Below are 115,343 nucleotides of genomic sequence, written 5' to 3'. Positions count from 1 at the left end.
CTCTTATATATGCTGTAATCCAATCGCCTCTATAAAGATTGAGAACGACCAGGTCACAGAAACCTTTCCCGATGGGAAAAAGTATACAGAGAAGCTTAATCCTGAAGTAAATGTTCCCGGTAAAATAGAGCAATTCTCAAAAAAATTCCAGGCAGAGAATTCCAAATTTAAATTTATCAACAACGGCCTTTTTGGATATATAGCCTATGATGGTGTACGTTATTTTGAAAATGTGGAAATAAAGAGGAAAGAAGGCGATCTAAAAATTCCCGATATTTATTACGCTGTATACCAAAATATTATTGCTATAAATCATTTCAAAAATGAAGCATACATTTTTGATCACAATTATAATTCAGAGAATAAGCTTGAAGAAATTGAGCAGCTGCTGAAGGTGAAAAACTTTGCCAGCTACAGCTTTTCAAGACAACAAGAACCAAAGTCCAATCTTACCGATGAGGAGTTCAAACAGAATGTCAAGCTTGGAAAACAGCACTGCCAGCGGGGAGATGTTTTCCAGCTGGTACTTTCCAGACGTTTTTCCCAGGCTTTTAAGGGTGATGAATTCAATGTATACCGCGCTCTACGAAATGTCAACCCCTCCCCGTACCTCTTTTATTTTGACTATGGCAACTTCAAGATCTTCGGGAGTTCACCTGAAGCGCAACTGGTTGTTAAGGACGGGCAGGCAGAAATACATCCAATTGCGGGAACTTTTAAGCGAACGGGCAATGACGAGCAGGATGCCGACCTGGCCAGGAAACTCGCTAAAGATGAAAAAGAGAATTCTGAACATGTCATGTTGGTTGATCTCGCCAGAAACGACTTAAGCAGGCACAGCAGTAATGTAAAAGTAGAAAAATACAGAGAGGTACAATTCTTTTCACACGTGATCCACCTGGTAAGTAAGGTGACAGGTGACATAAAGGATAAGGTTGAAACTATGGAGGTAGTGGCGGGAACTTTCCCTGCAGGAACACTAAGTGGAGCCCCTAAACATAGTGCAATGACCCTCATAGAAAAATATGAAAATGTGAATAGAAGTGCCTATGGAGGGGCTATTGGATTTATGGATTTCGAGGGAAATTTTAACCACGCCATTATAATTAGGTCTTTTGTAAGCAAGAACCACCATTTACATTACCAGGCAGGAGCTGGTATTGTATCGGGCTCCCGTGAAGAGGATGAATTACAGGAAGTCTATAATAAACTTGGAGCCCTGGCAAAGGCGCTGGAAATTGCAGAAGAGATATAAACCACCCGTTAGAAAGAATTTGAAAAAATGGAAAATACTTCAGAATTAAATTTACATACAGAAAAGCCAGCAAAGCCTATTTCTGTACTGGTCATCGATAATTACGATTCGTTTGTATACAATCTTGTGCATTATCTTGAAGAATTAGATTGCCTGGTGACTGTAAGACGCAACAATGAAATAAGCCTGGAGGAGGTTGGCAAATTTGATAAGATCCTGCTATCCCCAGGGCCTGGTATTCCTGCAGAAGCAGGTCTATTAAATGAAATTGTAAAAGAATACGCCCCTACTAAAAGCATCCTTGGGGTATGCCTTGGACAGCAGGCAATAGGAGAAGTTTTTGGTGGAAAGCTGCTGAACCTGGATTCTGTATTCCACGGTGTTGCTCATAAAATAAAACTTTGCGTGGAAGATGAAGGTCTTTATAATGGCCTTGAGAAGGAATTTGAAGTGGGAAGATATCATTCCTGGGTTGTTGAAAGGAATTTGCCTTCCTGTCTTGAGGCCACCTCCTATGACGAACAAGGCCAGGTAATGTCGCTTAGACACAGGGAATTTGATGTAAGAGGGGTGCAGTTTCATCCTGAATCTGTACTAACACCCGATGGGAAGAAGATGATCAAAAACTGGGTAAATGGTACTCCCCCGGTACCTTCCAAACCTTCAGAAGAAAAAGAAAAGATAGAAAACCTTCTTAAATAATATCAAAATCTCCTGTAAAGGACATCCAATGAAACACTTATTAAACAGACTCATAAATCACGAAACTATCTCCCGGGAGGAAGCCAGGGAGGCACTCGTCCAAATTGCCGGGGGTGAATATAACCAAAGCCAGATAGCCGCGTTCTTAACGGTCTATATGATGCGAAGCATTACTATAGAAGAATTGGAAGGCTTTCGTGATGGCCTGCTGGACCTGTGTATTTCCATTGACCTGGAGGCCTATGACCCAATTGACCTTTGTGGCACAGGAGGAGATGGTAAAGACACTTTTAACATATCAACACTGGCTTCCTTCATAACTGCAGGTGCCGGCATCAAAGTCGCGAAACATGGGAATTATGGTGTTTCTTCAGTGAGCGGAAGTTCCAATGTAATGGAGCACCTGGGAATAAAATTTAGTGCAGATCCTTCACACCTTGAAAGATGTATAGAAAAAGCTGGAATATGTATTTTACACGCACCGCTCTTTAATCCTGCTATGAAAAACGTTGCTCCCATAAGAAAATCGCTGGCTGTAAAGACCTTTTTTAATATGCTGGGCCCTATGGTCAACCCTGCATCTCCCAAAAAACAACTGGTGGGCGTATTTAGCCTGGAACTTGCCAGGATGTATGGCTATCTTTATCAAAACACGAACAAAAAATTCACCATTTTACATGGGTTGGATGGATATGATGAGATCTCCCTTACCGGTCCTACCAAAACTATTTCTAATAATGCTGAAGGAATTTTGGAAGCGGCCGATTTTGGAGTAGAAGAATTGAATGCCTCTGAAATTAGCGGTGGAAATTCAGTTGAGAACTCAGCTGAAATTTTTCTAAATATTTTGAATGGCAAGGGAACCAGGGCACAAAATAATGTGGTTTGCGCCAATGCAGGAATGGCAATTGCCACCGCCACGTCCTGCTCTCCCAGGGAAGGCTTTGAGACAGCCCAGGAAGTGCTGCGATCTGGCAAAGCGCTTCAAAGCTTAAGAATATTGCAAGGGTTGAGTAAAAAATGAACTCCTCATAATTAAGATTTAATGTATGAACATTTTAGATAAAATAGTAGCCGATAAGCTTAAGGAAGTACAGCTTAAACAGCAACTTATGCCTGTAACCAGCCTGGAGAAATATCCCTTATTTGAAAGGAAGACGGCATCTTTGGCCTCTGCACTTAAAGCCAGTACATCCGGGATCATTGCAGAGCATAAAAGACGGTCTCCTTCAAAAGAGGTTATTAACCAGTCTCTCAATGTGCAGGATGTGGCTTCAGGTTACGAGCAGGCCGGCGCTTGTGGTATGTCGGTATTAACCGATGCCAAATATTTTGGAGGCTCACTGGATGATCTACTTCTCGCAAGGGCAGCCACTTCTATGCCATTGCTGCGGAAAGAATTCATTATCGACCCATACCAGATCGTGGAGGCCAAAGCCTATGGAGCCGATGTGATTTTGCTCATCGCGGCCATACTCACCGGGAAAGAATTAAAGGAGTATGCCGGACTGGCTAAAAGCCTTGGCCTGGAGGTTCTCCTCGAAGTGCACGATAGGGAAGAGCTCGAATGCTCCCTGGTACCCAATGTAGATATGTTGGGTGTAAATAACAGGAATCTAAAAACATTTGAAGTAAGCACAGATATAAGCAAGGAACTCTCCCAACACATCCCGGGTGAATTTGTGAAAGTATCTGAAAGTGGGATAGGTGGTGTAGAGGTCATAAAAGATCTAAAGCAATATGGTTACCGCGGATTTCTAATTGGAGAGAATTTTATGAGGACCAATGATCCCGGCTTTTATGCTAAAGAATTCATTAACGATCTAAATCAAGTCTAATGAAGATCAAGGTATGTGGGATGAAGTATGCTGAAAATATTCGGGAGGTTGCAAAGCTGAAACCGGATTATATGGGGTTTATCTTCTATGAAAAATCGACGCGTAATTTCACCGGAGAAATTCCTGAAATTTCCTCTGAAATAAAAAAAACAGGGGTTTTTGTAAATGCCACAACAGAATTTATTGTCGAAAAAGTAAAGCAGTATCATTTAGATGCTTTACAATTACACGGTGAGGAATCTGGAAGTTTCTGTAATCAATTAAAATCAAAATTACCAAGCGGGGTAGAAGTAATAAAAGTGTTTTCTGTAAAGGAAGATATAGATTTTCAACTCCTTAATGATTATGAGGGAATTGTGGATTACTTTCTATTTGACACAAAAGGAAAGAATAAAGGTGGGAATGGTATAACATTTAACTGGGAAAATTTGAGAAACTACCCCTCTACCACTCCCTTCATTCTAAGTGGTGGTATTGGAATTGAGGAAATTTCAAGAATTAAGGAATTTAAGAAGCATTTGGAAGAAAATAGCCTGGGCCATCTTTTATATGCTGTAGACCTCAACAGCCGTTTTGAAACTGAGCCGGGAAGAAAAAACAGTGCAACTTTAAAAATTTTTATGAATCAAATCTCCTCCCCTGCAACGTAAAAAATAAAAAAATGAAATCGAATACTAGTGAAACAATTACCTATCAGGTAAACGAAAAAGGATATTATGGTGATTTTGGTGGTGCTTATATCCCTGAGATGTTATACCCCAATGTTGAAGAATTGAGGTCAAAATACCTTGAGGTGATGCGGGAAGAATCTTTTCAAAGGGAATTCAATGATCTTTTAAAAGAATATGTAGGCAGGCCCACCCCGTTATATTTTGCTGAAAGATTCAGCAAAAAATACAACACCAAAGTTTATTTAAAGCGGGAGGACCTTTGTCATACAGGGGCTCACAAGGTGAATAATACCATTGGCCAGATCCTCATGGCCAAACGGCTTGGAAAGAACAGGATCATTGCTGAAACCGGTGCGGGACAGCATGGTGTAGCTACAGCAACAGTATGTGCACTTATGGGGCTGGAATGTATCGTATACATGGGAGAGGTAGATATTAAGAGGCAGGCTCCCAATGTTGCCAGGATGAAAATGCTTGGAGCAAAAGTGGTACCGGCACTTTCCGGAAGTCGTACTTTAAAAGATGCTACCAATGAAGCCATTAGGGACTGGATCAATAATCCCGTCAATACCCATTACATCATAGGATCTGTCGTAGGACCTCATCCCTATCCAGATATGGTAGCAAGATTTCAAAGTGTGATCTCTGAAGAGGTAAGGAAACAATTGATGGAGAAGGAGCACAGGGAGGATCCGGACTATGTTGTTGCCTGTGTGGGTGGCGGCAGTAATGCGGCCGGAATCTACTATCACTATCTCGATAATCCCAAGGTGGGCATCATTGCCGTGGAAGCAGCCGGAAAAGGCATTCTTACCGGGGAGAGCGCTGCAACATCTGCCCTGGGTAAAGAAGGAATAATACACGGTAGTAAAACTCTTTTAATGCAAACAGAGGACGGGCAGATCACTGAGCCTTATTCCATTTCTGCAGGGCTGGATTATCCCGGGATCGGGCCTATGCACGCCAATCTATTTAAAAGCGGCCGTGCAGAATTCATTTCGGTAACAGATGATGATGCTATGAAAGCCGGGCTTGCACTGGCAAAACTGGAAGGGATCATCCCTGCAATTGAAACCTCCCACGCCCTGGCTATTTTCGAGGACAGAAAATTCAGGGAACAGGATGTGGTGGTGGTCAACCTCTCGGGAAGGGGAGACAAAGACCTTAGCTCATATATAGAGTATTTTGGTCTTTAAAAGCAGCGGCAATAATAAAAAATTAAGGCTCTTCAACTGATATTACAAGGGAAGCCAGAAAAGACAAATCAAATGAACCGAATAAATAAAAAATTAAAAGAAGATAAAAAGCTGCTGTCCATCTATTTTACTGCCGGGTATCCGGAGCCTGAAGATACCGTTCCAATTATTCAGGAACTGGAGAAAAGCGGGGTAGATATGATAGAGATAGGCCTGCCTTTTAGCGACCCCCTGGCAGATGGCCCTACTATACAGGAAAGCTCCACAGCTGCCCTAAGAGCCGGAATGACCACTAAAAAACTTTTTGAGCAGCTAAAAGGAATAAGAGAAACTGTTTCAATTCCATTGTTGATCATGGGTTATTTTAACCCTATTCTTCAGTATGGTGTGGAAAGGTTTTGCAAACAATGCAATGAAGCAGGAATAGATGGATTGATCATTCCCGACCTTCCGGTAGATGTATTTTCAGAAAATTACAGGGAGATTTTCGAAAAATACGGACTTGTGAATGTATTTCTTATCACTCCCCAAACTTCAGCAGAAAGGGTACGGTATATAGATTCTGTTTCCAATGGCTTTATCTATATGGTGAGCAGTGCCAGTGTGACCGGTGGAACAACTGGTTTTGGAGAGGAAACCAAAGATTATTTTGAGCGGATTGCGGGGATGAACCTGAAAAACTCACAAGTAGTTGGTTTTGGAATAAGTGACAATGAGACTTTTCTACAGGCAACTCAATTTGCAAAAGGAGCCATTATTGGAAGTGCTTTTATCAAACATCTTACAAAGGAAGGTACCCATAAAATTTCCCAATTTGTTAAGAGTATACGCTAAGCTTTAACCAAATTGTAACAGGTTGTTAGTACGTTTTCCTATTATGAAATTGTAAATTAGAGTTCATTCTAAAAATTTTGAATTATGGGACGTATAGAAGATAATAAAAAGAAGAGAAAAGATACAGATAGTAATCCTTTAAATAAAATTGGAAATCGGGACAGGCCAAGTACTGTAGATACCGATAAGAAAACAATTAAGGATAAACAGGATAAAAAATAAAAAATGGGCAGAGGCGATAAAAAGACCAAACGTGGTAAAATAGCAATTGGAACACACGGCAGGCTGCGGCCAAAACGTAAAAAATTCAAGATCAAGCCTACCACGGTTGCAGACCAGGAAAAAAAGGAATTGGAATAGCCTGTCCCTATTTTTAAAAATAACCTTTATACTGCAAGACCCTGAAATCAATAGTATTGAATTCAGGGTCTTTTAGTTTCATATTTTTATAGTGCTGCATGCTTCCCACTGCCCGGTTTGCAGTTCCAGATGGAGCCGTCAAAGAAACGGTTTTGATGAGCCTTCCATCCAGCACGAATTGGTGTACCCGGGGCACTTCATTAGATATCACCTTTAAGTTTATATCTTCCTCACTTTCCCTTATATGCCTTCTAAAGAAATATTCAGGACCATTTTTGCTGTTGCCCCCGGTGAACAACAAGGTATCGATTTTTGGATGAGCTTTTAAGATCTGCACCATATTACGCATTTCCACCTGTTTCATTCCAAGATCGGAGGCATCGATCTTTTCCCTGCGACTGCTCTCTACCATATCGCAAATCCCAATCCCTCTTTTTCGAAGGAAATTTTCTCTTTGTTCAATAGCCTCTGTAGTGTTCTCAAACTTTAAATTGAGGTCAAACATTTTATCGAGGATTATCCAAAGGAGTCCGTCCCTGCTGCCATAACAAAAATCCACATCTCCTTCTCTTAGCTCCCCCGTGGTGAACCTTGGAGGAGGAAGTGTGCCCACGATCAATTTGGTGGCATTTTCAGGAATAAAAGGCCTGTAGGGATGTTGATGATGAAATATCTCTTGCTCCTTTTTATTATCCATATGGTATCTTATTTCATTACAACCACAAGATCATCGGCAAAGACCATTTCTCCTGCCGGTAAAACCACTTTCTCAATCTCCCCGGCCGTATTGGAAGTAATGGTCGTTTCCATTTTCATAGCTTCAATTATGAAAAGCGGTTCATTCTTTTTGACCTCCTGCCCGGCCTTCACAAGAACAGAAGCCAGAGATCCCTGTAAAGGCGCTCCAACTTCTTTTGGATTACTCTTATCAGCTTTTACGTGGCTTACTTTCTCAACTTTTACCGACCTATCCTTAATCTTTACAGCCCGCGTTTGCCCATTTACTTTAAAAAACACATCTACAAGTCCATCTTCATTGGCTTCCCCAATGGACATAAGTTCAATGAGCAGGGTCTTCCCCTTATCCATTTCCACAATGATCTCCTCACCGGGTTTCATACCGTAAAAGAAGTTCTTCGTGGGAATCGTGATAATGTTTCCAAATTCCTTGTGATGGTTATAGGCATCTGTAAAGACTTTTGGATATAATTTATAAGAGAGAAAATCTGTTATATCAAGGCTTCTTCCCATTCCCTCCTTAAAATTTTGCCGGAACTCTTCAAATTCGGTTTCAAAATCAATTGGTTCAAGGTGTGCATTTGGCCTTTCGGTATAAGGTTCTTCATCTTTCAGGATGATCTTCTGGATCTTCTCAGGAAATCCTCCTACCGGTTGGCCAAGATCTCCCTTAAAGAAACTTTTTACCGACTGAGGAAAGGAGAGGCTTTCTCCTTTTTCCAGGACATCCTCGATACTAAGATTGTTACTTACCAGGTACTGCGCCATATCTCCAACCACTTTGGAGCTGGGGGTAACTTTTATAATATCACCAAAGAGGTCATTCACCTTCTCATACATTTGGGTAATCTCATAGAACCTGTCTGCCAGACCAAGCGATTCCGCCTGCGGCTTGAGGTTGGAATATTGCCCGCCCGGGATCTCATTCTTATAAACATCAGCAGATCCCGCTTTGAGTCCGCTTTCGAAGGGATAATAATAACTTCTTACAGCTTCCCAGTAATGAGAATATTCATTGAGCTTTTCAATATCAATATCGGGGGTGCGATCTTCGGTTCCCAGCATTTCCACGATCGAATTGAAATTAGGCTGGGAGGTAAGACCGGAAAGGCCTCCCAGGGCAACATCCACAACATCCACACCGGCTTCAATAGCTTTTAAATAAGTAGCAGCCTGTATGGAAGAAGTATCGTGAGTATGTAAATGTATAGGAATACTTATTCTGGATTTAAGGGTTCCAATAAGTTCCTCTGCTGCATAAGGCTTCAATATTCCAGCCATATCCTTTATCCCAAGTATATGGGCTCCTGCGTCTTCCATTTGTTTTCCAAGCTCTACATAATATTCGAGGGTATATTTGGAACTTTTGGGTTTTAGGATATCCCCGGTATAACACATTGCTGCCTCGGCCAGGCCATTGGTATTATTTCTCACATATTTTATGCAGGGTTCTATAGACTGCATCCAGTTGAGCGAATCAAAGATCCTAAAGACATCCACACCATTCTCCCAGGCCTCATTCACAAATCTTTCAATTAAATTATCTGGATAAGCAGTATACCCTACTCCATTTGAGCCTCTTAGCAACATTTGAAGCAATACATTTGGCATTGCTTTACGAAGCAATTGCAGGCGTTCCCAGGGATTCTCCTTTAGGAATCTAAGCGCGACATCAAAAGTAGCTCCTCCCCATACTTCCATGCTGAAAATCTGCGGATGGTTTTTGGCAAATCCCTCGGCCACCTTCATCATATCATAGGTTCGCATTCTTGTGGCCAGCAAGCTCTGGTGGGCATCGCGAAATGTTGTATCTGTGAATTGGACCTTCCCCTGGTGGCGCAGCCATCTGGAAAATTTTTCAGGCCCCTGCTCTGTAAGTAAATCTTTGGTTCCCTTTGGATACCCTGCATATTCATCAAATTTGGGCACTTTTGGCGTGAGGAATTTCTTATGTGGGTCTATTTCACGTACATCTGGATTGCCATTTACGGTGATATCACCAAGGAATTTTACCATTTTTGTCGCCCTGTTCCTGGTTTCCCTTATTTTAAAGAGTTCCGGATTATCTTTAATAAAATTCACTGTAACCTTTCCTTCCCGAAATGTGGGATGCTGCAGGATATTATCAAGGAATGCCATATTGGTCATCACCCCTCTCACCCTGAATTCTGCCAGGGCCCTTCTCATTTTCCTACAAGCCCCGTCCAGTGTCCTGCTGCTGGCTGATACCTTCACAAGCATGGAATCAAAGAAAGGAGAGATCTTTACCCCCTGGTAAACACTTCCCCCATCCAAACGTATCCCAAAACCTGAAGCACTCCTGTACGTAGTGATAGTACCATAATCTGGTTTAAAATCGTTGGTTGGATCCTCTGTAGTGATCCTGCATTGCAATGCATAGCCATTGGTTTCAAGCGAATCCTGGTCTTCTATCTTTATTTGCTTATCACTTAGTTTATATCCTCCTGCAATGAACAACTGGGTTTTCACCAGGTCTATATTGGTAATTATCTCTGTTACTGTATGTTCAACCTGAATCCTTGGATTTACCTCTATGAAATAGATCTCCCCATTTTCAACAAGGAATTCTACTGTACCTATATTATTATAATTTACTGCCTTACAAATACGCAATGCATAATCATAGAGCTTTTCCTTGGTGTTTTGATCCAGGCCCAGGGATGGGGCAAATTCAATTACCTTTTGATAACGCCGCTGGACCGAACAATCCCTTTCGAAAAGGTGCACCATGTTGCCATGATTATCTGCAACGATCTGGATCTCAATGTGCTTTGGATTCTCTACAAATTTCTCGATGAAAACAGTGTCATCCCCAAAGGCATTTCCGGCTTCCCGTTTTGATTCAGGAAAGGCAGATCTTAATTGATCCTCATCACGTATCACCCTCATTCCACGGCCCCCGCCACCACTGGCGGCTTTAAGCATAACAGGATACCCAATTTTTTGAGCTTCTTCCAGGGCAATGTCCAGGGAATCGAGTTCGCGGTCATTACTCTGAATAATAGGGACCTCATTTTGTACGGCCACCTCTTTAGCCCTCACCTTATCCCCAAGGGATTTTAATACTTCAACCTTGGGACCAATAAAAATAATTCCATTCTCTTCACATTGTTTTGCAAACTCAGCATTTTCAGATAAAAATCCGTAACCGGGATGGATGGCATCCACCTCATTCTTAAGAGCTACCTGTATGATTGCATTTATATTAAGGTATGGTTTAAGGGGGTCTTTATCCTCCCCTACCTGGTAAGACTCATCGGCCTTATAGCGGTGTAAGGAATACCGGTCTTCAAAGGTATAGATACCCACTGTTTTAATTCCAATCTCTGTGCAGGCCCTGAATATTCTTATTGCTATCTCTCCCCTGTTTGCAACTAAAACTTTCTTTATTTTCATTACCGGAATGTATTTTAATTAGATATCATTTTTTGAAAGTTATTAAATATATCCCTCATACCCGAAGCAACTACAGGAGGATGGGGTTAATAAAAAGTTAAAAATAAAATAGCCACCCGTAGGTGGCAATTAATATCTAATTATTATTCAGGAGTTTACCTGGTAAATACCAGTTCATTCTTCTTTTTTGATTCTTCTGCGCTAAAACGGTAATCCATATAATCGAAACCCTTAAGTCCTTCTATAGTTTTAATGTCTTTATCCATAACATATCTTACCATTGCTCCTCTCGCCTTTTTTGCAAAAAAGCTAATGATCTTTAATTTGCCATTCTTATAATCCTTAAAAACAGGAGTTACTACCGGCACCTTTAATTTTTTAGGATCCACAGCTTTAAAATATTCATTACTGGCCAGATTAATAAATAATTCATCCTCCTCAAGTTCTTTATTGAGATAAGCGGTTATCTTTTCTTTCCAAACAGCGTACAGATCATCTTTCCTTTCAATACCTATTGAAGTCCCCATCTCCAGCCGGTAAGGCTGCATAAGGTCCAAAGGGCGCAGGATACCGTACATTCCTGAAAGTATCCTCAGGCTGTCCTGCAGGCGGTCCAGTTTTTCCACGGGAAGGGTATAGGCGTCAATACCACTATACACATCACCGTCAAAAGCATATATGGCAGGACGGGAATTTTCTTTGTTGTGATCTTCTTCAAACTCCTTGTAGCGTTGAGAGTTAAGATCTGCCAACTTGGAACTTATGTCCATAAGCTCTGCAATCTCAGTTTTTGTTAGCCTGGACAACTTTCGGTTGATCTTTGCTGTAGTTTCAGGGAAGGCTGGTTGGGTTCCCCGCGTCGTGGGAAGTTTGCTCTCGTAATTTAAACTTTTGGCGGGGGAAATAACGATCTTCATATGTGATTTGGTTTACTGTCACCCACAAAAATACACTACAACAATGAAGATCCCACAGGATTTCATTATTTGTTACCAATAGACTTATTGATAGCTTCTATAGACGCGTGAGGGATAGAGGCATTGTTGGAGCTCTCCCTTCTTTTTCGAAGGGAAGCGACTGCCGAAAGCCCGACCCCAATTTTTCATTGGGGAAACGCCCTAATCATCACCAAAATCCTTTTGATTTTTAGAGTAATTACGCCATTTTTCAACACAGTCTACCATGTCCTGGGGCAGCGGGGTTTCAAAGCTTAACCATTCCTTGGTGACAGGATGAGTAAACCCAAGTGTCTTTGCATGCAACGCCTGCCGGGGAAGGATCTTAAAACAATTCTCAACAAATTGCCTGTACTTCGTGAAGGTAGTTCCTTTAAGGATCTTATCACCCCCATATCGCTCATCATTAAAAAGGGTATGCCCTATGTGTTTCATATGCACCCTAATTTGATGGGTTCTTCCGGTTTCCAGTTTACAGGAGACGAGGGTTACATATCCAAGACGTTCCAAAACTTTATAATGGGTAACTGCAGGTTTTCCCATATCTTCCTGCTCTCCTGTATAAACTGTATTTTGGAGGCGGTTTTTGGGATGGCGGCCTATATTTCCTTCGATAATCCCCTCATCCTCTGTGACATTGCCCCAAACCAGAGCTACGTATTCCCGGGAACTGGTCTTCTTAAAAAATTGCTTTGAAAGATGCGTCATGGCAGCCTCTGTCTTGGCAATTACAAGCAGTCCACTGGTATCTTTATCTATTCTGTGTACCAGGCCTGGACGTTCACTGCTGTTATTTGGTAAATTATCAATGTGGTAGACAAGTGCATTAATAAGGGTGCCGCTATAATTTCCATGGCCGGGGTGTACTACCATTCCCGCTGGTTTATTCACCACCATAAGGGATTCATCTTCAAAGATGATATCCAGGGGAATATCCTCTGGGGTAAGAAGGAATTCATAGGGAGGGTGTTCAAACATCACCTGCACCACATCTCCCGGTTTAACCTTATAATTGGACTTTACCGGTGTATTATTTACGAAAATGTTACCATCCTTTGCCGCTTTCTGGATCTTATTCCTGGTAGCATTCTCTATGTAGTTCATTAAATATTTATCCACGCGTAACGGCTGCTGGCCTTTATCTGCAGTGAATTTATGATGCTCGTAAAGATCATCATCCTGGGATTCCAGTTCCGGGTCTATATTATTAGAATTCGTCATTTATATCACTCTCAAATTCATCATTCTCAATAAAAGTATCTTCCTCCTCTTCATCCTCTCCCCGGTACCTGCCCGAGCCATCACCTACCACCAGGTCAATGACAGATGTTTTCATCAACTCATCACCCGGCTCAATAAGCCTGCCCTTATGCCTTAACTCCAACACATCTGTACCTATATCTGGCTTTTCTGTAATATCGCCTATTTCAAATCCAAGGGAGCGAAGGGTTGGCTCCACCTGCCTGCGGGTTCTTCGCACCAGGTCCGGCACTGCAACTTTTCGGTATCCCGAAGGGTTAAGCGTAAGATATATCTTCCTGTTTTCCTTTACATGTTTTCCCGGTTGGGGCACCTGCTCAATTACGGCATACCTTGGATAATCGGGATTAAAATTGGCTGAATCCAGGATCTCATACCTTAGATCAAGTTCAGCCAGGCGATCTTCTACCACATCTAAGGATAACCTTGACAGGTCTGGCACTTCGATACGTTGATCTTGATTTGTGCTGTACTCCAACCACTGGAGAGCAAGAAACGCCACTATTACCAGCGCCAAAATTGCCAGGCCCAGTTGAATTAAAAAGGCCTTGCTGAAAAGAAATTTAAAAAAGCTCATAGATTTTTAATAATAGGCAAAGATATAAAAACGGCTGACTTTTGGTGGCACCCGTGAATAGTCATATTTTTGTTAACGAAAATCAAGCCAATTTATTAGGTATGAAGAAAAATATTGCCATTGCAATGGGCGGCTACTCCAGTGAATACCGCATTTCCATCAATAGCGGAAACGTGGTTTATAAAAACCTGGACCGCGACCTGTACCAGCCTTACCGGGTACATATTATGCAGAAAGAATGGTTTGTGGTGGCAGATGATGATACTCCTTACCCTATAAATAAAAGTAACTTCACGGTTAAGATTAAGGACAAGACGATAGTTTTTGATTGTGTTTTCAACACAATACATGGCACGCCCGGGGAAAATGGACTTTTACAAGCCTATCTCGACCTTGTTGGAATCCCGCAGACTTCCTGCGGATTTTATCAGGCGGCACTTACTTTTAATAAGAGAGACCTTATAAGTGTACTGCGACCTTATGGAATTAAAACCGCTGCAAATTACTTCCTTAACAAAGGTGAGGAGATCAATGCAGAAGAGATCGTAGAGAAAGTTGGGTTGCCCTGTTTTGTAAAGGCTAATAAAGCAGGTAGTAGCTTTGGAATTACAAAAGTTAAAAAAGCTGAAGACCTGGAACAGGCTGCCAAAGTTGCTTTTAAAGAAGATGATGAGATCATCATAGAATCCTTTCTGGATGGTACCGAAGTTTCTGTTGGAGTGATCACCTATAAAGGAAAAGTAAAGGCTTTACCGGTTACAGAGATAGTTTCTGAAAATGAATTCTTCGATTATGAAGCCAAATACCTTGGAAAATCCCAGGAGATCACCCCTGCAAGGATCACCGATGAGCAAACCAGGGAAGTACAGGAAATAGCCAAACTTATTTACGCAAAACTTAAAATGAAAGGGCTTACAAGATCTGAATTCATTTTTCATAACGGCGAAGCCCATTTTATAGAAATGAATACAACCCCCGGCTTGAGTGAAGCGAGTATTTTACCCCAACAAGCTGAAAAAGCGGGCATAAGCCTCACGAAGCTTTTTGGGAGCACCATAGAAGCTGCACTCAAATAATCAGCTTAATTTAAATTATATTTACCAAGAGAATTTTATAAAAAAACACCAATCAGGCAATGAAAAAAGCAGTCTTTCCAGGTTCCTTTGACCCAGTCACGCTTGGGCATGTAGATATAATAGAAAGAGCTTTGCCTTTATTTGATGAGATCATCCTTGGAATAGGTGTCAATTCAGATAAAAAATATATGTTCAGCCTGGAGGAGCGGGTAAATTTTTTGAACGAAACCTTTAAGCAAGAGAAGAAAATAAGGGTGGAAACCTATACAGGTCTCACTGTTGATTTTTGTAAAAAAGAAAATGCCGGTTTTATTTTACGTGGGTTACGAAATGCGCTGGATTTGGAATTCGAGAAGACCATAGGCCAGGCAAATTTTGAAATGGCAGGGATCGAAACCGTATTCTTAATTGCCTCCCCGGGAAAAGGACATATTTCCTCGACAGTGGTTCGCGACATTAAAAAGCATGGTGGGGATTATGGGTTTATGGTACCGGCTATTGTAAAACCATAATTGGATTAAAAGATATAATTCAACCCCACCCCTGCAAAATAGTTCCTGTCATTGCCGGGATAATAATATCTTGGAGCTGCCCCTCCAAATCCCACCGCGTTGGGCAATACACTTGCCGCATAGTTCTCATCAAATACATTGTTAACCCCTGCGCTTAAGTTAAGACGGAGGTCTTGAATTATTGCCAGGTCATAAACTGCTTTTACATTTAGGACACTGTAAGGATTGGTAAAAGCATTGTTATCATCATTTAGCGGAATTTCTCCAACCGCGAGGAGGTTATTGAACAGCCTAAAATTGCCATACCCCGCATCCAGTCCAATGTTAACTGTATATTCCGGCACGCCGGGTAGCTTGTTACCGCTAAAATCATTCTCCCTGTCCAGGTATTCGTCGAATTCGAAGAAGTTAAGAGCTCCATTCACGTATGGCCTAAGGCGCAATTTGTTGCCGGTGGAAATATTATAACTCACAAGGAACTCTGCACCATTATGATGAGTGCGCCCGGCATTGATCCCTACATAGCGATCCTCAGCCACTCTTTGTGCTACCAGCAAGTCCCTTACGCGTATGGAGTATAAAGCAACCTCTGTATATAAAGCATTATTAAGCCAGTTGCCTTTAAAACCAATTTCATAATTAAAGCCTTTTTCGGTTTCAAGGCTTGTGTTGATCTGTCCCTCTGGCGTAAGGGTTTCAGCTACCGTGGGAGTTGAGAATCCATGACTAAGAGAGGCATAAAGGTTTTTTGCATTCCCTATTTCATATGATGCCCCAAGTCTTGGGGAGAAGATGGCATTGAACCTGTAATCTCCGGTTTGGTCTACCTCGTCCTGTACAAAAAGGTCGGTTAGGCTGTATTGGGTAGAGTTTAAATTAAAACCGGCCTCGAGATTAAGGCGGTTCGTGACCTCCAGTCGCACCTGGCTAAAGAAATTAATATAATTACGATCCTGCTCATTGTTACTCAGCCTTTCTCCTAACACACTTCCCTGCCCCTCGAATTCGCGGTATAAATTCTCAAAGGTTCCGGTCTCATACCATTCCTTGTAATATTCTGCTCCAAAACTCAATTGCGAAGGGATTCCCAACATGGAAGTTCCCCAGTTAAAACGTGTCCTTGCACCGGTGGAGACCTGCTCTTCCTTAAGTATATCAAAAGGCCTGGGTTCATAGGCATCCCTAAAATTCAGGAATACGCTGGTGAGGTTTGTAAAACTGCCTGAAAAATTATGCTCATAAGAAGCGCCAAGCATTCCGCGGTCATAGGATTCAAAACCTCTTGAAGCACCCCAGGTAAATGCCGCTGTTGTGGGTTCATTTAAAAAATCATCTTCATTAATCGAACTGGGAATATAGGCTTTAAGCCTGGTAAAGTTTGCCAGGATACTAAGTGTATTGCCGGCAGTAGTTTTAAGTCGGGCGCTGGCAAGCGCCGACTGCCTGCTGTATTCCCCGTTATCCCGGTACCCATCTGTCCTTAAGTCATTATAATTAACAAAAATGGAGGAGTTGGAAGAACCATGGGATGCAGTAAGGGTTTGCTTTCTCATATTATAACTTCCAAAAAGGGACCTTACCTCTGCCCGGGTTTCATTTATAGCGGGTTCCCTGGAATAGAGATTTATAACACCTCCCAGCCCTGCTCCATAAATACTGGAATTTGGGCCTTTGATGATCTCCACTCCCCCTAAAGCTTCGGGATCAATATCATCCAGGGTAAGCTCCCCTTCAGCACTGGTCAGGGGTATTCCGTCAAAATAAGCCTGTATCCTGTTGGTGCTATACTGGGACCTGGCGCCAATCCCGCGTATATTAAGTTTAGTGGTATTGAGAGCCCCCTGGTTCACATAGATCCCGGGAACATTATTAAAAGCCTGCGCGAAATTGGTTTGGTCTATACGGGTAAGGTCTTCTGCAGAGATCACTCCTACCGCAGCGGGAATCTTTCTAAGTTCAGCCGGCAAAAGGGTACTTCTTATAATTACTTCTGAAAGACCTTCAGCAACAGGATCAATAGTAATATTCAGGAACTGCTCTCCGGTTTCAACAGGTAGCGTCCTGTTTGCATATCCTACTGCTGAAATTTTCAGTGTAATGGGAAAACTATCTACAGCCAGCTGAAATTCTCCTGCTGCATTGGTTGTGGTGGCAGCACCTGTTTCAGAAATAAGAATATATACATTCTCTAAAGGTTCTGCGCTGGAACCGTCTATAACAACTCCCCTCACTTCCTGGGAGAATACATGGGTTACTGAAAAAGTGAAAAGCAGTAGGAGGATTATAAATAATTTCAATAGATATATTATTAGGCCAACGGCCAATTAAAAAATAAACAGCAATTTATCCCCTCTTGCATCACAAAAAGGCCGCATAAAATTAATTTTTTAATTTGGGGAGACGAAAATTTCGGCCAAGGATTAGTGAATCTTTAACAGGAAAAGGTTTTCTTTAGCCCGAAATAATAAGTTTTGGCTGCTTTAAGAGATTTAAGTAGTTTTATAGCATTAACCCGGAAGGCTCCTATGAAAAAAATCTATGCAATTTTCCTTGCAGCTATCTGTCTCTCTTCCTGTGATCTATCTAAATATAAGCTGGTAAAGGAATATGATTTTACTACTGTTTTTGAAAGCTCAGAGGGTAAGGAAACGGCCACCTACAGCGAAGTTATAGATTATTACCGGCAGCTCCAGGAGGCCTATCCTTCTATAAGCCTTGAGGAATTTGGAACTACAGATAGTGGCGAGCCTTTACATGTGGCTGTTTATAGCCCCAAAGAAGAATTTGATCTCGATAAAATAAGGGAGGAAAATAGCATAATCTTTATCAACAATGGAATTCACCCAGGGGAAAGTGATGGGATAGATGCTACCATGATGTTATTCAGGGACCTGGCAGAAAAGAAGATCACCACTCCCAAGAACACAATCCTGGTTACAATTCCCATATATAATATAGGAGGAGCACTTAACCGAAATTCGACCTCCCGTGCCAATCAAAATGGCCCTGCAGAATATGGATTTAGAGGAAATGCCCGCAATTTTGACCTTAACAGGGATTTCATTAAAGCCGACACTAAAAACACCCGTAGTTTCGCAGAGATATTCCACCGGGTAAAACCTGATATTTTTGTAGATACTCACGTAAGCAACGGTGCAGATTATCAATATACCCTTACCCATCTTTTCACCCAAAAGGATAAGCTAGGCGGGGAGCTGGGAGAGTATTTGCATAACAGGATGATGCCCGCATTTGAAGAATCCTTATGGCAGCACGACTGGGATATAACCCCGTATGTAAACGTCTTCAATACTGTTCCAGATGATGGTTTCGTACAATTTCTTGATAATCCAAGGTATTCCACTGGATATGCCGCTTTGTTCAACACCCTTGGTGTCATGTTGGAAACCCATATGCTTAAACCTTATAAAGACAGGGTAAATGGAACTTACAGATCTCTTATCTCACTTATAGATGTTTCTGAAAGGGATTGGGCAACAATAAAGGACTTGAGGGCAAGAGCACAGCGTAAATATCTTACCGAGCGTTATTACCCTGTAAATTTCAAGGTTGACAGCAGCAACGTGAGTAAACTTCAGTTTAAGGGATATGAAGGTGAAATTTTGGAAAGTGAACTTACCGGGGGGCAGCAACTGCAGTATAACAGGGAAAAGCCTTTTGAAAAAGAAATAGATTATTATAACAATTTCCTCCCGGCTGAGAGGATTGAGATCCCCAGGGCATATGTGATCCCGAAAGGCTGGTGGAATGTAATAAACATCCTGAAAGCCAATAAAGTAGAAATGAGCAGCTTTCCCCGCGATACTGTTTTACAGGTAGAAACATATAGAATTGAAGATTACAAGACCAGGACCAGCCCCTTTGAAGGCCACTACCCTCATTATAATACCAAAGTAAGCAAAAGTGTTGAGAGAGTCACTTTTAGGAAAGGAGATGTTTATATAAAGACCTTCCAGCCTGGGGTGAGATACCTCATTGAAACCCTGGAGCCAATCACTCCCGATTCGTTTTTTAACTGGAACTTTTTTGATAGCATCCTGCAGCAAAAAGAAGGCTTTTCACCCTATGTCTTTGAAGATGTAGCTGTAAATTTCCTTGCTGAAAACCCAGAAATCCAGGAGGAATTCAACGATCTAAAAAGGAAAGACAGTGAATTTGCCGGCAACTCCTACGCCCAGCTTAAATGGATATATGAAAGATCGGGCCACTATGAAAACACCCATTTACGCTACCCGGTTTTTAGAGTTAGCCGCTAGATATTCCTTAGGAAATAAAAGCTTAATATTGGAATAGGACTTGGTAAGCGCCTTCTGGCTTTTTTCCAGATCCTTCCATTTCGCCTTTTTTATGCCTTCTTTAGTCTCTGGCACAAGCTCGCCTTTAAAATCGCTGTACATCTGATACCAGTGGGTAACCTTGATCTTGAGTTTATCTTTACGTTTGAAGATGTGATAGGTTTCCTTAAGAAAAGAGGTGATCTTTAGATCCCTTATGCCGGTTTCTTCCATGACTTCCCGTATGGCACTATCCTCAAGGGTTTCCCCCTTTTCAACTTTTCCTTTTGGAAGGTCCCAGCGTTTATTACGGTAAATAAAAAGGATCTCCCTTTTATCATTATAAACCAGTCCCCCTGCTGCAGTAACTACAGGGAGCTTTTTAAATAAATGCTTTAAGAGTTTTTGCTCATCCTTATGGTAAAGATTCACAAACATTAACTCGCCCTTATTAATTTTCTTTATTATTCTTTTTAATTTCACTGTTTTTATAGGAAATGAAGAATATTTTTCCCCAAAATCTTTTTTTGTTGACAGGATTATAGGAATGTCATTTACAAAAACTTTATACATTTGCAGTATGATTTTAAATAAAGAAACAGCTATTAAAACGGCTGAGTTATTATTGCAAATTAAAGCAATAAAATTAGAACCACAACAGCCCTTCACATGGGCCAGTGGATGGAAGTCCCCTATATATTGTGACAACAGGATCATCCTTTCTTATCCCCCTATTAGAAACTTTGTGCGAGAGCATTTCGCGCGGCAAATCGAGGAATTATATGGAAAGCCTGATGTTATTGCCGGAGTGGCTACAGGCGCTATAGGAATTGGGATGCTGGTTGCAGAGTATATGAACCTTCCATTTATCTATGTACGGCCGGAAGCCAAAGGCCACGGCCGTAAAAATCAAATAGAGGGGATCCTGGAAAATGGACAGTCTGTGGTTGTAATTGAGGACTTAATAAGCACGGGGAATAGCAGCCTTAATGCAGTAAAAGCCCTGAAGGAGGCCAATGCTAATATTAAAGGCATGCTTGCCATATTTTCCTACGGCTTCCAGGTTGCTGAAGACAATTTTACCGAATCCGGTATCGAACTTCACACCCTGAGCAATTATGAACACTTAATAGATACCGCCTTAAAAACAAATTATATTAATGCATCTGAAGCCGGGACTTTAAAATCCTGGCGGCAAGATCCAAGTAACTGGAAACCATAATATGAATTTAGAAAGCCAAAAAGTAACTACGCAAAAGAGTCAGCAGGAAATGTATAATTTCCTAACGAGTGTTGAGAATTATGAACAGGTAATGCCTGAGAGTCTTGAGAAGTTTGAAGTTACAGCAGAGGATACTTTTTTATTCTCTTTAAAAGGAATGCCTCAAATAGAACTGCAAATAAAAGAAACAAGGGAGCCCGAGCTGGTAGTTCTGGGTTCGACATCAAGTAAATTTGACTTCACCATAGACCTTGTCATTGAACCTGCAGGAGAAGATCAAAGCGAGGTGCAGCTGTTTTTTAACGGTAATTTCAATGCCATGACAGCTATGATGGTGAAAGGACCTCTTAAGAAGTTCATCAACACCTTAAGTGAGAATATCCAGAATGTTTAAAACAGGAGTTTTAATTCTTTAAGATCGAATTTTTTAATAATATTATCCTCCACCTGGACCGTTAAGAGCCCTGTGGGGGATATTCCTTTTATGATCCCTGTCAGGAGATCCCCGGAAGGCAATTCAAAGGTTGAAATTTTATCTTTCCGGAACAATACCTGCTCATATTGTCGCAGGATCACCTCTGCCGGTAGTTCACCAATATTTTTCATCGTCTTTTCAACTTCACTTATTATTAAAGAAAGTACCCGGTCCAGGTTAAAATCAATTCCCGTGGTGTTCCTCAATGAGGATGCTTTTGGTAGGCCGGGGAAGTGTTGTTGATTCACATTTAAACCAACACCAATAATACAAGCCGCGATCCTGCCACCAGAAAGTATATTTTCAATAAGGATCCCTCCAATTTTAAAATTTGCTGCCATTATGTCGTTAGGCCACTTCAGGCTTAATTTATTAATATTGAAGGAATTCAACACATTTATGATCGCCAGGCCTACGCCGACACTAATGAGAAATTGGCCCGGAACCTCCACCCCTGGAGAAGGATAAATAATGCTGAAGGTAAGGTTTTCCCCCGCATTTGAATCCCATCCAGCACCCCTTTGCCCCCGGCCCCTGGTTTGTTCTACTGCCGTGATCACAACAGGGGAGGTTTCTTTGTTGGCCGCAAACCACTCCCTGGCAAAATTATTTGTAGATTCAGTGGCACTAACTTTGATAATACGCATATATAATATGGACCGGTTTATGCAGTTAAATGTTCTGTTAACAGACCGTGAAAAAGACTAAAAAGTAATAACTTTGCGTAAAGAAATAAATTTAATGGCAAAAAAAGAAACGAACAACGATCAACTTGTAGCTCATATCATAAAAGGAATAGAAGAAGTTAAAGGAAATAACATAGAAATTCTTGACCTAAGGGAAATTGATAATACCGTTTGTGATTATTTTGTTATCTGCAGTGGAACTTCAAATACGCAGGTAAACGCCATAGTAAACTCCGTACAAAAAATAGTTAGCAAATCTCTTAAAGATAAACCCTGGCACATTGAAGGTAGTGAAAATGCTGAATGGGTATTGATGGATTATGTAACAGTCGTAGTACATGTTTTCCAGAAGCATATTAGAGAATACTACGACATTGAAAGTTTGTGGGGTGATGCCAAAACCACTTCAATACAAACAAATTATTAAAAGTTAACAAAGCAAGAATGGCTAAAAAGCAATCAAATAAAAAGTTAGAACCCAAAAAGCCTAAATTTAGCGCTTATTGGATTTACGCTGCTATTATCATCATTTTCCTGGGGATTAATTTCCTTGGGGGCGGGGGATTTAATGAACCTGCAAAAACAAATCCGGCTGAATTTGAATCTTTTCTAAAAGCCGGGGATGTTAAGAAAGTTGAGATAGTAAATAAGACTCACGCTAAGGTATTTTTAACTGAAGAAGCCAAGGCAAAGGATATTCACAAGAAAGCGGGGGAACCAGAGCTTTTTGCTGCCGGAGATGCTCCTGCTTATACTTTTGAGTTTGGTGACCTTCAAAATTTTGAGAATTCCATTGAAAGTATAAAGGAAAACTACAATGTAGACACCGTTGTTACCTACAATACACAGTCGAATGTATGGGGAGACATTTTCCTCACTCTGCTTCCCTTTATCCTTATTATTGGAATATGGATCTTTATAATGCGTAAAATGAGCTCTGGTGCCGGTGGTGGTGCAGGAGGGCAAATTTTCAATATTGGAAAATCCAAGGCAAAACTCTTTGACCAGAATACAGATGTAAAAACATCTTTTAAAGATGTTGCGGGTCTGGAAGGCGCAAAGGAGGAAGTACAGGAGATAGTTGATTTCCTTAAACAACCTGAAAAATACACTTCTCTTGGAGGGAAGATTCCTAAAGGGGCACTCCTGGTAGGACCTCCCGGAACAGGAAAAACCTTATTGGCCAAAGCCGTTGCAGGGGAAGCAAAGGTTCCTTTTTTCTCCCTGTCAGGATCAGACTTCGTTGAAATGTTCGTGGGAGTTGGTGCCTCAAGAGTACGAGATCTTTTCAAGCAAGCCAAGGAAAAATCACCTTCTATTATCTTTATTGATGAGATAGATGCCATTGGACGGGCAAGAGGAAAAAGCAACTTCTCCGGTTCTAATGATGAACGGGAAAACACCCTCAACCAGCTGCTTACTGAAATGGATGGTTTTGGCACAAACACGAATGTAATTGTTGTTGCTGCAACCAACCGGGCAGATGTACTTGATAAGGCATTAATGAGAGCAGGTCGTTTTGACAGGCAAATTTATGTGGACCTGCCTGATGTAAGAGAGAGAAAAGAAATTTTTGAAGTACACCTTCGCCCAATCAAAAAAGTTGCAGAGGAACTGGATATAGACTTCCTTGCCAAACAAACCCCAGGATTCTCCGGGGCAGATATTGCAAATGTTTGTAATGAGGCAGCACTTATCGCGGCCCGTAAAGGGAATAAAGCGGTAGGAAAACAGGATTTTCTTGATGCTGTGGACAGGATAGTAGGGGGACTTGAGAAAAAGAACAAGATCATTACTCCCGAGGAGAAGAGAGCAATTGCCTTCCACGAGGCGGGACATGCAACGGCCAGCTGGATGCTGGAACATGCTGCTCCCCTGGTAAAGGTAACCATCGTGCCAAGGGGACAATCCCTGGGAGCTGCGTGGTACCTGCCGGAAGAACGACTCATTGTAAGACCGGAGCAAATGCTTGACGAGATGTGTGCCGCATTGGGTGGCCGGGCTGCAGAGAAGGTTATCTTTAATAAGATTTCCACAGGTGCTCTAAGTGACCTTGAAAAGGTCACAAAACAAGCCAGGGCAATGGTAACCATTTATGGCCTTAACGAGACTTTAGGAAACCTTACCTTCTATGATTCCAGCGGGCAAAGCGAATATAACTTTACCAAGCCCTATAGTGAAAAGACATCTGAACTTATAGATAAAGAAATTTCTAACTTAATTGAATCTCAATATCAACGGGCTATTGACCTGTTGCAGGCTAATAAGGATAAACTTACCCAACTTGCAGAGATACTTCTGGACAAGGAGGTGATCTTCAAAGACGATTTACAAAAGATCTTCGGAGACCGTCCCTTCGACAAAAAAGAGGAAGTGCCGCTGGTGACTAAGAAAGGGGTAAATAGTCCAAATTCTTCAGAAGACCAGGAGGTTGACTCACCTTCTTCTACAGACGGGGATGCCGCTGAGGATACAGAGATCACACAGGATTCTTCGGTTAATAAATAATTTAATAATCTATTGGAAAAAATCTTAATTTGACCTAGTGTTAGATTAAGATTTTTTACCTTTGGTATAAAGGCGCTATTAACCCCAATCTCAATATGAGTCTATTTAGAAAATTTTTAAACCCTAAATCTAAATCAGACAAAGGTCCGGACACCTCTGAAAAAGCTGACAGGGGTAAATATATGCCTGATGTCAAGTTACCTACTGATGAGCGATTTATGCTCAACTTCAAAAACAACGGCGGTAAATTCCTGTATTGTGAAAATGATAAAGAAGTACAGGAGGCTTTTGACAATATACTTCTTGAAAATGATTGGTATGAAAGCACCAGCTGCTGCTTTGACGAAAATTTGAAAAGTAAATTCAATAATTTTAACCTGGAATACACAAAATCTGGGAATTCTTCCTTTTTTCTTTCTACCTGCGAATATTTAATCGCCAACGATGGATCAATACTTATATCATCGAACCAGATCAAAGAAAAGAAACTGAATGAACTACCTGCAAATTTTGTGATCATCGCCTCAACCAGCCAGTTGGTAGATACCATTGGCGAAGGCCTTAGAGGCATTAAGTTCAATAACAAAGAACGCATTCCCTCAAACATAACTACCATAAAAAGTTTTGAGACCCAGAAAGAAGGCGATTTTATGAGTTATGGAAGTAGCACAAAAAACCTATATTTGCTGCTTCGGGAAGATCTATAACAAATGAGGGAATCTATTATTAGAACTATATCAGGACTGCTGTATATAGCCATATTGGTTGTCTCAATCCTGTCTTCAGAACTTATTTTTATCTCCCTTTTCTTCCTTCTTGGCTTTGTTTGCCTGCTGGAGCTTGAGAAATTACTAAGATTGAAGAGTTATGCACTCTATGGAGTACACGCAATTTTCTTTATACTTTTTAGCTACCTTAAGTTTGATGCAACCGCAACCGTTTTACTTTTATGTATTACTATTTTCGTAAATCTTTTCCTGGTAAAGGACCTGCTGTTTATACGAAAGATCCCGGTTTTTGAGAAAAAGAAATATATCATTCTCATATTTTACCTTATTTCATCTATTGTCTTCCTTACTCTTATTCCCACATACAATGGTGTCTTCAATCCTGTGTTGATCGTTGGAGTATTTATTCTAATCTGGACAAATGATACTTTTGCCTTTATTGTAGGTAAGAATTTTGGAAAGAATAAGCTATATGAAAAGATCTCACCCAACAAAACCATTGAAGGATTTGCCGGGGGATTACTCTTTAGCTGCCTGGGAGGATATTTTATATTTGAGTTTACCCATTACCGTAATTTCCAGTTCTGGTTGGGAATGGCAATTATATTAAGTATTTTTGGTACACTGGGTGATTTGATACAATCCAAATTCAAGCGACAGGCGGGAGTTAAGGATAGTGGAAAGTTAATGCCTGGTCACGGAGGTTTGTACGACAGGCTGGATAGTATTATTTTTTCAAGCCCTTTTATTTACGCCTATTTATTAATTGTAGAATATGTTTCATAAAGAAGGACATAGAATTATTTTGATCACGGCGATCTTATTGATCGCGGTGAATGTTATATCCTACTTATCCATTAATACATACTGGATCAAGTTTGCTATACTTGTTATAAGTGTTATTATCTTTTTATTGATCATCCAGTTCTTTAGAAACCCAAAGCGCTCCACGCAACATAATGATTCACACATAATGGCCCCGGTAGACGGGAAAGTTGTAGTGATTGAAGAAGTTTTTGAGAAAGAATTTTTCAATGAAAAACGTTTACAGGTTTCTATTTTCATGTCTCCTATTAATGTTCACGTTACCCGCCATCCGGTTGGAGGAATTGTGAGATATAGCAAGTATCACCCCGGGAAGTTTCTTGTGGCCTGGCATCCAAAATCCAGTGAAGAGAATGAACGCACAACAGTTGTGGTGGAGAATCCTGTGGCCGGTAAGATACTTTACAGGCAAATTGCAGGCGCTTTAGCCAAAAGAATAGTCAATTACGCCCAGGAAGGCCAGGAAGTCACACAGGGCAGCGACAGCGGATTTATAAAATTTGGTTCCAGGGTAGATGTATTATTACCTTTGGGCACTAAATTGAATGTGAAACTCCAGGACAAGGTCAAAGGAGGAATGAGCATTATTGCTAACATTGAATAAAATAAAATGACTGAGATTACAGATCATAAGTTTCTAAAAGCTTATGAAATGGCAAGTAATACGCACCTAAGGTTTCCGCCAGATATCATGCTGCACTTTTATGCCTATTATAAACGTGCTACTCAACTCAATGGATTTTACGCTCCAGGGAATGATGAAGATATCAGGCAGGGGTTTAAGGCAAATGCCCTACTACAGGTTAAGGATCTTTCCAGGGAAGAGGCCAAGAAAAAATATATCCAGATGGTAGAAAAATATATAGGGGAAGTGTAACACCTCCCCTACTAAGCTATTTAATTTAACTTCAAGTTATTTTAAAGACGCAAGGCTAGTTTTAAGGACCTCGATCTTAGACTGTGCATCTGCCTGTTTTGCCCTCTCAATTGCAATCACTTTTTCTGGCGCATTACTTACAAACCGCTCGTTGCTCAATTTTTTCTCAACAGATTTTAAGAAGCCCTCTGTATAAGCAAGTTCTTCTTGAAGTTTCTTGCGCTCTGCCTCTACATCTACCGCGCCTTCCACAGGGATAAAGTATTCATTGGATTTAACCCGGAAGGAAAAAGCGCCTTCTACCTGCTTTTCTACATATGAAATACCGGAAACATTTCCCAATTTGGAGATAATAGCATTAAAACTTTCTGTCACTCCTTCGGTATTAAGTATTTGAAGGGAAATAGGGTTCCTAAAAGAAATATTCTTGGACTTCCTTATATTTCTTATACCTCCAACCACTTCAGCAGCAAAAGAAAATTCCTCGATTACCGTAGGATCTATTTCTCCCGCCTTAGGCCATTCTGCGATAATTAGAGCCTCCCTGGTAGAACGCTCCTTTAATTGCTGCCATATCTCTTCAGAAATGAACGGAACAAATGGATGCAATATTTTTAGATTGTTTTCCAGGATAGAAATAACCTCATCATAAGTTTTACTGTCTATACCTTCCCCAAAAGGAGGTTTTATCATTTCCAGTAACCACGAACAGTAATCATCCCATACGAGCTTGTAAGTAGCCATTAAAGCATCACTTATCCTGTAGCGGGAATAATGATCTTCAATTTCTTTAAGTGTTTTCTGAAACCTGGATCTATACCATTCTATTGCTTTTGCCGATGATTCCGGTTGCTTTTTGGAGTCATCGATCTCCCAGCTTTTAATGAGCTTAAATGAATTCCATATTTTATTTATAAATCCACTTCCCTGCTTACAAAGGTCCTCATCAAACATGAGATCATTTCCTGCAGGAGAACTTAAGAGCATACCTACCCGTACCCCATCGGCCCCATATTGATTGATCAATCCTAATGGATCTGGTGAATTACCGAGGGACTTGGACATTTTACGCCTTTGTTTATCACGCACGATACCTGTAAGATAAACATTAGTGAATGGCTTCTTTCCTCTAAATTCATAGCCGGCAATGATCATTCTTGCTACCCAGAAGAAAAGGATCTCGGGTGCAGTGACAAGGTCATTTGTAGGATAATAATAGTTAATCTCTTTATTATCTGGCTCCAGAATTCCATTGAATACACTTATTGGCCATAACCAGGAAGAGAACCATGTGTCCAGTGCATCATTATCCTGCCTTAGGTCCCGGGCTGTCAACCCTGGGTTTGAACTTTTTTCCCGTGCCTTTTCCAGCGCGAGTTCTGCAGTTTCAGCAACAACAAAATCTTCTTTTCCAGGCCCGTAATAAAATGCAGGGATCCTGTGGCCCCACCATAGCTGGCGGGATATATTCCAATCCCGTACATTCTCCATCCAGTGCTTATAGGTGTTCAAAAATTTATCTGGCACCAGGTTTACCTCTTTTTCAATCACTGCATCCAGTGCAGGTTTCGCCAGATCTTTCATTTTAAGAAACCACTGGTCACTTAAACGTGGTTCTATTACAGCACCAGTACGTTCACTAGTTCCAATTTTATTTAAGTGTGTTTCAGTCTTAATTAAGATCCCCAGGTCTTCCAACTCCTTGACGATCTCTTTGCGCACTTCGAACCTGTCCTTTCCTTCATAATGCAATCCATAGGAATTCAAAGAAGCATCTTCATTAAAGATATCGATTACCTCCAGATTATGTCTTTCTCCCAGCACCTTATCATTTTCATCATGTGCAGGGGTTACTTTAAGACATCCTGTTCCAAATTCTATATCCACGTAATCATCCTCTATTACAGGTATTTCGCGGTTGGCAAGAGGTACAATAGCTGTTTTTCCCTTTAAATGTGAAAATCGTTCATCATTAGGATTAATACAAATAGCAGTATCTCCCAGGATAGTTTCCGGTCTTGTTGTGGCAATGGTTACTTTTTCCTCACTACCCTTTATTTTATACTCAAGATAATAAAGGCTCCCCTGCTTCTCCTGATAAATAACCTCTTCATCACTAAGGGTCGTTTTTGCCTCGGGATCCCAGTTTACCATTCGGTATCCCCGGTAAACCAGGCCTTTTTCATAAAGATCCACAAATACCTTAATCACTGATGCAGACATGTCCTCATCCATTGTGAATTTGGTGCGTTCCCAGTCACAGGAGGCGCCCAGTTTCTTTAACTGTTCCAGGATGATCCCGCCATGTTTATGGGTCCAGTCCCAGGCGTGTTCAAGAAAATCTTCCCTGCTAAGATCTTCTTTGGATATCCCTTCTGCCTTGAGTTTGGCCACCACCTTTGCCTCGGTAGCAATCGAAGCATGGTCTGTACCAGGCACCCAGCAAGCATTAAAACCTTTTAAACGGGCCCTTCTTATTAGAACGTCCTGTATGGTATTGTTGAGCATGTGCCCCATGTGTAGAACCCCGGTAACATTAGGAGGGGGTATTACGATAGTATACGGTGTTCTTTCATCAACTTCTGAATGAAAATAACCGTTCTCCATCCAGTATTTATACCATTTCTCTTCTACTTTTTGAATTTCATATCGTTGGGACGCCGTCATTTGTGGTCTAATTTTTGAAAATAAAAGCAAAAGTACTTATAAGTTGAGGATTAAAAAAGAAGTTGCTTTCCTTAATCACCATTTTAAAATTGGGTGAAAAATGCTATCTTTATTAATTCGCTCTCAAGTCAAAACCAAGAAAAAAATGAAAACAATTATATCAATATGTATGATTTTTATGGCCGGTTATTCTACAATGACGGCTCAAAACACTGCTAAATTTCAGTTCCAATCTGAGGTTATAGATTACGGGGAAATCAAAAAAGGAAGTGATGGGGTTCGTGTATTTGAATTCACCAATGTAGGTACTGCACCACTTACCATCGACAATGTATTCGCCAGCTGTGGATGCACTGTTCCTTCCTGGACAAAAACACCGGTTGCACCCGGGGAAAAAGGAAAAATTGAAGTTAAATACGATACAAATATAGTAGGCCCTATACGCAGGACAGTGAGTGTTTATTCCAATGCAGATGAACCTACGAAAGCTCTTAAAATAAAAGGAAAGGTAGTCGAGTAATCACCTGGCCTATATTATATGAAGACTCCCGTTATCACGGGAGTTTTTTATGAACTCTATCCCGCTTTGAATACAGCCAAAATAGCTTTGATCCGTCTTCTATTCTAAAATCCGCTTTTTTAGATTATTATGCTGGTATAGACCAATAAATTCTCCATTAAATTTCGCATTTTTGCAGCAGTAAAATTTAAACTTAAGATATGCCCAGTATTTCAAATAAAGGCATTTCCATGCCGGAATCACCAATTAGAAAATTAGTTCCTTTTGCAGAGGAAGCCACCAGGAAAGGACGCACAATATATCAACTTAATATAGGCCAGCCAGATATTAAAACCCCCCAGGCTGCACTGGACGCGGTAAGAAATCATACTATTGAGGTTTTGGCATACAGCCACTCGGCTGGATTTGAAGGGTACCGCAATAAACTTGCTGCTTATTACGAAAAGAATAATATCCCCGTAAAAGGAGATAACATCATTATAACCACCGGCGGCTCTGAGGCCTTATTATTTGCAATGGGAAGTATTGCCGATGCCGGGGACGAGATCATCATCCCGGAGCCTTTTTACGCTAACTACAATGGCTTTGCAACAGCTTCTGGAGTAAAAATAGTGCCGGTAGAATCAAAGATCGAAACCAATTTTGCCTTACCGCCCATCCAGGAGTTTGAAAAACTTATTACCTCGAAAACAAAAGCTATCCTCATATGTAACCCGGGAAATCCTACAGGTTATCTTTATACTGAGGAGGAGATCAAGCAACTTGCCCAAATTGCGCTTAAACACGATATTTATTTGGTATCGGACGAGGTATACCGGGAATTCGCATACGATGGAGTAAAGCATTTTTCCATTATGAGCCTGCCGGAACTTGAGAACCATGCTATCATGATAGATTCGGTTTCTAAAAGATATAGCATGTGCGGGGCAAGAATTGGTTGTCTTGTTTCTAAGAACAGGGAAGTTATCCAAACTGCTATGAAATTTGCCCAGGCAAGACTAAGCCCGCCTACCTTTGAACAAATTGCGAGTGAAGCAGCCCTGGACACCCCTCAAAGTTATTTTGATGAAGTTATAGAGGAGTATACCAGTAGAAGAAACCTATTGGTAGAAGGACTGGAATCCATTGAAGGGGTGAGAGTAGCCAATCCTAAAGGAGCCTTTTATTGTATAGCAGAATTACCGGTTGAGAATGCCGATGACTTTGCCCGCTGGTTATTGGAGACCTTCCATTACAATAACGAAACTGTTATGGTAGCACCGGCTGCAGGTTTCTATTCAACTCCAAATACAGGGTTAAATCAGGTACGTATTGCCTATGTTCTAAAAAAGGAAAATCTTCAAAGAGCAGTTGAAATTTTAAAAGTAGCCCTGGCAGAATACAACAAGAAATAATGAACGTTTCCCTAAATTCTTCTTTAAAGGACTACAATACTTTTGGAATAGATGTTAACGCAAAGCAGTTAATATCTGTCTCCTCTATGAGGGAACTTAAACAGGTCCTGAGGAATAACTACTCGAATGAATTATTTATTTTGGGAGGTGGCAGCAACATGCTGCTCACCAGGGATATCAATGCTACTGTTCTTCACATTAACCTGAAAGGGAAGGAACTTTTAAGCAGCTCCAGCGATAGCGCCCTGGTAAGGATAAATGCCGGGGAAAACTGGCATGAAACTGTTCAATGGACACTTGAGCATAATTTAGGGGGACTTGAAAACCTGTCCTTGATACCGGGGAATACCGGTACGGCTCCTATTCAAAATATTGGGGCATATGGTGTAGAATTAAAGGACACCTTTGTGTCCTGCGATGTTATTGATGTTCAAACTCTGGAAACCCGCAGTTTTTCCAAAGAAGAGTGCGATTTTGGTTACAGGAGCTCTATATTTAAAACCAGCGCAAAGGGAAAATATATAATCACCAGTGTAACCTTTCAATTGACAAGGAAGGATCACAACCTCCATACAGAATATGGTTCCATTAAAGAAGCCCTATTGGAAATGGGAATAAAAGAACCGGGATTAAAGGATGTATCGGCCGCAGTAATAAAAATAAGATCTCAAAAATTACCCGATCCAAAGGTATTGGGCAACAGTGGCAGTTTTTTTAAAAATCCGGTGCTTCCTGTAGGGCAACTAATAAAACTTCAGGACAAATATCCGGATATCCCGTTCTATAGTATATCAAAGGAGGAGGTTAAAGTGCCTGCGGGATGGTTAATAGAGCAGGCAGGTTTCAAAGGGTACCGGGAGGGAGATGCCGGCGTACACAAGAACCAGGCATTGGTTTTGGTTAATTATGGCGAGGCCAGCGGGAATGAAATTCTCCATCTAGCTCATAAAATCCAGGATAAGATACTAAAGGATTACGGTATAGATCTACAGCCTGAAGTAAACATATATTGAGAGATTAATTTCACAATATAAAAAGAGGCTGTTAATCGAATTAACAGCCTCTTTTTATTTAATAAACACTTAAGTTATTTAAATGCTTGCACTGGTTGAATAGTGCTCCCTTACATATCGGTATTGGAATTTCCGGTGTTAGTGTTGTTATTCATTCTACTGGCAGCCTCATTTCTTGTGGGATCCTTAGGCCTTAAAACACCATCTATAACGTGCACTACACCATCTGATGCTTCAGTATCGCTCTCAGTGATTCTCGCCTGGTTACCGGAAGCATCTCGCAGAATGATCTCATCACCTTCCATAGTGGCTGTGATATTTTCACCCTGCATGGTTCTTATTTGATAAGTTCCATTGGAATTCTGGATTTGCTGTCTCAATTGATCTTCAGTCAATCTTTCCTCAACCATAAGATAATTTATTGAAGCAACATTTCTATCCCTGTTTTGGGTATCCATCATCTCCTGTCTTTGAACATCTGTTAGATTCTCATAGGCATCATTGGAAGGAGCGAAAATCGTATAATTGGCTTGCCCCTGCATGCTTTGGGTTTGTCCCGTAGTGCCTGTTGCCCTGTCACCTGTAGTGGTTCCCGTGGTGGTCCTGTCACCTGTAGTTCCGGTTTGGGATTGGGTTTGGGTACCGGTTTGAGATTGCGTGGTCATACCGGTGGCAGCGGTACCTGTGGCTCCGGCCCTCATTGAGGTTGAAACCTGGTTCCTGGTCATGTTCTCAGAAAACGTACTCAAATTCTGGTTCTCGCTAATCCTGGTAGAAACATTATTACGCTCCCTCTCTAAACGGGCTTCATTAGCACGCATTTCAGCATCCCTGTCTGCAGCTCTTCTATCCAACTCTATTTGATCATCATCTACCTCCCGTGCGTTATCCCTACAAGAAGTAAAACTAACTGCTGAAATTACAGCAATTATCATTAAATTTCTCAGTTTCATAATTTGGTTGTTTTTTGTTATTAGCCATGCAATTTAGAGATGAAAACACTAAAAATCAGCGACATACCAACTAAAGTTTAGTTAAATAGTGTAAAGGATATATTAATTGAAATATACATTTTCACCTGGTTAATTTTATTCTTATTTTTGCACTAAGAAAAGATTGCTATGAAATTACTTATTATAACTATTATATTATTAGCCCTTGCATTTGCGGGTATAGCCATAAAGATCTGGGGTAAAAAAGATGGAAAATTTGCAGGAACCTGTGCAAGTCAAAGTCCGTTTTTAAATAAAGAGGGAGAGGCGTGCAGCTTCTGCGGAAAATTACCAGAGGAGATGAAAGATTGTTCTGAACCAAAGAAGATCGATTAACCTCCTTGTATGGCAATAACATTATTTGTTTTATTTTTAATATTCACACTAATCAATATCCTATTTTACATAGGATATTTTAGTTTTGCCCTTGCCCGCCCCAAAGCTGTCTCTACATCTTCACTTCCTGTATCAGTGATTATTTGCGCTAAGAATGAGGCTGAAAATCTAAAAATTTTGGTCCCAAAGGTTCTTAGCCAGGATTATCATAATTTTGAGGTAATCCTTATCAACGATGCATCTACAGATGAAACACTGGAAGTGATGGAGGAGTTTGCTGATGTTGATCCAAGGGTAAAAATCGTGAATGTCCAAAACAATGAAGCTTTCTGGGGAAAAAAGAAATATGCCTTAACACTGGGGATAAAGAAAGCCCGCCACCCTTACCTCCTGTTTACAGATGCCGATTGCCTTCCTGACACAGAATACTGGATAGCCAATATGGCTTCACATTTCAACGATGAAACCTCTATTATACTGGGCTATGGGGCTATCTTAAACATAGGCGTTCCCTTTTGAATAAATTGATAAGATTTGAAACCCTTTTCACCGCGCTGCAATATTTTTCATATGCTCGCTTGGGCTCCCCTTATATGGGTGTAGGCAGAAACCTCGCCTATACATCTACAGAATTTTATAACCAAAATGGTTTTGCATCACATTTGCACGTTAGATCCGGTGATGATGACCTCTTTGTAAATCAGGCGGCCAATAAACAAAACACAGCTTTATGTTTTTCTCCTGCTTCCATAACCCGCAGCGTTCCTGAGGTTAAACTTGGAAAGTGGGTTTCTCAAAAACGAAGACATATTTCTACTTCTACCCTTTACAGGAAAGAACATCAACTCCTGCTGGGGATCTTTTATTTTTCCCAACTGGCATTCTGGTCATTGGCAATAATTCTTTTGGTATTTGGATTCCAATGGGAGATAGTCACGGCCCTTATTATTTTACGTATTGCCCTGCAATATTTTGTTTTCTGGAAAGCAGCCTCAAAATTTGACGAAAAAGATGTTATTTGGCTTACCCCCTTTCTCGATATATTTTTAGTTTATATGCAATTGGGTATCTTTAGTGCCAACCTCATCTCAAAACCTTCTAATTGGAAATAGAAAAAGCCAGGCTTCATAAACAAATAGAACTTGCCATGGCAGGGCAGCAGGCAGCATTTAGATATCTTCTTGACAGCTTCTGGACAGATGTGTATGCTTTTCAATTAAAGCGGACCAAAAATGAATATGATGCGGAGGAGGTAACCATCCAAACATTCTCAAGGGCCTTTGACAAACTTCACACCTACGATCCACAATACGTTTTTAAGACATGGTTAATCACTATCTCCAAAAACATTCATATTGACCTGGTACGAAAAAAAAATGCTTCCATCCAGGGTAATACAACAGATGATTCACACGACAAAGTTTATAAGATTGCCGATGACACCCCCACAATTGAAGACAGTCTTATAAACGAACAACACCTGGCACAACTTTTAAGTGACATTAAACAACTTAAACCGCCATATCAGGAGGTTATAAATTTGCGCTACTTTCAGGAAAAATCTTATAAGGAAATAGCCGCCAGCCTTGATGAACCCCTTAATAATATTAAGGTAAAATTACTGCGGGCAAAGAAATTATTGGCCCAGATCATCCAATCACGGGAAGCCTAGGTGGAGAGCTCAAGAGAGTGTCCTCATATTTAATGTTTTCAGCATAAAATTGTATCTTTGCTGCCTAGATTTTTTTTATGGCTATAGATACTTTACCTACTCAAAAACCGGCTCCCAAACCAAAATGGCTGCGTGTAAAACTTCCTACGGGAAAAAAATACACAGAGTTGCGAAGCCTGGTAGATAAATATGACCTTCACACAATTTGCACCTCGGGAAGCTGTCCAAACATGGGCGAATGCTGGAGCGAAGGGACTGCAACCTTTATGATACTAGGGAATGTTTGCACGAGGTCCTGTGGTTTTTGCGGTGTAAAAACCGGAAGGCCTGAAACTGTGGATTGGGATGAGCCAGAGAAGGTAGCAAGATCTATAAAGCTTATGAAGATCAAGCATGCGGTTATTACGAGTGTTGACCGCGATGACCTTAAGGATATGGGATCAATTATGTGGGCAGAAACCGTGAAGGCCATTCGACGAATGAATCCCGAAACAACGCTTGAAACCCTGATCCCCGATTTCCAGGGAAATGAAAGAAATATCGACCGCATCATCCAGGTAAATCCTGAAGTTGTTTCCCACAATATGGAAACTGTAAAGAGATTAACCAGGGAGGTGCGTATCCAGGCAAAGTATGAAAGAAGCCTTGGCGTACTAAAATACCTTAAGGAACAGGGCATCAAACGCACAAAATCTGGTATAATGCTTGGACTTGGTGAAAAAGAGGATGAGGTCATCCAAACATTAAAGGATCTAAGAAGTGTAGATCTTGACATTGTAACGATTGGGCAATACCTGCAACCAAGCAAGAAACACTTACCGGTAAAACAATTCATCACTCCAGATCAATTCAGGAAATATGAAACAATAGGTCTTGAACTTGGATTTAGGCACGTAGAAAGCAGTGCCCTGGTAAGATCTTCATATAAGGCTCAAAAACATCTAACCTAGGTTTTCCAGAGAGCAACATGTCGAACAAAATAAAAGTAGCCATTAATGGTTTTGGCCGTATAGGACGTAACCTATACAGGCTCCTGCTGGACCACGATCAAATAGAGGTGGTAGCTATTAACGATATAGCCAGTGCACATACCCTGTCCCACCTTCTTAAATATGACAGCATCCACGGGAAGTTAAAAAACCGGGTAAGTTTTGAAGAAGATTTTTTATTTGTTGATGATAAAAAGACTCCTATTCTTTCCTTTTCCCACCCACAGGAAATTAATTGGGATCAATTTGGAGTAGATGTTGTAGTTGAAGCATCGGGTAAATTCAAAAGCTCAAAGGATCTTGAAGGCCACCTTTCCCCCGGGGTTAAAAAGGTAATTCTGGCAGTACCACCAAATGATGATTCTATCAAAATGGTGGTGTTGGGAGTTAATGAGTCCATTCTTGATGGATCTGAAAAAATTATCTCTAATGCCTCCTGCACCACGAATAATGCAGCTCCCATGCTCGAGGTTATACACCGTAATTTTGGGGTCAAACAGGCATATATTACCACTGTTCATTCCTACACCAGCGATCAAAGCCTTCATGATCGTCCCCATAGGGACCTTAGGAGATCACGGGCAGCAGCCCAGTCGATAATCCCTACTACCACCGGGGCCGCAAAAGCCCTTACGAAAATATTCCCGGACCTAAGCGAGGTAATTGGAGGATGTGGCATACGAGTGCCGGTACCTAATGGCTCTCTAACAGATATGACCCTTAATGTGCAGAAACCAACCAGCATCGAAGAGGTAAACAAAGCTTTCAAGACCGCTTCAGAAACCTACCTGAAGGGATTATTAAGCTACACAACAGTACCTTTAGTTTCTATTGACATAAACGGGGAGCCGTTTTCCTGCATATTTGATTCCCAGATGACCTCGGTAATTGGAGGTGATCTCATCAAGCTTATTGGCTGGTATGACAACGAAATAGGGTATTCAAGCCGTCTAATCGATTTAATTTCTTTCATTTCAAAGAATTAACTTATATTTAACCCTGTTACCTACACCAGCCCCCAATGAAAAAGTTGTTTTTTTCGCTAATACTCCTGTTTACCTTTTATATAGGTGCAGCATTTCAGGAGAAAAGCCAGGAAGAAATCGCAGAGATCAACAAAGAAATACAGCAGCTTCTTAATGAGGCAGAGATCTCTGTGAATGTTTTGGAATTTGAGAAAGCACTGGCACAACTCAACCAGTCCCTCGACCTCGCTAAACAGATTAATGATCAAAAGTTTATCGCCTTATCCAGCAGTATCCTGGCGCAGCTTTTTTATATAAGGCACGACCTGGATCGCGCAGCTACAGAGTTACAAAGGGCTATATCAATACAAAGGGAGATCAATGATGACGCCGGGCTGGCTTATAGCTATCTCACCAATGCAAAGATCTTTGATGCACTGGGCGAATTTGACAGGGCCCATAAGTATCTCTCGCTGGCAAGGGATTACTACCTAAAGGAAAATAATACTGAATACCTGGGTATTGTAGACCTCAATAGTGCCATTACTATTCTTCATGCTGGTAACACTCCAAAAGGTAATCAAGAGGCACTTTCCTACATTCACCGGGCTGAAAAAAACCTGCAGGATGCCAATAATGATTATGAGTTGTCCCGCCTTTATTTTTTTAAGGCCAGGGCTCTTATGTGGCAGGGAAACCTGGAACAGGGAAAAGCTGAAGCAGAGAAAGCATTAAAGATTGCTGAAGCCAATAATTTTGGCAGTATGATCATGAGTTCAACGAGGCTGCTAAGCCAGGTTTATGAACTGGCGGGAAATTACCAGGAATCCCTGGAGTACCTGCAATCCAGCAACAGTATAAGAGATTCTATATTTAATATTAATCGTGAAGCACTTGCACTTGATGCCAACACAAGATACGGTGTTGATGCTATGAGGACCAATTTAAGGGAACTCACCAGGCAAAATGCAGAGCAGGAGAAATCCTTAAAAGTCAATAAACTCACCACGATCCTGAGTGTGGCTTTAATAACCATTCTTTCTCTGCTTACCCTCTCTTTATATAAGAACAATAACCTTAGGGCAAGGGCAAATGACCTTCTTCAAAAGAAGAATGATGAGCTTACCATTGCAAAGGAAAATGCTGAAAAAGCATCCCTGGCCAAGGCACAGTTCCTTTCTACAATAACCCATGAGCTTCGTACTCCCCTATATGCTGTGACAGGGCTTACTCACCTTTTACTGGAAGAAAGCCCTACTGAAAATCAAAAGGAACATCTTAATTCCCTTAAATTCTCAGGGGAATATCTATTGTCGCTTATCAACAACATCCTTGACCTTAATAAGCTTGAGGCAAGAAAGGTTGAAATCCTGGAGACATCCTTTAATCTTGAAAAGAGAATTTCAGATGTACTTATAGCGCTTAAAAATTCTGCCGACGATAAGAATACCAAACTCCATTTCAATTTTGACCAGGAGATCCCTAAGAAATTAAAGGGTGACCCACTTAAGATCTCCCAGATCCTTATTAACCTCATAGGGAACTCCATTAAGTTTACTGAAAATGGGGATATCTGGATAAATGTGAGCCAGGTAAACCAGGTTGGGCAGCAGGTATTCCTGCATTTTGAGATCAAGGACAATGGAGAAGGTATAACAAAGGAAAAACAAAGCGCGATCTTTGAGAACTTCACTCAGGGATCCCTTCAAATTAACCGCAAATTTGGTGGAACGGGGTTAGGCCTTTCAATTGTAAAAAACCTGCTTAATTTAATGAATAGCGAAATTCACCTGGACAGTGAATTAGGTAAAGGTTCCACGTTTAGTTTCGACCTAAAATTCGAGGCATTTGAACAACCGGGAGAAAAGACGGCAATTTCCTCTCAAAAAGAAGCAGCTCCAAATAATAATGGCTTACAAGGCAAAAAGATCCTTATAGTAGAGGATAATAAGATCAATCAAATGATCACCCGTAAAATACTTGAAAAGCATAAGGTAATATGTGATGTAGCCGATAATGGTACAATTGCTATAGAAAAGGTGAAAAACAACCCATTTGACCTCATCCTCATGGATATACACATGCCGGGAATAAGCGGAATAGAAGCTACCATCGAAATAAGAAAATTTGACGATCAAATTCCTATTGTAGCTTTAACTGCAGTAACCCTGGATGAGAATTTGGATGAATTTTATTTAAACGGATTCACAGACATTATTCCCAAGCCTTATAAAACGGAAGAATTCTTCCACAAGATCAATAAACATATAGCAGCAACAATTCCTGCTTAATTTTTTGGCATACCATTTGAGAATAATGGAGTAGTAGGATTATATAGATCGAGAAGATATATAGTTTGAATTAGCCGAAAACGAAAAAATGAGGTGCTTGTCACCTCATTTTTCATGTATGAAATTAAGTATTCCTTTATTAAAATCCTCCTTATTCTCTAAAAATTCAGTTTGGATGGGGAGATAATATAATCCAGGGTGAGACATATCCTTAAGCCTCATATAATCCTTCTCTGTAGTCACTACGAGTTCAGCTGCTTTGATCTCCTCCAGCTCTTTAGGAGAAAAATTATGATGGTCTGGGAATTTTAAGTGCTCAAAGCTAAAACCACGGCTGTGTAAAAAATTAACTAACGCCAGTGGGTTGGCAATACCGGTTAACAATGTAAATTTCCTGGTTTTTAAAAATTCCAGAGGAAATGTTTTTTCCCCCTTCATTAACTCTTCACCATATTTGATATATGAGAAAAATAGTCTTTGATCATCCTTTAAATTCAATTTTGCCGCTATATCCTTCCTTTCCTTTATTCCAAGGGTTGCAGGACATTTAGTGACCACCACGACCTGTGCCCTGGAAGCACCTTCTATAGGTTCCCGTAGATTACCGGCAGGAAGAACAAGATCATCTGTATACATATTATTATAGGCCGTTAGTAAAATATTATAACCCGCATTTACCCTACGGTGCTGGAATGCATCATCAAGGAGAATTACCTCCGGCTTAAAGTTATTTATTAACTGACTTATTCCATTGCGCCTGTTCTCGTCTACGGCGACAAAAACCTCCGGGAACTTATTCTTGAACTGCATAGGCTCATCCCCTACTTCCCCGGCATCTTCATTTCCCGTAACCTGAATATAGCCGCTTGTCTTACGGCCATATCCCCTGCTTAGGGTTGCTATACTATAGCGGCTATGTAATAGTCTAATGATATATTCTATCATTGGCGTCTTTCCCGTACCACCCACACTTAAATTCCCAACACAAATAACAGGGGTGGAAAAGGAAGAGGATTCCAGGACCCCCCGGTCATATAAAATATTACGCACTTTCATCACACCTCCATACAAGAGGGAGAATGGCAGTAGGAATTTTCTCGGTTTAACCATCGTAACGAAAGTATAATATTTATATTTGATATAAAATCACATTTCATGTTTATTGCTGATGTTATTAAGGAGCTCGAAAATTTTGCTCCTCCCTCTACTGCTGAAGATTTTGATAATGTAGGCCTTCTTGTTGGAGATCCTTCAGAAAAACTTACCGGGATCCTTATTACCCTCGACACTCTGGAAGGGGTGGTGGAAGAGGCCATAGAAAATAAATGTAATTTTATTGTTAGCTTTCACCCTATCATCTTTTCAGGACTCAAAAAGATTACCGGCAGCAACTATGTAGAAAGAGCGGTTTTAAAGGCAATTAAGAATAATATCGCTATTTACGCCATTCACACCGCATTGGATAATCACAGGCTGGGAGTAAATAAAATGATTTGTGATAAGCTGGGATTACAGAATACCAGCATCCTTATACCGCAGAAGAAAACTATCAAGAAGCTTACCACCTATGTACCTGTAAAGGATGCTGAGGCGGTAAGGACCGCTCTATTTACAGCAGGTGCCGGGGGAATTGGAAATTATGACAACTGCAGTTTTAACCTGCAGGGCCAGGGAAGTTTTAAAGCCAACCAGGATGCCAACCCAAGTATTGGGAAGATAGGAGAAGTCCATTTTGAAGAGGAGATCCAAATTAATGTAGTCTTTCCAGCGTATTTTGAGCATAAGGTCATTAAAGCCCTTTTTTCCTCCCATCCTTATGAAGAAGTAGCTTATGAAGTTATTACCCTGGATAATGAATATCAGGATAAAGGGATGGGAATGCTAGGGGAACTTCCAGAGGAATGCAGTGAAAAGGAATTCCTGTCATTACTGAAGGAAACCTTTCAAACAGGCTGTATAAGACATTCTGAACTTTGCGGTAAAATGGTAAAAAAAGTCGCAGTTTTAGGCGGTAGCGGAAGTTTTGCAATAGAGAATGCAAAGAGAGCAGGGGCAAATTTTTTCGTCACAGCAGATCTTAAGTACCACGACTTTTATAAAGCTGAGCAAAAGCTGGTCCTCGCAGATGTTGGTCATTATGAGAGTGAGCAGTTCACAAAAGAATTAATACATTCGTTTCTTAGTAAAAAAATTAGTAATTTTGCGCTTATTTTAGCGAATACAAAAACCAATCCTATCAAGTATTATTAACTATGGCAAAAAAAACCGATGTTACTGTAGAAGAGAAGTTAAGAGCGTTGTACGATCTTCAACTAATTGATTCCAGGATCGATGAAATTAGAAATGTACGAGGTGAACTTCCGTTGGAGGTGGAAGACTTGGAAGATGAAGTAGCCGGATTAAATACACGAATTCAAAAACTAGAAGCCGACTTAGAAGTCATAGATAACGACATTAAGAGCAAAAAGATCCAGATAGAGGATTCAAAAACGGCCATAAAGAAGTATACAGAGCAGCAAAAAAATGTTCGTAACAACCGTGAATTTAATGCTCTAAGTAAGGAAATAGAATTCCAGGAACTGGAAATCGAACTTGCAGAGAAACACATTAAGGAATATCGTGCTCAAATTGAGCAAAAGAACGAGGTGATAAATCAAACCAAAGAGCGTTTGGAAGATCGGGAAAAACATCTTACTCACAAAAAAGGGGAACTAGATGCGATTCTTGCCGAGACGCAAAAAGAAGAGGAATCTTTGATCCAGAAATCCCAGGAATTTGAAGGTCAAATCGAAGAAAGATTGATCACCGCTTATAAGCGTATTCGCAATAATGTAAAGAATGGTCTTGCCGTGGTTCCGGTTGAGCGAGGAGCCTCTGGTGGTTCTTACTTCACCATCCCACCACAGGTAATCGTGGAAATTGCAGGTCGCAGGAAAATCATTACAGATGAGCACAGTGGAAGAATTCTTGTAGATGAAGATCTGGCAAAGGAAGAGCAGGAAAAAATGTCTGCTTTCTTTTCAAAAATTTAAAGAAGAGTTTTTCTCCAAAATAATTTAAGGGATAATTAAAAGTTCAACTTTTAATTATCCCTTTTTTATTCTCCCAATTTGCCATTAACACAGCTTTCACATTAATAATGATTTTATCTTCTAACTTTAACCATCCCTAAAACAGCAAAAATGAAGCTAAGATCACTATTAACACTACTTGTAAGCTTTTGTATAATAACTTCCTGCAGGAACGGGGAAAATAAAGAGGATGACCTAATTTCGCCAGAGACTGAAAGTTCTTACGAAACGAATACTCCATCTGGAGATAGAAGACAGTCATCCCCTGCTTCCTCCAGTAGCACCATTGAGGATAATTCAAACCCCGGCAGTGGGACTACAGCTATTGATGATAATATTAACGACAGCGAAACCTCGGCATCTGTGATTTCTCAAGGAAAATATATTAAAGAAGGAGCGGCAGATCCATCGTGTGATTGTTTTTGCATTGACATTAATTTTTCTGCAAACACAGAACTTTGTCTTAAAGAAGAAACAATTTTCATTACCGGCAGGATGAGCAAAGGAAGTGATGGAGTTGTAAATATTTATTTTGTAGAACCGGCTTCCGGTAATACAGAGGGTGATGATATACCCTGGAATGATTTTGATAAAAACACTCCCATAGCCAGCATTACTCCCACTTCAAACGGACAAATAGAGCTGGATTGGTTAGGTTTTAGCATTAATGGCGACTTAGCTATGGATTATGCAATCTATGGTAAAAAAACCCTTGAGGGCATTTATAAAAAGAAATAACAATGAAGTCACTTTTCGTTTTAACTTTTAGCTTTTTTTTACTCTCCTGCGGGAATGGCAATACCCAAACTGTAACGCGGGATGAAATTGCCAATGCGCCGCCCGTCGAAGTTCCTCTTGAGAATGGTCTTGCAAAGGCATATTTTGCCAGTGGTTGTTTTTGGTGCGTTGAAGCTGTATATGAAAGTGTGAAAGGTGTAAAGGAATCAATTTCTGGCTATTCCGGTGGACATACAGATAATCCTACCTATGAGTCCAGCAATACAGGTCGAACAGGACACGCAGAGGCTGTAGAGGTAATTTACGATCCAGAAGTAATAAACTTCAGGACCCTGGTAGAAATCTATTTTGGAAGCCAGGATCCAACCCAGGTCAATGGGCAGGGACCAGATATTGGATCGCAATACCGGTCTATTATCTTTTTTCAGAATGAGGAGCAAAAAGAGATTATTGAGCAAGTGAAGGCAGAGGTGGCAAAGGAATACCAAAAACCTATAGCAGCCGAAGTTTTACCTTTCCAAAAATTCTGGGTGGCGGAAGACTACCACCAGGATTATGAAAAACTAAATCCCGGAAATCCTTATATCCAAAATGTATCTATTCCCAGACTCAACCGTTTTAAGAAAAAATTTCCGCATCTTTTAAAAGAGAACGAGAACCATTAGTTTTTCCTGCCCACACTTAAAAATGAAGCTCGCGTAGCTTCATTTTTATTAAATCCCTTTAAAGTGATTTATGGTTTCTTTAATTTTACCTGCAATTAATTACCAATGGAAATAACCACAGAAAATGTCTTACTTATAGGTTCTCTGCTCCTTTTTATAAGCATCATGGCAGGAAAGACCTCCTACCGCTTTGGAGTGCCAACTTTGATCCTATTCCTGCTAGTTGGTATCCTTGCCGGATCTGAAGGCATAGGGAAGATCAATTTTGAAGACCCGCAGCTGGCACAGTTCATTGGTATAGTTGCTCTTAACTTCATATTATTCTCAGGGGGACTCGATACCAGCTGGAAAAGTATAAAGCCGGTAATGTGGCAGGGAATATCCCTTTCGACTCTGGGGGTTTTGGTCACAGCCCTTTCAGTTGGCGCATTCGTGAGTTTTATTACAGATTTTACGATCTACGAGGGCCTTTTGCTGGGTGCAATCGTCTCTTCCACAGATGCTGCTGCGGTATTTTCCATCCTGCGGTCCAAAAATTTGGGACTAAAATCCAATCTTAGGCCTACCCTCGAGTTGGAAAGTGGAAGTAACGATCCTATGGCATATTTTCTCACCATTGCTTTTTTGGGCCTTGTAATAAACCAGGACCAAAGCATTTATAGCATAATTCCAATGTTCCTGCAACAGATCATTGTTGGAGGATTACTGGGATTTGGCTTTGGTAAGCTTAGTAAGGTTATCATTAATCGTATAAAGCTGGATTTTGAAGGACTTTATCCTGTGCTGGTTATTGCGTTAATGTTTATCACCTTCTCGGGAACAGATTTCCTTGGAGGTAATGGTTTCCTGGCCGTGTATTTATGTGCCGTTTACCTGGGTAACCACGACATCATTCATAAGAGGACCATTATGAGGATGTTTGACGGGCTGGCCTGGCTTATGCAAATTGTACTTTTCCTTACCCTCGGGCTACTGGTATTTCCAAGCCATGTACTTCCCGTTGTTGGTATAGGAATTTTTGTATCCGTTTTCATGATCTTTATCGCGAGGCCACTTAGTGTTTTTATAAGTCTTATGTTCTTTAAAATGAAAATGCGACGTAGACTTTACATCTCCTGGGTAGGGTTACGGGGGGCTGTGCCAATTGTATTTGCTACCTATCCCCTGCTCGCCGGTATAGAGAAGGCCAGTATGATCTTTAATATTGTGTTTTTTGTTTCTCTTACTTCGGTAATAGTACAGGGTACTACGTTATCTGTAGTAGCAAAGTGGCTTCATGTAGCCCTGCCGGGCAAAGCCAAGCCCAAATCTCCTGTTGACACCTTCCTTAATGACGGAGTAAAATCCTATATTAGAGAGATCGTTATCCCGGAGCATAATCATTCTATAGGTAAAAGGATCGTAGACCTTCATTTCCCAAGAAAAGCTATAATTGCAATGATCTCAAGGAACGATAAATTTCTTACTCCAAATGGAGCAACAGAAATTTTGCCGAATGATATGCTAATCATACTTACTGAAGATCAAAACACCCTCCAGGGGGTTTATGAAAGCCTGCACCTGGATATGGTAAAGGAGGAAGAAGAGATGGCGTAATTACGCTTTTAATTTCTGAAGGATAAAGTCCTGCACTTCTGGACTATCCCATTTTTCATCAATATTCTCTAAGGCCATTACCTCATCCATTATAGCTCTTTGTTTGTCCCCAATAGCCAGTGCCTCGGCATAAGGTTTATCTGAAAAAGTTACCCTGGAGTAGAGCGGGATCCATTTTTCGGGAAATTTTTCAGAAAATCTGCCTTCAATCTTTTTTCTGAGAAGGAAGTCTGGACTTGCTGTCTTATTGCTCATTTCAATAAAGTTGCGATAGCTAAGCTCTGCTATTGCATCGGCATTAGGCTTTCTTTGCACCTGGTATTCCTCAAAAATTTTACTCCAGTCATCCCCATAATTTTCCATAAGGTCATCCAGCACAGAGATGTCCTCAAAACCTGCATTCATGCCCTGGCCGTAGAATGGCACTATGGCGTGTGCAGAGTCCCCCACCAGAGCTACTTTATCCTCGAATGTCCAGGGATAGCATTTCATTGTAACCATTGCACTGGTTGGATTGCGGAAAAAATCCTTTTTTAAATTAGATATCTCTTCCTTAATATCTGGAAAATATTTTTCAAAAAAAGCATCTGCCTCTTTTTCTGTAGTGAGGGATTCAAAGCTCACGGGGCCTTCAAAAGGCAGAAATAAAGTACATGTAAAACTCCCATCAATGTTTGGCATTGCAATGAGCATAAATTCCCCTCTTGGCCAAATATGAAAGGACGCATTATCCATTTTATGGCTGCCGTCCTCATTGGCAGGTATGGTAAGTTCCTTATATCCCACATCAATAAAATGCTGGGAATAATTAAAACGGCTTTGACGTTGCATTTTATGCCGTACGCGGGAGAAAGCCCCATCGGCCCCAAAAACGTGATCATATTGATATTCCTTCCACGTGCTTTTTTCGTCCTCTCCGGTGTAAATCTTGGCCCCTGGCAAATCAATATCCCACACCTTTTCTTCAAATCTAAAAATTGCACCTGCCTCTTCTGCAAGATCTATCATTCTCCTGTTTAAGACCCCACGGGAAATAGAATATATGGCTTCACCCTCCTTTCCGTATTTTTGGAAATACACTGGCCTGTCATTTACATGCATTGCCCTTTTATCCAGCGGTAAGGCTATTTCCCTTATTCTTTCTTCGATCCCTACCTTCCGCAGGGCTTTCCACCCCCTGTTTGACATTGCAAGGTTAATGGACCTTCCTGAGAATTCTACAGTACGTACATCTGGGCGCCGGTCAAAGATTGTAACCTCATGGCCTCGTTTTCTTAAATATATAGCCAGTAAGGATCCAACCAGGCCAGATCCAATTACAGCTATTTTTCTTGATTCCTGCATTAATTTCTTTTCCGGCGGCATCCACTTTAGTTTGTGGAGTACCACATTTCCCTGTAAAAGTAAATAAATAAAATAATACACTACTCTTTAATAATATACGGCTCCTTCTTAAGGCCTGCGACATTTGTCCTAAAAGTCCTTTTTCCCTTCAAGGAAGGTTAAAATAGACCCTATTTATCAAACCTTTAACAGGGCCGGTTGTTTTCAAGCTTTAACTTTAAAGAATTAACTAACCAAAGAAATGACCACCGCTTTGCCTAACATAGGAAAGAGTTGTGAGTGTACTTCTTTAAAACCAAAAATTATGGATCAGGAAAAACTGGATCAAATGCGGGCGATCCTTAATAAGCTCGAGGACATTAAAAATAGTCAGGAAAGTGTAATTGATAAGATAAATCACGTGATCACAGATCTTTTTCAGCACCCCGATAAGGAGCTGGAGGAAGCAATGGAGAAGGCACATCAAAAATCATCAGACAACGTAGATGCAGTTCGTGAGGTCATAAATGAATATGAGATCAAGATCAATAAAATGGAAAATGAGGGATAAAATTTCTATAAATGAAACATTACAATTCCAATGACCTGAAAGGTCTGGACAAGATCTTTAGATCAAACCTTATTAACAGCTGTACAGGATATAAGTCTGCCAATCTCATTGCCACCTCCTCTGCTTCAGGAGACACTAATGTAGCGGTCTTCAATTCAGTTATTCATATTGGGAGTGACCCGGCAATACTGGGATTTCTTTTACGCCCTGTAACAATTCCCCGAAACACCTTTCAGAATATTAAAGCAACCGGGGTTTTCACCGTAAATCATATACATAATCATATGATAGGTAAAGCCCATCAAACAGCTGCAAAGTATGAGGCAGGAGTGTCCGAGTTCCGGGAAACAGGGCTGGAGGAAGAATATCTTGATGAGTTTGGAGCTCCTTATGTGAAGGAGTCCACCATTAAGATGGGATGCAGATATATAAATGAATATCAAATAAAAGAGAACAATACATTATTAATTCTGGGTGAAATACAAAATCTTTATTTTGAGGAGGGAATACAAATGCCAGATGGATGGCTTCGGCTTGATGATGCAGATACCGTAGCTATAAATGGTCTTGACGGGTATGCATTGCCAACACTCATCGACAGGTTCCATTATGCCAGGCCCGGGAAAGAGATCACATCTTTCTTTAAAAAATGAAAGCAGCCTTTTTTAAAAGAAAGATTATTATTCACTTAATTTTTAGCATTTTACGTTAAACAGGCGTTAAAATGGTTTTCACTGGAGCAGCGATTCCATAAATTCGTAAGAGATTAACTAACCAGGTTTAGAGATTTTTGAAATAAAGGTATGAGTACCTGGTTTTAAGGTGAAACTTTATTTTGAGATCGACAAACTATTAATCGTAACAAGCGTTACACTAAAACAACCAATAATTATGAGAGATTTAATTTGGCTTATCGTAGTATTATTAGTAATCGGGTGGCTTGTAGGATACTTTGCCTTCCCCGACCTAGGAAGCATCATTCACATATTAATTGTGGTGGCCGTAATTTTAGTTTTATACAAATTACTAACCGGTAGGAGATTGTAGTCAATTTTTATAATTTAGAAAGCCCTTTGAAAACCTCAAAGGGCTTTCTATTTTTAGGAACTTAATTAAAATGGGAATTATGTGGAATTTAAAAGGGCAAACAGCGGTGGTAACCGGTGGAAGCAAAGGAATAGGGAGGGCCACGGTAAGAGAATTTCTGGACCTGGGCGCTAAGGTTATCTTCACAGCCCGAGACCCCGAACACATTCAAAAATTTGAAGAGGAACTCAAGGCTGAAGGGTTTGAGGTGACGGGAATTGAGGCAGATGTTTCCACAAAGTCGGGCCGGGATGAGATCGTCAAGATCGTTCAGGAAAAATGGCAGGCGCTGGATATCCTGGTCCATAATGCAGGCATAAACATAAGGAAGAAAGCCAAGGAATATTCTGAAGAGGAATACCGCAAGGTTTTGGAGATAAACCTGGTGGCCCCCTTTGAGTTAAGCAGGATGTTGCACCCATTCCTGAAACAGAGCGAAAGAGGAACAGTAATAAATGTTGCCTCTGCAGCTGCCATGCAGGATGTTGGTACCGGCACCCCATATGCGATGTCTAAAGCAGGGCTTTTGCAACAAACCAGGAGTCTGGCAGTGGAATGGGCCGGTGATGGGATTAGGGTGAATGCAGTCTCCCCCTGGTTTACAGAGACTCCTTTAACTGAAGGTTATCTCTCACAGGAGGAAAAAATGACACCAATCTTAAACCGTACTCCATTGAACAGGGTTGCAAAAGCTGAAGAAATGTCCTCGATCATCGCTTTTCTTGCGATGGAAAAATCTTCATACATCACCGGCCAGAATATAGTGGCAGATGGGGGAATGAGCATAAATGCCATTTAATTTTATTGCGGCCTGCGGGTAAAGGAAATAAAAGCCTACTTTTAAATAAATTTCTCAAGTATGAAAACATTTTTATCACTTTCATTATTTTTCCTTCTACTCACCGGTTGTAGAGAAGAAACCAAAAATCAAAACGTGTTTGCTTCCACCCCTACCAATGATCCTGAAACCACTAAAATTGCCCTGGCCAATGGGTATGACAATTTTGAGAACGTGAGGCAATTGGATTTTACTTTTAATGTTAAGGTTAATGACACCTTAAGAAGCCAACGCGCGTGGAAATGGTTTCCAGGAGAAAACAGGGTTGAACTTACAGAAAATGGACAAACCGGCAGCTATATCAATGATGGAGACCTGGATGAAACTGAAAAAGCAATTGACCAGAAATTTATAAATGACACCTATTGGTTCCTTTTTCCTTACCAGCTGGTTTGGAGTGATTATGATTTTGAACATAATAGAAGCGCAGTAGCACCAATTAGCGGGGAAGAAATGGAAAAGATATCAATAATGTATCCTTCAGCCGGGGATATACTCCCGGAGACACCTATCACCTCTATTTATCACCAGATGATTCTCTAATCAAGGAATGGACCTATGAATCCTCATCTGGCAGAAGCCTTTCTACCACCTGGGAAGACTATGAAACCATCGAGGGAATAACAGTAGCTAAAATGCATAAAAGTGCAGATGAAAGTTTCCAGTTATTCTTTACAGATATTGATGTTATAGTTAAAGAGGATTAATTTTTTTCCTCTTTTCCTTTAATCAATAGATCTGCCCCTTTAGCCGGTTTCCAGCCAGATTCCGGTTCAAAGTAGTTCCATAAGTGGGCAGATATCATGCGTTGTAATTCAAAAGCTTCATTATCATAACCCCAGGACATGTCTTCATTATCCTTTGTAGCAATGTAAAAAACATAATCGCCACCCGGTGCATTGACCATTACCAACTCAGACCGGGACCTGTTCACCATACCTTGTTTAGCTGCCGTCTGCACATATGGTGGTATTTGAGAAAGTGCGTACTCGGTATAGAAAGAATTGGTAAGCATCCTGTACATTTCATCGCTGGCAGCTTCATTTATTAACTCCCGGTTCCTTATTTTCACAAGAATAGAAACCATTTCCCTGGGGGTTGTTTGGCCCCAGCCATATTTTTTCCATATTTCCTCCCTGCCTTTTGTCCTGGAGTTCACCCTGGTATCCTCAAGACCAAGGCTTTCCATAAACCTGTTTATCTCTTCTCCTCCCCCTGCAAGCTCCTGGCTCCACAGGGAAGTCACATTATCACTGTAAGTGATCATTAGTGCCGCCAGGGTCCTAAGGTCAGTACCTGTGCTGTCTTTATAGAATTGCATCAAACCAGACCCGCCGTAGATCCTGTCCTCAGTATATACAAGGCTATCATTTAAATGAAGTTGTCCCTCCTGGATCTTATTAAAAAGGGTCACAAGGATAGGCACTTTAATTACGCTTGCCGTGGGAAAAATAGTATCGGCATTGATGGCAGCCTCCTTCCCCGTGGCTATATTATAAACATAGACCCCGGCGGTACCGTTAAAATTTGAAAGCAATTGCTCCAGCTGTCCTTCCAGATTGATATCCCTCTCTTTTTGCTGGGAAAAGAGAAGGCCTGGAACAAGGAAACATAGTAATAGATGAAGTTTTTTCATGGATAATTATGTTTATAGTATTATCATTATTTAAAGCACATTCAATCTATTTTAAAATTCCCTCTTTAAGGATTTGCCCAAAATTGTACATATCCTCAAATGAACAATAAAATGGCGCAGGCGCGAGCCTTATGACATTAGGCTCCCTCCAGTCGGTAATTACCCCATTTTCCATCAAATAATTAAACAATTGTTTCCCTTCCCCGTGTAAAAAGACGGAGAGTTGAGTTCCTCTCTCTTCCCGGGAAGAGGGGGTGATTATTTCAAAATCTCCCTTAACCTCCCTACCTATTTCCTCCAGGATAAACTCCAGATAAGCTACAATTTTATTGCGTTTTTCAAGAAGTGCAGGCATCCCAACCTCATCAAACATTTCGACAGATGCCAAATAAGGAGCAAGAGCCAGGATTGGTGCATTGCTTATTTGCCAGGCATTAGCATCTGGTTCAGGCTGGAAGGCAGGTTCCATTAAAAATCTTCTTTCCTTGTTATGTCCCCACCACCCTTCAAACCGTGGGATTTCCCTGGAGCCGTGATATTTCTCATTTATAAAACACCCCGAGGCATTTCCGGGGCCGGAGTTCATATACTTATAACTGCACCAGGCGGCAAAATCTACTCCCCACTCGTGCAATTTCAATTCGATATTTCCTGCAGCATGGGCCAGGTCCCAACCAACTTTTGCCCCAATTTTATGGCCTGCATGGGTAATGGTTTCCATATCCAGCACCTGGCCGGAATAGTAATTCACACCTCCCATAAGTATAAGGGCACATTCATCGCCGGTTTCTTCAATTGTTTTTAAAATATCCTCAGTCCTAAAGTGGTGTTCGCCGGGCCTTTTTTTAACCTCCACAACTGCTGTTTCGGGATCAAGGCCGTGATAACGAACCTGCGAAGCTATCATATACTGGTCACTGGGAAAAGCTTTCTCCTCTACTATGATCTTTACCCTTTTCCCTACAGGACGATAAAAAGAGACCATAAGTAAATGCAGGTTTACGGTAAGTGTATTCATAACCGTGACCTCCTGCGGCTTGGCTCCTACAATCTTGCTTAACTTCCCGGGAAACCGTTCATGGTAATCCCACCATGGTTTTGAGGAATGAAAATGCCCCTCGACTGCCAGCTGCGCCCAGTTATGCATGACCTCCTCTACATATTTTGCCGCAGTTTTAGGCTGCAACCCCAGGGAATTTCCGGTAAAATAAATAACCTTCTTGCCCTTGACCTCCGGGAATATAAATTCATCTTTATATTTTGCCAGTAAATCTTCTTTGTCCAGCGATCTTGCAAAATCCCGGGTATTCTTAAATTCCATAGAAAAATGTCTTTGACGTAAAAATAATATTTAATTCCAGCATCAGGAACAACTGGGGATTATTTCAAAAAAAATCTGCTAGCGTGCTTCATTAGTTTTTTAAATTTGAATAAAAATACACAGCCATGCATTTTATTCCTGAAGCACTCGATGAGTATTCCCTAAAGCATACCCAGGCAGAACCTTCACTTTTGGCCAAACTCACCCGGGAAACCTATCAAAAGGTATTGCAACCAAGAATGTTGAGTGGCCATTACCAGGGTAGATTGCTTAGCCTGCTTTCAAAAATCATTAATCCTCAACATATCCTTGAACTGGGCACCTACACAGGGTATTCTGCTCTTTGTCTAGCTGAAGGTTTAAAGGAAGGAGGCGAGCTGCATACTATAGACATCAATGAAGAACTTACCGACATTCAGAAAAAATATTTTGACTTATCTGATTATAAGGATAGGATACACCAGCACCTGGGCCCCGCGCTGGAGATCATCCCTTCCATTAACATTAAATTCGACCTGGTTTTTATGGATGCAGATAAACCTAACTACCCTGCATATCTGGACCTAATAATAGATAAAATTAATCCCGGTGGTGTACTTTTAACAGATAATGTTTTATGGAGTGGTAAAGTGGTAGAAGAGATTAAAGCAGATGATATTTCTACTCTTGCCCTCGTGGAGTATAATAAAAGAATTGCAGAAGACCCCCGGGTGGAAACTATAATGCTTCCCATTAGGGATGGCTTAAGCATTACAAGGGTAAAATAATTTTTTACCGATGAAAGAGTCTAGAACGCTGCGCTGCTGGAATATAGAACCAGGACCAAAATATAAGTTTTAAGAAACAGCGCTTTACCCATTATTAAAAAGCTTGGATTTCACTAAAACATCTTCCATCCACAACCACTCCAATGTTAGGATTGATATTACCTGGAACTATATAGAAAGGCTTAACGTAATTTGTATATTTTAATCGGACACCAATTGAGTAAAATAAAGAAAAGTAACTTTTTGCGAAAAAAGCAATATTAGAACCTGCGTTTTACAGAACCTGTGATCTCCTCGATATCTTCTTTCACCTTGCTTATCTCACTGCGAACATCCTTGGAAATATCTGAATCTATCCCCTGTTTCTCCGCACTTTTGGTGATCTCGTTCTTGATATCATTGGAAGCGTTGCGAAGGGTGCGCATACCTTTGCCCAGACCCCTGGCAATTTCAGGGATCTTATCTGCACCAAAGACCATCACCAGGATGAACATGATGAAGCCAATCTCTGCACCACTAATAAATAAAGGAAGCGTAGTCATAGTCCCGCAAATATAACCACAAATTTATCTAAAAAAGAAGCCGACTCGTTAAAGTCGGCTTAATATTTTTTTGAGCTCAATTAATCACCCGATTGGTTGCGGAACTGCTCAAATTTATCTTCTTTTTCCTCCCGTGGCCAGGAATTATTTTCCAGGTCAACATCGGCAGTTTCCAGGTATGGGTCTACCACTACCTTCACGATCTCCTTATCTGTTGCAACGGCTTTACTTACCTCTGCATCATTCTTTCTCCATACCTGCACTGGATATCTCACCAACTCTGTAGTACCATCAGCAAAAGTATACTCCACTATAAGCGGCATTACCAGTCCTCCCGGCTTTTCAAAGGTGATCTGGTAGAAGAATTTAGGTTCTTTTAGCTTAGCTCTTTCAGCAGGAGTGAAATTATCCATAATATACTCATTTAGCCTTGGTGCATTCTCCAATGGGCTGCGGCCTTTCATCTCTTCCTTATATTCCTCACTACCTTCTTCCACTACAAAAACAGCATCTACACTATTAGGATCTGTAACCCCGTAACGTTCCAGGAAAGCAGCACCTTCTTTGGTTGCTTTATCTGTAACGAAATATTTCTTCACCTCCTTTACACCAATATCAACATTATCTGTGCTGTAGAACCAGCCTCTCCAGAACCAGTCAAGATCTACCGCAGAAGCATCTTCCATCGTTCTAAAGAAATCTTCCGGGGTAGGATGTTTGAACATCCATCTTTGGGAGTATGTCTTAAAGGCGTGGTCAAAAAGTTCATGACCCATCACCGTTTCTCTCAAAATATTTAAAGCCGTAGCGGGTTTTCCATAAGCGTTGTTACCAAGCTGGTAAACGTTTTCCGGATTGCTCATAATTGGAGAAATATATCTTTGATCACCTTTCATATAAGGAACAATATTGGCGGGGATCCCTCTCCTTGAAGGATACACATCATTTGGAGCTATAGCCTGTGGGTACTCCTTACCAAACTGCTGCTCTGCCAGGTATTGCAAAAAGGTGTTTAAACCTTCATCCATCCAGCCCCACTGCCGCTCATCACTATTCACGATCATTGGAAAGAAATTATGTCCTATCTCATGGATTATCACACTTATCATCCCATATTTAACCCTGTCGCTATATGTGCCATCTTTCTCCGGGCGGCCATAATTCCAGCATATCATTGGATATTCCATCCCTTGATTCTTAGCGTGAACAGAGATAGCTTTATGATAAGGATACTGGAAAGTAAGATCTGAATATGATTTCAGGGTACTGGCTACGGCAAGAGTGGAATATTCTTCCCAAAGAGGATTCCCTTCTTTAGGATACATTGAAATGGCCATTACTTCTTTTCCCATTACATCTGTATTCATCATATCCACCACAAACTTTCGGGAAGTTGAGAAAGCAAAATCCCTAACCATTTCGGCCTTTAATTTCCAGGTCTTCTTCTTTTCTGAAAACCCTTTTTCAGCCTCTTCTGCTTCAGCCTGCGAAACTATTATTACCGGTTTATCGAAGGACTTCTTCGCCTGCTCATATCGTCGAATCATCTCCCGGCTGTACACCTCCTTGCGGTTAGTGATCTCTCCGGTACCATCAAGAATATGGTCTGCAGGTACTGTAATATTCACTTCGTAATTTCCAAAAGGAAGAGCGAATTCACCATTCCCCCAGAACTGCATATTCTGCCAGCCTTCCACATCATTATACACTGCCATACGAGGAAAGAACTGCGCGATAACGTATACATTGTTCCCATCTTCTGGAAAATGCTCGTATCCAGACCTTGCCCTATCTGTAACGTGATTATTTACCTGATACCACCACTTGATGTTGAAGGAATAGCTTTGACCAGATTTCAACGGCTGGGGAAGATCTATCCTCATCATAGTAAAATTGATGGTATACGTCAATGGTTTTCCATCTTTAGTAACTTCCTCTATTTTAAAGCCGCCGTCGAAAGGCTCCTCCATAAACTGGTTTACGAATCCGCCTGTTTGTGAAACTGGAGCTATTCCATTCCCATCCTTCTGTAAAGCAGGGGAATCTTTAGTACGAATATTTTGGTCCAGTTGTACCCAAAGGTATTCCAGGTCATCTGGCGAGTTATTATGATAGGTGATAGTCTCGACACCGCTTAAAATCTGGGTTTTGTCATCCAGTTCAATATCCATCTTATAATCGGCGTGATTTTGATAATATGCCACTCCCGGTGCTCCAGATGCGGTACGGTATTGGTTAGGCGTAGAGAACAGGTCATAAAGTTGCCTGAATTTATTCTCATTAAAATGACCTTTTTGTTTTACTTCCTCATTTTCCTGTTCCGTCTCCTGTGCAAAGGTTCCTGCAGAGAAGATAAAAAAACAGGCTAAAATCCCCAGTTGAAATCTTTTCATTTGTGTGATAATTATTATTAAACGTCTAAAATAGCTATTTATAGCCAGTAGTTGCTATTAACCTAAAAATTTAAAGTATTTTCTTCCCTGCCAGTTACAAGCACCATGCTTTTTGTTTTTCCTTTCACTTTCACGTGTACCAGGTTCTTTTGCTCTTCAAACATATCCATAAGAACAGTATTTCTTACAAGGACATTTTTTACATCCTTTATTCCGGGTGCTTCTATATAAAAAACCAGCATATCATTCTCATACTCTTTCCCCAGGTATTCTATATCGACAGTTTTACCATTTACTGTTAACTGAAGCTTTTGATTAAGGTATTTCCTAATATAATCTTCAGCTCCTGGAGATTCGTCCCGGGGGTCCAATGTCAAACCCTGCGAATATCTAAGATTAAGGACATTCTCAAAATCATCGATAAAGACCCGGGAAATTATCTGTAAACTTTCGTTTTTTTGGTTATGCTCAATTTCTGTAACGCTTACATAAAATTTGTGCGCAGCAGTAAAGGCTGAGAAATTGAAAAATGCTATAATAAATATTATCCCTTTCATCATTCTTAATTAGGTAATCTTAAATCTTCATTGCTCATTGAGATATGCTCTATAACGTGGTAACATCGTCGAAAAGTATTCCATAAGAAGAAGTATATTTTCTCCTGCTACTATAGATTTCAGGTCATCTTTCTCTGCACAATAATACAGAAATTCAGATACTTCAAAATCCTTCATCCCCAAATCTTCTAAAAAATACGTTTTTTCAATTAGTTTCTCAATCTTATACACAAGCCTCAGCAGTTCAGAAATTTCCTTTTCTTTTTTCAATTTCTTAATCTCGCCTGTTAGGGTGTTTATCACAAATCCTAGTGCTCCGGCATTTGAAGCTGAATATAATCTTCGTTCCTCAGCGGTGGGAAGAGGCTTTGTTCTCAATGGAACCCCCAGGTTATATTTGTTGAATACAGGTATATTTCCAAGATCTGTCTCAACATTTCCGGTAAGGTTAATATTGCTTATATTAACTTCAGACAATTCATTAATAGCTTCCTTAAGTTTAATCCTGAAAAATTTTTGCTGAAATATTTCTGCTGAAATGATCACTTCCTCCTTTTTATATTGCAAAGAAGTAAACCATAAGGTATCATTTTCCTTTACCCTTAATTCAAAACTCCCTGAAGCTGAATTAACGGTACCTGTTTGCTGTGTTATATTTATAATATGCACAGAAGCTTCCATTAGGGAATCAGCTACGATTGTTCCCCTAAGCAAATCCTGCGCGTTTAGGAAATACGGGCATATTACTAACAGAAATAAATAACATCTTAATTGCAATTTCTTATCCAGGCCAGGTGACAGGATCATATCATTATTCAAAACCACGTAATGCTTTGTACTTTGCACTGTGGTCAAAAAGAAATTCAATTAAAGCAAATTGGTTTTCTTTCTTCAGCATTTCACCGGTGAGGCCAGTGTCATCCAGATAGAATACAAAATCCCCTATATTCTCCTCTTTTATACCTAATGATTTTATAAAGAAAGAGTCTCCCAGCATTTCCCTTATCTGGCGGGATAATGGCAGGTTTATTTTTCCAACCGGCTGCGAATCGTGTTTTTTCTTAATTCCCAAAAGATCACCAATGAGACTGGCTGCAGCAAGCAGGTCAACACTGGTAGCCCCGGCGTGGCTCATTACCTGGTTTTCTTTAAATGCTAAATTATCCGGTGCTGCCTGCGGGTCATTTATATCTGCCTCGAACCTGGTGTGCTTGATATCCCCAAATCTCATATTCACAGGCATGTCCTTCACAATATCCAGGGAAGCAACATCTGTATTAATATTACCTGTGAGGCCAATATTACTTAATTTCACCTCTGGGAGCTCATTTACATCTTCTATAAGCTGTATGCGCAGTTGTCCTGAATTAAAAATATCATGGGAAATAATAATTTCCTCATTGATGAACTGAATGGAAGAAATAAGCAGGGTGTCATTTTCCCTAACTTCGATATTAAACCTACCGGTGGACGAATTTACCGTTCCTGTCCTGGTGGTGGTGTTAATTATATGTACAGAGGAAGCATCAAGGGAATCTGTTACCAGCAAGCCTTTTAATTGAATTTTTTCCTGCGAATAGGTGTTATGGACAAATAATAATGTAAGGGTAATAAAAAATAAGTTGTTTCTCATCACCCAATAAGGTTTTTTGGATTAATTTCTTGCTTGCTGCTTTTTATATTTTTTGCTTTGTTCAATTAAAAACTCAATAAGATCCAGTTCATTTCCTTTCTGCAGCATTTTTTCATCCAAACCATTGGCATCGGCATAAAAAATAAAATCGGGTATATTTTCTTCTTTAATATTAAGATTCTGCTTAAAAAACTCATCACTGTAAAGTTCTCTCACATCCCAGGACTGCCTGGATTCAGGATTCTGGATATGATCTCTCTTACTTACGAGGAGCAGTTCTTTGAACAAGTTTACAAAATTTAATCCATTTACAAGCCGGGTACGGCTCATTTCCATCGCTTCATTACGTCGCGGGGATGTATATCGAGGTTCAGCATCAGATTCAAAATACATGAACTGCGCCTCCCTGGAGGTAAGTGTATCTGGCGTTTGCACTACTCTAATCCTGGCAACATCAACATTCACATTCCCCGTAAGATCAAATGGGCTTACAATCACTTCCGGCAGCTGGTTTACTACCTCTGTAATATTAATATTCAACTGGCCGCTTTCCATTACCCCTTCATTCACTATTACAGTAAATTCCTGGAATTGGATTGCAGATATACGAATACTATCGTTCAACCCCACCTCAATCCTGAATTGCCCATTATCATTGGAAACGGTACCGGCATTGGTATTGAGATTATATATACTCACCCCCTGTACTTCCTCCTCTGCAGGCATTTGTAAGGTGCCCACCACCCGCTTCCTCTCTTTTTCCTGGGCAAGAAGCGAATTGCTAACAAAAAGCAGCAGAACAATAATCAGAACTCTTTTCATAATTAATTTTATTTTTTTAATATAGATAGAAAGCTCAGCATAAGCACTCTCTCTTTAAAAATTCATGTTGCTACTAAAGAAACAATTGAAATTCTTATTAATATTATAAGTAGCGCCTAAACTTTTGTTAAACCGCCACATTCCATAAATTTACGCAAATTCCTGCACCGGTTGATATAAATGACTGGTGGGAAAGAAAATCTATCTATTATGAAAAATGCTATTTTAGCCAGCACCTCCACCCTTCACGGCCAGTCGTACCTTGAATATCTCCTTCCTGAAGTAAAAAAGCATTTTGGAGATGCAGGGGAAGTGATCTTTATACCCTATGCCAGGCCCGGCGGGATATCTCATGATGAATACACCCGGCTTGTAAGAGATACTTTCCAACCAGTAGGAATACAAATAAAAGGCCTACATGAATACAAGGATCCCGTCGAGGCGATTAAGGGTGCCAGCGGGATATTTACGGGAGGCGGCAACACATTCTTACTTGTTGAGAAGCTCTACCGGAATAAGGTAATGAGCGTATTAAAGGAAACCCTGCTGGCAGGCATTCCTTACCTGGGAACCAGTGCGGGAACCAATATAGCCGGGTTAAGCATGCAAACCACCAATGATATGCCAATTATTTACCCTCCAAGCTTCCACACCCTGGGCCTTGTGCCTTTTAATATTAATCCTCATTACCTCGATCCAGATACCAATTCAACCCATAAAGGGGAGACAAGGGAAACCCGTATCAAAGAATTCCATACGCTCAACACACAGCCTGTAGTGGGGCTTAGGGAAGGTAGCTGGCTGGAGGTGAGAGCTGATAAAATTTCGTTAAAAGGCCCTTTGCCCGCCCGCATTTTCAAAGTAGATGAAGTACCTTTCGAACTGGAGCCAAACGGAAGTTTAACTCATTTAAATTAACATGGATTACCAAAAAGTACTGGACACCATTCACGAAGAGCTAAGCCATAGAGACGTCTACGGTAAGGTCGCTTCATATATCCCTGAACTTGCAAAAGTAGACCCCAAAAAATTTGGAATGCATTTGTATAAGGGCAAGGGAGAACATTATTCCTTTGGGGACAGTATCGAGAAATTTTCCATCCAAAGTATTTCAAAAGTTTTTACCCTCTCCATGGCTATGCAGCTTTTAGGAGAGGACCTTTGGGACCGGGTTGATGTAGAACCCTCAGGTGATCCTTTTAATTCCCTTACCCAGCTGGAATATGAGAAAGGGATCCCAAGGAATCCCTTTATTAATGCTGGAGCCCTGGTAATATGCGACATATTGGTGTCAAACCTCGATGATCCCAAGAAGGACCTGTTGGAATTTGTGAGAAAGATATGTGATAATGACAGCATTGAATATGACCATAAAATTGCTGCTTCTGAAAAATCTACCGGTTACAGAAACTATGCTTTGGTAAATTATATGAAGGCATTAGGCAACATCAAAAATGAGGTGGAACCCATTGTAGATTTTTATTTTCATCAATGTTCGCTTGCGATGTCCTGTGAGGAGCTGGCAAAGGCATTTATGATCTTTGCAAATAATGGGAAAATGTTGGAAACAGGTGAAAAGATACTCTCTAAAACCAAGGTAAAACGTATAAACGCTCTCATGCAAACCTGTGGCTTCTACGATGAAGCAGGAGAATTTAGTTTTGAAGTAGGGCTCCCCGGCAAGAGTGGTGTAGGTGGTGGCATTGTTGCCATTCATCCGGCACAATATTCTGTAGCAGTATGGAGTCCCATCCTCAATGAAAAAGGAAATTCTGAACTTGGTATGGCCGCTCTGGAGAAACTTACTACCATGACCGGCTTGTCTATATTTTGATTCTCAGGTTTAGGTTTTCATTACCATCTCATACTGGTCAATAACATTTTCCAATCCAGCATTTGTAAGAGCACTCCTTAAACCTATCCTGGATTCATCAACATTATTCATCTTCACTTCCCCTATAACCTGTCTTATTGCACTAAGGAGGTCATTATAAGTACCAACTTCTGCCCTTTCCAATCTTGCAATATAACCTGTTGATGGGTTTACAGTAAAATATCCCATTTCCTGTTGAAGCTCATTAAACACCAGAAAACTTTCATAATCACCCCTCACTGCCAGCACCGCCTCTTTTGTATGGTCCCAGGAATAAAATATCTCATCAGCATAATTACCTTTAAGGATCGTGCGATGTTCAATTTTTTTAACCAATGGGTTTTTACTACCGGGGACACCAAAACTTCCTTTAAAACAGTGCAGGCGGCGTGTAATTTTAAAGCCAATTCTTTGATACACATTTATCGCCCTTTCATTTTCCACTATAACTTCCAGGCGACAATGGGTTACCCCTTTCTCCTGCAGTCGTGGAATAGCATATTCATAAAGCTTGTCCACAATCCCACAACCTCTGTAGTTAGGTAAAACACCCGTTCCCGTATTAAAGGCAGTAGGCTCTGAGTGGAAATTATCAATTCCATTAATTATAAAACCTACTAATTGGCCATTGTCAAACATGCCATAGGAATATTCCATAATAACCCTGGCAGCAAGAAACCGCTTCTCCCAATATAAAAGATCTGACGGCATGGGTACAAAATACCCCTTAAAGGCTTCAAGAAGACAATTAACAATAAGATATAAGGGAGTGTTTTCGAGGGGTTTTATTTCCATTTGAAAAGCTGTATTATCCAAAACCTTTTAAAACAAAAAAACCTCATTTTTCAATGAGGCTTTTTTTGAGCGGGAGACCGGGTTCGAACCGGCGACATTCAGCTTGGAAGGCTGACGCTCTACCAACTGAGCTACTCCCGCAAGTACACTGCAAATATAAACGTTAAATTTTTCATCTTCCAAAATAATTTATAGCTTTTTTAAAAAATGATATCCCTTGATAACAAAGCCATGATTCATATAGAATTTGTGAGATCTAAAATTGTGCACGTATGAATTTAGTTCAGCTGTCTCACACCCTTTATCTTCAGCATATTGAAAGATAAATTCAAAGATTTGCTTACCCAGGCCTTTATTTTGATATTCTGTTTTAATAAACACATGGTCGGGTTCACAAGATTTTCCCGCGTAGTGCCGGGTCATAAACCAAAGGCCGAAAACACCAATCACCTCCCCGTGCAGATAAACGCCGAAACATTCATAATTTTGATCAAACATTTCTGCCAGTCGTGCTCTTAAAAGCGCCACATCGGTTTTATACTCACCCAATTCCTGGATAAATGGGATCACCAGTTCCAGGTCTTTCTTTAAAATCTTGTTAAATGCCAAATTCATCCTGCACTTTTCTGCGAAAATAGTCATAATTTTAGCTATTAATAATCTTTAGTATTTTCATATACTAATAAAATGAGCATAGCTGGTATATTTTGATATCCCGGAAAGAAAAGAGGGAAATCCAAAATACCATTAAAAAAAAATCTTATGAAAGAAAAAACCGGAAAAGCCCAGGACCTTATAGATGAGCAATTTTTAAAACATCGAAAGGTTTTCCTTTGGGGAGAGGTTAACGATAAGAATGCAAAACACGTAATAGACCGTTTATTATATTTGGATGCCATTGACAATACAGAAATTCAACTATTCATAAACAGCCCAGGCGGTTATGTGACAGATGGATTTGCCATTTATGACACTATGAAAACCCTTCAAAGCCCTGTTTCAACCATTTGTACCGGTTTAGCCGCTTCAATGGGTTCTATCCTGCTCTCAGGAGGAGCTAAGGGACGCAGGTTTATCCAGAAACACGCTAAGGTTATGATCCACCAGCCTAGCGGTGGGACAAGAGGCCAGGCTTCGAATATTGAGATCCAGGCCACCGAGATCCTTAAGATCAAAGAATTGAGCGCAAAAATCCTTGCTGAGAATTGCGATCAAACCCGGGAAAAAATCCTGAAAGATTTTAACAGAGATTACTGGATGGATGCAGAGGAATCTGTAAGCTACGGGATCGTGGATGCCGAATTTAAACCTTAAAGTGATGAGTGAAGAGATAAAACATAAGGAAAGTGACCGCAGAGGCATGTTCTATATGGAAGATGACAAAGGAATAACATCTGAACTTACCTATAGCATACTGGATAATGGGATAATGTTGATCGACCATACTGAAACCCGGCAGGAACTCGAGGGCAAAGGGCTTGCGACGCGCCTGGTAAAAAAAAGTGTTGAATTTGCCCGGGAAAAGAATTTGAAAATAGATCCCCTATGCCCATTTGCTGAAGTCCAGTTCGACCAGAATAAGGACTATGCAGATGTGCGAGCTGATTCATAAAACTAAAATCATAACTACGTTGCTGGTAGGGAATTTTTCTCTGCAGCAACTTAGTTGTCGATTCTTAACCATTCTACAAGCTTTTCCCCTATCCAGGATCCCCTTACAAGGTTTTTTTGCAACCTAAAATTTAATGAAGAAGCAGTTGGTTAAAAAAAGCAAGCTGTATTCAATTTATATTTATTACTAATTCATTGGCTACCGGCCATCAAAATAGATCGAATGAAATATCACCATCCCCATTTTTTGCATACAAGGTATATACTTGTGCTTATTTTAATTATAAGTCTTTCTGCCTGTAAGAATGAATCATCGGGTGGCTTCTTCTCCTTTGGCGGGATAGAGGAATTGGGGAATGCAGAATATATTCACAAGGCAGTAACCAATCCACCGGCAAGTCTGTACATGCAGGATTCTGTTACGGCATTTTACGAAAACAGGTCTTACCTGCCTGCGTGGAGCAGCCCTGGCCTTAGGGATGGCCTCCTGGAAGCCCTGGAAGCTTCAGAAGATGAAGGGTTGATATTCGGGGAGTACCATGGAGAAAAGATAAGGGAAGACCTTTCTAATTTAGAGGATCTTTCAGAAGAAGAACGCAGCAGGCTTGATGTCATAATGACCGATGCGTATTTAAAATATGCCAGTCATCTATATAATGGAAAAACCAATCCCAAGGACCTGCATGAGATATGGGACGTGCCTTCAGTAAAAATTGACCACCTGGCCATATTAGAAGAGGCTGTGGAGGAAAAGGATTTTGCGAAAGCCCTGGATCAAATAAGATCTAATCATCAAATCTATAACGAATTAAAAAAGTCCCTGAAGGAGTATCGGGATTTAAGCGCCAATTTTCAAGGTTTTGAGGCTATCCCCGAAGGAGAAACTGTGGAGCCAGGCGAAGAAGATTCCCGCATATCACAAATCCAGGAGCGCTTAGAATTCTTTGGCTATCTTAAAAATACCGATTCCACAGGAAATAAATATACCGAAGAACTTGCAGAAGCCCTAAAGAGTTTCCAGGAGGAAAACGGTATTGAAAATGACGGGATCATTGGAAATAATACAATTAGGTTCCTTAACAAAGGTTATGACCAGCGAAGGGATCAAATCCTGGTAAATCTTGAAAGGTGGAGATGGTATCCCCGTGACCTTGGCGATCATTTTATCCTTGTTAATATTGCAAATTACAGGTTACAGGTGGTAAAAAACGGCGATACAGTGCGCACCCATAAAACAATGGTGGGAACTGAAGCCCGTAAGACCCCGGTTTTTTCCCGGGAAGTTAAACACCTGGTCTTTAATCCAGACTGGACCATACCTCCAACTATTCAGAATAAGGATGTAATTCCAGGGATGCAGAGGAACAGCAATTACCTGGCAAACAGGAATATTAAAGTGTACGATCAAAGCGGGAACGAAGTTAACCCATCAAGGATCAACTGGAACGGCGACCAGGCCAAAGGCCTTACCTACCGGCAGGATCCCGGGGCCTCCAACCCCTTAGGCAGGGTAAAGATCATGTACCCCAATGAGTATCTTATTTACCTACACGATACCCCATCACAAGCCTTGTTTGAAAGAAATTCAAGGGCAGAGAGTTCGGGGTGTGTAAGAGTGGAAGATGCTATTGACCTGGCAAAGTATTTATTAGAGGACCAGGATGAATATACTTCAGATAAGGTAGATGAGATAATTGCGGGGGGCGAAAAAACTCATGTAGATATGAAGCAAGAGGTTCAGGTTCACCATTTCTACTGGACCGCCTGGAGGGAGAACGGCAGAACAAGATTCACCGAGGATATTTATAATTATGACAAGAAACTTTTGAAAGCTCTTAAAAGTGGCTCCTAAGCTTTTATCATTTCAGAATTTTGAAGATAATCCTCATCGGCAGAATGTATATATAGTACAGACTGGCCTTTGATAGTATCAATAAATTCATTGGTAAGGGCGGTAGGCACAGCAGGACATCCATAACTTCTACCAAGTCTCCCGGTGCGTTTAGCCACCTCTTCATTTGCATAAGAGGCCCCGTGGATAACGACATATCGCTCACGCGCTTTAGAGTTATACCTCTCCTCCATTCCATCTATGAATAGGGAGTAGCCATTTCCACCCATATAAGTCTCACCGGTAATATAAAAACCAAGAGAACTTTGAAGGGAATTTACGGTATTGGAAAACTTTGTTGCAAACTCATTTCCGGTATTCTTACCGTGAGAAACAACAGAATTGATCAATACTTTATTATGGGCCATATCAAGAACCCACATTCTCCTTTTGGTGGAAGAAAGACTAAAATCGATAATTGTAAGAATTTGATTTTTAACAAGCCCCTGGTCAAGTAGTTTATAATATCCAATCATTCCATTTTTAAAACTTTCCTGATTTGGAACAGTGGTATTATTAGCAGAGAAAACATCATATAATTGATCGATTTCCTCTTCTATTGAAAGTTTATTTTCGGTCTCCGGCAGGGGCGCCGGTAGTTCATTGATGGATTTATTATTGTTGACGTTTGCAGTCGTGAAAGCGAATGAAAAAATTATAATTGCCAGTACAGTTAGAATTTTATGCGTCATAGATTGTTTTAATTTTTTGGTTATATGTTAATAATATGCAAACACAATACCAAGATCCAATTATTTAATTTTAATTGCCCTTTGAGCGAACTTTTAACATTTAAGCGCTTTATATTCAGCTTCAAGGCATTAGAGGGGATTAATCGAAAGATGCAATACTTCCTTACAACGTGAATTAAACCATATTATTATCATGCTGCACAATTGAAAAAGTTAAAATTTTCCTTAACAACTGTAAACCTTCCGCTTAAATTATAAAAAAAACTCCGGGGAATCCAAATCACAGAAAATATAATTCTTAACTGTATAATTCGCAATGGGCAATATAGTTTTTATCTTTACCTTAAAATTGATTAAAATGGAGAAGAAGGTAATATTAGTAATCCTTGATGGCTGGGGAATAACCCAGGACGAAAAAGTATCTGCAGTTGCACAGGCAAACACCCCATATTTTGATTCGCTGGTAAAGGAATTTCCTAATGGCCAGCTCTTAACTCACGGAATGAACGTTGGCCTGCCAGACGGGCAAATGGGAAACAGTGAGGTTGGACATATGAATCTGGGAGCAGGGAGAGTTGTTTACCAGGACCTTGCAAAGATCAATCTCGCAGTTCAAAATAAATCCCTTTCCAGCGAACCGGTGCTGGAACAGGCTTTCAATTATGCAAAAAAGAATAAGAAGCCCATACATTTTATGGGGTTATTAAGTGATGGCGGGGTTCATAGCCATATAGACCATTTAAAAGGTTTGGTTGAAGCCGCCAATGAATTCGGAATAAAGGAAAAGTACGTTCATGCTTTCACTGATGGTCGTGATGTTGATCCAAATTCTGGCAAAGGATTTATTGCTGAAATTGAGGAGCATCTTAAACAACACGATGGGAAACTGGCATCTGTCATTGGAAGGTATTATGCGATGGACCGTGACAGGAGATGGGAAAGGGTCCAAAAAGCCTATGATCTTATAACCCGGGGCATAGGGACTAAAACCCAAAATGCGCAACAAACAGTTCAGGATTTTTATGACAGGGATATTACAGATGAATTTCTTGAGCCCATCGTTCTTACCAATGAGCAGGGAACCCCGGTGGCGACACTTAAAGATGATGAAGTTGTTATCTTTTTTAATTTCAGGACAGACAGGGGCCGGCAGCTCACCTATGTACTAACCCAGGAGGATATGCCCGAATACCACATGAAAACCCTACCCTTATATTTTGTTACCCTAACCAAATATGACGATACTTTCAAAAATATCAACGTTGTTTTCAGAAAGGAAAATATAAAGACCACCCTTGGGGAAGTACTTGAATACATGGGAAAAACCCAGATACGTATAGCCGAGACAGAAAAATATCCTCACGTTACCTTCTTCTTTTCCGGAGGACGGGAAGAACCCTTTAAGGGAGAAAAAAGGATCATGGTGAATTCTCCTAAAGTTGCCACTTATGACCTGAAACCTGAGATGAGTGCTTACGAACTAAGGAATAAGATCGTTCCTGAGATTAAGGACGAAAGTGCCGATTTCATTTGCCTTAATTTTGCGAACCCCGATATGGTGGGGCACACAGGAGTATTTGAAGCCGCCGTGAAAGCCTGTGAGGTAGTAGATGAATGTTTGCGTGATGTGGTAGAAGCAGCAAAGGAAAACAATTACAGCGTCCTGGTCATAGCAGATCACGGTAACAGCGAAATGATGATAAACCCAGATGGGTCTGCCAACACGGCTCACACTACAAGCCCCGTTCCCTTCATCCTGGTGGATAAGGATATAAAAAATGTAAAGGATGGTAATTTAGGGGACATTGCACCGACTATTCTTCAATTGATGGGTATCACCAAGCCAGAGCTTATGACCCAGGAATCTTTAATCTAAAAAAATGAAAATGAGTTTTTTAATTTTACTACTTGCACTTTTCACCTCCTGCGGGAATACCACCCAAAATCCTGAATCCAATGAAACAGCAGCAACAGCTTCTCCTGTTGTTATGGAGAATGAGGATGAAGAACTGGATGATGATCAACAAAATATGATCGTGGGAAAATTAACCAAAAAAGACCTTCAGGAAGGGTCTTACGCAGGGTGGTTTAACCGAGGTTATGACAATTATAAACCTTCAGCAGAAGAAATTGAGATCATTAAGGAAAATATAGGTGACTATGAGATCGTAGGGTTTATGGGAACCTGGTGCCCCGATAGTCGGCGGGAGGTGCCGGAATTCTTCAAATTACTTGATGAAGCCGGCTATGATCTTTCAAAACTTACTATGATTGGGGTAGACAGGAGTAAAACCACACCAGACAATCTTGAGGAAGGTTACAACATGTCCAGGGTTCCAACTTTTATCTTTTTAAAAGATGGGGAAGAAGTAAATAGATATGTAGAGTATTCTCAGGAATCTCTTGCAGAGGATGTGGCTGCCATTGTTTCCGGCAGGGATTATAAGGATTCTTATTCTAACTAATAGATTGGGGAGAACGTAGTTTAATCCTATATTATTTTTAATTTTGCTGTTATGATTAAGATCCTTACCATAGCAGTAGATTTTGATGGTACAATAGTAGAAAATAAATATCCGGCAATAGGAAAGCCGGTTTTATTTGCCTTTGAAACCCTTCAGAAATTACAGGAAGAAGGGCATCATCTCATCCTTTGGACATATAGAAGTGGGAGGGAGTTGGAAGAAGCTGTGAATTTTTGCAGGAATAAAGGGATTGAATTTTATGCAGTTAATAAAAGCTATCCTGAAGAAATTTATGATGAAGGCTTAAGCCGTAAGATCCAGGCCGATATTTTTATAGACGATCGCAATTTTGGTGGGTTAAAAGGATGGGGGGAAATATATCACTCTCTTTCAACCGGCACCACCAATTCGAAGACTCCTAACTTAAAAAGAAAAAATAAAAGTCTTATTGACTTTCTTAAAATCAAACTATGATCATTACCAAAACAAGGGAAGAGATTGAATTAATGAGAGAAAGCGCCCTGGTTGTTTCACGAACATTGGGTATGCTGGCATCTGAAATTAAGCCGGGGGTTACAACTCTTTACTTAGATAAACTGGCAGAAGAATATATAAGAGAGCAGGGTGCTGTACCGGGATTCCTGGGACTATATGATTTTCCCAACACCCTTTGCATGAGCCCAAATGCCCAGGTCGTACATGGAATACCCAATGCTACTCCCCTGGTTGAAGGTGATATTATATCCATTGATTGTGGTGCTATAAAGAATGAATATTACGGTGACCATGCCTACACCTTTCCCGTTGGTGAGATTGACCCTGATACTGCCGAATTACTTAAGGTAACAAAGGAGTCCCTATATGCCGGCATTAGCGAATTCAAAGTTGGCAACCGCGTAGGTGATGTGGGGTATGCCATTCAAAAATATTGTGAGGACCATGGCTATGGTGTGGTACGCGAACTTGTGGGGCATGGGCTTGGTAAGAAAATGCATGAGGATCCTGAAATGCCTAATTACGGCCAGCGTGGAAGAGGAAAGAAATTTGTTGAGGGTATGGTGGTGGCCATAGAACCTATGATAAATCAAGGCAGCAAAAGGATCAAGCAACTACGTGACGGCTGGACAATTCTTACGGCCGATAATAAACCCAGCGCTCATTTTGAACATAATGTGGCAATTGTAGATGGAAAACCAGAATTACTTTCTACCTTTAAGTATATCTATGAAGCATTGGGAATAGAATCTACAGAAGAGGACCAATACAGGTCTAAAGTATATGATTAAAAACTACAGGCATGAACAATGGAAGTCCCTGCATAAAGAAATTTGGCAGGACAGGTTTGTTTATGATGTATCCAACTACGGGCGAATAGTTAGTTATGTGAAGAATCCAAAGGGGGAACTTCTCTCCGGCGGAAAAACAGCAGGTTACCTTTCATTTGTAGTGGTTTTAAAGAATGGTAAGAATAAGAGTTATTATTTTCACAGGGTTATTGCTGAATTATTTTTGGATAAAAAGGAGGATGACCAGTATGTGATCCATAAGAACTACGTGAAGCACGAGAACCAGGTTACCAATCTTGCCTGGGCCAACAGGGAAGAATGGACACAGCACCAGTTTAACAATCCGCAGGTGAAGGAGAATAAATTGAAGAGAAAATTACGCAAGGTTACCTCCTACTCTAAACTCACTTATGCCCAGGCTGTCATTTTAAAGAAAAAACTCCTGGACCCTAATAGAAAAACAAGGATACGGGTTCTCGCCAAGCAATTTGGAGTATCTGAAATGCAATTATACCGCATAAAATCGGGAGAGAATTGGGGCGATATTGAAGTATGAAGATTTTCAAAAAGATCCTAAATACCATCCCCCGGCCATTTCTTATTCGATTTAGTTATCTGGCAAAACCTTTCCTTCAGCTTTTTTTACGCGGAAGCAAATACGAAGACCCAATTGATGGCAGGACATTCAGGAAATTTCTTCCTTATGGATATGAGAAACAACGGGAGAACGTACTCTCCCCCTCTACCCTCTCCCTGGAGCGTCACCGTTTACTATGGCTATATTTAAGAACAGAAACAGATTTTTTCTCCCGGAAACTAAAGGTGCTTCATTTTGCACCGGAGCAGGCCTTCTACAAACGCTTCAGGAAACTTCAAAATTTAGATTACACCACTACAGACCTTAATTCGCCTCTTGCAGATGTAAAGGCCGATATTTGTGATCTTCCTTTTAAGGATAATTCCTATGACTTCATTTTGTGCAACCACGTACTGGAACATATTCCAGATGACAGCAGGGCAATGCAAGAGCTTTACAGGGTGCTTTCCCCCGGCGGCACAGCTATCCTGCAAATTCCCCAGGACCTGTCCAGGGAGATCACTTTCCAGGATGACAGCATCACTTCAAGAGAAGAAAGAGCCAGAATCTTCGGGCAATATGACCACGTAAGGGTATATGGCCGGGATTACTTTGAAAAGTTAAGAGCTATTGGTTTTGAAGTGGAGGAAGTGAATTACACAGCAAATTTAACTACTGCTCAAATAGATCGTTACAGGCTGGCAAAAGGAGAGATCATCCCTGTGTGTCGCAAACCTAATCCCTGAGCAGGGCTTCTTCAAATGCCGGGGTAGTAAAGACCTTCATCTCATTTTCTTTGCCTGCATATATAAAGTACACATCAATGTCTTCCACCCTCTCCAGCATATCCAATGAACCTTCAAATCCAAGGGACATAAAGGCTGTTGCATAACCATCGGCCAGGGCACAGGTTGGTGCCAGTACAGTGGCGCTTAAAAGATCACTTTTTTCAGATCTTCCCGTTAAAGGATTTATAGTATGAACATACTGCAGCCCGGTAAGGCTGTCTATACGAAACTTCCTGTAATTCCCAGATGTCGCCATCCCCCGGTCCTCCAGCCTTAAGGCGGCAGTAAGAATCCTTTGAGATGATGTTTGTGCAGGATCATCTATCCCAACTGTCCAGGGAACATCGTTCTTACGATTAATCCCCTTTGCCAGTAGTTCACCTCCCAGTTCGATCAAATAATCCTGTATTCCATTTTGGTCCAGAAATTCCCCCATGACATCAACGGCATAACCCTTAGCAATTGCATTAAAATCAACGTATATTTCAGGATGTTCTTTTTTAATTCTCCCATCAGCTGTAAGCTCGATTTTATTCAAACCAACATATTGCATCATGGAATCAATTACAAACTGCGAAAGCTCTTTATTCCCTCTCTCAGGGCCAAATCCATACGCATTCACCAAATTACCCACGGTAGGATCAAAATGACCTTTACTCTCCCGGTAAATTTTTCTTGAATCATTAAATACTTTCCTGAAATGCTCATCAACTGTTACAGTACTATCTCCTGCATTGATCCTGGAGATATCTGAGTTGTTCTGATAGGTACTCATAGAGGAATTTATCACCTCGAAAACAGAATCCAGCCCCTTTTTTAATGGAATTTCCTCCTCATGAAAAAATTTAACCTGATAGGTGGTTCCCAGGGCTTCCCCGGTGACTACCTGCTCATTTGTTTTAGGATTGCTACAGGACAGAAATAGCAGTCCCGAAATAAGGAATAAAATATTATTTGATTTCCAGAAGGCCTGCGTAATTGACAACATAGTCTTCCTCTTTATAGAGTGGCTTTTCATAATCATTGGAATTGGCGAGCCCTACTCCTGCATAGAACGTTCGCGCATTATATTTAACAGCGTGATCTCTTACTTTTTCTGCCAAAGCCGGGTCGTATATCGTGGGGTTATCTGGATACAGGACTGCACGTACTATTACAAAATGCAGCTTTTTATCCTTAAGGGCTACAAATTGAGGGTCTCTTTTGAATTCACTGTTTATCCCAAGGAATTCAAAGCCATCATCCTCAAGTTCCTTCCCTACAATATTCATAGCGAGGTTATGAAGTTCCTGCCTGTTAAGTTCGTTTTTCATTGCAAGTGCAAAATTACAATTATCATGTTAAACAGCCACTGCACGTAAACGGATTTTCAAACCCAAAGCAAAAACAGCTGCCCGGGGGCAGCTGTTTTTTTTTATAAATAGTTGATGGCAATCTATCCACCAAAATCATCAAATCTTACATTTTCCGGTGGTACTCCAAAATCTTCTGTCATTTTTTGTACTGCCTTGTTCATAAGGGGCGGTCCACAAAAGTAGAATTCTATATCTTCCGGCTCATCGTGGTGATTCAAATAATTATCAATTACCACCTGGTGAATGAATCCAACAAATCCATCTCCTTCCCCATCGAGGCCATCCTTCACCTTCCAGTTATCCTCTTCCATTGGCTCAGAAAGGGCCAGGTAGAATTTAAAGTTAGGAAAGTCTCTCTCCAATGCACGGAAGTGCTCTGTATAGAAAAGTTCTCTCTTGGAACGTCCACCGTACCAGTAAGTAACTTTTCTTCCTGTTTTAATAGTCCTGAATAATTCATACAGGTGAGAACGCATTGGTGCCATTCCGGCTCCACCTCCTACATATAACATTTCTGCATCACTCTCATTGATAAAGAACTCTCCATAAGGTCCGGAGATAATTACCTTATCACCTTTTTTCCTGGAGAAAATATAAGAAGACGCGATCCCGGGATTAACATCCATCCAACCATTCTTAGCCCTGTCCCATGGTGGAGTGGCAACACGAACATTTAGCATGATCTCTCTCCCTTCAGCAGGGTAGGAGGCCATGGAATATGCACGTTCAACAGTCTCTGTATTTTTCATTACCAGAGGCCAAAGGTTGAATTTATCCCACTCATCCTTGAACTTTTCCGGTTCCCCAGGGTGCTCGTCCGGGTGAGCTGTGATGTCTATATCTTCATATTTTATTTCACATTTTGGTATCTCTATCTGGATATAACCACCGGCTTTATAATCCATATCTTCAGGGATTTCAACTACAAACTCCTTGATAAAAGATGCTACGTTAAAGTTACGAACAACAGTAGCCTCCCATTTCTTGATACCAAATACCTCTTCAGGTATAGTGATCTTCATATCCTGTTTTACCTTAACCTGGCAACCAAGTCTCCAGCCCTGGGCAATCTCCTTACGTGTAAAGTGAGGTTCCTCTGTTGGAAGGATAGTACCTCCACCTTCAGAGACTATACATTTACACTGTACACAGGTTCCACCTCCCCCGCAGGCAGAGGGTAAAAAAAGTTTATTTTCACCCAGGGTTGAAAGAAGCGTTCCACCGGAGCCAACTTCAAGATCCTTCTCATTATTAATATTAATACTTACCGGACCAGAAGGAACGAGCTTGGATTTGGCTGTAAGTAAAACTGCAACCAAAATTAAGATCAATACTAAAAATACAATTACACTTGCTATAATAACTGTCATATCTCTATTTTATATTTTTATACCCATAAAACTCATGAACCCAAGGGCCATTAATCCGGTAATTATGAAAGTAATTCCCAGTCCTTTTAAAGGAGCCGGCACATTGGAATAAGTGATCTTTTCCCTAATGGCCGCAATTCCTATAATAGCAAGGAACCATCCTATCCCACTTCCAAAACCATAAGTCACAGCGTATGAGATCCCATCAAAATCCTTTTGTTGCATAAAAAGGGATCCACCAAGGATCGCACAGTTTACAGCAATAAGAGGAAGGAAAATACCCAGGGCACCATAAAGGGCCGGAGCAAATTTTTCAACGATCATCTCCACAAGCTGTACCATTGCTGCAATAACGGCAATGAACATTATGAAACTAAGGAAACTAAGGTCAATATTGGCATATTCTGCCCCTAGCCAGGACAAGGCTCCCGGACGAAGTAAATATGAATCAAGTAAAAAGTTAATTGGCACGGTGATGGTCAATACGAAAATAACCGCTGCACCTAACCCAACCGCTGTTTTTACCGTTTTGGAAACCGCCAGGTAAGAACACATTCCAAGGAAGTACGCGAAAACCATGTTTTCTACGAAAATACTCCTCACAAATAAATTTATAAATTCCATAATAGATTTTTTTATCTGGTTTTGATTAGGTTTCGATTAATTTTCTGTTGCGAGCTCTTTGTACCCAAATAATGATACCTACCACTATTAAAGCCATTGGCGACAGCAGCATTAAACCATTGTTCTCGTATCCAAGGGCATATAATCCTGTAGACTCGGCAAGGGTAACTCCTTTATGACCAAGGACCTCATAGCCAAACAGCTTTCCTGCTCCAAGTAATTCCCTAAAGAAAGCTACAATGATAAGTATAAGCCCATATCCTGCAGCGTTTCCTACCCCGTCAAGGAAGGATCTCCATACTCCATTTCCTAATGCGAACGCTTCAAGACGTCCCATTACGATACAGTTGGTAATAATAAGACCAATGAATACAGAAAGTTGTTTACTTACATCATAGGCATATGCTCTAAGGATCTGGTCTACCAAAGCCACCAGGGATGCTACCACTACAAGCTGCACGATAATACGAATCCTGCTTGGAATCATATTCCTTAAAAGGGATACGATCATATTTGAGAATGCCATTACGGCTACCACCGCAATAGACATAACTACTGCCGGTTCCAGCTGCACTGTAATCGCAAGGGCACTACATATACCAAGAACCTGTACGGTAATTGGGTTATCATCATCCAAAGGATCTGAAAGTAACTTCCTGTTCCTCTTGGAAAATAAACTTTCCTTCTCTTCGCCTCCGGCAAGGAAAAGAACAAGCTCTTTCTTTTTTTCTTCTTTTTGTTCTATTGTCCCCTCTGCAAATTGCACAGGTTTATTGTTTGTTTCCTTCGCCATAATATTAATTATTTGAAACATTCATATCTGTCTGACTCTCAAAATAAGGCAAATAATGTTGCAATCTTTCAGCAATCATATCACTTACCCCATCTGTAGTAATAGTAGCACCAGAAATTGCATCCACCCTGTTATCATCCTTTGATGTACTGGGATTACCTTTTACAACTGAAATCCCTACCAGGTTACCGCTACCGTCAAAAATCTTCTCATCTGTAAACCTTTCACGGAACCATTCTTTAGTGATCTCTGCTCCAAGACCCGGAGTTTCTCCAAGGTGGTCAAAAACAACCCCTTTTACTGTGTTCACATCATCCTGAAGTGATATGTATCCAAAGATTGCATTCCAAAGACCGGCACCTCTTAATGGAAGGATGTAATAAGTACCTCCATCAACTTCTGCTATATAAAGAGGGAAGTTTTGGTCTAGTGGTTCTCTCTTAAGTTCTTTCGCAAGATCTACATCAAAAGCTTCCACACCTTCTCTCACATCCCCATTTGAATCCAAAACGATCTCTTCAACAATATGCTGTCTATATAAAGCTTCAGCTCCTGCCCTGTCTGTTTCAATTCCAACAGTAGCAAGGATATTCTGCATCTTTTCCTGGCGGGCGTTCTCATACTGCCTTGGCTGCAAAGAAGTCGCGGCAAAGGCAAGAACGGTTCCCACAACTATCACCATTACTATCGAAAAGATAAAGGTGTAGGAGTTCTTGTTCGTTTTATTTACTGATTTCTGTTCCATTTTAAACTGCTGTATTAATTTGCTTGTTCAGGGATTCATTTTTTCTCTTCACCCTTTTCTTCACGCTGGCCTGGATCACATAATGATCTATCACCGGTGCAAACACGTTCATTAAAAGAATGGCCAACATAATTCCTTCCGGATAGGCAGGGTTGAAAATCCTTATCATCACTGCAAACAATCCAATGAGGAATCCATAGATCCACATTCCTTTTAAGGTTTGGGAGGCAGATACAGGATCTGTAGCCATAAAAACAATACCAAATGCAAGTCCACCAATTACAAGATGTTGATACCAGGGTAGATTGGTAAGGTCATTTCCTTCAATTCCCATAGAAGGAAGAGCATTAAAGATCAATGCCATAATGGCCGCTCCTATAAAGGCACTCACAATTATTCTCCAGTTCCCTACCTTGGTCAAAACAAGTAGTAATGCTCCCAGAAGGATCATTAAAGTGGAGGTCTCTGCAATAGAGCCCGGAATATATCCCATAAACATATCCATTGTACTGTAGCCAGCGCCTTCCCCGGCTGCAAGGCTACCAAGTATAGTTTCTCCGGTCACTGCATCCACTTGTGTGGCTTCACTTACCCAAACCTGGTTTCCAGACATATATGTAGGATATGCAAAAAAGGCAAATGCACGAGCAGTTAATGCCGGGTTTAAAATATTCATCCCGGTTCCTCCAAAAGCTTCTTTTCCTATTAACACTGCAAATACTACAGATATAGCTACCATCCATAGAGGGATATCTATAGGCATGATCATTGGGATCAATAACCCTGTAACCAGGTATCCCTCATTCACCTCGTGGCCTCGCTTAATAGCAAATAAAAATTCAATCCCCAGACCCACTGCATAGGAAACAGCGATCATTGGCACAATTTTTAGCGCTCCGTGACCCAAAGCTTCCCAAAATCCAACTTCTGTCTGGATTTGAGAAAGGTACTGGTAACCTCCATTCCACATTCCAAAAATAAGCGCAGGAATAAGGGCGATCACCACGGTGATCATGGTTCTTTTAAGATCTACGGCATCCCTTACGTGGGCTCCTTTTTGTGTAGTATGGTTAGGGGTAAAAAGAAAAGTATCCAATGCATTAATTGCAGGAGCATACTTCTCAAGTTTCTGTCCCTTTCCAAAAGGTTCTTTAAATTTATCTAATCGTTGTCTTATCCATTCCATAATTAAACTTTTTAACCTACTTCAGTAATCATTAAATCAAGGCCTAAGCGAATGATCTCCTGAGCTTCTATCTTTGATGTGTTAGTATAATCAACCAATGCAAAATCCTCAGGAGCTACTTCATAGATCCCTAAATTCTCCATTTTTTCAATATCTCCGGACATACAGGCTTTTATAAGCTGCATAGGGAAAATTTCCATTGGAAACACCTCTTCCATTTCTCCTGTTACTACAAGTGCACGTTCTTCCCCGTTCAAATTGGTTGTAGGTTCAAACTTTTTATTGGAAAACAAGAATGACAAAGAGGTTCTTGAATTGGAATGAATATTATTATATGTAAATGGCAACCAACCAAACATTCTGTACTGGTTACCTTCCGGTATCATCGAAAGGGTATTTGGGTAGAACCCAAGGTACTGGTTATTAGAGATCTTAGTCCCCGTAAGCACATCCCCGGAAATGATCCTGATGTTAGCTGTTACCTCTCCAATAATGTCAGCAGAATTGGCTCCAATAATGGTCTTATAGTATTTTCTGTTTTGAGCTTCACTACCTGTTACGGCTACAGTGCGCTCCGGGACATAATATCCTGTAAGAAAGAGGTTTCCTATTGTAGCCACATCTTCAGCTCCTATAGTCCAAACTCTCTCCCCCATATTAACAGGGTCTATATGATGAATTTGCACCCCAACATTACCGGCCGGGTGTGGTCCTTCTACATTATGTAATTCCACTCCTTTAATATCCTTAAGATACTGGTCAGAACTTTTGTCTACAGAAAGATGAACCTTCCCTGGGGTTAATTTTTGCAACGCATAGATCCCTTCCTGGAAAGCAGCCACTTTATCCTTGATAATGAAACCAAGATCTCCCGCCAGAGGAGCAGTTGTTACTGCAGAGATAAAAATCGCCTTTGGCGTATCCTTAGGATCTGCAACAATATCATAGGGCCTTTGTTTAATAAAGGCACCACAACCACTTTTAAGGATCTTTTCCTTTACAGATTCAGCATCGGCGGTGGCGGCATTCAGCTTTCCAAAATCTTTATAAGAATCTGTAGCATCTGCCTCGATAATGATTTCCACAATACGGCGCTTTTCAGCACGTTTTACTTCCAGCAAAGTACCGCTCACGGGAGCAGTAAACCTTACCTCATCTGTATACTTGGAATAGAATAACTCATCACCGGCAAGGAGTTTTGCTCCTTCTTTAACAACCATTTTGGGAATTACTGAGTGGAAGTCCGGAGGTTTGATGGCGTAAGTCTTTGACCTTGGGGCCTCAACAAGTTGCTTTTCCGCCTCCCCTTTTAATCGTAGAGATAATCCTCTTTTAATTCGAATGTCTTTTGACATAGGATGGAGTGTAAATTAAATATTAATTTTATAGGTGCGCAAATTTACTAATTTTAACCCCATATTACCCAAAGAAAAAGGAATATTTTCGTGGATATGACAATATTATCTTTAGTAATATTTTAAGGAATAAAAATTGTAATATCTTTATTCTAAATTTCTTTTTCTGAAAATGATAAGCGTCATATTTTGGTTTCTTTCCTCCAATTTACAGCTGAAATATTTTCTTTAAGGGATCCTATAAAACGCATATGAAATATTTTTTTGCCTGGGCTCTGCTCTTATTTTCCGGGATCATTGTTGCGCAGCCAAAATTGGATGTCCCTGCTCCCAATTATATAAAGACAATTGAGTTTACAGGAAATTCCGGGATCACCGGAAATCCCGTGATTGCCCTTGGAGAAACCCTCACCCTAAAGTTTGATGATATTATAGGAGATGAAGCAGACTATTATTACACCGTAGAGCATTTAAATTACGACTGGACCCCCTCTGCCCTTGTGAAATCTGAATATATGGACGGGCTGGACAACGTAAGGATCTTTAATTATGAGAATTCCTATAATACCCTGCAACCGTACACTCATTATGAATTGACAATTCCCAATAGGGATACCCAGCGTCTTAAGGTTACCGGAAATTATATTTTAAACGTCTTTAACAATGCAAAGGAACTTGTATTTTCAAGGCGTTTTATGGTGTACCAGCCCATTGCCAATGTCCAAACCCTCATCAAGCGGTCTCGTGACCTCCAGTTCCTGAACAGGAAACAGGTGGTTAATTTCACCATAAATTCACCGGATCTACTTCTTAGGAATCCTGAGAGAACAGTAAAGGTACTTTTAATGCAAAATCACAATTTAAAGAACGCCATAACCAATTTGGAACCTCAATACAGTCTTGGGAATGAACTCATCTACCGTTATGACCAGCCCACAGCTTTTTGGGGAGGAAATGAATTCCTGAAATTTGACAGTAAGGATGTGCGAGCCCCCACAGTTCAAATTAGCCGGGTAGAACTTAGGGACCTCTATCATCATTTTTTATTTACAGACAGGACCCGGGATAGCGAACCCTATACCTATAATCCCGATGTAAACGGCCAGTTTGTAGTGCGCACCCTGCAGGGGAGGAACCAGGATATTGAAGCAGAATATATCTGGACCCATTTTAGCCTTATGAATTATGAACCACTGGAAGGGGGAGAATTACATCTTTACGGAGCTTTTAACAACTTTGAACTGGATGAAAGCACCCGGCTTAATTATAATGCAGACACCGGGCTTTATGAAAACGCAAGCCTCTTCAAGCAGGGCTATTATGATTACACCTATGTACTCGTGCATCCAAATGGAAGTATAGACCCCGGGTTCATCAATGGAAATTTTGAAAAGACAGAAAATGAATACCAGGTTTTAGTTTATTTTAGAGACCTGGGAGCACGTTACGACCAGATCATTGGGGTGGGCAGCGCCAATTCCATCAACATATCTCATTAGGGTCAGGATAATTCATCCATCCTGCGTATGAAAAAGTTCAGGACTGCTTTAAAGTACAGGGGCACAGAGTGCTTAAACTGTGGCCATTCCCTGGATCGCAGTGAAAAATACTGCTCCAATTGCGGGCAATTGAATTCCACTAAAAAACTGGCGTTTGATGATTTTTTCAATGAGTTCTTCGCCGGGGTTTTCGCATATGATTCCCGGGTGAGGCGCACCTTTAAAGCATTGATGTTCTCCCCGGGGAAGGTCTCAAGGGATTATATACAGGGAAAAAGAATGCGGTATGCCAACCCCTTTCGCTTTTATTTGAGCGCATCTATCTTATTCTTCCTTATCTGGAGTTTAACAAGCGGCTTTGATGGATTTGATACAGGAAATCAAGCAAGAGAGGTAAAAGAGCTTAGCCCGGAGGAAATTGGGGAACTAAGGGGTAATCTTCAGAAAGTACCGGCACTTAATGATTCCCCTTTAAATGTAGATACCCTTCTAGCCAGGCAACAGAGACAGGGGACAGAAAGCTACAGGGATAAATATTATACCGGGGAAGAACTGGACAGTATGGGGTTCTTTAATTCCATCTCCTCAAAATTGATCTTATATGATGCATTCTATAAGGAAACCGAAATTATACGGCCGGGGGTTGCCATGGACAGTCTTGGCCATGTCCCTACTGCATATAATCGCTGGCTCTACAATAAGGCAACAGATTTTAATGACTTTAAAAAAAATCCCGAGGTATTTCTTAATTATTTTATCAACAAGCTCCCTTTTATAATCTTCTTTTTCCTACCCCTTTTTGCCCTCTTCATCTGGCTCTTATATATAAGAAGGCCTTTTAATTATATGGAGCACCTCATCTTTACCTTTCACGTGCAAACCACCTTCTTTATTATCATAGGCATCTCCCTCATCTTTGATTATATACTGGATACCGACATGGTTTCCGGCCTTATGCTGGCAGCATTTTTATTCTACCTTTATAAAGCAATGAGAAGATTCTACCTACAGGGAGGATTTAAAACCATTGTTAAATTTATCCTTCTCAACTTTATATTTCTTATTTTAGCTTTCGTGGCAGCGATATTCTCATTTATCGCTTCATTTGCTATCTATTGATTATGATACAACAAGTTACCAGTGGTATAAAGATCTCTGTAGAAACAAATTTCGAAGGGACCTTTTATAAAAATTATAAGATACATTTTGCCTTTGGTTACAAGATCACTATCGAGAACCAGAGCAAGGATTCCGTGCAATTAACTTCACGTTTCTGGAGCATTAAGGATGCCCTGAATAATACAGAGATCGTACAGGGGGAAGGGGTTATTGGTCAAAAACCGGTTTTAAAACCCGGAGAGTCACATACATATAACAGCGGCTGCCTGCTTACCGCACCTTTTGGAGCAATGAGCGGTCATTATAATATGATCAACTTTACCACTTCAAAGAAATTCAAGGTGATCATTCCTTCTTTTAAATTAAGCGCCCCCTTTGCTTTAAATTAGCTGAAGGTTTAAAATTCCAGTTTTAGTCTTTTTATACTTTTTTCTGAAAGATCCTCGTAGATGAGTATTGTGCCGGCACCGGATTTCTCAATTTGTGTGATACTCTGGGTTTTCACAAAGCCGCGGTCCATAACAAGATCTGTTTCAGGATCCCCTTCCCCTCCTGAATGATGGAACTCCCAGACTTCAGCAGGAGATAAAGCTGAAGAATTTTTCAGCTTATCAAACCAGGATCTTCTTTTGTCCCTCATTTCAGCATTATATAAAGGAGTGGAAGACCAAACATGCTCCTTAAGTGGAAGTTTGGAAATATGCCTTTTCTCACCGTCCCATACCAATTCCCAAAACCCAAGTTCCTCTTTCCAGTCTACCATGATCAATGTAAACGGTTCTATATTCTCGAGCAGGTAATCCTTCAGCATCATAGAGGCATTGGGGGTTGCCAGCATTTCCCTGACAACCACTCCCCTGCTTTTGCGGTAAGGCAGCTCTCTAATGTGATCTTCAAAAGCCCCATTTAAGAGGCATATAAGCCTTTTATGTTCACTCACCCCAATCCAGGTTCCCCCTGCGACTTTATCCTTTGGGAAAGCCATTTCCACTTCCTCTACCCGGTAGACCTGGGGAGGAATGGTTTCTCTATTGGCAGCTTCATCCCGATTTGAAGTGAGGACAAAGCCGGATTTAAGCGGAATTAGGGTTACTGTGCACAAAATTTTCAGAAAAAATTATTCCCTGCAAATTTACGTCAAACAGGTAAAATCCAGAGGGATATCTTCAAGTTTAAGTCGGTTAATTTTTTTACCTTTACGAACCTTAAAATTTCAAACTAAAAAAGTAAAAATATTATGGGAAAAGGATTTTTTCAAGTTCCTACGGCAGTGAATGAGCCTATTAAATCATACGCTCCCGGAACACCCGAAAGAGAAGAAGTATTAAAAACCTACAAAGAGCTATGGAACTCCACGGTAGAAGTTCCTTTATATATAGGATCTGAGGAAATTAAGACCGGGGACACCACGACCATGCACCCGCCTCATGACCACCAGCACAACCTGGGAACCTTTCATAAGGCCAACAAAAGCCATGTTGAAAAAGCGATCTCTACAGCTCTTGAAGCCCGCACCAAATGGGCAGATCTTGAATGGGAACAAAGAGCGGCTATATTTCTAAAGGCAGCCGATCTTATTGCCGGGCCTTACAGATCAAAGATCAATGCGGCCACAATGATTGGGCAGTCAAAGAATATTTTCCAGGCAGAGATCGATTCTGCCTGTGAGCTTATAGACTTCCTTACCTTTAATGTGGAATATATGGCCCAGATCTATGAAGAGCAGCCGGAATCACTACCGGGGACCTGGAACAGGCTGGAATACCGGCCACTTGAAGGATTCGTTTATGCCATCACTCCGTTCAATTTTACTGCCATCGCAGGAAACCTTCCTGCCAGTGCAGCTTTAATGGGCAATGTAGTGGTATGGAAGCCAAGTGACAGCCAGGTGTATTCTGCACAGGTCATTATGGAGATCTTCAAGGAAGCCGGGTTGCCAGATGGAGTGATTAACATGGTAATGGGAGATCCTGTGATGATCACCGATACTGTACTTGCCAGCCGGGACTTTAGCGGAGTGCATTTTACAGGAAGTACCGATGTCTTCAAAGGCATCTGGGAAAAAATTGGAAAGAATATCCATAATTACAAAACCTACCCTCGCATAGTTGGGGAAACAGGTGGAAAGGATTTCATCCTTGCCCACCCAAGCGCAAGGCCAAAGCAGGTGGCGACAGCCATTTCCAGGGGAGCTTTTGAATTCCAGGGACAGAAATGCAGTGCTGCATCCAGGGTTTACATTCCAAAAAGCATGTGGGAAGAAGTAAAAGGTTACGTGGTGGAAGATGTAAACTCATTTAAAATGGGATCACCGGAAGATATGAAGAACTTTATCACCGCCGTTATTCACGAAGGTTCATTTGACAAACTGGCTTCTTACATAGACCAGGCAAAAGAAGATAAGGATGCTGAAATAGTAGTGGGTGGAGATTATGATAAATCTAAAGGATATTTTATCCAACCAACGGTAATCTTAACCACCAATCCAAAATATAGCACAATGTGTACTGAATTATTTGGACCTGTAGTTACAATTTACGTTTACGAGGATAACCAGTGGGAAGAAACTCTCAAGCTGGTAGACGATAGTATTTATGGACTTACAGGAGCGATCCTTTCACAGGACCGGTATGCTGCCGCACAGGCAACAAAAGCCTTGCAGAACGCTGCCGGAAACTTCTATATCAATGACAAGCCTACCGGTGCGGTTGTAGGTCAGCAGCCATTTGGTGGTGCGAGAGCCAGCGGTACAAATGATAAGGCAGGATCCAAGCTTAATTTATTAAGATGGGTTTCGCCAAGAGTTATTAAGGAAACCTTTGTAACTCCTACAGATTACAGATATCCATTTATGGGAGAATAATTTTTAATAAAATTTTTAAAATAAGGGCTGCAGATGATGAATCTGCAGCCTTTTTTATTACAAGCCATTGAGAATTCCTACAATTTTTAATACAAATTAACATATAATTTGTAAGCTTTCCCTTTAAGCCTCTTTCATTTCATTGACCTGAAAGCCAGTCATCTAACTTTTGTCGATTATTAAGGCCGTTCACCGAAAACATCTAAAAATTCAGTTAAATTACTGTACTTTAGACTGTTAACCGCTCCTCCTCTAGATTAGTTGTTATCTCCCCACTAATGTTTTCATCCCCTCTTGATATCTTTATTCAGAACATAATCATCTTCAATTCTCCCCCACGTCAATTGGAAATATTAATGCAATACGACTATGGGAAAAAAATTACTTTCTGTATCCATTTTTGGACTTTTCTTTTTCCTTGGTGTGGGGAGTGGGTTTGGGCAGGGGTGCTCCGTGAAACCAACAGCCATTATTTCGGGCGCCACTACTATTTGTTCTGGTAATTCAGCGACATTAACAATTACAGGAACCGCAAATGCAATTGTAACATATAATGACGGTAGTGCAACCACTCAAACAACCTTAGACAGCTCAGGAAAGCGTTCAATTACTTTAAATAATATCACTGCTACCACTACTATAAATCTTGTTCAGGCTTGGATGAGTACATGTACAAGCAAAAAGGAAGACCTGAATAGTTCCGCTGTCATTACAGTAACTCCAAATCCAATCGTCACTAAACCTCCAGATCGAACAGTTTGTGCGGGAGAAACTGTTACAGCAATAAATTTCTCAGGAAGCAGCGTTTCTGGTACGACTTATCAATGGACCAATAATAATACAGCAATTGGACTTGCTGCAAGCGGTACCGGGAATATACCTGCCTTTTCTGCTACAAACACGACTAATGCATCAATTACAGCAAACATTACTGTTACCCCGGTCGCTAATAATTGCAGTGGAACTCCGCAGACCTTTAGCATTACGGTTAATCCAAGTGCTACGGTTACGAAACCCGCAGACAAATCCTTTTGTGCAGGAGAAAATGTTCCGACAATAAATTTCTCCGGAAGTAGTATTAGCGGGACGACTTATAATTGGACAAATAATAACACAGCTATTGGATTGGGAGCAAGTGGAACAGGAAATATTTCTTCCTTTTCAGCTTCAAACAATACCAATGCTCCCATAACTGCAAATATCACCGTTACCCCGGTAGCTAATAATTGTGATGGAACTCCGCAGACTTTCAGCATTACAGTCAATCCCACAGCAACAGTCACTAAACCTTCAGTTCAAACCATTTGTAATGAAGAAACCGTTTCCGCTATAAATTTCTCCGGAAGCAACGTTTCTGGAACATCTTATCAGTGGACTAATGACAATACGACAATAGGATTGGCTGGAAGTGGCACGGGAAATATTGCTTCTTTTACAGGAACAAACAATACTAATGCTCCAATAACTGCAAATATCACCGTTACCCCGGTAGCCAATAATTGCGATGGAACTCCGCAGACTTTTAGCATTACAGTCAATCCAACAGCAACAGTCACGAAGCCTTCAGATCAAATTGTGGGTAATGCAGGGACGGTATCAGCAAAAGATTTCACTGGAAGTAATGTAACAGGAACAACTTATAAATGGAGTAATGATAATACGTCTATAGGACTGGCTGCAAGTGGCACTGGAAATATTGAATCTTTTAATGGAACAAACAATACTAATGCTCCCATAACTGCAAATATCACCGTTACCCCGATAGCCAATAGTTGCGATGGAATTCCGCAGACTTTTAGCATTATAGTCAATCCAACAGCAACAGTCACGAAGCCTTCGGATCAAACAGTTTGTAATGGAGCAGCTGTTTCTGCTATAAACTTCTCCGGAAGTAACGTAACAGGAACAACTTATAAATGGAGTAATGACAATACGGCTATAGGACTTGCGGCAACTGGAACTGGGAATATTGCTTCCTTTACAGGAACAAACAATTCTAATGCTCCCATAACTGCAAATATCACCGTTACCCCGATAGCCAATAATTGCGATGGAACTCCGCAGACTTTCAGCATTACAGTCAATCCAACAGCAACGGTCACGAAGCCTTCAGAACAAATTGTGTGTAATGCAGGGACGGTATCAGCAATAAATTTTACCGGAAGTAATGTGACAGGAACAACTTATAAATGGAGAAATGACAATACGGCTATAGGATTGGCTGCAAGTGGTACTGGAAATATTTCTTCTTTTATAGGAACTAACAGCAATAATACTCCCATAACCGCAAATATCACTGTTACTCCGGTAGCTAATAATTGTGATGGAACTCCGCAGACTTTCAGCATAACGATTAATCCTTCGACTACAGTAGATGCCGGCGCCCCTCAAATAATTTGCTCCAACGGCACTATTTCTTTGGCTGGCTCTATAACCGGGGGAACTACCTCTGGTACCTGGAGTGCACCTTCGGGAACTTTCTCCAATGCAAACTCTTTAACTACTACCTATACTCCCGGCATCACCTCCGGAACAGTGACCCTAACTCTCACTTCTGAAGATTCTGATGGCGCAGGTCCTTGTACAGTTGTCACAGATACGGTAGAAATTACTGTATTTGAAAAAGTTGAAATACTGCAGGATCCAATTGATGTTACCATTTGCTCCGCTAACCGGGTTGAATTTACCGTTGATGCCACTGGTGATGGTTTGACATACCAATGGTTTAAACGTGCACGAGATGGAGCAGAAATTATTCCGGGAGCCACTTCAGAAAAATTATTTTTTGCAAGTGTAGCCTATGAAGATCAGGGAACTTATTTCGTAGAAGTAAGTGGTACGTCTCCTTGTACAAAGGTTGTATCAGAGGATGCAAAATTAATTGTTGACCTGAATATCGTTGTTAATACTCATCCCCAAAGTAAGGAAGTGTGTATAGGAGAGAATGTCACTCTTACAGTGGATGCTAATTACCAAAAATGGTTCTCCTAATTATCAATGGAGGTTCAGGCCGCCAAATGGAAACTGGACTCCAATTGAAGGGGAAGTGGGCACCAATCTCTTATTAGAAAATGTTCAATTGAGCCAATTGGGTGATTATGATGTGGAAATTAACCCTACCTACTTTGAATGTCAAAAAGGATTTTCCGGTATAGCGACAATTAATGTTTACAATCCTCCTACTGTTGTCACTGCAAATGATTTTTCGATTTGTAGCACAGCGGCAGAAATACCCTTAAGCGCAGAAGCTGACAATTATTCCTCACTGGAATGGACAGTTATTTCCGGTTCAGGATCTTTTACAGACGCTACAGTTTTAAATGCGACATACGTCCCCGGGGCTGCTGAATCTGGTGATGTCGTACTGCAACTGCAAGCCAATGGATATGGCACCTGCGGCTCTGTAACAGATCAAATTACAATAAATATTATACCTATACCTGAAATTACCATTCATCCACTAGCAACCGTGTTAACCTGTGAGAGTGATGATGACCCGATCGTATTATCTATTAATGCTACCGGTCCTATTGCTGAGTATCGCTGGAGAAAAAATGGTGTTCCACTTTCTGATGGTGGCAATATTTCTGGGGCTACTACAGCTGAGCTAACTATTTCAAATCAAACTCCTGATGATTCGGGTAGCTATGATGTGGTAATTAGCAGCCCGGCGGAAACATGCTCACAGATTATTTCCACTCCGTCAGCAGTCAGTGTAAATCCAGCACCAGTAATAGACTCAATAGGTGCAGACATTGAAATCTGCTCGGTAGGTGAAGAGGTAAATATTACAACCGGAGTAGCAGTTTCAAACGAGTCTTCAATTGAATGGTCTGTTCCCGCAGGGCAAGGAACAATTTCGAATGCTACCCAATTAACGGGTGCAACATACACCCCGAATGGTGCAAGCGGTAACATAACCCTTATACTTAAGGTTCAGGGCCTAGACGGCTGTTCAGAAATTTCGTCAACTAAAACTATCACCATTATCCCACAACCGGTAATTACTGAATTCAGCTATATTACAGGTAATAACACGGCGGTTTCCGGTGAATTTTGCGAAACCGACAATACCACCTATATGCCTCATATAAATGGAGACAATCTGGGAAATAATGGTAACGGTAATTTTACTGTAGATAAAAATGATTTTACATTAAATGCTTCAAACGGATCCTTTTCTCCTGAAGGTAAAGTGCCCGGTGATTACATCATCACCTATACTTTTACTGCAAATTCCAGTTCGGGGGTTTGCCAGGTGGCTTCACGCAATTTTACCGTAACTATTGGTGAAAAACCAATAGCAGATTTCTCCTATGAGAATACCACATTTTGCAATGATTCTGGCAATCCCCTGCCTATAATGGCTACCAATGCTGTTAAAGGCACCTTCAGTTCTACACTATCTGGATTGGTTTTCGCTAGTACCTCTACCGGGGAAATTGATATAGCAGGCAGTACTCCTGGGACTTATACGATTACAAACACTATAGCCCCTGCTGAAGGATGTGCTGAGGTTAAAGCCACTACTGAAATCAAAATTAATGCTAAACCGTCGGCTCCACAAATCGCAAATTTGGTTTACTGCCTTAATGAAGAGAATGCAGCCGGTTTTTTTGCAACTCCAGTTAACGGAGGTTCAATTAATTGGTATGCAACTGTGGATGCAACAACAGCCATGGGTGCTGCTCCTGTGATAAATACCGGGGAAGCAAAAGTAACTTCATATTGGACAAGTCAAACTTCAGCTGAAGGATGTGAGAGTGAGCGAGCAGCAATTACTGTAACTATTAATGAATTACCTGAAGTAACAATTACCACTGAAGAAAACCCGGAAGGGGAGAATGTTTCAATTTGTCAAGGTACTGCAATTAATCTTGTTGGAAATGGTGCGACAACATATAGCTGGAGAGCTGGCTCCCTTGAATCTGCTATTTTAGGTGAAGAATCTACTTTAAACGTGATCCCGACGGAAACAACTACATATTTTGTTGTAGGGAAAAATAATTTTGAATGTGAGGATATATCCCAAATAACAATTGAAGTAGACGAACCGACTCTGGGAGGAGTTGCAAGTGAGGATGCCAATGTTTGTTATGGCACCAATTCTGGTCTTCTTAATTTAACAAGTCATCGTGGCAATGTAATACGGTGGGAATCTTCAATTGATGATTGGGAAACGATTATAAAATTCCCGGAGAACAACAGCACCTCATTTGCTTATAATAACTTGACAGAAACAACAAAATTTCGCGCGGTTGTTCAAAATGGAGTTTGCGGTGAGAAATTTTCGGAAGAAGCTACGATAACTGTAGATGCTTTAAGTGTGGGTGGAACAATAACCTTTGGAAACTCCAGTGATACTAATATATTGTTATGCCATATGGCCAATGATGATTCTGTTGTCGCTATGAACCTAAGTGGAATAACTGGCGAGGTTGTTAGATGGGAGTACCGTACCCATTCAAGCACTCAATGGACTGAAGCACCTAATTCTGATGGAAAAACAACTTATTCAGATTATAGCGGAATTGACATAACGAGAATTTATCGTGCCATTATTAAAAATGGTAGTTGTAATGAAGCCTCCTCAGAAATAGCAATAGTTAGTATTATTCCGAATATTGCCCCCTCAGTAGATCAGGATAAAACTGTAGTCTGCTTAGGGAAAAGTGTCCGCCTTGAAGCTACTAGTAATTTTACCTGGCAAGCTAATATGATCAGGGATGGGGGATTTCCAAGTGCAAATCCAAAAAATGGATGGAATGCAGATGGGTGTGAAAATTGTTTAAATACAGGAGGCAGTTCTACAAGCCCTACATCTTTCGTGCTAACTCAATCCACTCCAAATAACAGAACTTTTTCGAATGTTGATTATTATGGTGGTCCTGGTAATAGATTCGCAATAGTTCACGGAATTACCGATGATAGCTATCTAGAAACTCCAATTTTTAACACATTAGGATTAGCAACTACCTTTTTAACTTTCAATCATGCTTATCGGTTATTGGAAGGCGCCTCTGCGCGAGTAGAGCTGTCTTTAGATGAAGGAGCCACTTATACCATTGTTTTAGCCGAATATTCTGGAACTCTAAGCCCTTTTGCTTCATCTTTTCCAGAAGAGAGAATTAATTTAAGTGAATATTTTGGTATGACAGGCCTTCGTTTACGATTTTATTATGTGGGAAAAGGAGGAAGTTCTTGGGCTATTGATAATATTGCTGTTCCCGATGCGCCAATTGAAGAAGAAATTGCTTGGGTTGATCCTAATACAGGCGTAGTTATTAGTAACAATCAAAATGAAACATTCACACCTACTCATCTTGGATGGAATAGATACGCGGTAGTATCTATGATCAATGGTTGCATAAGCACAGGCGAGGGGGGTACTACATATGTAGATGTATATGCTTATGACAGTTTCATTGCAGAGATTAATATTAGTCCTGAACAGAATATCGATGAGGAAGGAAATCTCCAATGCGGAAATACCTCCATCAATCTAGAAGGAAAAATCTTTTCTCAATACCAGAAGGATCAAGGAGAGGTTGGAGAAATTTCAACCTTACCTCACCCCGGAGTTTCGAATGGAAAGTGGACTGTAGATGGGTTAAGTGATGAAGCTTCTAGACAACTCCTCGGAGATGATCTCACAAAACGAAATATCATATTTAACGCGCCCGCAGGCACATATACAATAAATTGGACAATAACACCGGCTAATATTAGCGCTGCAGAAGGAGAACCTGCGATACCACTTAATAATTGTGAACCATTTGTTGATAGCTTTACTGTTACTATTAAAGGTTGTGAGAATCTCATCTTTGATGGTGTAGATGACTTAGTAGACCTAGGTGATGTAAACGTTAAAAATAGCTTTAGTTATGAAGCCTGGATTAAAGCAGAAAAATTAAATGGAACAATTTTAAGTGGGCCAGGATTTGAACTTTCACTTGATGAAGGTAAACCAAGATTCAATTCTGTTATTTCCAGTCATTCTATTGATACTGTTAGGTGGTATCACATTGCAGCCAGTTCAAGTGGCAATTTATATATTGATGGAATAAAAGTAGCCACGGGCACTATTAGCAGCAGCGGTGTTGGCAAATCATTTATTGGAGCAAAAGTCGCAGATAGTGCCAGCAATCATTTTAAAGGCTGGATTGAGGAGGTGAGATTCTGGGATAAAAGTCTAAAGGTAGAGCAAATTCGATTTATGATGAATCAGCGTCTTCAGGACAATGTACATTTAGGGGTGGAAATTCCAATGCCTCTAAATGATTTAAGTTTTAATAATTTAGCAGGATACTATCAATTAATCGTTGCAAATATTAACCCGGTAGATGGTACTACCCCTAATGAGGCTGATAATTCAAAACCAGGTCGACTTATAAACATGACCCATGATCAAGAAAATACTGCTCCCCTGCCCTATACATCTTTTGAAAATGGAAGTTGGTGTAATAATCAAGGCACCTGGACTCATCATACTGTTTGGGATCCACCTTACAGTAAAGGAATTAAAGATTCTTTGATCACCTGGAACATAGTTAGAACCTCCCATAATATCTTATCCGGTATGAAGGACATTAAAGTATTAGGTTTAATTTCTGAAACCGGAATTCTTGATATGGAAGGTTATAACCCAACCAGTTGGATAAATGGAACAGGAGGTACAGGAAATGAATTATTTATATCACATTATTTAAAATTAAATGGCATTATTAATTTAAATGGTGAATCCCAACTTCTGCAACCCGAAGGCAGTATTGTAGATGATGCTAGTATGGGAATATTGTATAGAGATCAACAAGGAACAGCTAACAGTTTTAATTATAACTATTGGTCATCTCCTGTAAGTCCTGGTACGAAGAATGCTGCCTACCAAGTAAAATTAGTGATGAAAGATGGAACTAATTTTAATAGTGACGGCACTCCAAAAGATATTGAGTTTGAAGATAGTTACGCTTTCGCAGATGGAGGGCTATCTAATCCAAGGAAGATAAGTAATTATTGGATAAATACATTTAATGGAAATGCTGATGATTACGGTTCTTGGAATTTTAGACACGGTAGTGAAAAGGATATCCAAGTGGGAGAAGGTTATACAATGAAAGGTACATCAGGAGGAGTAGGCCTTGCTGCAGCACAAAATTATACTTTTGCAGGAATTCCAAATAATGGAACAATTAGGCTGGTAAGTTCTCCTGAGCGTAATTATTTAATTGGAAATCCTTACCCATCTGCATTAGATGCAAGAGAATTCATAAAAGATAATATTAAAAGTATAAAAGATTCGACTGGAACAACTGTAGGCAGGGGCGATTATGATTTATTCGATGGAAATCTATATTTCTGGGATCATTTTGGTGAAAAAAACTCCCATTATCTCGAAGATTACGTTGGAGGTTATGCTTCACTAAATTTAACAGGTGGTGTAGGTGGCATCTCCAACGATAACAGAATTGATAGTACAGATCAAAAAAGTAATAGAAAACCTGGATACTATATTCCTGTGGGTCAGTCCTTTTTTATTAATTCAGCAAATAAGGGAAATGGAAATTATAGTATTATAAGTGGGGTAATTCAATTCAAAAATAGTCAAAGAGGATATGAAAAAGAGGGAACAGAATCAATCTTTCTGAGACCAGAGGTTCATACAAAAAGACCTAAAAATGAGAATATAGAAAAAATAAGAATTTCCTATCGATCCCCTTTAGGATATAACCGCCAAATTTTGGTTGGAGCTACCCCAGCGGCCTCCAATGATTTTGACCTCGGTTATGATGCACCTATTTTTGATTATCAAGAAGAAGACATGTACTGGCTACAGGGAAATAATTGGCTTGTCATACAAGGAGTTGGTCATTTTAATGAAGATCAGGTACTACCTTTAGGTGTAGTATTAAAAGAAGAAGGTAAGTTTACCATACAAATTGATTCCCTCGAAAATTTTGCTGAATTACCAAATGTCTACATCAACGTATCCACCCCACAAAGTGCATATTGCTAAAAACCTAGCCTGAATATAGCTTTGCTCAAAAACAAATAAAATGAGTAAAGAACAAGAAATGTTTGCCTTGATCGATGAATTTGAAAGTGGTTCTCTAAACGGGAGAGAATTTTGTGAAACTAAAGGGTTGGTACTCTCCACATTTTATTACTGGAAAAAAAAGAAAGCCCGCAATGAATCACCCGGGAGTGGAGGATTTATAGTTATCAGTCCTAACACTGTTAAGGATGGAAACCTGGAACTTATTTATCCTAATGGGATCCGGCTAATACTTGAGGTCTCACAACTTCCACTGATCAGTAAACTTCTCAGGCTTTATTAATGTTTGCCCTAAGCTCGTTCCATAAATATCACTTTTATCCCAAAGCCTGTGATATGCGAAAATCTTTTAATGGCCTGAGCGGACTGGTAAAAAATGAACTTGGCAGGGAACCAACCAGTGGCGATGTGTTTATTTTTTTGAACCGTAACCGCACGCACCTTAAACTCCTGCACTGGGAAGCCGGGGGTTTTGTATTGTACTACAAACGCTTGGAACAGGGCAGTTTTACCCCGCCGGTTTTTAAAGGAAATAACCATGGTATGACCTGGTCAGAACTGGTGCTTATGGTGGAAGGCCTGCAGGTAAAAAAAGCCCATCAGAAACTGAGGTATCCCAGATAAAAAAGTAACAAAAACCCAGTAAAAACAAGGGTTGACAATAGGTTTAAAAGTGTGGTTTTCGTATCTTTAACCCATGCAAAAACCCATAGAAAATCTTACTAAAGATGAGCTTTTGGCACTCCTTGATAAGGAGACTGAGAGAAGGGCGAAAGCAGAAAAAGAAAATATCGATCTTAAATTCCAATTAGCTTATTATAAGCGCCTGGCTTTTGGTCAAAAAAGGGAACGCTTCGAAGGGGATAAAAACCAGATGAGTCTTCCCTTTGAGATGGAGCCGGAAAAAGCGGAAAAACAAGAAGCCGAGTTAAAAGAGAAGCTCAGCTATGAGCGTCGCAAAAGAACTTCCGTCCATAAAGGGCGAATGGCCCTGCCTGAGCATCTTCCGGTAGAAGAAATTGAAATCTATCCCCAGGAAGATATCACCGATATGATCTGTATCGGCAAGGAAGTGACCAATGAGCTGGAATACGAGCCAGCTAAATACTACATCAAACGTTACATCCGCTATAAGTATGCTCCTAAAAATAAAGAAGGAGTAATCATTGGAGAATTGCCCGAGCGGGTGATTGAAAAAGGCATTCCGGGAGCCGGACTCCTGGCTTCCATTCTGGTCGATAAGTATGAGGATCATCTCCCGCTTTACCGGCAACTGCAACGCTTTAAAAGAGCAGATATCCCCATTGCCTCTTCCACTTTAGAAGGCTGGACCAGGCAAAGTCTTAAAATATTAGATATCCTTTATCAACATCTATTGGAGGACACCAGGTCAATGGGGTACCTCCAGGCGGATGAGTCCCCGATAAAAGTAATCGACAAGAATAAAAAAGGCACCACCCACCAGGGCTACTATTGGGTGTACCATAACCCTATGGATGGAAGCGTACTCTTTGATTATCACCGGGGACGAAGCCGAGAGGCTGCCGACCATGTACTGGCTGATTTTAAAGGCTACCTCCAAAGTGATGGCTATGCTGCCTATGACAAGATTGGCAAGCGGGAGGGGGTTACCCACCTGAACTGCTGGGCCCATGCCAGAAGAGAATTTGATAAAGCAAAGGATAATGACAGGGAACGTGCCGAAATAGCCCTGAGCTTCATCCAAAAACTCTACGCGGTGGAAGCTCAAGCGCGAGAACACAACTTAAGCCCGGAACAGCGTAAATCCCTGCGCCTGGAAAATGCATTACCCATTATTAATGAATTTGCCAAATGGATGTTCCAACAGATGAAGCATCAGTTGATTCTTCCCAAGAGTCCTATCGGAAAAGCCTTCCGATATTCCATGGATCGCTGGGATCAGCTCAGCGCTTACCTCTATGATGGAATCCTGGAAATAGATAACAACCTTATTGAAAATGCCATTAGAAAACTGGCACTAGGCCGAAAAAACTACCTGTTTGCAGGTTCTGATGATGCAGCTCAACGTGGTGCAATAATGTACTCCTTCTTTGCGATCTGCAAAAAACACGAGGTAAACCCATATGAATGGCTCAAGTACACCCTGGAGAATATTATGTCCATCAACCATAAAGACATCCGGAATCTGTACCCGCAGAATTACAAGAAATTACAGCAAGGATAAATCAAATTTACCAAAAAGAGCATCCTGTAAATAAAATCATGCTAAGTTAAAAGATGCAGTTGGTGGGCCGGATACACATCAACGATAAACTCAATGATTCGGTACACAATCTTACAAAACGAGCTTATACCACCACTGCAAAGGGTGGTTACATCCATGACCGCTTCGAAATCATCTTCTACTACGAAGAGCAGCTTCCGGTTGATCCGGGTGGTGGTGACGGGGACATTGTGGATGCAATAGAACTCAATGTTAGGCATGGACATAATGTGAGAGAGCTCCAGATCCTTAATCCGGACCAGATCCCACTTAATGACCTGCACCTGTTTGACGTTAATGGCAATCTTATAACTACTTACAGGAATGTATCTCACGAAAAAGAAGTGAGGTTACCGGTGAGAAGTTACAGTTCAGGCGTATATATTATCAAACTTTACGGGGAAAATACAGTGATAACGAAAAAGATTATTATAAGTAATTAAATTTTCGAGTTTTTGAACTTTTATAAATGCATTCAAAATAGAGAAAGTTTAGAACTGGATGACTTCAGTTATTTGTAAAAAATTAAATCTGTAAGAACTTCTTCACCGAGATCTAGTTGACAATCGTCGAAAGTCATACTTAATAGAAAATAACGATATGAATAGCGAAAAAGAATGCCTTCCAAATGTCGCGAAATATTATATATTATTAAACCTTTTATGATTTTATAGAATACTTCTTTAAACGAGAGTATCTATTGACTCCTACAAATATTAAAAATGTAATTCTTCAACGAATAAATGAACCCCTGGTCGAATTAATTTTTTCACCCAGATAATATAAGGTACTTTTAAAAAACAATAAAAAGCCCCCCGGTTTTTAAAGAACATACCTACCAGTTTCCTATATCCTTGAGAAACTTGCTATAGCAACAATCGACGGCTATTAAAGCTTAAGATTAATTTACTAAAATTTATTTATAAATAATTTCAACAGTAAAAGCTATAGTAACTAATCAGTTTGTAAATCTAAATGTATCTTAGCTAATAGATTCAGGCTTTCTAGAACGTTTAATCCGCTTTTGATTGTAGTGTCTATAACAGATCTTATTTTTGCAAAGTTCTGTGCTGCCTTTTCTGTTTTGAATTGCCCCGATATTTTTTGTTTTACCTTCACATTACGTATTGCACGCTCGGATGCATTGTTGTCCGAAGGCACATCGTCCAGGAAGAGGAATGTGAACAGGTATTGTTTTTCCCTGCACATTCTTTTATAAAAAGTATAGAGTTCTTTGTTTTTCCTCTCGGGTGGCCTCTCCAATAAATAATCAAGATTCTGTATAATGGAAGTCCTTTCCAATTGATGTTCCCGGTTTTGAAGTTCTAATTTATCTTTGAGTTTCAAGGAGCGGGAAAGTAAGTTTTTAAAATCTTTACCCCAATTATCGTTGGGGTACCGCTGGTCAAGATAATTTAAAGCACGTTGTAAATGTGCCAAACAGCTTTGATGGTTTTGGGAAGTGGTTTTAAGTTGTGCCTTCCACCCGTCGTGCACTAACGTGCTTTGGGGAAATCCCAGAGGGAATTCCCTGTTGATGGTCTCACTTCCCCTATTATTAGAATGGGTTATGAAAGTAAGTTTAGAGGTTTGCCAGGTCCAAAACCAGTGCTTTTTGCCATTGACCTTCACCCCGGTCTCATCGGTACCAACTACATAGCTTTGCTGTACACGTTGTTTGATAATTTCATATACAGGAGTAGTCTTTTGCCCGAACTTATTGAGTAAATAATGAATACCGCCTTCACTGATATTAACACCGAAAATATTGTTGAAAGTTTCTTTCATTCTAGCAAAGGGCAAATGTTGGCGGGCATGGAAATAAGCAATAAGTGCTTCGATATTTTCCCCATAACTTACAGGAGCATTGACCCTCTGTGGGAAATCTGCAGTATTCTGGCATCCACATTTACATATTTTACTGAATCTCTGGTACTCTGTATATACCGCTTTAATGGGCGGGATATCCACTACTTGTCGGGAATTCCCTTTTATAGACAGCCTATCTTGAAGGGATGCCCCACAATTATTGCAATAATCGGGTTGTAGTTCAATAACAACATCCGGAAAGGCTTTCATTTCAAGAGTCTTGCCCTCTCGTCCTTTTTGACCTCCGGGTTTTTTGCCAGAGGGTGTGCGCAAACTCTGATTCTTTGCAGGACGATTCTCATCCTTAGAAGGAGGAATGGAACTGTTACGGCTGTTCTTGGGGTTCTCGTATTTAGCCAGCCGCTCCTTTAGAGAAGCGTTCTCCTTTTCAAGGGTTTCTACTTTTTTCTCCAAAGCTTCAAGTCGCCTTATAAGCACTTCTATATCCACACCATGAAAATACGAAACAAACAAGCTTTGAACAAAAATAACAACAGACTATGTGGCATGAAGACAAAACTTTTTAAAGCCTTTTTGTCATGCTTCAAAAACAACTATATTAGATACTGATTAGTTACAAGCTATACTATGTCAAATATCTACTTATTCTCTACGAAAAACAGAATTAACTACTTTACCATCACTGCCCTCATAATATGTTTGGCATTTTTCACTTCTTGTTCAAAAGAAGATATCCCATATAGAACTCATATAGTTTTAATCGATACAAATGAACCTGAAGTTTACACCTGGTCAGATTGGGATAGGCCAAATATGGGTTGGGAAACAGTAGATAATGGTACTGGAAATTATTCTTTCATGATTTCCGGTGACAAGATCATGCTTACCAGTCAAAAACCTATGGAAAATGTAAGTTTCTTAAGTGGAACTATGGATACGGAAGGGGAACCTTTAAAAATTACCTCCAAAAATATGGTGGAAATGGAGAAAACAGAAAACCCAATTTTTAAAATAAAATTTAAATAAAGTTTGGATAGTTCAAACGGCTAGACTAGTCTCTTCCAAAAGGAAATTCCTGGTTAAATTTGCGTAGAAAAAATCCTTATTGAATTTAAGGATTTTTTTATATAATTAACTTGAATGGTTATAAAGTGTGATCATGGTATTAAAATGTAACTTCTAAAAAATCTTAAAGATTTTAACGCGTATTTTCTCTCAATCCACCTCGTTATCCTGCATTTTGACGATTAAAAACGTATTTAAACCTTAAAAATTATTTGTAAACATCTTATTTCTAAATTTTTATATCTAATTTTAGCAAATATTTATAAAGGTTTAGCGTATGGGCAAAATTACCCCCGGGTGAAAGCCATTTTTGTTCTTATAACATTTTTTGGTTTTACCAATTTTATCTTATCGGAAACCACTAACCTTAACTTAAGGGAGATCGTTCAGAAAAAGATCTTTTCAGAAAAAGTTGAGGAGGCCATACCTGTTGTTGAAATAAACAGTAAAGCTGTAATTATTAGCAGAAGCAAGATCAGCCCCATTCCTCTTCCGGCAGTTAGCGGTATAAAGATGTCACCAACAACTAAAGCTGCACAACCAATAGTCACCTTTGGAGAAATAACTCCAGCCACCTGTGAAGGAAATAACGACGGGGCCATTGCAATAAATGTAACTGGTGGAACAGGAGATTTAAAATATGAATGGACCGGCCCTGGAACTTTCTCAAGTACAGAAAAAAATATCAGCAATTTATTGCCTGGCTCCTATACCATCATCGTTATAGATGCTGAAGGAATCTCTTCTTCTCCAGAGACTACTTCTATAACTATAGAGGATAAACAACATCCTACTATCACTGCACCTGCAACAGTAACTGTTAATACGAATAATAATACATGTAAAGCTTCAGGGGTCACCCTAGGCACACCCACTACCAATGATAATTGCGGAATTAAAAATACTACTAATGATGCCCCTGCAGATTTCCCAGTGGGAAGTACAACCGTTACCTGGACAGTAACTGATAATTCTGATAATACTGCTACAGCCACTCAAATTGTGACCGTGACCGATAATGAAAAACCCGTTATCACTCACAACGGTGATCAAAATGTAAATAGCGATGCAGGAACTTGTAGCGCAGCAGTCACTGTCAGTGCTACGGCAACTGATAATTGTAGCGTGGGTGATCCTTCAGGAACCAGAAGTGATGGGTTGGCTTTGAATGCAGCCTACTCCGTAGGTTCAACGACTATCACCTGGAGTGTTACAGATGCAAAGGGAGTTGACGCAACACCGGTTACTCAAACCATTGTTGTAACTGATAATGAAAAACCCGTAATTACCCACAACGGTGACCTGAATGTAAATAGCGATGCAGGAACCTGTGGCGCAGTTGTGAGCGTGAGTGCTACGGCAACCGATAATTGCAGCGTGGGCAATCCTTCAGGAACCAGAAGTGATGGGTTGGCTTTGAATGCAGCCTACCCCGTAGGTTCAACGACAATCACCTGGAATATAACTGATAGCAACGGCGTTGACGCAACACCGGTTACTCAAACCATTGTTGTAACTGATAATGAAAAACCCGTAATTACTCACAACGGTGACCTGAATGTAAATAGCGATGCAGGAACCTGTGGCGCAGTTGTGACCGTGAGTGCTACGGCAACCGATAATTGCAGCGTGGGTAATCCTTCAGGAACAAGAAGTGATGGGCTCGCTTTGACTGCAGCTTATCCCGTAGGTTCAACTACAATCAGCTGGAATGTAACTGATATTAACGGCGTTGACGCAACACCGGTTACTCAAACCATTGTCGTAACTGATAATGAAAAACCCGTAATTACTCACAACGGTGACCTGAATGTAAATAGCGATGCAGGAACCTGTGGCGCAGTTGTAACCGTGAGTGCTACGGCAACCGATAATTGCAGCGTGGGCAATCCTTCAGGAACCAGAAGTGATGGGTTGGCTTTGAATGCAGCCTACCCCGTAGGTTCAACGACAATCACCTGGAATGTAACTGATATTAACGGCGTTGAAGCAACACCGGTTACTCAAACCATTGTTGTAACTGATAATGAGGCTCCAATCAAACCTACTATACCCGATCTCACCTGGAGTTGTGGCAAAGAAATCACAGATTTTCCCACAACCACTGATAATTGTGATGGTACCATTACAGGAACTACCTCCGATCCTTTAGAATTTGATAGTTTTGGAACTTATACTATAACCTGGACTTTTACCGATTCTTCCAACAATTCGGTTACTGCAGAACAAAAAGTTATTATTCCGGAGCCCACTGTTGATGTACCTTCAATTAACGGTAATTCCTACTGCCATCTCGAGCAAATAGACGCAATTGATTTTTCAGGTAATGACCTGGATAATAAAAATTACGAATGGTTTTACAAGGATATAAATGGAAATAATCTGGATATTGGAATTTCCGCAAGTGGTACCGGGAACATACCCCAGTTTCAGGCAAAAAACATTACTAATAAATCTGTTACTGCAAATTTTACTGTAATCCCAATAGGAAATGATTGTAAAGGTACCCCGGTTAATTTTACAATAACCATAGACCCTATTCCATCTCTTACAATACCACAAAACATTGTAGTTTGTGCCGGAGAAGATGTAAATATACCTGTTTTTGTATCTAATGTAGAAGGCACAGAATTTACATGGGAAAACTCAAATGCTAACATAGGTTTAGCTACCACCGGTCAGGGTACTATTCCGGTCTTCAAAGCCATTAATGAATCCAATTCACCTATTACGGCCACAATTACAACAACCCCAATGGCGAGCGGTTGTGAAGGAAATTCTGAAACTTTTACTATTACAATAAATCCATTCCCAAAAGTCACCGCTCCGGCAGATCAAATTTATTGTAATGGGGTTTCTGCACCACCCCTTCCTTTAGAAGGCTTTCCTACAGGATTAAAATATGACATAACAGGAGGTGCGGCAATTGGTTTATCAAATAAGACCAGTGTAACAGAAATTCCAACATTTACTCCCTTAACCGGAAATGCTACCATAACTATAACTCCTAAAGCAAATGGTTGTACAGGAACCCCGGTAACATATAATGTAACAGTTAATCCAACCCCCAATGTTTCCGTTTCTCCTGCTTCTCAGGCTATTTGTTCAGGGGGTCTACAAACATTAATCTAACAGGTACAGTTTCTGGAACCTCCTTTAAATGGACTGTTACCTCAACAGGTGGAATTACAGGTGCAAGTGAGGGCACCGGGAACAAAATCCAGCAAATCCTTTTAAATCCCGGAACAACACCAGGAACTGTTACCTACAAAGTGATTCCTGTAGCAAAAGGCTGCGAAGGGGCGCCGGTAAATGTTATTGTAACTGTGAATCCTACACCAGAACTTGTTATTACCAATCCTGATACGGTATGTTCTCCTGCTCAAGTAGATCTCACAAATGCTGATATCACCGCTGGATCCACCACAGGCCTTGCATTAACTTACTGGAATAATGAAGCAGCTACTAGTAGTGTACAGAATCCTCAAAATGTAGGCCCTGGCACATATTATATCAAAGCAACAACAAATAGTGGTTGTGCGGTGATAAAGCCTGTAACGGTTGTTGAAAACCCTTTACCACAATTGACAAGTGCATTACAAGTTCCAGGTTTTTGTTCAGAAACCGCTTTTGAATATATCTTTAGCAGTAATATTCCCGGAACAGAATTTAATTGGAGCAGAGCTGAAATTTCGGGTATTTCGACTCCACCAAATAGCGGATCAGGGAATATTAATGAAGTATTAGTAAACTTTACAACAAACCCAATTGAAGTTGTTTACGATGTTAATTTAGTAAGTCCTACAGGCTGTTTTTATAGCACTCAAATTAAAACAACAGTTACACCAACCCCACTTTTAAACAGCGCATTGAATGCCGGGTCTATTTGCAGTGGACTTCCTTTTGAATATACCCCAACCAGTTTGACGGGTGGGACAATTTTCAAATGGTCGAGAGCAGCTGTAGAAGGAATTAGTAATAATGCAACTTCAGGTACAGGAGGTATAAATGAAACTTTGGTTAATACCACCAATCAAATTTTGGGTGTGACATATAGATATATTTTAGCTTCAAATAATTGTGAAAATCCCCAGGTTTATAATGTTACCGTTACAGTAACCCCCTCTCCTGACACAGAAGTTTTAGTTGCCAAAGCCGGAGAAAACCCAGTGAGTAACGAAATAGAAATATGTCCGGGAGGAAGTGTAAATTTATTTTCGAATACGTCATTTCCTAATGAATCCAATGTCCCATCCGTTCTAATAAATTCAAATTTCAACAATAACAGTCATGGCTGGACTACAGAACAACAATACAGCAATAGACGTTGGCGTTTAGGTAATAGCCAAGAAGAAGTTGCTTCCGCTACAACTTGTACTTTGTTACAGCTTTTTTTTGGCTGCCAACCACAGACTACATATTTTCAATCAAATGACAATTCTCAATTTTTTCTAGTAAACAGTAATACAAGCTCTGGAACTTTTAGTAATGTAAATTTAGTTAGTCCAACATTTAATACCCAGAATTATAATTCCCTCGAATTAAGTTTTTGGCATGTTTATAAGGACGGAGGCGGAGGAACTCTTGATGACAGGGGTTATTTAGAATTTAGAACACAAAGAAATAGTGGAACCTGGAATGGATGGCTGGAATTAGATGATTTTAGATCTAGTGATGGTGAGGCGAATAATTTTATGAAAAGGACCTATTCCATTAATAATTTAATTGGATTCAGAAATGTTCAAATTAGATTTAGATACCACAATGCAAATAATGATTGGTATTGGGCAATTGATAATTTTTCTATTACCGGAACCGGAACTGCGGCACCAGAAGTTGAATGGACGGCTGACGTTAGTGAATGGACCTCTACTGAAATAAATCCTACAAATATTTCACCTTCCCAAACTACCGTTTATACAGCCACTTATACTGATCCAGGAACTGGATGTCCTGGTAGTGATTCAGTTAAAGTAATTGTAAGGCAACCTCCAGCGGTGACAATTACCCCTAATTATTGTGGAGATTCAAGATTTATTGAATTGATATCCGATAATGAATATGTTTCCTATATGTGGGAGTCTGGGGGTGAGATTTTGGGCAGAGGAAGAAAATTGGAAGTAGAAATTGCGTCAACCTACTCTCTTACCGTTATTGATGAGTTTGGTTGTACAGGATCAGGTTCCATAAATATTTCAGATGAATTAATTGTTAATGGAGATTTTGAAGCCGGTGCTTCAGGATTTTATACGGAATATAGAAACAGGACAGGTTCGGGTGATCTATATCCGGAAGGTGATTTTGCTGTAGATAGAGATGCGAGGGCTTATCATAATGATTTTAATGGAAAAGATCATACAACTGGCAATGGTAGATTTATGATTATAAATGGAGCTCCCGGCACAGGAAAGGTGATCTGGAGACAAACCATTGAAAATATCCAGCCCAATACCAATTATTATTTTAATGCCTGGGGGATGAATGTTAACCCAAAAACCCCTGCAAGATTACAATTCCGTGTTAATGGTCAAGCCACTGGTTCTATTGCCGATCTTCGGGGAAGGCCTGTCGGCGAATGGGTTAAATTTTACAGCAACCCTTTTTGGAATTCTGGAAATGCAACCTCGGCTGTACTTGAAATTATAAATTTAGAAACTATAAGAGATGGAAACGATTTCGGCCTAGATGATATATCATTTGGAACCCTGGAGCCTATTGTATTTTCCATAGATCCTGATAGTAATTCACCTCACTGTAGTGGAGGAACTTTAGAATTATATGCAAATATTACAGGGGGCGGCAACCAATACAATTTACCTGGACAAATGGAAATGGGGAAGTAGTATCTACAGAAGAAAATCCTATTATAGAAAATGTTAATGAAGAAGACTCCGGAATTTATACACTAACCGTAACCGATGCCTATGGTTGTGATCCTACCATCGGAACCACAGCAGTAACTATATTTTCAGAAAGTATCATAAATGCTGGAGAAGATTTTTCAATTTGTGCTGAGGCTGGTGAAATAGAATTACAAGGAGTAATTACAGGATCTGTAACATCGGGAACCTGGATTGGAGGAACAGGTTCCTTTGCACCCCATAATGCGGCGCTTAATGCCGTATACACTCCGAGCTCCGAGGAAATAATTCGTGGATTCGTCACTTTAACTTTAACATCAGATCTTCCACAAGATGATAACCCATGTCCGCAAATTTCAGATGAGATTACGATTCAAATAAACTCCTCACCAGTAATAACCCTTGAGAAAACAGATCTTTCCTGTTTTGAAAGTAATGATGGTACCATACGCATAAACCACACAGAAAATACCGGGACAGCGCCGTTTACATACCTTTGGAGCAACGGCCAAACCACACAAACTGCAACGGGATTAAGCGAAGGTGAATATTCTGTAATTGTAACAGATGCTAATGGGTGTTCTGCCCAGGAGAGCATGATCTTACTGCAACCCACTCCTCTTGAAATAATTGAAACCACCTTAAGTCATCCTATTTGTTTTGGAGGCGAAGATGGAAATGCCAGTATAACCGTGGCTGGGGGATTTATTCCCGAGGTGACCTCTCCTGATTATACTTATTTTGTGACAGATTCTAATGGAAATGAAATTCAACGATTGGAAAATTCAGAAAATATTACCTTTCTCGCTGAAGGTTTATCAGCAGGAAATTATTCTTTTACGGTTAGTATTGCAAATGGTTGTTCTTCTACTGCTGTTTCCATTACAATTATCAATCCTGATCCTATTAATATTAATGCCGGGGAAGACATAGTTTTTGATCAATGCGGTATTTTATCTACGAGATTAGCAGCAGAGCCAGTGGCTCAAGGAGAGACTGGGGTTTGGACTATTGTTGAAGGTGAAAACGGAAATCTTTCAGATACTTCAGATCCCTCTAGCCAGTTCACAGGAGATGCATCAACTACTTACAAACTACTTTGGACCATAACCAATTCGGATGGCTGCGTAAACAGTGACGAACTAATCGTAATTTTCCCTGAAGCTTGTAGCACACTGGATTTTGATGGAGTTGATGATCACATTACTTTTGAAAATAATTATAATCTCAATGGAGCTTTTACTGTAGAAGCATGGGTTAAACCCCATAGTATTAATGGTGTAAAAACCATACTCTCAAAAAGAGATTCCGAGAATTTAAATTCTGGCGGGTATGATATTATAGTGAATAATGGGGTACCAACATTCCGTATCAATGGAACTACACTAAACACTACCCATAAAATACAAACCAACCGCTGGTACCATATAGCCGGTACTTTTGACGGGACAAATGCTAAATTGTATGTTGATGGTATAGAACTAAATAGTTCTGGAGTGAGCAGCTCAATACCTGTAGCATCTCCATTTGTCATTGGAGCCATGTATAAAAATTCAACTCCCTTAGTTCCAATAAATTATTTCCATGGATGGATAGAAGAAGTAAGACTATGGAAAACAGCGCTAACTGCAGAACAGTTGCGCTTTATGATGAATCAAAGGTTGACGAATAATAATGGAAACGTAAGAGGAGTGGAGATTCCCATTGACATTCGAGAAAACAACAAAGATAATGATAATCCCGAGGATGATATTATGTTAAGCTGGAGCAATCTTTTAGGCTATTATCACATGAATAAAGTGGAAAACGGTTATGTAATTGGAGAAAGAACAGGAGATATTAAGGGGAAGCTTATTAATATTACAACTCTACAAAAGAATTCAGCTCCATTACCTTATGAATCGGACAGCGAGGGCCCGTGGAAATCTAATGCTACGTGGGATATCAATTCCGGAAACCAAGACCTTAAAAAATGGTGGACATATCCTAATGATGTTGGAATAAATGGAGCTCCCATCCTTTGGAACATTGCAAAGATCAACCATGATATCACTTCAGGAGGACACGACATCAATGTTTTGGGACTGCTTTCTGAAGGTGGGACCTTAAAAATTGCAAATCCAAGTGATACTGAAGACTGGCAAAATTCCGGGCAGGCATTAAGGGTTTCCCATTACCTGAAGCTCAATGGAAATATTAACCTGGTAGGGGAATCACAACTTATCCAAACCGATATAAAGACTACGGCTGAGATAACCGATGCCACAGTAGAATTTCCGCAAAGTATTACAAGTGTCCTGGAAGAGTTAAGTAAGGGGTATATCGTACGGGCCCAACAGGGTACTGCCAATAGTTTCAACTATAACTACTGGTCTTCACCTGTATCCCTCCAGGATGCGGCGAATAATTCCACTTACACTATTGGAGGAGTAATGATGGATGGTTCTTCCACATCTAATTACGGAAAGCCGCTAAGTTTTGGTGCCTGGCATGAGTTTGCAGATGGTGCTCCTGCAACCCCAAGAAAGATTTCCAATTACTGGTTACACAAATTTAGGGGAACTGCCAACGTATATAGCGAGTGGGTGCACATTGGAAGCACAGGAACTCTCCTTGCAGGTGAAGGCTATACCATGAAAGGTACTGCCGGGAATGCTGCTATAGAGGACAGGCAGAATTATGTCTTTAAAGGAAAACCAAATAATGGAACGATAGCCCTCACAATTGGAACAGATCAAAATTACCTTTTAGGAAATCCATACCCATCTGCCATAGATGTGAATGCATTTATCCTGGAAAACCTGAAGGATGTTACCGGCGGAAAGAATGATAAGAATGTATTCAACGGTGCAGTCTATTTCTGGGATCATTTCGCGGGAAAATCTCATATACTTCTGGAGTACATTGGGGGTTACGCTACCAGGAATCTTCTAGACGGGGTACCGGCAATTTCCAATGATCAAAGAGTGAATGCCAACGATCAAAAGAGCAACAAGATCCCGGGAAGGTATATTCCTGTTGCCCAGGGCTTCTTTATTAATACTACACTTGATGAGGAGATTGCAGGCAATATTACAATTCATGGAGGGGATGTGAAATTCAAGAACAGCCAGCGGGCATTTGTTCGTGAAAGCACCGGCAATACAGGAAATGCCCTGTTCTTAAGGCCGGAACAGAATTCAAAGTCATCAGAAAAAACAGATGACCGTTCAAAAATACGTTTGGACTTTAAGTCCCCAATGAAATTTAACAGGCAAATTCTGGTAGGGGTAGATCCTAATACCACAGACGGTTTTGACCTGGGCTATGACGCACCCCTCAATGATAATTCGCCGGAGGATATGTTCTGGATGATTGGAAAAAGGGAGTTCGTAATCCAGGGAGTGCCGGACTTTAACCCGGACAGAATCTTACCTCTTGGGATTTACACTCAGGAAAAAGGTGACATTTCCATTAGCATCAATAAACTTGAAAATATAGAAGATGATTTTGACATTTTCTTATATGACAAAGAAGGCGACATATATTCTGACCTAAGAGGAGGAAATTATGAAATTGAAATAGAACCCGGATATTATTCTGATAGGTTTGCTATAGTCTTCCAAATTAAAACGGAACAAGAATTACCAGATGAAGGCGAGGAGAATGAAGAGGAAGAGGAAGAAGAAGAAACCGACAAACCTGGTAGCGGCGAAAATCCGGATCAAACAGAACCCGAAAAACTGGATCCTGAAAAAGATTATGGAAAGGTGGATATTTTCTATCTCTCTACCAACCAGGAGTTGGTCTTAAAGAACCCGGATCTTCTGAAAATTGAAAGCGTCCTTCTTTATAGCCTTTCAGGACAGGTGATCGAAGAATTCTATAACCTTCCGGTTCAAAAGGAGACGAGATTACCAATACGCAGCTATAATTCAGCTGTGTATACCGTAAAACTTTACACGGAAAGAGGTTTGGTGCAGAAGAAGATCATTATCAATAACTAACCCTCGCCAAACAGGAATAAGAAAGGGGCATCCAACGAAGGCTGCCCCTTTTTTTTATTCTAAATCTTTGCCGCCTGATTATATAAAGCAACCTGCCCGGGAGCATGTCCCGGCACGTGGATCCATTGCCATTCAGGAAGCCTGTGAACTGTATTATCTTTGGGTAATTCCTGTAAAACCCCGGAAATATCTATAGATCATTCACCCAGGAAATACACCAGCCCTCCCACGTGGTCAAAATGCCCAAGGGTTAAAATGATGGCTGCAGGTTTATTTCCCTTTCCGAACCTCTTTTCTGCCACCTTTATAATCCCCTCCCCACTTTTGGCCATACCGGCATCTACCAGGACCCGGCTTTCGCCGGCGGGTTCCCCTATCATAATAATATTTACTATTTGATTGGTATAGTAATATATATCGTTCCTAACCTCTTTCCCTTTTCCACTGTGAACCGATCTTCACTTTGCTGCATCTCCCTTTCCAATTTTTTTAAAAAACTATTCTTTTATTCGGGGCAATGGCTCAAATGCCGGCCCCTCCAGCACCTCGCCATCCATATCAAATCTGGTCCCATGACAAGGACAGTCCCAGGACTTTTCTGCATTGTTCCAGTTAACTACACACCCCATATGGGTACATACTGCTGAAAATGCTTTCAGCTCTCCTGAAGTGGTTCTATGTACTGCTACTTTCTTATTATCCCTTACAAGTACTTTGGACTCGCCTGGTTGAATAGAGCTTAACTCTGCATCTTCTCCTTTGAAAAGCCAATCCTTCAACATTTGTGAGGCCACGTCCAAATTCTCCTTCGCAAACTTCCCGGCCGCCTTACCCGGTTGGTGGCGCGAAGCTTTGAACATTTCCTCCCATCGGTTTTCTTTCCCTACAATAATATCTGTATTTATTATTGCTGAAAGGGTACCGTACACAAGGCCATCTGTAGAAAAACCGGTAGCTAAAAGCTCCTTGGAATTGGATGTTTTTCTTCCTATATATGGCAGAAGATCTGCAGGTTTATAATTTTGACCTCCCCATTTACAAATGATCTCTTTTATGGCAAAGTGGTTTTGGGCAAAGCTTGTGAGCTCCTTTATATGCTCCCTGTTATCTACCGCCTGGCCTACCTTATGCGGCCTGCCTACACACAGAAGGTAACTTTCCCCATTGCGGGTATAAGACCTAAAGGAATATTTATCGCCATTGAAGTAACCCCAAAAAATACCTTCCGGATAATTATCATTGTCAAGCTTTGCGGCGATACCATATTCCCGGTACGGGCCAAGGACGGTATGATATTGTAGTTCTACACCTTTAGGTGTATGCGTTGCCTGTACAACATATTTTGCCCTTACAACTCCTGAAGTGGTATGAAGCAGGTAATGCCCCTCCTTTTCTTCAATTTTCCTAACCCTGGTATTTTCATAAATATTACAATTTCCACCCTCGATCTCGGCAGCCAGTCCCTGGATGTAAAGCAACGGATTAAACTGCGCCTGGCCCTGGATACTAAAACCTTCTTTTGCTTCTACCGGAAAATCATCCGGCAGACTTAATATTTCCAAACCGGCATCGCGGGCAATCTCCCGCTCCTGTCCAATATCTTTCTTATCATCTGTATTGAATAAATACAGCGGCTGCTTTTTATAATCACAATCAATTTTATATTTTACAATGCTCTGCTCAATTAGGCCGGCGGCACTTTTTCTGGCCTCTACTACTTCCCGTACGGTATCTATATCATACTTTGATTTAAGCGGACTTAAAAGCTCGTCTGTTATTGAGTAGAGATTCCCTGTACTGTGGGAGGAAGTTCCTTTACCCACTTCCCTTGCTTCAAAAACGGCAACTTCCCGGCCCTGTTCCTTAAGCAGCATAGCCGTGGTAATACCGGTTATCCCCCCTCCTACTATGGCCACCTCTACCTCGATATCTTTCTTAAGCTCAAAAAAGTCCTGCTGTACCCCGTAGGCATTCCAAATTGATTGTGTAAACATATTTTCTGATTTTAATTCAACAAAAAAACCTGAAAAATTCATTTTCAGGTTTATCTTTATTTATAGCATTATTTCACCCTTCGGGAACCCAGGTCATACCGGAAGTTTTCATCCTTCTCATCGTATATACGTAGCCCCAGGGCTTCGATCTCATTTATTATAAGCTGAAGTGAATGCTTCTGAAAAAGCAACATTTCCCGTATCTGGCCCATGCTTATTTTTGAAAGCATGTTATTATACATTCCAACATTTTGCTTCTCTCTCCTATAACATTCCTTAATTAACCCATCAAGCTCAGACCGAAAGACCGGTAGTATGGGGGAGTTCTTATCTTTCCAGTTATTTCTAACCGGGGCCTCTTCTCCTAAAAAATGTATTTCCTGCTGCAGTTTTTCAATTTCTTTTTTTATTCTCTTGCAAAATGATTTTTTCTGCAATGCAAGTTTTTGAAAAAAATTCTTGTGATGTAATTTCCTGGAATTCTCAGCAGCATTTTTATACACTCTGCCATCCTGATAATTTTTAGCCAATATCCTGTATAAATGCTCAATGGTTTTTTCCCTGTACCCCATTTTTCATCCTCCTTTCCTGTTTGATTTATAACTTATACAATTTAACCCCTAACTCACTTAAAAACACGGGATTTAACTTATTTAACTTTGCTTTAGATTTTAAATAACAAGTTGTGGAGCACAGTGTTTATTAGCTATAGCAGCCAGTAGGTAGACATAAGTTTTATTAAAACTAAACTCAATTTTAAATTTTCACAAATAAATTTTGGCGCAAAAAAAAAACACCTGAAAAAACTTCAGGTGTTTTAAATATTAAAAATTAGAAAAGATCTATTTGGCTTTTTTATTTAGACGGGATTCTGCCATCTTTGTGAGGTTCTCATCAGTTTTATATTCCTCATCCAGGGTCTTTTGAAGTTTTTTGGCGATGTCATCATAGCCTAATTCCTTAGCATATCTCACAGCGGTTCCATAACCTGATATCTCATAATGCTCTACCCGCTGGGCCTCTGCAATTATTCCGGCATCACGAACTTCCTTTTCAGCATCTTCTTCGAGGAAATGTTCTGCCTCTTCAATAAGGCCTTTCATTGCTTTACACTCCTCTCCTGTAGGCTTAATTCCCAGTTCCTCGCATACTTCCTTGATACGTTCTTTTTGTTCCCTGGTTTCCTCAAGGTGCTTTTCAATAGCTTTTTTTAGTTTTTCATCATTTGCCTTTTTCTGCATCTTCGGTAAGGCTTTGATCAATTGGCTTTCTGCACTGTACAGGTCTTTCAATTGGTGTTCAAATAAATCTTTCAGGTTCTTCATCACTCTTTTCTTTTAATTAGGTTATACCCAAAGCTAAAGAGTAGCCGTCTCATTTACAGTTAAATGAATAATAATAATTTGTTGTAGTTCTATTAAAAACCTGAAATGATCAACTTGATGCTAAAGGCCTTATCCCCTGTACTTTACAGGGAGATAAACCACCTTCTTGGTTTCAAAGAATTCTTCATCAAAGAAATTGGAAAGAGGATAAATTTGAGCATTGCGGTAAGGCCGCAGCTCTTCTGTAAGATCCCCTCCTTTTAAATATAAGATCCCGTTCTTTAGTTCATGCCTGCTAGACTTTGCGATCTTGCCCTTAACCCAGTGAACAAAAGTTGGCATAGCTGCCACTGCCCTGCTTACTATGAAATCATATTCCCCGGGGATCTCCTCTACCCGGGAATTTGTAGTTTTAACATTCTTAAGTTCCAGCCCTGCCACCACCTCATCTACTACTTTGATCTTCTTGCCAATTGAATCTACCAGGTGGAAATTCGTCTCCGGGTATAAAATAGCAAGCGGAATTCCCGGAAACCCACCCCCGGTACCAACATCCAGAATATTAGTGCCTTCAAGGAATTCCTGCACCTTTGAAATTCCCAGGGAGTGCAAAACATGTCTTAGATACAACTCATCAATATCCTTACGGGAAACCACGTTGATCTTTAAATTCCAGTCCTTATAAAGCTCCTGCAGCCTGCTGAACTGATCCTTTTGAAGTGCAGTAAGATGAGAGAAGTATTTTTCTATTAATTCCAAAATATCTTATTTGCAGGCAAAAGTAAGGAAAAAGACAGGTTAATTTTTAATAGAATCTGGTGTCGGCACAATTAATGTTTTACCTTTGATTAATAATACCCTCATGATGAATTTGAATAACGACGCAATACGCTTTTCCAGAATTGATTCTCAAAAATTCTTCCGCACTCTCAACAAAAGAGTTAATAGCTATTTTAAAGACAATAACATCGCAAAGACAGGAAACTGGAAGCTACACCTTAAGGCCGTAGTGATGTTTTCCTTATTTCTTGCACCATATTTCTTGATCCTAAGCCTTGACATCTCACAATGGTGGATGCTCCTGCTCACCATTGTTATGGGTGCTGGTATGGCCGGAGTAGGTATGAATATAATGCATGATGGAAACCATGGTTCTTATTCCAGTAAAAAATGGGTAAACAATTTTATGGGTGGTACCATATATGTACTGGCCGGCAATGTTTATAACTGGCAGGTACAGCATAATGTGCTTCACCATACCTATACCAATATTCACGGTCACGATGAAGACCTGGATGCCGGGCGTATAATACGTTTTTCTGAACACGCCAAATGGGCAAAATTCCACCGATTCCAACAATATTATTCTGTTTTCCTCTATGGCCTCCTTACTTTTAACTGGGCGCTGACTACAGATTTTAAACAAACTAAGAGATATCTTGCCCGTAAGCTTTCTTATGGTAAACTCCCCTCACCTGTGAAGCAATGGAGCATAATTGCAATTACCAAGCTTATTTATGTAAGCATATGGATCGTGATCCCAATGCTTATTTTATCAATTTCCTGGTGGAAGATCCTTATTGGATTCTTTATAATGCATTATACTGCAGGGCTTATATTAAGTATAGTTTTCCAGTTGGCACACGTGGTAAAACAAACAGAGATGCCCCTGCCGGATGAGACAGGATCTATGAAAAACACCTGGGCCATCCACCAATTGTACACTACAGTGAATTTTGCGACGAATAACAAGATCGTCAACTGGTTTACCGGAGGTCTTAACCACCAGGTAGAGCATCATATTTTTCCGAATATAAGTCATATTCATTATTCCAGGATCGCAAAGATCGTAAAGCAAACTGCTGCAGAATGCAACCTGCCGTACAATGAATACAAAACCACCAGGGCCGCGATCATTGCCCATTTCACCCACCTAAAGGAAATGGGGAGAAAACCCGCAATTACAGCTTAAGTCTTATTATAACCAACTATTTCTATGCAACAAAAATTATCTGACAGGATCAACAATCTCGCTACTTCCCAAACATTGGCCATGGCGGCAAAAACAAGGGAATTAAGAGAAGAAGGAAAAGATATTATTGGCCTTAGCCTTGGAGAACCGGACTTTAATACGCCAGATTTCATTAAGGAAGCAGCCATCCAGGCCATTAAGGATAATTACAATTCCTATACCCCGGTTGATGGATATGTGGAGTTGAAGGATGCGATAATCAATAAGTTTAAAAGGGATAATAACCTTACCTACAACAGGGCCCAGATCGTTGTTTCCACCGGCGCCAAACAATCGCTTGCAAATACCGCGATGGTAATTCTAAATCCCGGGGATGAGGTTATTTTACCCTGCCCTTACTGGGTAAGTTATGCTGAAATTGTTAAACTGGCAGAAGGTGTACCTGTAGAGATCCCCACTACTGTTGAAAGTGACTTTAAGATCACCCCACAACAACTGGAAGATGCAATTACACCAAAGACAAGAATGATTTGGTACAGCTCCCCCTCCAATCCCAGCGGGATGGTTTACAGCAGGGAAGAATTGCGTGCCCTTGCAGATGTTCTTGCAAAATATCCCGATATTATCGTGCTAAGCGATGAGATCTACGAACATATTAACTTCGTTGGTGAGCATGCCTCTATGGCAGAATTTGATGACATGTATGACCGCGTTGTAACGGTAAACGGGGTTTCCAAAGCTTTTGCTATGACTGGCTGGCGTATTGGCTATATTGGAGCACCAGAGTGGATAGCCCGGGCCTGCAACAAGATGCAGGGGCAAATTACCAGTGGCGCCAACTGTATCGCCCAAAGAGCAGTAATAACAGCCCTGCAAGCACCTGTGAGCAGCATAAAATATATGGTGGACACTTTTAAAGAGCGCAGGAAATTGATCATCTCCCTCCTTGACGAGATAGAGGGATTCAAGACCACAGAACCAGATGGAGCCTTTTATGTTTTCCCGGATGTTTCTTACTTCTTCGGGAAAACCTTAAAAGGACATCATATTAAGGATGCTACAGATTTTTCTATGTTCCTACTTGAAGAAGCCCTTGTGGCTACAGTTACCGGGGATGCCTTTGGCAATCCAGACTGTATTAGGTTCTCCTATGCCGCAAGTGAGGCACAAATAGAGGAAGCTATGAAAAGGATAAAGGCTGCTGTGAGCTCCTAGAAAATATTTGAAATCATAAATTTATAAATGAGCCTCCGGGCTCATTTTTTTTATCTGTTACGCCAGAAAAATGGTGTAAAAAGGATCAAAACAGTAAAAAGTTCGAGCCTGCCAATCAACATTAGGAATGCAGCCCACCATTTACCGGCATCTGGAAGGATATCATAATTATTAATAGGCCCCAGGCTGCCAAAGGCAGGACCAATATTGGCCAGGGAAGAGGCAGAAGCTCCTATGGAAGTGACATAATCCAGCCCGATAAATCCAAATACCAGGGAGCCAATAATAAAAGACAACATATAAAGAATAAAGAACCCAAGAATATTAAAAACGATCTCTTTACTTATGGCTTTCCCATTATACCGTACAGGGAGAACCGCATTTGGATGCAGGGTTCTTCTAAATTCGGTTACTCCATTCCTTATCATGATAACATGCCTCATCACCTTTACCCCACCGGCTGTAGAACCTGCAGATCCTCCCAGGAAAAACAATCCGAAGAAAA

109 protein-coding genes, 1 tRNA gene and 2 pseudogenes (2 of these 112 running past the window's edge) are annotated in these 115,343 nt (G+C 40.5%); 70 read left to right on the top strand and 42 right to left on the bottom strand.

What is annotated here, in order from left to right; genetic code table 11:
• The 9 genes from FHG64_RS13995 to FHG64_RS13960 form a co-directional block, all read left to right on the top strand.
• Positions 1-1,255, top strand: the 3' portion of a protein-coding gene (locus FHG64_RS13995; protein WP_139066986.1) for an anthranilate synthase component I family protein. It extends 140 nt beyond the left edge of the window; 1,255 of the gene's 1,395 nt are visible here — the last part of the coding sequence; its start codon lies beyond the left edge, outside the window; the stop codon is at positions 1,253-1,255.
• Positions 1,256-1,282: 27 nt separating this feature from the next.
• Positions 1,283-1,957: an anthranilate synthase component II gene (locus FHG64_RS13990; protein ID WP_139066985.1), complete on the top strand. Its 675-nt coding sequence runs from the start codon at positions 1,283-1,285 to the stop codon at positions 1,955-1,957.
• A gap of 28 nt (positions 1,958-1,985) precedes the next feature.
• Positions 1,986-2,981 (top strand): anthranilate phosphoribosyltransferase, encoded by a 996-nt coding sequence (trpD, locus tag FHG64_RS13985; RefSeq protein ID WP_139066984.1) that lies wholly within the window; start codon positions 1,986-1,988, stop codon positions 2,979-2,981.
• A 25-nt stretch (positions 2,982-3,006) separates the two neighbouring features.
• Positions 3,007-3,795 (top strand): indole-3-glycerol phosphate synthase TrpC, encoded by a 789-nt coding sequence (gene trpC / locus FHG64_RS13980; protein WP_139066983.1) that lies wholly within the window; start codon positions 3,007-3,009, stop codon positions 3,793-3,795.
• Entirely contained in the window at positions 3,795-4,445 is a 651-nt protein-coding gene (locus FHG64_RS13975; RefSeq protein ID WP_139066982.1) for a phosphoribosylanthranilate isomerase, read from the top strand. The genes trpC and FHG64_RS13975 overlap by 1 nt, the downstream gene beginning before the upstream one ends.
• Before the next feature lie 35 nt (positions 4,446-4,480).
• Complete coding sequence (trpB, locus tag FHG64_RS13970) at positions 4,481-5,662, top strand: tryptophan synthase subunit beta (protein WP_139067981.1); 1,182 nt, start codon at positions 4,481-4,483, stop codon at positions 5,660-5,662.
• Between the two features lie 72 nt (positions 5,663-5,734).
• Positions 5,735-6,496: a tryptophan synthase subunit alpha gene (gene trpA / locus FHG64_RS13965; RefSeq protein ID WP_139066981.1), complete on the top strand. Its 762-nt coding sequence runs from the start codon at positions 5,735-5,737 to the stop codon at positions 6,494-6,496.
• A gap of 84 nt (positions 6,497-6,580) precedes the next feature.
• A complete protein-coding gene (locus tag FHG64_RS19235) occupies positions 6,581-6,718 on the top strand; it encodes a hypothetical protein (RefSeq protein ID WP_168191368.1) in 138 nt (45 codons plus the stop codon).
• Positions 6,719-6,721: 3 nt separating this feature from the next.
• Positions 6,722-6,856, top strand: a complete 135-nt coding sequence (locus FHG64_RS13960; RefSeq protein ID WP_139066980.1) for a 30S ribosomal protein THX — start codon at positions 6,722-6,724, stop codon at positions 6,854-6,856.
• A gap of 13 nt (positions 6,857-6,869) precedes the next feature.
• Here FHG64_RS13960 and FHG64_RS13955 read toward each other — a convergent pair whose 3' ends face one another.
• The 5 genes from FHG64_RS13955 to FHG64_RS13935 all read right to left on the bottom strand — a co-directional run bounded on the left by FHG64_RS13955 (position 6,870) and on the right by FHG64_RS13935 (position 13,804).
• Positions 6,870-7,553 (bottom strand): uracil-DNA glycosylase family protein, encoded by a 684-nt coding sequence (locus tag FHG64_RS13955; protein WP_246054117.1) that lies wholly within the window; start codon positions 7,551-7,553, stop codon positions 6,870-6,872.
• Positions 7,554-7,561: 8 nt separating this feature from the next.
• Positions 7,562-11,011 carry a pyruvate carboxylase gene (locus tag FHG64_RS13950; protein ID WP_139066979.1) on the bottom strand — a complete coding sequence of 1,150 codons (3,450 nt, stop codon included), beginning with the start codon at positions 11,009-11,011 and terminating at the stop codon, positions 7,562-7,564.
• 155 nt (positions 11,012-11,166) lie between these two features.
• A complete protein-coding gene (gene yaaA / locus FHG64_RS13945) occupies positions 11,167-11,928 on the bottom strand; it encodes a peroxide stress protein YaaA (RefSeq protein ID WP_139066978.1) in 762 nt (253 codons plus the stop codon).
• 201 nt (positions 11,929-12,129) lie between these two features.
• Complete coding sequence (locus FHG64_RS13940) at positions 12,130-13,188, bottom strand: RluA family pseudouridine synthase (RefSeq protein ID WP_139066977.1); 1,059 nt, start codon at positions 13,186-13,188, stop codon at positions 12,130-12,132.
• Positions 13,175-13,804, bottom strand: coding sequence for a PASTA domain-containing protein (locus FHG64_RS13935; protein ID WP_139066976.1), 630 nt, complete (start codon positions 13,802-13,804; stop codon positions 13,175-13,177). Before FHG64_RS13935 ends, FHG64_RS13940 begins: the two co-directional genes overlap by 14 nt.
• Before the next feature lie 101 nt (positions 13,805-13,905).
• Here FHG64_RS13935 and FHG64_RS13930 point away from each other — a divergent pair, with 101 nt between their 5' ends.
• Both FHG64_RS13930 and coaD read left to right on the top strand, forming a co-directional pair.
• The gene (locus FHG64_RS13930) at positions 13,906-14,880 is read left to right on the top strand and encodes a D-alanine--D-alanine ligase (RefSeq protein ID WP_139066975.1); all 975 of its coding nucleotides are present in this window, start codon (positions 13,906-13,908) and stop codon (positions 14,878-14,880) included.
• Between the two features lie 59 nt (positions 14,881-14,939).
• Positions 14,940-15,392, top strand: coding sequence for a pantetheine-phosphate adenylyltransferase (coaD, locus tag FHG64_RS13925; RefSeq protein WP_139066974.1), 453 nt, complete (start codon positions 14,940-14,942; stop codon positions 15,390-15,392).
• A 5-nt stretch (positions 15,393-15,397) separates the two neighbouring features.
• On the opposite strand, the gene FHG64_RS13920 is transcribed toward coaD, so the two are convergent.
• Positions 15,398-17,689 carry a TonB-dependent receptor gene (locus FHG64_RS13920; RefSeq protein ID WP_139066973.1) on the bottom strand — a complete coding sequence of 764 codons (2,292 nt, stop codon included), beginning with the start codon at positions 17,687-17,689 and terminating at the stop codon, positions 15,398-15,400.
• 228 nt (positions 17,690-17,917) lie between these two features.
• On the opposite strand from FHG64_RS13920, the gene FHG64_RS13915 reads away from it, so the two are divergent.
• A complete protein-coding gene (locus FHG64_RS13915; protein WP_139066972.1) occupies positions 17,918-19,669 on the top strand; it encodes a M14 family metallopeptidase in 1,752 nt (583 codons plus the stop codon).
• On the opposite strand, the gene FHG64_RS13910 is transcribed toward FHG64_RS13915, so the two are convergent.
• Positions 19,637-20,260, bottom strand: coding sequence for an NUDIX hydrolase (locus FHG64_RS13910; RefSeq protein ID WP_139066971.1), 624 nt, complete (start codon positions 20,258-20,260; stop codon positions 19,637-19,639). The genes FHG64_RS13915 and FHG64_RS13910 overlap by 33 nt on opposite strands.
• Positions 20,261-20,267: 7 nt before the next feature.
• On the opposite strand from FHG64_RS13910, the gene pyrE reads away from it, so the two are divergent.
• Both pyrE and FHG64_RS13900 read left to right on the top strand, forming a co-directional pair.
• On the top strand, positions 20,268-20,909 hold the full coding sequence (pyrE, locus tag FHG64_RS13905) for an orotate phosphoribosyltransferase (protein ID WP_139066970.1): 642 nt from the start codon (positions 20,268-20,270) through the stop codon (positions 20,907-20,909).
• Between the two features lies 1 nt (position 20,910).
• Positions 20,911-21,303: an SRPBCC family protein gene (locus tag FHG64_RS13900; RefSeq protein ID WP_139066969.1), complete on the top strand. Its 393-nt coding sequence runs from the start codon at positions 20,911-20,913 to the stop codon at positions 21,301-21,303.
• Here the strand turns inward: FHG64_RS13900 and FHG64_RS13895 are convergent.
• The gene (locus FHG64_RS13895; RefSeq protein WP_139066968.1) at positions 21,300-22,031 is read right to left on the bottom strand and encodes a biotin--[acetyl-CoA-carboxylase] ligase; all 732 of its coding nucleotides are present in this window, start codon (positions 22,029-22,031) and stop codon (positions 21,300-21,302) included. The two genes, FHG64_RS13900 and FHG64_RS13895, sit on opposite strands and share 4 nt — an antisense overlap.
• A gap of 94 nt (positions 22,032-22,125) precedes the next feature.
• Here FHG64_RS13895 and rsfS point away from each other — a divergent pair, with 94 nt between their 5' ends.
• The 6 genes from rsfS (at position 22,126) to FHG64_RS13865 (ending at position 27,008) form a co-directional block, all read left to right on the top strand.
• Positions 22,126-22,497, top strand: coding sequence for a ribosome silencing factor (rsfS, locus tag FHG64_RS13890; RefSeq protein WP_139067979.1), 372 nt, complete (start codon positions 22,126-22,128; stop codon positions 22,495-22,497).
• 17 nt (positions 22,498-22,514) lie between these two features.
• The gene (gene ftsH / locus FHG64_RS13885) at positions 22,515-24,578 is read left to right on the top strand and encodes an ATP-dependent zinc metalloprotease FtsH (RefSeq protein ID WP_139066967.1); all 2,064 of its coding nucleotides are present in this window, start codon (positions 22,515-22,517) and stop codon (positions 24,576-24,578) included.
• 95 nt (positions 24,579-24,673) lie between these two features.
• Positions 24,674-25,285 carry an LUD domain-containing protein gene (locus FHG64_RS13880; protein ID WP_139066966.1) on the top strand — a complete coding sequence of 204 codons (612 nt, stop codon included), beginning with the start codon at positions 24,674-24,676 and terminating at the stop codon, positions 25,283-25,285.
• Positions 25,286-25,288: 3 nt separating this feature from the next.
• A complete protein-coding gene (locus FHG64_RS13875) occupies positions 25,289-26,092 on the top strand; it encodes a phosphatidate cytidylyltransferase (protein WP_139066965.1) in 804 nt (267 codons plus the stop codon).
• A complete protein-coding gene (locus FHG64_RS13870; protein WP_139066964.1) occupies positions 26,082-26,735 on the top strand; it encodes a phosphatidylserine decarboxylase family protein in 654 nt (217 codons plus the stop codon). The genes FHG64_RS13875 and FHG64_RS13870 overlap by 11 nt, the downstream gene beginning before the upstream one ends.
• Before the next feature lie 6 nt (positions 26,736-26,741).
• Positions 26,742-27,008 carry an acyl-CoA-binding protein gene (locus FHG64_RS13865; protein ID WP_139066963.1) on the top strand — a complete coding sequence of 89 codons (267 nt, stop codon included), beginning with the start codon at positions 26,742-26,744 and terminating at the stop codon, positions 27,006-27,008.
• A gap of 36 nt (positions 27,009-27,044) precedes the next feature.
• Here FHG64_RS13865 and FHG64_RS13860 read toward each other — a convergent pair whose 3' ends face one another.
• The gene (locus FHG64_RS13860; RefSeq protein WP_139066962.1) at positions 27,045-29,675 is read right to left on the bottom strand and encodes a valine--tRNA ligase; all 2,631 of its coding nucleotides are present in this window, start codon (positions 29,673-29,675) and stop codon (positions 27,045-27,047) included.
• A gap of 145 nt (positions 29,676-29,820) precedes the next feature.
• Here FHG64_RS13860 and FHG64_RS13855 point away from each other — a divergent pair, with 145 nt between their 5' ends.
• From FHG64_RS13855 to murB, 3 genes are all read left to right on the top strand, one after another.
• A complete protein-coding gene (locus FHG64_RS13855; RefSeq protein ID WP_139066961.1) occupies positions 29,821-30,195 on the top strand; it encodes a DUF1573 domain-containing protein in 375 nt (124 codons plus the stop codon).
• Positions 30,196-30,395: 200 nt separating this feature from the next.
• On the top strand, positions 30,396-31,589 hold the full coding sequence (locus FHG64_RS13850; protein ID WP_139066960.1) for a pyridoxal phosphate-dependent aminotransferase: 1,194 nt from the start codon (positions 30,396-30,398) through the stop codon (positions 31,587-31,589).
• The gene (murB, locus tag FHG64_RS13845; protein WP_139066959.1) at positions 31,589-32,602 is read left to right on the top strand and encodes a UDP-N-acetylmuramate dehydrogenase; all 1,014 of its coding nucleotides are present in this window, start codon (positions 31,589-31,591) and stop codon (positions 32,600-32,602) included. Before FHG64_RS13850 ends, murB begins: the two co-directional genes overlap by 1 nt.
• 110 nt (positions 32,603-32,712) lie before the next feature.
• On the opposite strand, the gene FHG64_RS13840 is transcribed toward murB, so the two are convergent.
• Positions 32,713-33,555, bottom strand: a complete 843-nt coding sequence (locus FHG64_RS13840; protein ID WP_139066958.1) for a fasciclin domain-containing protein — start codon at positions 33,553-33,555, stop codon at positions 32,713-32,715.
• 168 nt (positions 33,556-33,723) lie between these two features.
• Here FHG64_RS13840 and FHG64_RS13835 point away from each other — a divergent pair, with 168 nt between their 5' ends.
• The 7 genes from FHG64_RS13835 to FHG64_RS13810 all read left to right on the top strand — a co-directional run bounded on the left by FHG64_RS13835 (position 33,724) and on the right by FHG64_RS13810 (position 39,847).
• Positions 33,724-33,930, top strand: coding sequence for a membrane or secreted protein (locus tag FHG64_RS13835; RefSeq protein ID WP_139066957.1), 207 nt, complete (start codon positions 33,724-33,726; stop codon positions 33,928-33,930).
• A gap of 9 nt (positions 33,931-33,939) precedes the next feature.
• On the top strand, positions 33,940-34,449 hold the full coding sequence (locus FHG64_RS19915) for a glycosyltransferase (RefSeq protein ID WP_317133568.1): 510 nt from the start codon (positions 33,940-33,942) through the stop codon (positions 34,447-34,449).
• Positions 34,446-35,042, top strand: a complete 597-nt coding sequence (locus FHG64_RS19910; RefSeq protein WP_317133567.1) for a glycosyltransferase family protein — start codon at positions 34,446-34,448, stop codon at positions 35,040-35,042. The genes FHG64_RS19915 and FHG64_RS19910 overlap by 4 nt, the downstream gene beginning before the upstream one ends.
• Complete coding sequence (locus FHG64_RS13825) at positions 35,033-35,602, top strand: RNA polymerase sigma factor (protein ID WP_246054115.1); 570 nt, start codon at positions 35,033-35,035, stop codon at positions 35,600-35,602. The genes FHG64_RS19910 and FHG64_RS13825 overlap by 10 nt, the downstream gene beginning before the upstream one ends.
• A 77-nt stretch (positions 35,603-35,679) precedes the next feature.
• On the top strand, positions 35,680-36,552 hold the full coding sequence (gene lipA / locus FHG64_RS13820) for a lipoyl synthase (protein WP_139066956.1): 873 nt from the start codon (positions 35,680-35,682) through the stop codon (positions 36,550-36,552).
• 17 nt (positions 36,553-36,569) lie between these two features.
• On the top strand, positions 36,570-37,577 hold the full coding sequence (gene gap / locus FHG64_RS13815) for a type I glyceraldehyde-3-phosphate dehydrogenase (RefSeq protein WP_139066955.1): 1,008 nt from the start codon (positions 36,570-36,572) through the stop codon (positions 37,575-37,577).
• 35 nt (positions 37,578-37,612) lie between these two features.
• On the top strand, positions 37,613-39,847 hold the full coding sequence (locus FHG64_RS13810) for a hybrid sensor histidine kinase/response regulator (protein ID WP_139066954.1): 2,235 nt from the start codon (positions 37,613-37,615) through the stop codon (positions 39,845-39,847).
• A 105-nt stretch (positions 39,848-39,952) separates the two neighbouring features.
• Here FHG64_RS13810 and lpxK read toward each other — a convergent pair whose 3' ends face one another.
• Positions 39,953-40,957 carry a tetraacyldisaccharide 4'-kinase gene (gene lpxK / locus FHG64_RS13805; RefSeq protein WP_139066953.1) on the bottom strand — a complete coding sequence of 335 codons (1,005 nt, stop codon included), beginning with the start codon at positions 40,955-40,957 and terminating at the stop codon, positions 39,953-39,955.
• Between the two features lie 45 nt (positions 40,958-41,002).
• Between lpxK and FHG64_RS13800 the strand changes: the two genes are divergently transcribed.
• The 5 genes from FHG64_RS13800 to FHG64_RS13780 all read left to right on the top strand — a co-directional run bounded on the left by FHG64_RS13800 (position 41,003) and on the right by FHG64_RS13780 (position 45,917).
• Positions 41,003-42,097 (top strand): Nif3-like dinuclear metal center hexameric protein, encoded by a 1,095-nt coding sequence (locus tag FHG64_RS13800; protein WP_139066952.1) that lies wholly within the window; start codon positions 41,003-41,005, stop codon positions 42,095-42,097.
• A gap of 2 nt (positions 42,098-42,099) precedes the next feature.
• On the top strand, positions 42,100-42,879 hold the full coding sequence (locus tag FHG64_RS13795; RefSeq protein ID WP_139066951.1) for a zinc ribbon domain-containing protein: 780 nt from the start codon (positions 42,100-42,102) through the stop codon (positions 42,877-42,879).
• A gap of 150 nt (positions 42,880-43,029) precedes the next feature.
• Positions 43,030-43,656, top strand: coding sequence for a hypothetical protein (locus FHG64_RS13790; protein ID WP_139066950.1), 627 nt, complete (start codon positions 43,030-43,032; stop codon positions 43,654-43,656).
• A gap of 2 nt (positions 43,657-43,658) precedes the next feature.
• Positions 43,659-44,321: a peptide-methionine (S)-S-oxide reductase MsrA gene (gene msrA / locus FHG64_RS13785; protein ID WP_139066949.1), complete on the top strand. Its 663-nt coding sequence runs from the start codon at positions 43,659-43,661 to the stop codon at positions 44,319-44,321.
• Between the two features lie 105 nt (positions 44,322-44,426).
• A complete protein-coding gene (locus FHG64_RS13780; RefSeq protein WP_139066948.1) occupies positions 44,427-45,917 on the top strand; it encodes a potassium/proton antiporter in 1,491 nt (496 codons plus the stop codon).
• Here FHG64_RS13780 and FHG64_RS13775 read toward each other — a convergent pair whose 3' ends face one another.
• Positions 45,918-47,282 carry an FAD-dependent oxidoreductase gene (locus FHG64_RS13775; RefSeq protein WP_139067977.1) on the bottom strand — a complete coding sequence of 455 codons (1,365 nt, stop codon included), beginning with the start codon at positions 47,280-47,282 and terminating at the stop codon, positions 45,918-45,920. It lies immediately after the preceding gene.
• Positions 47,283-47,565: 283 nt separating this feature from the next.
• On the opposite strand from FHG64_RS13775, the gene FHG64_RS13770 reads away from it, so the two are divergent.
• The 5 genes from FHG64_RS13770 (at position 47,566) to FHG64_RS13750 (ending at position 50,278) form a co-directional block, all read left to right on the top strand.
• Positions 47,566-47,811, top strand: a complete 246-nt coding sequence (locus tag FHG64_RS13770; protein WP_139066947.1) for a hypothetical protein — start codon at positions 47,566-47,568, stop codon at positions 47,809-47,811.
• Positions 47,812-47,822: 11 nt separating this feature from the next.
• On the top strand, positions 47,823-48,464 hold the full coding sequence (locus FHG64_RS13765) for a flavin reductase family protein (protein ID WP_139066946.1): 642 nt from the start codon (positions 47,823-47,825) through the stop codon (positions 48,462-48,464).
• Between the two features lie 238 nt (positions 48,465-48,702).
• Positions 48,703-48,858, top strand: a complete 156-nt coding sequence (locus FHG64_RS13760) for a lmo0937 family membrane protein (RefSeq protein WP_139066945.1) — start codon at positions 48,703-48,705, stop codon at positions 48,856-48,858.
• Positions 48,859-48,937: 79 nt separating this feature from the next.
• Complete coding sequence (locus FHG64_RS13755) at positions 48,938-49,696, top strand: SDR family oxidoreductase (RefSeq protein WP_139066944.1); 759 nt, start codon at positions 48,938-48,940, stop codon at positions 49,694-49,696.
• 60 nt (positions 49,697-49,756) lie between these two features.
• Positions 49,757-50,278 (top strand): hypothetical protein, encoded by a 522-nt coding sequence (locus tag FHG64_RS13750; RefSeq protein ID WP_246054113.1) that lies wholly within the window; start codon positions 49,757-49,759, stop codon positions 50,276-50,278.
• 160 nt (positions 50,279-50,438) lie between these two features.
• On the opposite strand, the gene FHG64_RS13745 is transcribed toward FHG64_RS13750, so the two are convergent.
• Together FHG64_RS13745 and kynU are read right to left on the bottom strand one after the other, a co-directional pair.
• Complete coding sequence (locus FHG64_RS13745; protein WP_139066943.1) at positions 50,439-51,371, bottom strand: serine hydrolase; 933 nt, start codon at positions 51,369-51,371, stop codon at positions 50,439-50,441.
• 46 nt (positions 51,372-51,417) lie between these two features.
• The gene (gene kynU, locus FHG64_RS13740; RefSeq protein WP_139066942.1) at positions 51,418-52,692 is read right to left on the bottom strand and encodes a kynureninase; all 1,275 of its coding nucleotides are present in this window, start codon (positions 52,690-52,692) and stop codon (positions 51,418-51,420) included.
• 125 nt (positions 52,693-52,817) lie between these two features.
• Here kynU and FHG64_RS13735 point away from each other — a divergent pair, with 125 nt between their 5' ends.
• Entirely contained in the window at positions 52,818-53,459 is a 642-nt protein-coding gene (locus FHG64_RS13735; RefSeq protein ID WP_139066941.1) for an O-methyltransferase, read from the top strand.
• 260 nt (positions 53,460-53,719) lie between these two features.
• Here the strand turns inward: FHG64_RS13735 and FHG64_RS13730 are convergent, their stop codons facing one another.
• The 6 genes from FHG64_RS13730 to FHG64_RS13705 all read right to left on the bottom strand — a co-directional run bounded on the left by FHG64_RS13730 (position 53,720) and on the right by FHG64_RS13705 (position 59,406).
• Positions 53,720-54,001, bottom strand: coding sequence for a Sec-independent protein translocase subunit TatA/TatB (locus FHG64_RS13730; RefSeq protein WP_139066940.1), 282 nt, complete (start codon positions 53,999-54,001; stop codon positions 53,720-53,722).
• A gap of 80 nt (positions 54,002-54,081) precedes the next feature.
• Positions 54,082-56,394 carry a M1 family metallopeptidase gene (locus tag FHG64_RS13725; RefSeq protein ID WP_139066939.1) on the bottom strand — a complete coding sequence of 771 codons (2,313 nt, stop codon included), beginning with the start codon at positions 56,392-56,394 and terminating at the stop codon, positions 54,082-54,084.
• Between the two features lie 62 nt (positions 56,395-56,456).
• The gene (locus FHG64_RS13720; RefSeq protein ID WP_139066938.1) at positions 56,457-56,954 is read right to left on the bottom strand and encodes a DUF6702 family protein; all 498 of its coding nucleotides are present in this window, start codon (positions 56,952-56,954) and stop codon (positions 56,457-56,459) included.
• 24 nt (positions 56,955-56,978) lie between these two features.
• Positions 56,979-57,806 (bottom strand): peptidase associated/transthyretin-like domain-containing protein, encoded by an 828-nt coding sequence (locus FHG64_RS13715; RefSeq protein WP_139066937.1) that lies wholly within the window; start codon positions 57,804-57,806, stop codon positions 56,979-56,981.
• Positions 57,763-58,584: a hypothetical protein gene (locus FHG64_RS13710; protein ID WP_139066936.1), complete on the bottom strand. Its 822-nt coding sequence runs from the start codon at positions 58,582-58,584 to the stop codon at positions 57,763-57,765. Before FHG64_RS13710 ends, FHG64_RS13715 begins: the two co-directional genes overlap by 44 nt.
• A 21-nt stretch (positions 58,585-58,605) precedes the next feature.
• Entirely contained in the window at positions 58,606-59,406 is an 801-nt protein-coding gene (locus FHG64_RS13705; protein WP_139066935.1) for a peptidase associated/transthyretin-like domain-containing protein, read from the bottom strand.
• Between the two features lie 210 nt (positions 59,407-59,616).
• Between FHG64_RS13705 and pepE the strand changes: the two genes are divergently transcribed.
• Together pepE and FHG64_RS13695 are read left to right on the top strand one after the other, a co-directional pair.
• On the top strand, positions 59,617-60,324 hold the full coding sequence (gene pepE, locus FHG64_RS13700; RefSeq protein ID WP_139066934.1) for a dipeptidase PepE: 708 nt from the start codon (positions 59,617-59,619) through the stop codon (positions 60,322-60,324).
• A gap of 1 nt (position 60,325) precedes the next feature.
• Entirely contained in the window at positions 60,326-61,240 is a 915-nt protein-coding gene (locus tag FHG64_RS13695) for a glutaminase (RefSeq protein WP_139066933.1), read from the top strand.
• A 9-nt stretch (positions 61,241-61,249) separates the two neighbouring features.
• On the opposite strand, the gene FHG64_RS13690 is transcribed toward FHG64_RS13695, so the two are convergent.
• The 3 genes from FHG64_RS13690 to FHG64_RS13680 form a co-directional block, all read right to left on the bottom strand.
• Positions 61,250-62,074 (bottom strand): GNAT family N-acetyltransferase, encoded by an 825-nt coding sequence (locus FHG64_RS13690; protein ID WP_139066932.1) that lies wholly within the window; start codon positions 62,072-62,074, stop codon positions 61,250-61,252.
• A 68-nt stretch (positions 62,075-62,142) separates the two neighbouring features.
• Positions 62,143-62,215: transfer RNA gene (locus tag FHG64_RS13685), tRNA-Gly, on the bottom strand.
• Positions 62,216-62,263: 48 nt separating this feature from the next.
• A complete protein-coding gene (locus FHG64_RS13680) occupies positions 62,264-62,716 on the bottom strand; it encodes a GNAT family N-acetyltransferase (RefSeq protein ID WP_139066931.1) in 453 nt (150 codons plus the stop codon).
• Between the two features lie 120 nt (positions 62,717-62,836).
• Between FHG64_RS13680 and FHG64_RS13675 the strand changes: the two genes are divergently transcribed.
• The 3 genes from FHG64_RS13675 (at position 62,837) to FHG64_RS13665 (ending at position 65,537) form a co-directional block, all read left to right on the top strand.
• Positions 62,837-63,388 carry a ClpP family protease gene (locus FHG64_RS13675; protein ID WP_139066930.1) on the top strand — a complete coding sequence of 184 codons (552 nt, stop codon included), beginning with the start codon at positions 62,837-62,839 and terminating at the stop codon, positions 63,386-63,388.
• Between the two features lie 4 nt (positions 63,389-63,392).
• A complete protein-coding gene (locus FHG64_RS13670) occupies positions 63,393-63,686 on the top strand; it encodes a GNAT family N-acetyltransferase (RefSeq protein ID WP_139066929.1) in 294 nt (97 codons plus the stop codon).
• 222 nt (positions 63,687-63,908) lie between these two features.
• Positions 63,909-65,537: a L,D-transpeptidase family protein gene (locus FHG64_RS13665; protein ID WP_139066928.1), complete on the top strand. Its 1,629-nt coding sequence runs from the start codon at positions 63,909-63,911 to the stop codon at positions 65,535-65,537.
• Here FHG64_RS13665 and FHG64_RS13660 read toward each other — a convergent pair.
• Positions 65,534-66,268, bottom strand: a complete 735-nt coding sequence (locus FHG64_RS13660; RefSeq protein ID WP_139066927.1) for a murein L,D-transpeptidase catalytic domain family protein — start codon at positions 66,266-66,268, stop codon at positions 65,534-65,536. The genes FHG64_RS13665 and FHG64_RS13660 overlap by 4 nt on opposite strands.
• 358 nt (positions 66,269-66,626) lie before the next feature.
• Between FHG64_RS13660 and gpmI the strand changes: the two genes are divergently transcribed.
• The 6 genes from gpmI to FHG64_RS13630 are packed head-to-tail and all read left to right on the top strand — an operon-like array spanning position 66,627 to position 71,342.
• Positions 66,627-68,144, top strand: coding sequence for a 2,3-bisphosphoglycerate-independent phosphoglycerate mutase (gene gpmI / locus FHG64_RS13655; RefSeq protein WP_139066926.1), 1,518 nt, complete (start codon positions 66,627-66,629; stop codon positions 68,142-68,144).
• Between the two features lie 10 nt (positions 68,145-68,154).
• A complete protein-coding gene (locus FHG64_RS13650) occupies positions 68,155-68,733 on the top strand; it encodes a TlpA family protein disulfide reductase (RefSeq protein ID WP_139066925.1) in 579 nt (192 codons plus the stop codon).
• 51 nt (positions 68,734-68,784) lie between these two features.
• Entirely contained in the window at positions 68,785-69,207 is a 423-nt protein-coding gene (locus tag FHG64_RS13645; protein WP_139066924.1) for a BT0820 family HAD-type phosphatase, read from the top strand.
• Positions 69,204-70,019, top strand: a complete 816-nt coding sequence (gene map / locus FHG64_RS13640) for a type I methionyl aminopeptidase (protein WP_139066923.1) — start codon at positions 69,204-69,206, stop codon at positions 70,017-70,019. Before FHG64_RS13645 ends, map begins: the two co-directional genes overlap by 4 nt.
• Positions 70,012-70,575, top strand: a complete 564-nt coding sequence (locus FHG64_RS13635) for an HNH endonuclease family protein (protein ID WP_139066922.1) — start codon at positions 70,012-70,014, stop codon at positions 70,573-70,575. The genes map and FHG64_RS13635 overlap by 8 nt, the downstream gene beginning before the upstream one ends.
• Entirely contained in the window at positions 70,572-71,342 is a 771-nt protein-coding gene (locus FHG64_RS13630; RefSeq protein WP_139066921.1) for a class I SAM-dependent methyltransferase, read from the top strand. Before FHG64_RS13635 ends, FHG64_RS13630 begins: the two co-directional genes overlap by 4 nt.
• Here the strand turns inward: FHG64_RS13630 and FHG64_RS13625 are convergent.
• The 8 genes from FHG64_RS13625 to FHG64_RS13590 form a co-directional block, all read right to left on the bottom strand.
• Positions 71,332-72,372: an FAD:protein FMN transferase gene (locus tag FHG64_RS13625; protein WP_139066920.1), complete on the bottom strand. Its 1,041-nt coding sequence runs from the start codon at positions 72,370-72,372 to the stop codon at positions 71,332-71,334. The genes FHG64_RS13630 and FHG64_RS13625 overlap by 11 nt on opposite strands.
• On the bottom strand, positions 72,335-72,697 hold the full coding sequence (locus FHG64_RS13620) for a Na(+)-translocating NADH-quinone reductase subunit F (RefSeq protein ID WP_139066919.1): 363 nt from the start codon (positions 72,695-72,697) through the stop codon (positions 72,335-72,337). Before FHG64_RS13620 ends, FHG64_RS13625 begins: the two co-directional genes overlap by 38 nt.
• A gap of 122 nt (positions 72,698-72,819) precedes the next feature.
• Complete coding sequence (nqrF, locus tag FHG64_RS13615) at positions 72,820-74,109, bottom strand: NADH:ubiquinone reductase (Na(+)-transporting) subunit F (RefSeq protein WP_139066918.1); 1,290 nt, start codon at positions 74,107-74,109, stop codon at positions 72,820-72,822.
• A gap of 9 nt (positions 74,110-74,118) precedes the next feature.
• Positions 74,119-74,733 (bottom strand): NADH:ubiquinone reductase (Na(+)-transporting) subunit E, encoded by a 615-nt coding sequence (gene nqrE / locus FHG64_RS13610; protein ID WP_139066917.1) that lies wholly within the window; start codon positions 74,731-74,733, stop codon positions 74,119-74,121.
• A gap of 25 nt (positions 74,734-74,758) precedes the next feature.
• Positions 74,759-75,526 carry an NADH:ubiquinone reductase (Na(+)-transporting) subunit D gene (locus FHG64_RS13605; protein ID WP_139066916.1) on the bottom strand — a complete coding sequence of 256 codons (768 nt, stop codon included), beginning with the start codon at positions 75,524-75,526 and terminating at the stop codon, positions 74,759-74,761.
• 4 nt (positions 75,527-75,530) lie between these two features.
• Positions 75,531-76,271 carry a Na(+)-translocating NADH-quinone reductase subunit C gene (locus FHG64_RS13600; protein WP_139066915.1) on the bottom strand — a complete coding sequence of 247 codons (741 nt, stop codon included), beginning with the start codon at positions 76,269-76,271 and terminating at the stop codon, positions 75,531-75,533.
• A 1-nt stretch (position 76,272) separates the two neighbouring features.
• Complete coding sequence (locus FHG64_RS13595) at positions 76,273-77,457, bottom strand: NADH:ubiquinone reductase (Na(+)-transporting) subunit B (RefSeq protein WP_139066914.1); 1,185 nt, start codon at positions 77,455-77,457, stop codon at positions 76,273-76,275.
• An 11-nt stretch (positions 77,458-77,468) separates the two neighbouring features.
• Positions 77,469-78,812: a Na(+)-translocating NADH-quinone reductase subunit A gene (locus FHG64_RS13590; protein ID WP_139066913.1), complete on the bottom strand. Its 1,344-nt coding sequence runs from the start codon at positions 78,810-78,812 to the stop codon at positions 77,469-77,471.
• 251 nt (positions 78,813-79,063) lie between these two features.
• Between FHG64_RS13590 and FHG64_RS13585 the strand changes: the two genes are divergently transcribed.
• The 3 genes from FHG64_RS13585 to apaG are packed head-to-tail and all read left to right on the top strand — an operon-like array spanning position 79,064 to position 81,819.
• Positions 79,064-80,311: a type IX secretion system plug protein gene (locus FHG64_RS13585; RefSeq protein ID WP_139066912.1), complete on the top strand. Its 1,248-nt coding sequence runs from the start codon at positions 79,064-79,066 to the stop codon at positions 80,309-80,311.
• Positions 80,312-80,338: 27 nt separating this feature from the next.
• On the top strand, positions 80,339-81,430 hold the full coding sequence (locus tag FHG64_RS13580; RefSeq protein WP_139066911.1) for a DUF3667 domain-containing protein: 1,092 nt from the start codon (positions 80,339-80,341) through the stop codon (positions 81,428-81,430).
• 2 nt (positions 81,431-81,432) lie between these two features.
• Positions 81,433-81,819: a Co2+/Mg2+ efflux protein ApaG gene (apaG, locus tag FHG64_RS13575; protein WP_139066910.1), complete on the top strand. Its 387-nt coding sequence runs from the start codon at positions 81,433-81,435 to the stop codon at positions 81,817-81,819.
• Positions 81,820-81,827: 8 nt separating this feature from the next.
• Here the strand turns inward: apaG and FHG64_RS13570 are convergent, their stop codons facing one another.
• Positions 81,828-82,532, bottom strand: a complete 705-nt coding sequence (locus FHG64_RS13570) for an NRDE family protein (RefSeq protein ID WP_139066909.1) — start codon at positions 82,530-82,532, stop codon at positions 81,828-81,830.
• A 135-nt stretch (positions 82,533-82,667) separates the two neighbouring features.
• Between FHG64_RS13570 and pruA the strand changes: the two genes are divergently transcribed.
• The 7 genes from pruA to FHG64_RS13535 all read left to right on the top strand — a co-directional run bounded on the left by pruA (position 82,668) and on the right by FHG64_RS13535 (position 96,033).
• The gene (pruA, locus tag FHG64_RS13565) at positions 82,668-84,293 is read left to right on the top strand and encodes an L-glutamate gamma-semialdehyde dehydrogenase (RefSeq protein WP_139066908.1); all 1,626 of its coding nucleotides are present in this window, start codon (positions 82,668-82,670) and stop codon (positions 84,291-84,293) included.
• Between the two features lie 369 nt (positions 84,294-84,662).
• On the top strand, positions 84,663-87,284 hold the full coding sequence (locus FHG64_RS13560; RefSeq protein ID WP_139066907.1) for a beta strand repeat-containing protein: 2,622 nt from the start codon (positions 84,663-84,665) through the stop codon (positions 87,282-87,284).
• Positions 87,256-93,306 carry a LamG-like jellyroll fold domain-containing protein gene (locus FHG64_RS13555; protein ID WP_168191367.1) on the top strand — a complete coding sequence of 2,017 codons (6,051 nt, stop codon included), beginning with the start codon at positions 87,256-87,258 and terminating at the stop codon, positions 93,304-93,306. The genes FHG64_RS13560 and FHG64_RS13555 overlap by 29 nt, the downstream gene beginning before the upstream one ends.
• Positions 93,307-93,346: 40 nt before the next feature.
• Positions 93,347-93,628, top strand: coding sequence for an IS66 family insertion sequence element accessory protein TnpA (gene tnpA, locus FHG64_RS13550; RefSeq protein ID WP_139065972.1), 282 nt, complete (start codon positions 93,347-93,349; stop codon positions 93,626-93,628).
• Entirely contained in the window at positions 93,628-93,969 is a 342-nt protein-coding gene (gene tnpB, locus FHG64_RS13545; protein ID WP_139065971.1) for an IS66 family insertion sequence element accessory protein TnpB, read from the top strand. The genes tnpA and tnpB overlap by 1 nt, the downstream gene beginning before the upstream one ends.
• Before the next feature lie 73 nt (positions 93,970-94,042).
• Positions 94,043-95,551 carry an IS66 family transposase gene (gene tnpC / locus FHG64_RS13540; protein ID WP_139065970.1) on the top strand — a complete coding sequence of 503 codons (1,509 nt, stop codon included), beginning with the start codon at positions 94,043-94,045 and terminating at the stop codon, positions 95,549-95,551.
• 53 nt (positions 95,552-95,604) lie between these two features.
• Positions 95,605-96,033, top strand: a complete 429-nt coding sequence (locus FHG64_RS13535) for a T9SS type A sorting domain-containing protein (protein ID WP_139066905.1) — start codon at positions 95,605-95,607, stop codon at positions 96,031-96,033.
• A 511-nt stretch (positions 96,034-96,544) separates the two neighbouring features.
• Here the strand turns inward: FHG64_RS13535 and tnpC (FHG64_RS13530) are convergent.
• Positions 96,545-97,897, bottom strand: a complete 1,353-nt coding sequence (tnpC, locus tag FHG64_RS13530; protein ID WP_394344225.1) for an IS66 family transposase — start codon at positions 97,895-97,897, stop codon at positions 96,545-96,547.
• Positions 97,898-98,047: 150 nt separating this feature from the next.
• On the opposite strand from tnpC (FHG64_RS13530), the gene FHG64_RS13525 reads away from it, so the two are divergent.
• From FHG64_RS13525 to FHG64_RS20015, 4 genes and pseudogenes are all read left to right on the top strand, one after another.
• Positions 98,048-98,446, top strand: coding sequence for a hypothetical protein (locus FHG64_RS13525; RefSeq protein ID WP_139066903.1), 399 nt, complete (start codon positions 98,048-98,050; stop codon positions 98,444-98,446).
• A 336-nt stretch (positions 98,447-98,782) separates the two neighbouring features.
• Positions 98,783-101,617, top strand: coding sequence for a beta strand repeat-containing protein (locus FHG64_RS13520; protein WP_139066902.1), 2,835 nt, complete (start codon positions 98,783-98,785; stop codon positions 101,615-101,617).
• Positions 101,587-104,328, top strand: a complete 2,742-nt coding sequence (locus FHG64_RS13515) for a PKD-like domain-containing protein (RefSeq protein ID WP_139066901.1) — start codon at positions 101,587-101,589, stop codon at positions 104,326-104,328. Before FHG64_RS13520 ends, FHG64_RS13515 begins: the two co-directional genes overlap by 31 nt.
• Positions 104,310-104,354 (top strand): annotated as a pseudogene (locus tag FHG64_RS20015) (hypothetical protein); the annotation flags it as partial. The gene FHG64_RS13515 and the pseudogene FHG64_RS20015, both read left to right, overlap by 19 nt.
• A 53-nt stretch (positions 104,355-104,407) precedes the next feature.
• On the opposite strand, the gene FHG64_RS19630 reads toward FHG64_RS20015, so the two are convergent.
• Positions 104,408-104,614, bottom strand: coding sequence for a hypothetical protein (locus tag FHG64_RS19630; protein ID WP_246054111.1), 207 nt, complete (start codon positions 104,612-104,614; stop codon positions 104,408-104,410).
• Between FHG64_RS19630 and FHG64_RS20010 the strand changes: the two are divergent.
• Positions 104,529-104,813 (top strand): annotated as a pseudogene (locus tag FHG64_RS20010) (hypothetical protein); the annotation flags it as partial. The gene FHG64_RS19630 and the pseudogene FHG64_RS20010 overlap by 86 nt on opposite strands.
• Here the strand turns inward: FHG64_RS20010 and FHG64_RS19625 are convergent.
• The gene (locus FHG64_RS19625) at positions 104,720-104,944 is read right to left on the bottom strand and encodes a hypothetical protein (protein WP_246054109.1); all 225 of its coding nucleotides are present in this window, start codon (positions 104,942-104,944) and stop codon (positions 104,720-104,722) included. The pseudogene FHG64_RS20010 and the gene FHG64_RS19625 overlap by 94 nt on opposite strands.
• Between FHG64_RS19625 and FHG64_RS13505 the strand changes: the two genes are divergently transcribed.
• Positions 104,943-108,332: a LamG-like jellyroll fold domain-containing protein gene (locus FHG64_RS13505; RefSeq protein WP_139066900.1), complete on the top strand. Its 3,390-nt coding sequence runs from the start codon at positions 104,943-104,945 to the stop codon at positions 108,330-108,332. The genes FHG64_RS19625 and FHG64_RS13505 overlap by 2 nt on opposite strands.
• Before the next feature lie 197 nt (positions 108,333-108,529).
• On the opposite strand, the gene FHG64_RS19435 is transcribed toward FHG64_RS13505, so the two are convergent.
• The 5 genes from FHG64_RS19435 to rsmG form a co-directional block, all read right to left on the bottom strand.
• A complete protein-coding gene (locus tag FHG64_RS19435) occupies positions 108,530-108,715 on the bottom strand; it encodes an MBL fold metallo-hydrolase (protein WP_353057333.1) in 186 nt (61 codons plus the stop codon).
• Positions 108,716-108,829: 114 nt separating this feature from the next.
• Positions 108,830-110,326, bottom strand: coding sequence for an FAD-dependent oxidoreductase (locus FHG64_RS13495; protein ID WP_168191365.1), 1,497 nt, complete (start codon positions 110,324-110,326; stop codon positions 108,830-108,832).
• Between the two features lie 68 nt (positions 110,327-110,394).
• Positions 110,395-110,898: a hypothetical protein gene (locus FHG64_RS13490; protein ID WP_139066898.1), complete on the bottom strand. Its 504-nt coding sequence runs from the start codon at positions 110,896-110,898 to the stop codon at positions 110,395-110,397.
• Between the two features lie 270 nt (positions 110,899-111,168).
• The gene (locus FHG64_RS13485; RefSeq protein WP_139066897.1) at positions 111,169-111,651 is read right to left on the bottom strand and encodes a YciE/YciF ferroxidase family protein; all 483 of its coding nucleotides are present in this window, start codon (positions 111,649-111,651) and stop codon (positions 111,169-111,171) included.
• 129 nt (positions 111,652-111,780) lie between these two features.
• Entirely contained in the window at positions 111,781-112,410 is a 630-nt protein-coding gene (gene rsmG / locus FHG64_RS13480) for a 16S rRNA (guanine(527)-N(7))-methyltransferase RsmG (protein WP_139066896.1), read from the bottom strand.
• Between the two features lie 103 nt (positions 112,411-112,513).
• Here rsmG and FHG64_RS13475 point away from each other — a divergent pair, with 103 nt between their 5' ends.
• Both FHG64_RS13475 and FHG64_RS13470 read left to right on the top strand, forming a co-directional pair.
• Complete coding sequence (locus FHG64_RS13475; RefSeq protein ID WP_394344183.1) at positions 112,514-113,623, top strand: fatty acid desaturase family protein; 1,110 nt, start codon at positions 112,514-112,516, stop codon at positions 113,621-113,623.
• Positions 113,624-113,647: 24 nt separating this feature from the next.
• The gene (locus FHG64_RS13470; protein WP_139066895.1) at positions 113,648-114,838 is read left to right on the top strand and encodes a pyridoxal phosphate-dependent aminotransferase; all 1,191 of its coding nucleotides are present in this window, start codon (positions 113,648-113,650) and stop codon (positions 114,836-114,838) included.
• A gap of 50 nt (positions 114,839-114,888) precedes the next feature.
• Here FHG64_RS13470 and FHG64_RS13465 read toward each other — a convergent pair whose 3' ends face one another.
• Positions 114,889-115,343, bottom strand: partial view of a TrkH family potassium uptake protein gene (locus FHG64_RS13465; protein ID WP_139066894.1) — the final stretch only. It continues 1,042 nt past the right edge of the window; 455 of the gene's 1,497 nt are visible here — the last part of the coding sequence; its start codon lies beyond the right edge, outside the window — the gene reads right to left on this strand; the stop codon is at positions 114,889-114,891.

The organism is Antarcticibacterium flavum, assembly GCF_006159205.1.
In the GTDB taxonomy this organism is placed as follows: domain Bacteria; phylum Bacteroidota; class Bacteroidia; order Flavobacteriales; family Flavobacteriaceae; genus Gillisia; species Gillisia flava.
Note: the sequence above shows the minus strand (reverse complement) of the source record. Positions and strands in the feature narration are given on the sequence as shown.

Bases quoted from the DNA above. Each gene is read 5' to 3' on its own strand.
- FHG64_RS13895 (WP_139066968.1), bottom strand. From the start codon at position 22,031: ATGCGTATTATCAAAGTTAGTGCCACTGAATCTACAAATAATTTTGCC.
- FHG64_RS13875 (WP_139066965.1), top strand. From the start codon at position 25,289: ATGAGGGAATCTATTATTAGAACTATATCAGGACTGCTGTATATAGCC.
- pyrE (WP_139066970.1), top strand. From the start codon at position 20,268: ATGATTTTAAATAAAGAAACAGCTATTAAAACGGCTGAGTTATTATTG.
- FHG64_RS13760 (WP_139066945.1), top strand. From the start codon at position 48,703: ATGAGAGATTTAATTTGGCTTATCGTAGTATTATTAGTAATCGGGTGG.
- FHG64_RS13680 (WP_139066931.1), bottom strand. From the start codon at position 62,716: ATGACTATTTTCGCAGAAAAGTGCAGGATGAATTTGGCATTTAACAAG.
- FHG64_RS13585 (WP_139066912.1), top strand. From the start codon at position 79,064: ATGAAATATTTTTTTGCCTGGGCTCTGCTCTTATTTTCCGGGATCATT.
- FHG64_RS13835 (WP_139066957.1), top strand. From the start codon at position 33,724: ATGAAATTACTTATTATAACTATTATATTATTAGCCCTTGCATTTGCG.
- gap (WP_139066955.1), top strand. From the start codon at position 36,570: ATGTCGAACAAAATAAAAGTAGCCATTAATGGTTTTGGCCGTATAGGA.
- FHG64_RS13930 (WP_139066975.1), top strand. From the start codon at position 13,906: ATGAAGAAAAATATTGCCATTGCAATGGGCGGCTACTCCAGTGAATAC.
- tnpA (WP_139065972.1), top strand. From the start codon at position 93,347: ATGAGTAAAGAACAAGAAATGTTTGCCTTGATCGATGAATTTGAAAGT.
- FHG64_RS13690 (WP_139066932.1), bottom strand. From the start codon at position 62,074: ATGGAAATAAAACCCCTCGAAAACACTCCCTTATATCTTATTGTTAAT.
- FHG64_RS13660 (WP_139066927.1), bottom strand. From the start codon at position 66,268: ATGACGCATAAAATTCTAACTGTACTGGCAATTATAATTTTTTCATTC.
- FHG64_RS13940 (WP_139066977.1), bottom strand. From the start codon at position 13,188: ATGACGAATTCTAATAATATAGACCCGGAACTGGAATCCCAGGATGAT.
- nqrF (WP_139066918.1), bottom strand. From the start codon at position 74,109: ATGACAGTTATTATAGCAAGTGTAATTGTATTTTTAGTATTGATCTTA.
- FHG64_RS13960 (WP_139066980.1), top strand. From the start codon at position 6,722: ATGGGCAGAGGCGATAAAAAGACCAAACGTGGTAAAATAGCAATTGGA.
- FHG64_RS13710 (WP_139066936.1), bottom strand. From the start codon at position 58,584: ATGAGAAACAACTTATTTTTTATTACCCTTACATTATTATTTGTCCAT.
- FHG64_RS13990 (WP_139066985.1), top strand. From the start codon at position 1,283: ATGGAAAATACTTCAGAATTAAATTTACATACAGAAAAGCCAGCAAAG.
- FHG64_RS13950 (WP_139066979.1), bottom strand. From the start codon at position 11,011: ATGAAAATAAAGAAAGTTTTAGTTGCAAACAGGGGAGAGATAGCAATA.
- coaD (WP_139066974.1), top strand. From the start codon at position 14,940: ATGAAAAAAGCAGTCTTTCCAGGTTCCTTTGACCCAGTCACGCTTGGG.
- FHG64_RS13735 (WP_139066941.1), top strand. From the start codon at position 52,818: ATGCATTTTATTCCTGAAGCACTCGATGAGTATTCCCTAAAGCATACC.
- FHG64_RS13750 (WP_246054113.1), top strand. From the start codon at position 49,757: ATGAAAACATTTTTATCACTTTCATTATTTTTCCTTCTACTCACCGGT.
- trpC (WP_139066983.1), top strand. From the start codon at position 3,007: ATGAACATTTTAGATAAAATAGTAGCCGATAAGCTTAAGGAAGTACAG.
- FHG64_RS13525 (WP_139066903.1), top strand. From the start codon at position 98,048: ATGTCAAATATCTACTTATTCTCTACGAAAAACAGAATTAACTACTTT.
- FHG64_RS19915 (WP_317133568.1), top strand. From the start codon at position 33,940: ATGGCAATAACATTATTTGTTTTATTTTTAATATTCACACTAATCAAT.
- FHG64_RS13765 (WP_139066946.1), top strand. From the start codon at position 47,823: ATGAAACATTACAATTCCAATGACCTGAAAGGTCTGGACAAGATCTTT.
- FHG64_RS13650 (WP_139066925.1), top strand. From the start codon at position 68,155: ATGAGTTTTTTAATTTTACTACTTGCACTTTTCACCTCCTGCGGGAAT.
- FHG64_RS13620 (WP_139066919.1), bottom strand. From the start codon at position 72,697: ATGAAAAACGAACTTAACAGGCAGGAACTTCATAACCTCGCTATGAAT.
- nqrE (WP_139066917.1), bottom strand. From the start codon at position 74,733: ATGGAATTTATAAATTTATTTGTGAGGAGTATTTTCGTAGAAAACATG.
- FHG64_RS13535 (WP_139066905.1), top strand. From the start codon at position 95,605: ATGCAGTTGGTGGGCCGGATACACATCAACGATAAACTCAATGATTCG.
- kynU (WP_139066942.1), bottom strand. From the start codon at position 52,692: ATGGAATTTAAGAATACCCGGGATTTTGCAAGATCGCTGGACAAAGAA.
- FHG64_RS13790 (WP_139066950.1), top strand. From the start codon at position 43,030: ATGAAGCTAAGATCACTATTAACACTACTTGTAAGCTTTTGTATAATA.
- FHG64_RS13635 (WP_139066922.1), top strand. From the start codon at position 70,012: ATGATTAAAAACTACAGGCATGAACAATGGAAGTCCCTGCATAAAGAA.
- FHG64_RS13555 (WP_168191367.1), top strand. From the start codon at position 87,256: ATGCTAATTACCAAAAATGGTTCTCCTAATTATCAATGGAGGTTCAGG.
- FHG64_RS13475 (WP_394344183.1), top strand. From the start codon at position 112,514: ATGATGAATTTGAATAACGACGCAATACGCTTTTCCAGAATTGATTCT.
- FHG64_RS13485 (WP_139066897.1), bottom strand. From the start codon at position 111,651: ATGAAGAACCTGAAAGATTTATTTGAACACCAATTGAAAGACCTGTAC.
- FHG64_RS13595 (WP_139066914.1), bottom strand. From the start codon at position 77,457: ATGGAATGGATAAGACAACGATTAGATAAATTTAAAGAACCTTTTGGA.
- FHG64_RS13580 (WP_139066911.1), top strand. From the start codon at position 80,339: ATGAAAAAGTTCAGGACTGCTTTAAAGTACAGGGGCACAGAGTGCTTA.
- FHG64_RS13755 (WP_139066944.1), top strand. From the start codon at position 48,938: ATGTGGAATTTAAAAGGGCAAACAGCGGTGGTAACCGGTGGAAGCAAA.
- trpA (WP_139066981.1), top strand. From the start codon at position 5,735: ATGAACCGAATAAATAAAAAATTAAAAGAAGATAAAAAGCTGCTGTCC.
- FHG64_RS13725 (WP_139066939.1), bottom strand. From the start codon at position 56,394: ATGAAAAGATTTCAACTGGGGATTTTAGCCTGTTTTTTTATCTTCTCT.
- msrA (WP_139066949.1), top strand. From the start codon at position 43,659: ATGAAGTCACTTTTCGTTTTAACTTTTAGCTTTTTTTTACTCTCCTGC.
- FHG64_RS13900 (WP_139066969.1), top strand. From the start codon at position 20,911: ATGAATTTAGAAAGCCAAAAAGTAACTACGCAAAAGAGTCAGCAGGAA.
- map (WP_139066923.1), top strand. From the start codon at position 69,204: ATGATCATTACCAAAACAAGGGAAGAGATTGAATTAATGAGAGAAAGC.
- tnpB (WP_139065971.1), top strand. From the start codon at position 93,628: ATGTTTGCCCTAAGCTCGTTCCATAAATATCACTTTTATCCCAAAGCC.
- FHG64_RS13560 (WP_139066907.1), top strand. From the start codon at position 84,663: ATGGGAAAAAAATTACTTTCTGTATCCATTTTTGGACTTTTCTTTTTC.
- FHG64_RS13870 (WP_139066964.1), top strand. From the start codon at position 26,082: ATGTTTCATAAAGAAGGACATAGAATTATTTTGATCACGGCGATCTTA.
- FHG64_RS13745 (WP_139066943.1), bottom strand. From the start codon at position 51,371: ATGAAAAAACTTCATCTATTACTATGTTTCCTTGTTCCAGGCCTTCTC.
- FHG64_RS13625 (WP_139066920.1), bottom strand. From the start codon at position 72,372: ATGTTGTCAATTACGCAGGCCTTCTGGAAATCAAATAATATTTTATTC.
- FHG64_RS13800 (WP_139066952.1), top strand. From the start codon at position 41,003: ATGTTTATTGCTGATGTTATTAAGGAGCTCGAAAATTTTGCTCCTCCC.
- ftsH (WP_139066967.1), top strand. From the start codon at position 22,515: ATGGCTAAAAAGCAATCAAATAAAAAGTTAGAACCCAAAAAGCCTAAA.
- FHG64_RS13850 (WP_139066960.1), top strand. From the start codon at position 30,396: ATGCCCAGTATTTCAAATAAAGGCATTTCCATGCCGGAATCACCAATT.
- FHG64_RS13600 (WP_139066915.1), bottom strand. From the start codon at position 76,271: ATGGAACAGAAATCAGTAAATAAAACGAACAAGAACTCCTACACCTTT.
- pruA (WP_139066908.1), top strand. From the start codon at position 82,668: ATGGGAAAAGGATTTTTTCAAGTTCCTACGGCAGTGAATGAGCCTATT.
- FHG64_RS13915 (WP_139066972.1), top strand. From the start codon at position 17,918: ATGAAAAAAATCTATGCAATTTTCCTTGCAGCTATCTGTCTCTCTTCC.
- FHG64_RS13880 (WP_139066966.1), top strand. From the start codon at position 24,674: ATGAGTCTATTTAGAAAATTTTTAAACCCTAAATCTAAATCAGACAAA.
- FHG64_RS13795 (WP_139066951.1), top strand. From the start codon at position 42,100: ATGGCAAAAAAAACCGATGTTACTGTAGAAGAGAAGTTAAGAGCGTTG.
- FHG64_RS13775 (WP_139067977.1), bottom strand. From the start codon at position 47,282: ATGCCGCCGGAAAAGAAATTAATGCAGGAATCAAGAAAAATAGCTGTA.
- rsfS (WP_139067979.1), top strand. From the start codon at position 22,126: ATGGCAAAAAAAGAAACGAACAACGATCAACTTGTAGCTCATATCATA.
- pepE (WP_139066934.1), top strand. From the start codon at position 59,617: ATGAAAAATGCTATTTTAGCCAGCACCTCCACCCTTCACGGCCAGTCG.
- murB (WP_139066959.1), top strand. From the start codon at position 31,589: ATGAACGTTTCCCTAAATTCTTCTTTAAAGGACTACAATACTTTTGGA.
- FHG64_RS13495 (WP_168191365.1), bottom strand. From the start codon at position 110,326: ATGTTTACACAATCAATTTGGAATGCCTACGGGGTACAGCAGGACTTT.
- apaG (WP_139066910.1), top strand. From the start codon at position 81,433: ATGATACAACAAGTTACCAGTGGTATAAAGATCTCTGTAGAAACAAAT.
- tnpC (WP_139065970.1), top strand. From the start codon at position 94,043: ATGCAAAAACCCATAGAAAATCTTACTAAAGATGAGCTTTTGGCACTC.
- FHG64_RS13605 (WP_139066916.1), bottom strand. From the start codon at position 75,526: ATGGCGAAGGAAACAAACAATAAACCTGTGCAATTTGCAGAGGGGACA.
- FHG64_RS13780 (WP_139066948.1), top strand. From the start codon at position 44,427: ATGGAAATAACCACAGAAAATGTCTTACTTATAGGTTCTCTGCTCCTT.
- FHG64_RS13720 (WP_139066938.1), bottom strand. From the start codon at position 56,954: ATGATGAAAGGGATAATATTTATTATAGCATTTTTCAATTTCTCAGCC.
- trpD (WP_139066984.1), top strand. From the start codon at position 1,986: ATGAAACACTTATTAAACAGACTCATAAATCACGAAACTATCTCCCGG.
- FHG64_RS13855 (WP_139066961.1), top strand. From the start codon at position 29,821: ATGAAAACAATTATATCAATATGTATGATTTTTATGGCCGGTTATTCT.
- FHG64_RS13675 (WP_139066930.1), top strand. From the start codon at position 62,837: ATGAAAGAAAAAACCGGAAAAGCCCAGGACCTTATAGATGAGCAATTT.
- FHG64_RS19235 (WP_168191368.1), top strand. From the start codon at position 6,581: ATGGGACGTATAGAAGATAATAAAAAGAAGAGAAAAGATACAGATAGT.
- FHG64_RS13490 (WP_139066898.1), bottom strand. From the start codon at position 110,898: ATGGGGTACAGGGAAAAAACCATTGAGCATTTATACAGGATATTGGCT.
- FHG64_RS13770 (WP_139066947.1), top strand. From the start codon at position 47,566: ATGGATCAGGAAAAACTGGATCAAATGCGGGCGATCCTTAATAAGCTC.
- gpmI (WP_139066926.1), top strand. From the start codon at position 66,627: ATGGAGAAGAAGGTAATATTAGTAATCCTTGATGGCTGGGGAATAACC.
- FHG64_RS13865 (WP_139066963.1), top strand. From the start codon at position 26,742: ATGACTGAGATTACAGATCATAAGTTTCTAAAAGCTTATGAAATGGCA.
- FHG64_RS13695 (WP_139066933.1), top strand. From the start codon at position 60,326: ATGGATTACCAAAAAGTACTGGACACCATTCACGAAGAGCTAAGCCAT.
- FHG64_RS13860 (WP_139066962.1), bottom strand. From the start codon at position 29,675: ATGACGGCGTCCCAACGATATGAAATTCAAAAAGTAGAAGAGAAATGG.
- FHG64_RS13975 (WP_139066982.1), top strand. From the start codon at position 3,795: ATGAAGATCAAGGTATGTGGGATGAAGTATGCTGAAAATATTCGGGAG.
- FHG64_RS13935 (WP_139066976.1), bottom strand. From the start codon at position 13,804: ATGAGCTTTTTTAAATTTCTTTTCAGCAAGGCCTTTTTAATTCAACTG.
- FHG64_RS13645 (WP_139066924.1), top strand. From the start codon at position 68,785: ATGATTAAGATCCTTACCATAGCAGTAGATTTTGATGGTACAATAGTA.
- FHG64_RS13955 (WP_246054117.1), bottom strand. From the start codon at position 7,553: ATGGATAATAAAAAGGAGCAAGAGATATTTCATCATCAACATCCCTAC.
- FHG64_RS13810 (WP_139066954.1), top strand. From the start codon at position 37,613: ATGAAAAAGTTGTTTTTTTCGCTAATACTCCTGTTTACCTTTTATATA.
- lpxK (WP_139066953.1), bottom strand. From the start codon at position 40,957: ATGGTTAAACCGAGAAAATTCCTACTGCCATTCTCCCTCTTGTATGGA.
- yaaA (WP_139066978.1), bottom strand. From the start codon at position 11,928: ATGAAGATCGTTATTTCCCCCGCCAAAAGTTTAAATTACGAGAGCAAA.
- FHG64_RS13670 (WP_139066929.1), top strand. From the start codon at position 63,393: ATGAGTGAAGAGATAAAACATAAGGAAAGTGACCGCAGAGGCATGTTC.
- lipA (WP_139066956.1), top strand. From the start codon at position 35,680: ATGGCTATAGATACTTTACCTACTCAAAAACCGGCTCCCAAACCAAAA.
- FHG64_RS13840 (WP_139066958.1), bottom strand. From the start codon at position 33,555: ATGAAACTGAGAAATTTAATGATAATTGCTGTAATTTCAGCAGTTAGT.
- FHG64_RS13665 (WP_139066928.1), top strand. From the start codon at position 63,909: ATGAAATATCACCATCCCCATTTTTTGCATACAAGGTATATACTTGTG.
- FHG64_RS13505 (WP_139066900.1), top strand. From the start codon at position 104,943: ATGATCTTACTGCAACCCACTCCTCTTGAAATAATTGAAACCACCTTA.
- FHG64_RS13730 (WP_139066940.1), bottom strand. From the start codon at position 54,001: ATGACTACGCTTCCTTTATTTATTAGTGGTGCAGAGATTGGCTTCATC.
- FHG64_RS13630 (WP_139066921.1), top strand. From the start codon at position 70,572: ATGAAGATTTTCAAAAAGATCCTAAATACCATCCCCCGGCCATTTCTT.
- FHG64_RS13705 (WP_139066935.1), bottom strand. From the start codon at position 59,406: ATGAAAAGAGTTCTGATTATTGTTCTGCTGCTTTTTGTTAGCAATTCG.
- FHG64_RS13470 (WP_139066895.1), top strand. From the start codon at position 113,648: ATGCAACAAAAATTATCTGACAGGATCAACAATCTCGCTACTTCCCAA.
- FHG64_RS13590 (WP_139066913.1), bottom strand. From the start codon at position 78,812: ATGTCAAAAGACATTCGAATTAAAAGAGGATTATCTCTACGATTAAAA.
- FHG64_RS19625 (WP_246054109.1), bottom strand. From the start codon at position 104,944: ATGCTCTCCTGGGCAGAACACCCATTAGCATCTGTTACAATTACAGAA.
- FHG64_RS13910 (WP_139066971.1), bottom strand. From the start codon at position 20,260: ATGTATAAAGTTTTTGTAAATGACATTCCTATAATCCTGTCAACAAAA.